General features: G+C 68.5%; 104 protein-coding genes, 2 tRNA genes and 2 pseudogenes (1 of these 108 running past the window's edge). 64 read left to right on the forward strand and 44 right to left on the reverse strand.

Annotated features, from left to right (window positions below; all coding sequences use genetic code 11):
• From C1C97_RS07955 to dnaA, 10 genes are all read right to left on the reverse strand, one after another.
• Positions 1–834, reverse strand: partial view of an Nramp family divalent metal transporter gene (locus tag C1C97_RS07955; RefSeq protein ID WP_110919190.1) — the 5' portion only. 462 nt of this gene lie to the left of the window's left edge; 834 of the gene's 1296 nt are visible here — the first part of the coding sequence; its start codon is at positions 832–834; its stop codon lies off the left edge, out of view.
• A gap of 291 nt (positions 835–1125) precedes the next feature.
• A tRNA-Ala gene (locus tag C1C97_RS07960) sits at positions 1126–1198 on the reverse strand.
• A 221-nt stretch (positions 1199–1419) separates the two neighbouring features.
• Positions 1420–1493 (reverse strand) — tRNA-Ile (locus C1C97_RS07965).
• Positions 1494–1583: 90 nt separating this feature from the next.
• Positions 1584–2033 carry a DUF3566 domain-containing protein gene (locus C1C97_RS07970; RefSeq protein ID WP_325048964.1) on the reverse strand — a complete coding sequence of 150 codons (450 nt, stop codon included), beginning with the start codon at positions 2031–2033 and terminating at the stop codon, positions 1584–1586.
• Between the two features lie 32 nt (positions 2034–2065).
• Complete coding sequence (gyrA, locus tag C1C97_RS07975; protein ID WP_121031083.1) at positions 2066–4786, reverse strand: DNA gyrase subunit A; 2721 nt, start codon at positions 4784–4786, stop codon at positions 2066–2068.
• A 77-nt stretch (positions 4787–4863) separates the two neighbouring features.
• Positions 4864–6930 carry a DNA topoisomerase (ATP-hydrolyzing) subunit B gene (gyrB, locus tag C1C97_RS07980; RefSeq protein WP_121031085.1) on the reverse strand — a complete coding sequence of 689 codons (2067 nt, stop codon included), beginning with the start codon at positions 6928–6930 and terminating at the stop codon, positions 4864–4866.
• 270 nt (positions 6931–7200) lie between these two features.
• Positions 7201–7794, reverse strand: a complete 594-nt coding sequence (locus C1C97_RS07985; RefSeq protein ID WP_110919194.1) for a DUF721 domain-containing protein — start codon at positions 7792–7794, stop codon at positions 7201–7203.
• A complete protein-coding gene (recF, locus tag C1C97_RS07990) occupies positions 7787–9142 on the reverse strand; it encodes a DNA replication/repair protein RecF (RefSeq protein ID WP_233542823.1) in 1356 nt (451 codons plus the stop codon). The genes C1C97_RS07985 and recF overlap by 8 nt, the downstream gene beginning before the upstream one ends.
• 4 nt (positions 9143–9146) lie before the next feature.
• Positions 9147–10271 carry a DNA polymerase III subunit beta gene (gene dnaN, locus C1C97_RS07995; protein WP_110919196.1) on the reverse strand — a complete coding sequence of 375 codons (1125 nt, stop codon included), beginning with the start codon at positions 10269–10271 and terminating at the stop codon, positions 9147–9149.
• Between the two features lie 591 nt (positions 10272–10862).
• Positions 10863–12503 carry a chromosomal replication initiator protein DnaA gene (gene dnaA / locus C1C97_RS08000; protein WP_121031087.1) on the reverse strand — a complete coding sequence of 547 codons (1641 nt, stop codon included), beginning with the start codon at positions 12501–12503 and terminating at the stop codon, positions 10863–10865.
• Positions 12504–13031: 528 nt separating this feature from the next.
• Here dnaA and rpmH point away from each other — a divergent pair.
• The 8 genes from rpmH to C1C97_RS12555 all read left to right on the forward strand — a co-directional run bounded on the left by rpmH (position 13032) and on the right by C1C97_RS12555 (position 19739).
• Positions 13032–13169 (forward strand): 50S ribosomal protein L34, encoded by a 138-nt coding sequence (rpmH, locus tag C1C97_RS08005; RefSeq protein WP_012399425.1) that lies wholly within the window; start codon positions 13032–13034, stop codon positions 13167–13169.
• Positions 13170–13197: 28 nt separating this feature from the next.
• Positions 13198–13539: a ribonuclease P protein component gene (gene rnpA / locus C1C97_RS08010; RefSeq protein WP_121031089.1), complete on the forward strand. Its 342-nt coding sequence runs from the start codon at positions 13198–13200 to the stop codon at positions 13537–13539.
• A gap of 69 nt (positions 13540–13608) precedes the next feature.
• The gene (gene yidD, locus C1C97_RS08015; RefSeq protein ID WP_233542824.1) at positions 13609–14040 is read left to right on the forward strand and encodes a membrane protein insertion efficiency factor YidD; all 432 of its coding nucleotides are present in this window, start codon (positions 13609–13611) and stop codon (positions 14038–14040) included.
• The gene (yidC, locus tag C1C97_RS08020; protein WP_121031091.1) at positions 14037–15020 is read left to right on the forward strand and encodes a membrane protein insertase YidC; all 984 of its coding nucleotides are present in this window, start codon (positions 14037–14039) and stop codon (positions 15018–15020) included. The genes yidD and yidC overlap by 4 nt, the downstream gene beginning before the upstream one ends.
• Before the next feature lie 13 nt (positions 15021–15033).
• Positions 15034–15594, forward strand: a complete 561-nt coding sequence (locus tag C1C97_RS08025) for a Jag family protein (RefSeq protein ID WP_121031093.1) — start codon at positions 15034–15036, stop codon at positions 15592–15594.
• Positions 15591–16328 carry a 16S rRNA (guanine(527)-N(7))-methyltransferase RsmG gene (gene rsmG / locus C1C97_RS08030; RefSeq protein ID WP_121031095.1) on the forward strand — a complete coding sequence of 246 codons (738 nt, stop codon included), beginning with the start codon at positions 15591–15593 and terminating at the stop codon, positions 16326–16328. Before C1C97_RS08025 ends, rsmG begins: the two co-directional genes overlap by 4 nt.
• Before the next feature lie 266 nt (positions 16329–16594).
• Positions 16595–17449, forward strand: coding sequence for a ParA family protein (locus C1C97_RS08035; RefSeq protein ID WP_110919202.1), 855 nt, complete (start codon positions 16595–16597; stop codon positions 17447–17449).
• A gap of 796 nt (positions 17450–18245) precedes the next feature.
• Positions 18246–19739: a ParB/RepB/Spo0J family partition protein gene (locus C1C97_RS12555; protein WP_233542825.1), complete on the forward strand. Its 1494-nt coding sequence runs from the start codon at positions 18246–18248 to the stop codon at positions 19737–19739.
• A 93-nt stretch (positions 19740–19832) separates the two neighbouring features.
• Here C1C97_RS12555 and C1C97_RS08045 read toward each other — a convergent pair whose 3' ends face one another.
• The 6 genes from C1C97_RS08045 to C1C97_RS08070 form a co-directional block, all read right to left on the reverse strand.
• A complete protein-coding gene (locus tag C1C97_RS08045) occupies positions 19833–21071 on the reverse strand; it encodes a peptidoglycan-binding protein (protein ID WP_121031097.1) in 1239 nt (412 codons plus the stop codon).
• 156 nt (positions 21072–21227) lie between these two features.
• Positions 21228–21563, reverse strand: coding sequence for a thioredoxin (trxA, locus tag C1C97_RS08050; RefSeq protein ID WP_110919204.1), 336 nt, complete (start codon positions 21561–21563; stop codon positions 21228–21230).
• Between the two features lie 79 nt (positions 21564–21642).
• The gene (gene trxB / locus C1C97_RS08055) at positions 21643–22674 is read right to left on the reverse strand and encodes a thioredoxin-disulfide reductase (RefSeq protein WP_110919205.1); all 1032 of its coding nucleotides are present in this window, start codon (positions 22672–22674) and stop codon (positions 21643–21645) included.
• Positions 22675–22856: 182 nt separating this feature from the next.
• Positions 22857–24482 carry a hypothetical protein gene (locus C1C97_RS08060; protein ID WP_121031099.1) on the reverse strand — a complete coding sequence of 542 codons (1626 nt, stop codon included), beginning with the start codon at positions 24480–24482 and terminating at the stop codon, positions 22857–22859.
• A gap of 66 nt (positions 24483–24548) precedes the next feature.
• On the reverse strand, positions 24549–26204 hold the full coding sequence (gene murJ / locus C1C97_RS08065) for a murein biosynthesis integral membrane protein MurJ (RefSeq protein WP_121031101.1): 1656 nt from the start codon (positions 26202–26204) through the stop codon (positions 24549–24551).
• A gap of 66 nt (positions 26205–26270) precedes the next feature.
• Positions 26271–26771, reverse strand: coding sequence for an NUDIX hydrolase (locus tag C1C97_RS08070; RefSeq protein ID WP_121031103.1), 501 nt, complete (start codon positions 26769–26771; stop codon positions 26271–26273).
• 99 nt (positions 26772–26870) lie between these two features.
• Between C1C97_RS08070 and C1C97_RS08075 the strand changes: the two genes are divergently transcribed.
• From C1C97_RS08075 to dnaB, 10 genes are all read left to right on the forward strand, one after another.
• Positions 26871–28295, forward strand: a complete 1425-nt coding sequence (locus tag C1C97_RS08075) for a CCA tRNA nucleotidyltransferase (RefSeq protein ID WP_233542826.1) — start codon at positions 26871–26873, stop codon at positions 28293–28295.
• Between the two features lie 164 nt (positions 28296–28459).
• Positions 28460–29719 (forward strand): glycosyltransferase 87 family protein, encoded by a 1260-nt coding sequence (locus C1C97_RS08080; protein WP_110919210.1) that lies wholly within the window; start codon positions 28460–28462, stop codon positions 29717–29719.
• Positions 29720–29803: 84 nt separating this feature from the next.
• Positions 29804–30904: a hypothetical protein gene (locus C1C97_RS08085; RefSeq protein ID WP_233542827.1), complete on the forward strand. Its 1101-nt coding sequence runs from the start codon at positions 29804–29806 to the stop codon at positions 30902–30904.
• A gap of 49 nt (positions 30905–30953) precedes the next feature.
• The gene (locus C1C97_RS08090; RefSeq protein WP_121031109.1) at positions 30954–31373 is read left to right on the forward strand and encodes a TM2 domain-containing protein; all 420 of its coding nucleotides are present in this window, start codon (positions 30954–30956) and stop codon (positions 31371–31373) included.
• 129 nt (positions 31374–31502) lie between these two features.
• A complete protein-coding gene (rpsF, locus tag C1C97_RS08095; protein WP_012399407.1) occupies positions 31503–31808 on the forward strand; it encodes a 30S ribosomal protein S6 in 306 nt (101 codons plus the stop codon).
• A gap of 124 nt (positions 31809–31932) precedes the next feature.
• Entirely contained in the window at positions 31933–32571 is a 639-nt protein-coding gene (locus tag C1C97_RS08100; RefSeq protein WP_110919213.1) for a single-stranded DNA-binding protein, read from the forward strand.
• 66 nt (positions 32572–32637) lie between these two features.
• Positions 32638–32874, forward strand: coding sequence for a 30S ribosomal protein S18 (gene rpsR, locus C1C97_RS08105; RefSeq protein ID WP_055084974.1), 237 nt, complete (start codon positions 32638–32640; stop codon positions 32872–32874).
• 20 nt (positions 32875–32894) lie between these two features.
• Positions 32895–33344: a 50S ribosomal protein L9 gene (rplI, locus tag C1C97_RS08110; RefSeq protein ID WP_110919214.1), complete on the forward strand. Its 450-nt coding sequence runs from the start codon at positions 32895–32897 to the stop codon at positions 33342–33344.
• A 193-nt stretch (positions 33345–33537) separates the two neighbouring features.
• Positions 33538–33849, forward strand: coding sequence for a hypothetical protein (locus tag C1C97_RS08115; RefSeq protein ID WP_110919215.1), 312 nt, complete (start codon positions 33538–33540; stop codon positions 33847–33849).
• Positions 33850–34100: 251 nt separating this feature from the next.
• A complete protein-coding gene (dnaB, locus tag C1C97_RS08120) occupies positions 34101–35408 on the forward strand; it encodes a replicative DNA helicase (RefSeq protein WP_233542859.1) in 1308 nt (435 codons plus the stop codon).
• A 192-nt stretch (positions 35409–35600) separates the two neighbouring features.
• On the opposite strand, the gene C1C97_RS08125 is transcribed toward dnaB, so the two are convergent.
• The gene (locus C1C97_RS08125; protein ID WP_110919227.1) at positions 35601–36248 is read right to left on the reverse strand and encodes a class F sortase; all 648 of its coding nucleotides are present in this window, start codon (positions 36246–36248) and stop codon (positions 35601–35603) included.
• A 30-nt stretch (positions 36249–36278) separates the two neighbouring features.
• Positions 36279–37055, reverse strand: a complete 777-nt coding sequence (locus C1C97_RS08130; RefSeq protein ID WP_199712215.1) for a hypothetical protein — start codon at positions 37053–37055, stop codon at positions 36279–36281.
• Positions 37056–37348: 293 nt separating this feature from the next.
• On the opposite strand from C1C97_RS08130, the gene sigK reads away from it, so the two are divergent.
• The 5 genes from sigK (at position 37349) to C1C97_RS08155 (ending at position 42045) form a co-directional block, all read left to right on the forward strand.
• Positions 37349–37999, forward strand: a complete 651-nt coding sequence (gene sigK / locus C1C97_RS08135) for an ECF RNA polymerase sigma factor SigK (protein ID WP_110919217.1) — start codon at positions 37349–37351, stop codon at positions 37997–37999.
• Complete coding sequence (locus tag C1C97_RS08140; RefSeq protein ID WP_121031111.1) at positions 37996–38850, forward strand: anti-sigma factor; 855 nt, start codon at positions 37996–37998, stop codon at positions 38848–38850. Before sigK ends, C1C97_RS08140 begins: the two co-directional genes overlap by 4 nt.
• A 178-nt stretch (positions 38851–39028) precedes the next feature.
• Positions 39029–39823, forward strand: a complete 795-nt coding sequence (locus tag C1C97_RS08145) for an acyl-ACP desaturase (protein ID WP_110919219.1) — start codon at positions 39029–39031, stop codon at positions 39821–39823.
• Complete coding sequence (locus C1C97_RS08150; protein WP_121031113.1) at positions 39820–40686, forward strand: hypothetical protein; 867 nt, start codon at positions 39820–39822, stop codon at positions 40684–40686. The genes C1C97_RS08145 and C1C97_RS08150 overlap by 4 nt, the downstream gene beginning before the upstream one ends.
• 9 nt (positions 40687–40695) lie before the next feature.
• Entirely contained in the window at positions 40696–42045 is a 1350-nt protein-coding gene (locus tag C1C97_RS08155; protein WP_121031115.1) for a threonine/serine exporter family protein, read from the forward strand.
• A gap of 5 nt (positions 42046–42050) precedes the next feature.
• Here the strand turns inward: C1C97_RS08155 and C1C97_RS08160 are convergent, their stop codons facing one another.
• Positions 42051–42554 carry an FBP domain-containing protein gene (locus C1C97_RS08160; protein WP_110919222.1) on the reverse strand — a complete coding sequence of 168 codons (504 nt, stop codon included), beginning with the start codon at positions 42552–42554 and terminating at the stop codon, positions 42051–42053.
• A gap of 522 nt (positions 42555–43076) precedes the next feature.
• Here C1C97_RS08160 and C1C97_RS08165 point away from each other — a divergent pair.
• Together C1C97_RS08165 and recQ are read left to right on the forward strand one after the other, a co-directional pair.
• Positions 43077–44219, forward strand: a complete 1143-nt coding sequence (locus tag C1C97_RS08165; RefSeq protein ID WP_121031117.1) for a Fic family protein — start codon at positions 43077–43079, stop codon at positions 44217–44219.
• A 70-nt stretch (positions 44220–44289) separates the two neighbouring features.
• Positions 44290–46137, forward strand: a complete 1848-nt coding sequence (recQ, locus tag C1C97_RS08170; RefSeq protein ID WP_121031119.1) for a DNA helicase RecQ — start codon at positions 44290–44292, stop codon at positions 46135–46137.
• Positions 46138–46146: 9 nt separating this feature from the next.
• Here the strand turns inward: recQ and C1C97_RS08175 are convergent, their stop codons facing one another.
• From C1C97_RS08175 to C1C97_RS08185, 3 genes are all read right to left on the reverse strand, one after another.
• Complete coding sequence (locus C1C97_RS08175; protein ID WP_121031121.1) at positions 46147–47001, reverse strand: alpha/beta fold hydrolase; 855 nt, start codon at positions 46999–47001, stop codon at positions 46147–46149.
• 89 nt (positions 47002–47090) lie between these two features.
• Positions 47091–47348 (reverse strand): DUF6480 family protein, encoded by a 258-nt coding sequence (locus C1C97_RS08180; RefSeq protein ID WP_121031123.1) that lies wholly within the window; start codon positions 47346–47348, stop codon positions 47091–47093.
• Between the two features lie 127 nt (positions 47349–47475).
• Positions 47476–47949 carry a MarR family winged helix-turn-helix transcriptional regulator gene (locus C1C97_RS08185; protein WP_110919644.1) on the reverse strand — a complete coding sequence of 158 codons (474 nt, stop codon included), beginning with the start codon at positions 47947–47949 and terminating at the stop codon, positions 47476–47478.
• 109 nt (positions 47950–48058) lie between these two features.
• Here C1C97_RS08185 and C1C97_RS08190 point away from each other — a divergent pair, with 109 nt between their 5' ends.
• A complete protein-coding gene (locus C1C97_RS08190; protein ID WP_233542829.1) occupies positions 48059–49357 on the forward strand; it encodes an MFS transporter in 1299 nt (432 codons plus the stop codon).
• A gap of 146 nt (positions 49358–49503) precedes the next feature.
• Positions 49504–50469 (forward strand): GIY-YIG nuclease family protein, encoded by a 966-nt coding sequence (locus tag C1C97_RS08195; protein WP_147406064.1) that lies wholly within the window; start codon positions 49504–49506, stop codon positions 50467–50469.
• On the opposite strand, the gene C1C97_RS08200 is transcribed toward C1C97_RS08195, so the two are convergent.
• Positions 50444–51421, reverse strand: coding sequence for a restriction endonuclease (locus tag C1C97_RS08200; RefSeq protein WP_267897596.1), 978 nt, complete (start codon positions 51419–51421; stop codon positions 50444–50446). The genes C1C97_RS08195 and C1C97_RS08200 overlap by 26 nt on opposite strands.
• 191 nt (positions 51422–51612) lie before the next feature.
• On the opposite strand from C1C97_RS08200, the gene C1C97_RS08205 reads away from it, so the two are divergent.
• The 10 genes and pseudogenes from C1C97_RS08205 to C1C97_RS12425 all read left to right on the forward strand — a co-directional run bounded on the left by C1C97_RS08205 (position 51613) and on the right by C1C97_RS12425 (position 61553).
• A complete protein-coding gene (locus tag C1C97_RS08205; protein ID WP_233542831.1) occupies positions 51613–52230 on the forward strand; it encodes a DUF4396 domain-containing protein in 618 nt (205 codons plus the stop codon).
• Between the two features lie 119 nt (positions 52231–52349).
• On the forward strand, positions 52350–52988 hold the full coding sequence (locus C1C97_RS08210) for a YdhK family protein (protein WP_121031127.1): 639 nt from the start codon (positions 52350–52352) through the stop codon (positions 52986–52988).
• Positions 52989–53109: 121 nt separating this feature from the next.
• On the forward strand, positions 53110–53493 hold the full coding sequence (locus C1C97_RS08215) for a response regulator transcription factor (protein WP_121031129.1): 384 nt from the start codon (positions 53110–53112) through the stop codon (positions 53491–53493).
• A 7-nt stretch (positions 53494–53500) separates the two neighbouring features.
• Positions 53501–54598, forward strand: a complete 1098-nt coding sequence (locus C1C97_RS08220; protein ID WP_121031131.1) for a HEAT repeat domain-containing protein — start codon at positions 53501–53503, stop codon at positions 54596–54598.
• A complete protein-coding gene (locus C1C97_RS08225) occupies positions 54585–56030 on the forward strand; it encodes a glycosyltransferase family 2 protein (RefSeq protein WP_121031133.1) in 1446 nt (481 codons plus the stop codon). The genes C1C97_RS08220 and C1C97_RS08225 overlap by 14 nt, the downstream gene beginning before the upstream one ends.
• Positions 56027–57616: a sensor histidine kinase gene (locus C1C97_RS08230; protein WP_121031135.1), complete on the forward strand. Its 1590-nt coding sequence runs from the start codon at positions 56027–56029 to the stop codon at positions 57614–57616. The genes C1C97_RS08225 and C1C97_RS08230 overlap by 4 nt, the downstream gene beginning before the upstream one ends.
• A 25-nt stretch (positions 57617–57641) precedes the next feature.
• Positions 57642–57763 (forward strand): annotated as a pseudogene (locus C1C97_RS08235) (50S ribosomal protein L36).
• A 165-nt stretch (positions 57764–57928) separates the two neighbouring features.
• On the forward strand, positions 57929–58948 hold the full coding sequence (locus tag C1C97_RS08240) for an NADP-dependent oxidoreductase (RefSeq protein WP_085106902.1): 1020 nt from the start codon (positions 57929–57931) through the stop codon (positions 58946–58948).
• A gap of 135 nt (positions 58949–59083) precedes the next feature.
• Positions 59084–61264: a bifunctional anthranilate synthase component I family protein/aminotransferase class IV gene (locus C1C97_RS08245; RefSeq protein WP_233542832.1), complete on the forward strand. Its 2181-nt coding sequence runs from the start codon at positions 59084–59086 to the stop codon at positions 61262–61264.
• Positions 61265–61391: 127 nt separating this feature from the next.
• On the forward strand, positions 61392–61553 hold the full coding sequence (locus tag C1C97_RS12425) for a hypothetical protein (protein ID WP_199712216.1): 162 nt from the start codon (positions 61392–61394) through the stop codon (positions 61551–61553).
• Positions 61554–61648: 95 nt separating this feature from the next.
• Here C1C97_RS12425 and C1C97_RS08250 read toward each other — a convergent pair whose 3' ends face one another.
• Positions 61649–61885 (reverse strand): hypothetical protein, encoded by a 237-nt coding sequence (locus C1C97_RS08250; RefSeq protein WP_110919653.1) that lies wholly within the window; start codon positions 61883–61885, stop codon positions 61649–61651.
• A 162-nt stretch (positions 61886–62047) separates the two neighbouring features.
• Here C1C97_RS08250 and C1C97_RS08255 point away from each other — a divergent pair, with 162 nt between their 5' ends.
• Positions 62048–63022: an NAD-dependent epimerase/dehydratase family protein gene (locus tag C1C97_RS08255; protein ID WP_233542833.1), complete on the forward strand. Its 975-nt coding sequence runs from the start codon at positions 62048–62050 to the stop codon at positions 63020–63022.
• Positions 63019–63504, forward strand: a complete 486-nt coding sequence (locus tag C1C97_RS08260; protein WP_233542834.1) for a hypothetical protein — start codon at positions 63019–63021, stop codon at positions 63502–63504. Before C1C97_RS08255 ends, C1C97_RS08260 begins: the two co-directional genes overlap by 4 nt.
• Here the strand turns inward: C1C97_RS08260 and C1C97_RS12175 are convergent.
• Complete coding sequence (locus C1C97_RS12175) at positions 63497–64117, reverse strand: hypothetical protein (protein WP_147406065.1); 621 nt, start codon at positions 64115–64117, stop codon at positions 63497–63499. The two genes, C1C97_RS08260 and C1C97_RS12175, sit on opposite strands and share 8 nt — an antisense overlap.
• Positions 64118–64501: 384 nt before the next feature.
• Here C1C97_RS12175 and C1C97_RS12560 point away from each other — a divergent pair.
• A pseudogene (locus tag C1C97_RS12560) lies at positions 64502–65335 on the forward strand (YeeE/YedE family protein); the annotation flags it as partial.
• A 315-nt stretch (positions 65336–65650) separates the two neighbouring features.
• Positions 65651–65884, forward strand: coding sequence for a sulfurtransferase TusA family protein (locus C1C97_RS12565; RefSeq protein ID WP_233542860.1), 234 nt, complete (start codon positions 65651–65653; stop codon positions 65882–65884).
• A 193-nt stretch (positions 65885–66077) separates the two neighbouring features.
• On the opposite strand, the gene C1C97_RS08270 is transcribed toward C1C97_RS12565, so the two are convergent.
• Positions 66078–67643: an MFS transporter gene (locus C1C97_RS08270; protein WP_121031141.1), complete on the reverse strand. Its 1566-nt coding sequence runs from the start codon at positions 67641–67643 to the stop codon at positions 66078–66080.
• A gap of 149 nt (positions 67644–67792) precedes the next feature.
• Here C1C97_RS08270 and C1C97_RS08275 point away from each other — a divergent pair, with 149 nt between their 5' ends.
• From C1C97_RS08275 to C1C97_RS08285, 3 genes are read left to right on the forward strand one after another with little or no spacing between them, the layout of a single operon-like run.
• On the forward strand, positions 67793–69019 hold the full coding sequence (locus C1C97_RS08275) for an inorganic phosphate transporter (protein WP_121031143.1): 1227 nt from the start codon (positions 67793–67795) through the stop codon (positions 69017–69019).
• An 8-nt stretch (positions 69020–69027) separates the two neighbouring features.
• Positions 69028–69288, forward strand: a complete 261-nt coding sequence (locus tag C1C97_RS08280; protein ID WP_233542835.1) for a hypothetical protein — start codon at positions 69028–69030, stop codon at positions 69286–69288.
• Entirely contained in the window at positions 69285–69848 is a 564-nt protein-coding gene (locus C1C97_RS08285; RefSeq protein ID WP_121031146.1) for a DUF3349 domain-containing protein, read from the forward strand. The genes C1C97_RS08280 and C1C97_RS08285 overlap by 4 nt, the downstream gene beginning before the upstream one ends.
• Positions 69849–70024: 176 nt before the next feature.
• On the opposite strand, the gene nagB is transcribed toward C1C97_RS08285, so the two are convergent.
• From nagB to C1C97_RS08300, 3 genes are read right to left on the reverse strand one after another with little or no spacing between them, the layout of a single operon-like run.
• The gene (nagB, locus tag C1C97_RS08290) at positions 70025–70795 is read right to left on the reverse strand and encodes a glucosamine-6-phosphate deaminase (RefSeq protein ID WP_121031148.1); all 771 of its coding nucleotides are present in this window, start codon (positions 70793–70795) and stop codon (positions 70025–70027) included.
• A 9-nt stretch (positions 70796–70804) separates the two neighbouring features.
• Positions 70805–72034: an N-acetylglucosamine-6-phosphate deacetylase gene (locus tag C1C97_RS08295; protein ID WP_121031150.1), complete on the reverse strand. Its 1230-nt coding sequence runs from the start codon at positions 72032–72034 to the stop codon at positions 70805–70807.
• Positions 72024–73277 (reverse strand): PTS transporter subunit EIIC, encoded by a 1254-nt coding sequence (locus C1C97_RS08300; RefSeq protein WP_121031152.1) that lies wholly within the window; start codon positions 73275–73277, stop codon positions 72024–72026. Before C1C97_RS08300 ends, C1C97_RS08295 begins: the two co-directional genes overlap by 11 nt.
• A gap of 183 nt (positions 73278–73460) precedes the next feature.
• On the opposite strand from C1C97_RS08300, the gene C1C97_RS08305 reads away from it, so the two are divergent.
• The 5 genes from C1C97_RS08305 (at position 73461) to C1C97_RS08325 (ending at position 76569) form a co-directional block, all read left to right on the forward strand.
• Positions 73461–73691, forward strand: coding sequence for a glucose PTS transporter subunit EIIB (locus C1C97_RS08305; RefSeq protein WP_121031154.1), 231 nt, complete (start codon positions 73461–73463; stop codon positions 73689–73691).
• Entirely contained in the window at positions 73688–74161 is a 474-nt protein-coding gene (locus C1C97_RS08310) for a PTS sugar transporter subunit IIA (RefSeq protein WP_199712217.1), read from the forward strand. Before C1C97_RS08305 ends, C1C97_RS08310 begins: the two co-directional genes overlap by 4 nt.
• A complete protein-coding gene (locus C1C97_RS08315; RefSeq protein ID WP_121031156.1) occupies positions 74056–74868 on the forward strand; it encodes a GntR family transcriptional regulator in 813 nt (270 codons plus the stop codon). Before C1C97_RS08310 ends, C1C97_RS08315 begins: the two co-directional genes overlap by 106 nt.
• A gap of 195 nt (positions 74869–75063) precedes the next feature.
• Positions 75064–75465 carry an aldo/keto reductase gene (locus tag C1C97_RS08320; protein WP_158591141.1) on the forward strand — a complete coding sequence of 134 codons (402 nt, stop codon included), beginning with the start codon at positions 75064–75066 and terminating at the stop codon, positions 75463–75465.
• A 225-nt stretch (positions 75466–75690) separates the two neighbouring features.
• On the forward strand, positions 75691–76569 hold the full coding sequence (locus tag C1C97_RS08325; RefSeq protein ID WP_121031158.1) for an alpha/beta fold hydrolase: 879 nt from the start codon (positions 75691–75693) through the stop codon (positions 76567–76569).
• 124 nt (positions 76570–76693) lie between these two features.
• On the opposite strand, the gene fmdA is transcribed toward C1C97_RS08325, so the two are convergent.
• From fmdA to C1C97_RS08355, 6 genes are all read right to left on the reverse strand, one after another.
• Positions 76694–77950: a formamidase gene (fmdA, locus tag C1C97_RS08330; RefSeq protein ID WP_121031160.1), complete on the reverse strand. Its 1257-nt coding sequence runs from the start codon at positions 77948–77950 to the stop codon at positions 76694–76696.
• Positions 77951–78008: 58 nt separating this feature from the next.
• Entirely contained in the window at positions 78009–78302 is a 294-nt protein-coding gene (locus C1C97_RS08335; RefSeq protein ID WP_121031162.1) for an FmdB family zinc ribbon protein, read from the reverse strand.
• 228 nt (positions 78303–78530) lie between these two features.
• Positions 78531–80093, reverse strand: a complete 1563-nt coding sequence (hutH, locus tag C1C97_RS08340) for a histidine ammonia-lyase (protein WP_121031164.1) — start codon at positions 80091–80093, stop codon at positions 78531–78533.
• 83 nt (positions 80094–80176) lie between these two features.
• Positions 80177–81496 (reverse strand): YjiH family protein, encoded by a 1320-nt coding sequence (locus C1C97_RS08345; RefSeq protein ID WP_121031166.1) that lies wholly within the window; start codon positions 81494–81496, stop codon positions 80177–80179.
• Positions 81497–81609: 113 nt separating this feature from the next.
• Entirely contained in the window at positions 81610–82773 is a 1164-nt protein-coding gene (gene hutI, locus C1C97_RS08350) for an imidazolonepropionase (protein ID WP_121031464.1), read from the reverse strand.
• A 170-nt stretch (positions 82774–82943) separates the two neighbouring features.
• Positions 82944–84662: a urocanate hydratase gene (locus tag C1C97_RS08355; protein WP_121031168.1), complete on the reverse strand. Its 1719-nt coding sequence runs from the start codon at positions 84660–84662 to the stop codon at positions 82944–82946.
• Between the two features lie 427 nt (positions 84663–85089).
• Between C1C97_RS08355 and C1C97_RS12180 the strand changes: the two genes are divergently transcribed.
• On the forward strand, positions 85090–85701 hold the full coding sequence (locus C1C97_RS12180; protein WP_147406066.1) for a hypothetical protein: 612 nt from the start codon (positions 85090–85092) through the stop codon (positions 85699–85701).
• 498 nt (positions 85702–86199) lie between these two features.
• Positions 86200–87486 (forward strand): hypothetical protein, encoded by a 1287-nt coding sequence (locus C1C97_RS12185; protein ID WP_147406067.1) that lies wholly within the window; start codon positions 86200–86202, stop codon positions 87484–87486.
• Positions 87487–87549: 63 nt separating this feature from the next.
• Here C1C97_RS12185 and C1C97_RS08360 read toward each other — a convergent pair whose 3' ends face one another.
• Complete coding sequence (locus tag C1C97_RS08360) at positions 87550–88335, reverse strand: IclR family transcriptional regulator (protein WP_121031170.1); 786 nt, start codon at positions 88333–88335, stop codon at positions 87550–87552.
• Between the two features lie 234 nt (positions 88336–88569).
• On the opposite strand from C1C97_RS08360, the gene hutG reads away from it, so the two are divergent.
• Positions 88570–89694 (forward strand): formimidoylglutamase, encoded by a 1125-nt coding sequence (gene hutG / locus C1C97_RS08365; protein ID WP_121031172.1) that lies wholly within the window; start codon positions 88570–88572, stop codon positions 89692–89694.
• The gene (locus C1C97_RS08370; protein WP_121031175.1) at positions 89691–91145 is read left to right on the forward strand and encodes an amino acid permease; all 1455 of its coding nucleotides are present in this window, start codon (positions 89691–89693) and stop codon (positions 91143–91145) included. The genes hutG and C1C97_RS08370 overlap by 4 nt, the downstream gene beginning before the upstream one ends.
• Before the next feature lie 235 nt (positions 91146–91380).
• On the opposite strand, the gene C1C97_RS08375 is transcribed toward C1C97_RS08370, so the two are convergent.
• Positions 91381–92127: a TetR/AcrR family transcriptional regulator gene (locus C1C97_RS08375; protein WP_233542837.1), complete on the reverse strand. Its 747-nt coding sequence runs from the start codon at positions 92125–92127 to the stop codon at positions 91381–91383.
• An 89-nt stretch (positions 92128–92216) separates the two neighbouring features.
• On the opposite strand from C1C97_RS08375, the gene C1C97_RS08380 reads away from it, so the two are divergent.
• A complete protein-coding gene (locus C1C97_RS08380) occupies positions 92217–93974 on the forward strand; it encodes an oleate hydratase (protein WP_012399357.1) in 1758 nt (585 codons plus the stop codon).
• Between the two features lie 48 nt (positions 93975–94022).
• Here the strand turns inward: C1C97_RS08380 and C1C97_RS08385 are convergent, their stop codons facing one another.
• Entirely contained in the window at positions 94023–94454 is a 432-nt protein-coding gene (locus tag C1C97_RS08385; protein ID WP_012399356.1) for a MarR family winged helix-turn-helix transcriptional regulator, read from the reverse strand.
• A 215-nt stretch (positions 94455–94669) separates the two neighbouring features.
• Here C1C97_RS08385 and C1C97_RS08390 point away from each other — a divergent pair, with 215 nt between their 5' ends.
• Together C1C97_RS08390 and C1C97_RS08395 are read left to right on the forward strand one after the other, a co-directional pair.
• On the forward strand, positions 94670–96004 hold the full coding sequence (locus tag C1C97_RS08390; RefSeq protein WP_121031179.1) for an SLC5/6 family protein: 1335 nt from the start codon (positions 94670–94672) through the stop codon (positions 96002–96004).
• Between the two features lie 203 nt (positions 96005–96207).
• On the forward strand, positions 96208–97548 hold the full coding sequence (locus C1C97_RS08395) for a cryptochrome/photolyase family protein (RefSeq protein WP_121031181.1): 1341 nt from the start codon (positions 96208–96210) through the stop codon (positions 97546–97548).
• A gap of 25 nt (positions 97549–97573) precedes the next feature.
• Here C1C97_RS08395 and C1C97_RS08400 read toward each other — a convergent pair whose 3' ends face one another.
• Positions 97574–99148 carry a DUF262 domain-containing protein gene (locus C1C97_RS08400; protein WP_121031466.1) on the reverse strand — a complete coding sequence of 525 codons (1575 nt, stop codon included), beginning with the start codon at positions 99146–99148 and terminating at the stop codon, positions 97574–97576.
• A gap of 773 nt (positions 99149–99921) precedes the next feature.
• Here C1C97_RS08400 and C1C97_RS12570 point away from each other — a divergent pair.
• Positions 99922–100395, forward strand: coding sequence for a hypothetical protein (locus C1C97_RS12570; RefSeq protein ID WP_233542838.1), 474 nt, complete (start codon positions 99922–99924; stop codon positions 100393–100395).
• A 53-nt stretch (positions 100396–100448) separates the two neighbouring features.
• Here the strand turns inward: C1C97_RS12570 and C1C97_RS08415 are convergent, their stop codons facing one another.
• The 5 genes from C1C97_RS08415 to C1C97_RS08435 form a co-directional block, all read right to left on the reverse strand.
• The gene (locus C1C97_RS08415) at positions 100449–101132 is read right to left on the reverse strand and encodes a GNAT family N-acetyltransferase (protein ID WP_121031184.1); all 684 of its coding nucleotides are present in this window, start codon (positions 101130–101132) and stop codon (positions 100449–100451) included.
• A 230-nt stretch (positions 101133–101362) separates the two neighbouring features.
• Positions 101363–101794 (reverse strand): helix-turn-helix domain-containing protein, encoded by a 432-nt coding sequence (locus C1C97_RS08420; protein ID WP_121031470.1) that lies wholly within the window; start codon positions 101792–101794, stop codon positions 101363–101365.
• 83 nt (positions 101795–101877) lie between these two features.
• Positions 101878–103500, reverse strand: a complete 1623-nt coding sequence (locus tag C1C97_RS08425) for an AMP-binding protein (protein ID WP_121031186.1) — start codon at positions 103498–103500, stop codon at positions 101878–101880.
• Between the two features lie 90 nt (positions 103501–103590).
• Complete coding sequence (locus tag C1C97_RS08430) at positions 103591–104760, reverse strand: acyl-CoA dehydrogenase family protein (RefSeq protein ID WP_121031188.1); 1170 nt, start codon at positions 104758–104760, stop codon at positions 103591–103593.
• Positions 104757–105365 (reverse strand): TetR/AcrR family transcriptional regulator, encoded by a 609-nt coding sequence (locus C1C97_RS08435; protein WP_121031190.1) that lies wholly within the window; start codon positions 105363–105365, stop codon positions 104757–104759. The genes C1C97_RS08430 and C1C97_RS08435 overlap by 4 nt, the downstream gene beginning before the upstream one ends.
• Before the next feature lie 133 nt (positions 105366–105498).
• Between C1C97_RS08435 and C1C97_RS08440 the strand changes: the two genes are divergently transcribed.
• From C1C97_RS08440 to C1C97_RS08470, 7 genes are all read left to right on the forward strand, one after another.
• Complete coding sequence (locus tag C1C97_RS08440; RefSeq protein ID WP_199712219.1) at positions 105499–107106, forward strand: carboxyl transferase domain-containing protein; 1608 nt, start codon at positions 105499–105501, stop codon at positions 107104–107106.
• Between the two features lie 11 nt (positions 107107–107117).
• Complete coding sequence (locus tag C1C97_RS08445) at positions 107118–109190, forward strand: ATP-binding protein (protein ID WP_121031194.1); 2073 nt, start codon at positions 107118–107120, stop codon at positions 109188–109190.
• 137 nt (positions 109191–109327) lie between these two features.
• On the forward strand, positions 109328–110491 hold the full coding sequence (locus C1C97_RS08450) for an acyl-CoA dehydrogenase family protein (protein ID WP_110920188.1): 1164 nt from the start codon (positions 109328–109330) through the stop codon (positions 110489–110491).
• Between the two features lie 79 nt (positions 110492–110570).
• Entirely contained in the window at positions 110571–111194 is a 624-nt protein-coding gene (locus tag C1C97_RS08455; protein ID WP_233542839.1) for a MaoC family dehydratase, read from the forward strand.
• Positions 111191–112039 carry an HpcH/HpaI aldolase/citrate lyase family protein gene (locus tag C1C97_RS08460; protein ID WP_110920180.1) on the forward strand — a complete coding sequence of 283 codons (849 nt, stop codon included), beginning with the start codon at positions 111191–111193 and terminating at the stop codon, positions 112037–112039. Before C1C97_RS08455 ends, C1C97_RS08460 begins: the two co-directional genes overlap by 4 nt.
• Positions 112036–112842 carry an electron transfer flavoprotein subunit beta/FixA family protein gene (locus tag C1C97_RS08465; protein WP_110920179.1) on the forward strand — a complete coding sequence of 269 codons (807 nt, stop codon included), beginning with the start codon at positions 112036–112038 and terminating at the stop codon, positions 112840–112842. The genes C1C97_RS08460 and C1C97_RS08465 overlap by 4 nt, the downstream gene beginning before the upstream one ends.
• 166 nt (positions 112843–113008) lie before the next feature.
• A complete protein-coding gene (locus C1C97_RS08470) occupies positions 113009–113953 on the forward strand; it encodes an electron transfer flavoprotein subunit alpha/FixB family protein (RefSeq protein WP_121031196.1) in 945 nt (314 codons plus the stop codon).
• The last annotated feature ends 419 nt before the right edge of the window (positions 113954–114372 follow it).

Below are 114372 nucleotides of genomic sequence, written 5' to 3' on the forward strand. Positions count from 1 at the left end.
GTCCAGCAGCCCCTTGTCCCCGGCGCTGACCGCGTATCCCGCGGAGTACAGCACCTCGGCGCCCACCACGAGCATCGCGAGGACGAAGATGCCGGTGACCGCGTACGCCACGGTGTTGTCCAGCTGCATCACCCGCATCCAGCGTGGCTGGTGCCACCCCTTCTCACGCAGCCAGTAGCCGTACGCCGCGAGGGTGATGGTGCCGCCCACGCCACCGGCCAGAGCGAGGGTGTAGACCACACCGCCCTGCGGGATCACGGGGATCAGGCCGGTGATCATCCGCGGGACGTCGGGCAGGGTGATGACCGCGAGACCCACCACGACCAGGAACATCAGCCCCACCATGGCGGCCGTGATCTTCTCGACGACGGCATAGCGCCCCGCCCACACGATCGCGAATCCCAGCAGCCCCATGATCACGGCCCACGCCCACAGGGGCAGGAACGGGAACAGCGCCGCGAGCGGCAGCGCGGAGGAGGACATGGCCGTTGCGCCGTACACGAATCCCCAGATCAGGATGTACGGACCGAAGTACCAGGACGTCCACCGCCCCAGCGAGCGCCAGCCCTCGAAGATGGTCCGCCCGCTCGCGAGCGAGTAGCGGCCCGCGCCCTCCACGAGCACGATCTTCATGACGGTTCCCGCGATGACCGCCCACAGCAGGGTGTACCCGTAGCGGGAGCCGGCGGTCAGGGTGGCCACCATGTCCGCCGCGCCCACACCCGTGGCGGCGACCACCAGGCCCGGGCCGATCAGCTTCCACCGCTCGATCTTCTCCAGCGGCTCGTGCGGGTCCACCGTGGACAGCGGCTGCAGCGGGGTCTCGTGGGGCATTCGGCTTCTCCGCACGTCGGCATGAGGGTGGTCACAGTTCTCGCCCCCAAGTCTGTCACGGTGCCCGCACTCACCGGCCCTGCATGGCGGCCCGTGGCACGTGTCCGCGCACCACTGCCCCTCCTGGGTTGCGCCACACCGTGCGGACGACGCCGCGGGGCCACCACCGCGCCGCCACCCCCCCCCGTGCACGGCCGTGCACGGCCCGCCGGGTCAGGGGGAAGGTGAAACGACCCGGGACGCGAAAGACCTCCGGGCCCCTGCGCGGTGCAGGGACCCGGAGGTCGTGTGTGGAGCCTAGGAGATTCGAACTCCTGACATCTGCCTTGCAAAGGCAGCGCTCTACCAACTGAGCTAAGGCCCCGTGTTCGGTTGTGGCGCCTTCCCCGCGGGGAGAACGCCGCACCACGGACGGTCAGTCCACGGGATCCACTGCCGAATTCCATGCTTCGCGTTTGGCTTCCGCGTCACGCCAGGACTTGAAGGCGGCCACGGACAGGCCGGTGAGAGCAACCAGGGCCGCAATGCGTGACTTCACGGGAGCCTCCGGACGAGCCGAACTCGCGGTGGTGGGAATTCGATGGGTGGGCGTACCAGGAATTGAACCTGGGACCTCTTCGTTATCAGCGAAGCGCTCTAACCGTCTGAGCTATACGCCCCCAGCATGGCCGAACCGAGCATTCTCTGGCTGGCCACGCCAAGACTTTACCGGATGGTTCGCGCCCGCACCAAATCTGGGCGGCCGCGCGTCAGTCGTCGGTGAGGGTCACGCCGATGCCGCCGATAAGCGACGCCGCGATGTTGTAGAGCAGCGCCCCGAGCACGGAGAGCACCGACAGCAGGATCACGTTGACCACGGAGATCACCGTGGCAAACAGGGCCACGTTCCCGAGCGAGAGGAACTTCTTGATGTCGGCTCCCCCGGCGCTGCCGCCCAGCATGGACAGCAGCTCGTTGATGCCGTCGAACATGCCCGTGAGGCTCAGCACGATCCACAGCACCAGGGACGCCACCACCGTGATGATGCCGAGCGCCACGGAGAGCAGGAACGCCAGCTTCAGCACCGACCACGTGTCCACCTTGGACACCACCAGACGAGCACGGCGCACCCTGGCACGAGGGGCGGGGCGCACGAGTCCCTTGGCGGATTTCTTCCCGTTCTGGGGGGACGGCGACTTCTGGGGGGAAGAAGTCTTCACGGGTTGCCCCGTTTTCGAGGCCGAGCTCGCGCTCATGCGTTACCTCCGTTGTCGTTGTGCTCCAACGCTACTGCATCGTCCTGCCCGGCAGATGCATCCTCGCTGGTCCCTGTCTCCTCCGCGGTGCTCTCCCCGGAGCCGGCCGCGGACGCCGCCTCACCCGTGACGACGTCGCTCCCCGCGGCGGTCGAGGCGGCGTCCTCCTCGGCCACTTCCTTCTCGATCTCACGCTCCGCGTTGCGGGCCACACCCACGATGGTGTCGTTGGCGCCGGGCTTCGCGAAGATCACGCCCATGGTGTCGCGCCCGCGGGCGGGAACCTCGCTCACGGTGGAGCGGACCACCTTCCCGCTCTCCATGACCACGAGGACCTCGTCGTTCTCGCCCACGATCAGACCGCCCACGAGCCCGCCACGGACCTCGGCGAGCTTGGCCACCTTGATGCCCAGGCCACCGCGGCCCTGCACCCGGTACTCCTGCACCGCCGTGCGCTTCGCGTAGCCACCCTCGGTCACCACGAACACGTGGGAGTCGTCGCTGACCACGTTGGCGGAGAGCAGCTCGTCACCGGAGCGGAACTTCATGCCTGTGACACCGGAGGTGGCGCGGCCCATGGGACGCAGGGCGTCGTCGTCGGCCGTGAAGCGCAACGACTGGCCGTGGCGGGAGATCAGCATGACGTCGTCGTCCGTGTCCACGAGCATCGCGGAGACGAGCTCGTCGTCCTCGCGCAGGTTGATCGCGATCACGCCGGCGGAACGGTTGGTGTCGTAGTCCGTGAGGCGGGACTTCTTGACCAGACCGTTGCGCGTGGCGAGCACCAGGTAGGGGGCGTCCTGGTAGGAGTGCAGCTCCATGACCTTGGCGATGCGCTCCTCGGGCTGGAACTCCATGAGGTTGGCCACGTGCTGGCCCTTGGCGTCGCGCCCGGCCTCCACGAACTCGTAGGCCTTGACCCGGTAGACCCGCCCGAGCGTGGTGAAGAACAGGATCCAGTTGTGGGTGCTGGTGACGAAGAAGTGCTCCACCACGTCGTCGCCGCGCAGCTGTGCACCCTTGATGCCGCGGCCGCCGCGGTGCTGGGCGCGGTACTCGTCCGCGCGCGTCCGCTTCACGTAGCCGTCGCGGGTAATGGTGACCACCACCTGCTGCTGGGGAATCAGGTCCTCCATGGAGACGTCCCCGTCGAAGCCGTAGAGCACCTCGGTGCGGCGGTCGTCCCCGTAGCGGTCCACGATGTCCGTGAGCTCCTCGGAGATGATCTCGCGCTGGCGCGCCTCGGACGCGATGATCGCCTCGTACTCGGCGATCAGGCGCTGCAGCTCGGCGTGCCGGTCCTGGATCTTCTGCCGCTCCAGGGCGGCCAGGCGGCGCAGCTGCATGTTCAGGATGGCCTGCGCCTGGGCCTCGTCGATCCCGAGCAGCTCCATGAGCCCGGTGCGCGCCTCCTCCACGGTGGGCGAGCGGCGGATCAGGGCGATGACCTCGTCCAGGGCGTCCAGGGCCTTGAGCAGCCCCAGCAGGATGTGCGCCTCCTCCTGCGCCTGCTTCAGGCGGTACCGGGTGCGCCGGACGATGACTTCCATCTGGTGCGTGACCCAGTGGTGCACGAACGCGTCCAGGGACAGGGTGCGCGGCACACCGTCCACGAGCGCGAGCATGTTCGCGGAGAAGTTCTCCTGCAGCTGGGTGTGCTTGTAGAGGTTGTTGAGCACCACCTTGGGCACGGCGTCCCGCTTGAGCACGATCACCAGGCGCTGACCGGTGCGGCCCGAGGTCTCGTCCCGCATGTCCGCAATGCCCTGGACCTTGCCGTCCTTGACCAGGTCCGCGATCTTGATGGCCAGGTTGTCCGGGTTGACCTGGTACGGCAGCTCGGTGACCACCAGGCACGTCCGACCGTGGATCTCCTCCACACTGACCACGGCCCGCTGGGTGATGGACCCGCGGCCGGTGCGGTAGGCCTGCTCGATGCCCTTGTGGCCCAGGATCTGCGCGCCGGACGGGAAGTCCGGGCCCTTGATCCGCTTGATGAGCTCCTCCAGCAGGGTCTCGCGGTCCACGTCCGGGTGCTGCAGGTACCACTGCACGCCGTCCGCGACCTCGCGCAGGTTGTGCGGCGGGATGTTGGTGGCCATGCCCACGGCAATGCCCGAGGAGCCGTTGACCAGCAGGTTCGGGAAGCGCGCCGGCAGCACCGTGGGCTCCTGCTGCTTGCCGTCGTAGTTGTCCTGGAAGTCCACGGTGTCCTCGTGGATGTCCCGGACCATCTCCATGGCCAGCGGCGCCATCTTGGTCTCGGTGTACCGCGGTGCGGCGGCGCCGTCGTTGCCCGGGGAGCCGAAGTTCCCCTGGCCGAGGGCCAGCGGGTAGCGCATGATCCAGCTCTGGATCAGGCGCACCAGGGCGTCGTAGATCGCGGAGTCGCCGTGCGGGTGGTAGTTGCCCATCACGTCGCCCACCACGCGGGCGCACTTGTTGAAGGAGCGCTCCGGGCGGTAGCCGCCGTCGTACATCGTGTAGAGCACGCGGCGGTGCACCGGCTTGAGACCGTCGCGGACGTCCGGCAGGGCCCGGCCCACGATCACGGCCATCGCGTAGTCCAGGTAGGAGCGCTGCATCTCCGTCTGGAGATCGATCTGCTCCACGCGGTCCCCGGCGGTCGCCACGTCATCGACCACGACCCCTTCGACCGCCTCGGGGGTGTTCTCCGGATCCACGGGAGTGTTGCCGTCCTGCGTCTCGTCACTCATGCGTTGCTGTCCGTTCCTTCTGAGCTCTCACGGTCCACTGTTCATGCCGGTGGGGGAATATCCGGCGGGTGACATGCCTAGATGTCGAGGAACCGAATGTCCTTGGCGTTCTGCTGGATGAACTCGCGGCGGGACTCCACGTCCTCGCCCATGAGCACCGAGAAGATCTGGTCCGCCGCCGCGGCGTCGTCCATGGTGACCTGCAGCAGCGTGCGGTGCTCAGGATCCATGGTGGTGTCCCACAGCTCGGTGTAGTCCATCTCGCCCAGGCCCTTGTAGCGCTGGATCCCGTTGTCCTTGGGCAGCCGACGGTTTTCGGCCAGGCCCCTGGCCAGGGCGGCGTCCCGCTCGGCGTCGGAGAACACGTAGTCGTGGGGTGCGTTGGACCACTTGATCCGGTACAGCGGCGGCTGCGCGAGGTACACGTAGCCGTGCTCGATCAGCGGACGCATGAACCGGAACAGCAGCGTGAGCAGCAGCGTGGTGATGTGCTGACCGTCCACGTCCGCGTCCGCCATGAGCACGATCTTGTGGTAGCGGGCCTTCTCGATGTCGAAGTCGTCCCCGATCCCGGCACCGAAGGCCGTGATCATGGACTGCACCTCGGCGTTGGACAGCGCCCGGTCCAGGCGGGCGCGCTCCACGTTCAGGATCTTGCCGCGCAGCGGGAGGATGGCCTGGTGGGCGGGATCGCGTCCCTGCACGGCCGAGCCCCCGGCGGAATCGCCCTCCACGATGTAGATCTCGGATCTCGTGGGGTCCTTGGAGGAGCAGTCCTTGAGCTTGCCGGGCATCCCGCCGGACTCCAGCAGGCCCTTGCGGCGGGTGGTCTCACGTGCCTTGCGGGCCGCGAGCCGTGCCTGGGACGCGTAGATCGCCTTGCGGATGATGTCCTTGGCCGGGTTCGGGTTGCGCTCCAGCCATGCACCGAAGAGCTCGAACATCTCGCGCTGCACGAAGGTCCTGGCCTCGGAGTTGCCCAGCTTGGTCTTGGTCTGGCCCTCGAACTGCGGTTCCGAGAGCTTGATGGAGATCACCGCGGTGAGACCCTCACGGACGTCCTCGCCCGTGAGGTTGTCGTCCTTGTCCCGCAGCAGCTTGTTCTCGCGGGCGTAGCGGTTGATCAGCGTGGTCAGCGCGGTGCGGAAGCCCTCCTCGTGGGTGCCGCCCTCGTGCGTGTTGATCGTGTTGGCGTACGTGTGCACGGACTCGTTGAACGCCGTGGTCCACTGCATGGCCAGTTCCAGGGACATCTTCTTGTCCGGATCGTCCACCTCCAGGGAGATGACGTCCTCGTGGATGAGATCGGCCTTCTTGGAGGAGTTGAGGAACGTGACGTAGTCCAGCAGACCGTGCTCGTAGCAGTAGACCACCTGGCGCGCGCCCGCGACGGCGGCCACGGCGTCGTCGGAGCCGACCGTGCCGCCGTCCTGGCCCTCGAGCGGACCGGTGGTGTCCGCGGGGGTGTCCCCGGCGATCTCCTCGCCGGTCTCGTCCGAGGCGCGCTCGTCCGTGAGGGTGATGCGCAGGCCCTTGTTCAGGAACGCCATCTGCTGGAAGCGCGCCCGCAGGGTCTCGAAGTCGAAGTCGACCGTCTCGAAGATCTCGGCGTCCGGGTAGAACACCTGGGTGGTGCCGGTCTCCTCCGTCTCCTCCCCGCGCACCAGCTCGCCCTGGGGGCGGCCGCCGTTCGCGAAGCTCATCCGCCACGCGTACCCCTGCCGGCGCACCTCGGTGTCCACGCGTGAGGACAGCGCATTGACCACGGAAATGCCCACACCGTGCAGACCGCCGGAGACCGCGTACCCGCCACCGCCGAACTTGCCGCCGGCGTGCAGGATGGTCATGACCACCTCCACGGTGGGCCTGCCCTCGGTGGGGTGCATGTCCACGGGAATGCCGCGGCCGTTGTCCGACACGCGGACGCCGCCGTCCGCCTGCAGGGTCACCTCGATGTGGTCGCAGTACCCCGCGAGCGCCTCGTCCACGGAGTTGTCGACCACCTCGTAGACCAGGTGGTGCAGACCCCTGGGACCCGTGGAGCCGATGTACATGCCCGGGCGCTTCCTGACCGCCTCGAGACCTTCCAGGACGGTGATGTCGCTCGCGCCGTACTCGTGCGGTAGGGGATTCTCTGTAGCCACGGGGTCTCCGGTCCTCCTGCGTAATCGATGGCGATCGTCGCCCGGCCCACATGAGTACAGCCGATGAGACGGCTCGCGGCTCATCGGCTGGCGGGACGAAAAGATCTGTGGCCTCCCATTCTAGCGGATGTTCGTCTCGTTCAAGCGCTCAACGGCCCGTAGCGGCGACAGGACCCCGTGTCGCAGGGTGGAGCCATTTCCGGGGTGCGGCGCGGCTCGCGCGAATCTGGCGCCTTTTGAGGCCGGTGAGAACTCCCGGGCCCGTCGATTTCAGCCGTAGGTGTCCCGTGGGCCCCTCCCCTGCACCGCCCAGCGGCCGCGTTTCCAGCTGGGTCCCACGGGACCGTGGATCTCCAGGCGCGTGACGATGCCCTCCCCCAGCCGGTCCGCGAAGTTCCTGAGGATCTCGGACTGGATCAGCCGCAGCTGCGTGGCATAGGCCGTGGAGTCGCAGCGCACCCGCACCACCGTGTCCTCGAAGTGCTCGGGCCACGAGTGCTCCGCGTTGCGCGTGCCCACGAGGGAGGGCCAGTCCGCGAGCACGCTGCTCACGTTCACGGGGGTCTTCCAGCCCCGGTGGGTCATCAGGGTGTCCACCACCGAGGACAGCGGCCGGGGATCCCGCGCGGACCGCCCCGGCCCGGAGAAGCCACCCATCTGCCGGGGATCCGTGCCCAGCCGGTTCTGGCTGCGCAGCGCCGGGGATCCTCGCCCCTCCTCCATGGCCGTGCCGAACGCCCGCATGTTCTTCGCCGCCGCCGCTTTGGACAACCGCGTGTCCCCGCGGTCCTGCGCCGCTTTGCGGGCCCGTTGCAGCGCGACGGCCGCGGCGTCCACCACGTCCCGGTGCGCGGGTTCACTCATCGCCCGCGGACTCCTCGGCCTTGCGGGTCCGGTCCTGTGACGGCACCGCGTCGTTCCCTCGTGCCCCGCGGGTGCCCGCCGGATCCGCGACCGCCCCGCCCGTTCCGGCGTGCGCCGCGTGGGGGACCGCCGGTCCGGGACCCGGCCGGGCCGCGTCGTCCTGCCGCGCGGTGGGCGACGTCGCCGCGTCCCGCACACGCACCCGTCCCTGCTCCACGTCGACCACCGTGTGCGAGTGCTCGAGCAGCGCGGCGGGCAGGTCCTCGTCCACCGCCGCGGTGACCAGCACCTGCTCCGCCTGGCGCACCAGTTCGGCCAGACGACGGCGACGGCGCGCGTCCAGTTCCGCGAACACGTCGTCCAGGATGAGGACGGGAGCCGAGCCCTGCCCCGGATCGTCGGCGAGGTGGACGTACCAGGAGCCCAGGCGCAGGGCGAGCGCGGTGGACCACGTCTCCCCGTGGGAGGCGTATCCCTTGGCGGGCGTGTCCCCCAGGCGGATCAGGAGGTCGTCGCGGTGCGGACCCACCAGGGTGATGCCGCGCTCCCGCTCCTGGCGCTCCGTGCGCTCGAACGCCTGCATCATGAGCTCGTGGAGGTCCGCCACGGAGAAGTGCTCGAGGGCCTGCTGGTCCACCCCCGGCGCCACGGACGAGCTCTCGTAGCCGAGCGAAACGTGCTTGGGCCCGTCCGTGAGCTGCTGGTACGCCCTGTCCACCTCGGGTTCGAGAGCGTTCAGCAGCTGCAGCCGCGCACCCATGACGGCGGCGCCGGCGCGGGCCAGCTGGTCGTTCCACACGGCGAGGGTGGCCCGGTCCGAGTCCGAGAAGCCCCGGGAACGGCGGGTGGACTTCAGCAGGGCGTTGCGCTGCTTCAGCGCGCGCTCGTAGTCGGACCGGGCGGCGGAGAGCACCGGACGCATCGACGTCGCGAGGTCGTCGAGAAAGCGGCGACGGTGCGAGGGATCGCCCTTGACCAGGGTGAGGTCCTCCGGCGAGAAGAGCACCGTGTGGAGGGTGCCGAGGGCCTCACGGGCCCGCACCGGGGCGGCCCGGTTGATCTGCACCCGGTTGGCACGCGCCGCGTTGAGCTCGTACTCCAGGACGGTGCGCTGGCCGCCCCGGTTCACCCGGACCCGAATGATCGCGCGGTCCGCTCCCGTGGTGATGAGCGGACCGTTGCCCGAGACCCGGTGCGATCCCAGGGTCGCCGCCCAGTCCACGGCCTCCACGATGTTGGTCTTGCCCACCCCGTTGGGACCCACGAAGACCGTGAGCCCCGGGGTCAGCGAGAGGTCCAGACCGTGGTAGGTCCGGAAATCCAGCAGCGAGAGGTGGTCTACGAACACACGATCACTGGTTGGGCAGTCGAACCGGCATGAGCAGGTACTTGTAGTCCACGTCGTCCTCGCCCTCCGGCTCCTTCTGCGCGGACAGCACCGCGGGCTTGGGCGGAGCGGTGAAGGAGAACCGGACGTACGCGGAGTCGAAGGCGTGCAACCCCTCGGACAGGTACGTGGGGTTGAAGGCCACGGTGATGTCGTCCCCGTTGAGCTGCGCCTCCAGGACCTCCGAGGCCTGGGCGTCCTCGCCGGTGCCGGCGTCCAGTGCCACCTGGCCCGCGCTGAACGCCAGCCGCACGGGGGTGTTGCGCTCGGCCACGAGGGACACGCGCCGCACGGCCTCGACGAGTTCCGAGGTGCGGACCACCGCGGTGATCGGGGTGTGCTCCGGGAACAGCGAGCGGATCTTGGGATACTCGCCGTCGATCAGCAGACTCGTGGTGCGTCGGCCGCCCGACTCGAAGCCCACGAGCTCCGTGTTCTCGGCCAGGGCCATGTTCACGTCCCCGGAGGAACCCAGGGTCTTGGCGATGTCGTTGAGGGTCTTGGCCTTGACGAGTGCCGCGGTGGAGATGGTGGGATCCGTGGGGCGCCACGTCAGTTCCCGCATGGCCAGGCGGTAGCGGTCCGTGGCCAGCAGGGTCATCTTCTCGCCCTCGATCTCCATGCGGATGCCGGTGAGGATCGGGAGGGTGTCGTCCTTGGACGCGGCGATGTTCACCTGGGCCACGGCGTGGGCGAACTCGTCCCCCGAGACCACACCGGAGAGCTCCGGGAGCCCCGGCAGCTGGGGGTAGTCCTCCACCGGCATGGCCGCGAGGTTGAACTTGGAGGACCTGCAGGTGAGTGTCACCTTCCCGCCGTCGGCCTCCAGCTGGACCGGCGCGGACGGCAGCGAGCGGCAGATGTCCGCGAGCAGCCGCCCGGAGACCAGGGTGGTGCCCTCCTCCACGACGTCGGCGCTGATCGTGAGGCGAGCGGAGATCTCGTAGTCGAAGCTCGCAATGGACAGCGAACCGTTCTCGGCCCTGATGAGCAGTCCGGAGAGCACGGGCACCGGGGGACGCGGGGACAGTGAACGAGCAGTCCATGTGACTGCTTCAGCCAGTACGTCGCGCTCGACCGAAAACTTCACGAAGGTGCCCCTCTTCTGGCGGTGGACGGAAGTGTCTTCCCTGCATCGTATCGGGCCCGGAGGAAGGCGCCCGCATGCCGAGCGAGCGTGTGCTGCGTGAGCTGCATCGGAGCACGCGGCGATTCATGTAATTACAGAGATCCTCGAGCTCGGGTCACGGTGTGCGGGGAAGAAATTTTGTTGTTCGGTGGATCTTCTCTTAAGGGTCAGAAGTGTTAATAACCCCTGTGGACTCTGTGGATAACTGCCTGCATCCCAGCGTCCGCACCGGTTCGAGGTGTTGACGGGGTGTGGACCACCGAGCGGTGTCCTGTGAGCGGTGCGTGCGCATCTTCCGCGTGATTCCGGGGCTTCCACAGCTCTGCCCACCGGAGCAGCGGGGTTGTCCACCGCTGGATCCACACTGTCCACAGAATTTTCCACAACGGGTCGTTCTGCGCTGTGCACACGGCCTCCACAGGCGCTCCGGAATGTGTGGATGGTGGCATCCCGCCCCAGTGGGTGCACGGGTTGCAGCTGTGGACGAATCACAGGAAAAGGTCCCCGGGCACGAGCCCGGGGACCTCGGAGGAGCAGCGTGTCGGCGCGCGGTCAGCCCTCGCGCGACTGCTGCTTGATCCGGTTGGTGAGCTCGGTGACCTGGTCGAAGATTTGCCGTCGTTCGGCCATCAGCGTGCGGATCTTCCGATCGGCGTGCATCACGGTGGTGTGGTCCCGCCCGCCCAGCTCCTGGCCGATCTTGGGGAGCGACATGTCGGTGAGTTCACGCAGCAGGTACATGGCGATCTGCCGCGCCGTGACCAGGGTGCGGGTGCGGGACTTGGACTTCAACTCGTCCAGGGTGATGTTGAAGAACGCCGCCGTCTGACCCAGGATCGACGCCGCGGTGATCTCCTGACCGCCGTCGTCGGTGATCAGATCTTTCAGCACCAGCTCGGCCAGGGGAAGATCCACCGGTTGCTTGTTGAGGGATGCGAACGCGGTGACCCGGATCAGTGCGCCCTCCAGCTCCCGGATGTTGGTGGAGATGTGGGATGCGATGTACTCCATGACATCGTCCGGGGCGTCCATGCCCTCGCTGATGGCCTTCTTCCGGAGGATGGCGATCCGCGTCTCGAGCTCGGGCGGCTGGACGTCCGTGATCAGCCCCCACTCGAACCGCGACCTCATGCGCTCCGCGAAACCGGTGAGCTGCTTGGGCGGCATGTCGGAGGTGATCACGATCTGCTTCTCGTGGTTGTGCAGCGCGTTGAAGGTGTGGAAGAACTCCTCCTGCGTGTGCTCCTTGCCCGCGAGGAACTGGATGTCGTCGATCAGTAGCAGGTCCACGTTGCGGTAGATCCCCTTGAACGAGGACCCCTCGTCATCGCGGATGGAGTTGATGAAGTCGTTGGTGAACTCCTCCGAGTTCACGTAGCGCACCCGCAGCTTGGGGTAGAGCCGCTTGGCGTAGTGGCCGATCGCGTGCAGCAGGTGGGTCTTCCCCAGCCCGGAGTCCCCGTAGATGAACAGAGGGTTGTATGCCTTGGCGGGAGTCTCCGCCACGGCGAAGGCCGCGGCGTGGGCGAAGCGGTTCGACTGGCCGATCACGAACGAGTCGAAAACGTACTTGGGGTTCAGGCGCGCCGAGCTGTCCCACTCCGAACCCGCCGGGCTCGTGTCCGAACCGCTGCCCGTGCTGAGGACCTCACGGGGTTCGTGCGCGGGGGGCGCGGCCTCGGGATCCCGTCTGGGGGGCAGGTCGTCGAGGTCCATCCCGGCCCCGGGCGCACCGGCGGTTCCGGGCACGGGGGTGGACCTGGATTCGGGGCCCGGCGCTGCAGCATGCTCGACGGTGGCCCCTCCCGTGGGCGGGACGAAGGAGCCGGATGTGCCCTCCGCTGCCACGTCGTGCAACGACGGACCCGCGGCATCCGATGCCCGGGTGTCCTTGCCGGTTCCACCGGTGTGGGGCTGCAGCTCGAGCTCCGGATCCACCACGAATGCCACGAGGGTCTCGGAGCCGAAGACCTGGCTGACGGTCTCGTCCAGGACCTCCGACATGGGCCGGTGCTGCAGGAACCCGCGCGTCACCTCGCTCGGCACGGCCACGAGCAGGGTGGTTCCCATCAGACCCCGGGGTTCGCACACGGCAATGGTGCCGCGGGACCGCCCGTTCACCCGCGGGTTCGCGTTCATGATGCGGACGCACTCTGCCCACTGCTCGAGCAAAGCCTGGTTGTCCTGCTGCATGAGCGACTCCTGACGTGGTGGACCGGGACGGCCCAGTTTTCCACAGACTTGTGCACAGCAGTGGATAAACCTCGTGGGGGGCGGCCGCGAGACTCAGCCTAGAACATGTTTCCCGGCTCTTCATAGCCCGTTTCAGCGGGCGTCGATAACTACATTCATGTAGTTCGCACCTGGGGAAAATTGCTCGTGGGAACCCGGTGACGGGCCGTTTTCCACACCCCTGGGGAATGGGCCGTGCACAGCTGTGCAGAGCGCACCGGAGGTCGTGGGAGGATCGGTCAACCGGTCCGCACCACGGGGCTGCCCACCACCGCACGGCTGCCGGTCCCGGCCCGGAACGGGATGTCGGGGCGGCCGTTCGCACCCGCGGGGATTTGACCGGCCGCGGGCCAGTGACTACTGTGAATCAGTCTTGTGCGTGTAGGATCGCGATTTCTGCGTGTCCGCATGCCCCCAGAAACCTACCGCGTGCGCCCCCTGCGAGACCTCGCAGTCGGCACACCGTAGTCCAACCTCATGGAGTGACTAATGCCCAAGCGGACTTTCCAGCCGAACAACCGTCGCCGCGCCCGCAAGCACGGCTTCCGTGCTCGCATGCGCACCCGCGCCGGCCGCGCCATCATCGGCGCCCGCCGCAGCAAGGGTCGCGCCAGCCTGTCGGCCTGAGCCCTTCCCAACTCGCGAGGTTCGCATCATGCTGCCCACCCGGCACCGGATGCGGACCTCGGCGCAATTCTCAACCACCGTACGTTCCGGTGCCCGCAGCGGCCGCCGGAACGTCGTCGTATCCGTGCGCGTAGGAACGGGTGAACCGTCCCGCGTGGGATTCGTGGTGTCCAAGGCCGTGGGCAATGCCGTGATCCGCAACAGGGTCAAGCGACGGCTGCGTGAGCTCGCCGCGGAAACCGTCCGGCAGCAGCCGCACGGCCGGGACGTGGTGGTCCGGGCGCTTCCACCGGCGGCGTCCGCGTCCTGGGAGGAACTGGGCAGCGACTACCGGGCCGCGTTCGAGGCCGCCGTGCGCCGGCTCCGATGATCCTCCCAGCACCGTCCGGGACGGATGCCGTAACGTTCCTCGGGAAAGAGTCGAGAAGGAGGCACGCACGTGACGTCACGGGTGACTCCTGAGCAGCTCCTCGCACGGGCTCCGCACGAGTACAACCTCTCCGGAGGGTTCCTCGGCGTGCTGCGCGGCATCCCGCAGAATCTCTGCATCGCGTTGCTCAAGCTGTACCGGACCATCGTCTCCCCGCTGTACGGGGACGTGTGCCGCTACTTCCCCTCCTGCTCCGCCTACGCGCTCGAAGCGGTCACCGTCCACGGCGCGGTGCGAGGGCTGGGCCTGAGCGTGAAGCGTCTGCTGCGCTGCCATCCGTGGGCCGCCGGGGGCATCGACAGGGTCCCCGCCGGGGGTCGCGAGTTCACCTCCGCGGCGTCGACCCCGAAGGTCGTCCTGCTCAACCACCCGAATCTCGTGCACCAGTACACGCACGACTGCCCGGCCCGCCACGCGGCCCAAGGAGCTAACGCTCGATGAACTTCTTCGACATCATCCTCTTCCCCTTCAGATGGATCGTCTCAGCGGTCCTGTGGGTCTTCCACGAGCTGTTCACGCTCATCGGCATGGATCCCGCCTCGGGCGTCACCTGGGTGCTGAGCATCGTGGGGCTGACCCTCGTGATGCGCACGCTGACCATCCCGCTGTTCCTCAAGCAGATCAAGTCCATGCGCGGCATGCAGGAGCTGCAGCCGGAGATGGCCAAGCTGCAGGCCAAGTACAAGGGCAAGAAGGACCAGCTCTCCCGCCAGGCCATGGCGGAGGAGCAGATGGCCCTGTACAAGGAGCACGGCTCCAACCCGTTCGCCGCGTGCCTGCCGATCATCGTGCAGATGCCCATCTTCTTCGCGCTGTTCCAGGTGCTGCGCTCGGTGCCCCAGGCCGCCCAGGGCAACGAGTCCATCCACGTGCTGGCACCGCAGCTGGTGCACCAGTTCAACGCGTCCACCATCTTCGGTGCGCCGCTGTTCTCCACCCTCATGCAGCCGGGCAACGGCAACCACGCGGCTACGATCATCCTCGCGGTGGTGATGATCGTGGCGATGAGCGCCACGCAGTTCATCACGCAGAAGCAGCTGACCGCCCGCAACATGAGCGATTCCGCCAAGGAATCGCCCATGTACCGCCAGCAGCAGATGATGCTCTACATGTTCCCCCTGATCTTCGCGATCGGCGGCATCAACTTCCCGCTGGGCGTGCTCGTCTACTGGACGGTCTCCAACCTGTGGTCCATGGGCCAGCAGTGGTGGGTGATCCGCAACAACCCCACCAAGGGCTCCCAGGCGGAGCGTGAGCTCAACGAGCGGCGCGCGGCCAAGGGTCTTCCCCCGGTGGGCATGAGCAAGAAGGAGCACGAGGAGAAGGTCGAGGAGCAGCGCCAGCGTGCCGCGGCCGGCCAGCGTGCGCAGCCCGTGTCCAAGAAGCGCCAGAAGCAACAGTCCAAGAAGAACTACGGCTGAGAGGTCGCATCCCATGAACGAGTCGGAGAACCCCCAGGCCCCGGACGCCCAGGATTCCGGGGTTGCGGACGCCGCCGCGCAGGACACCGCGGACGCACCGCTCTCGGCCCTCGAGGAGGAGGGTGAGATCGCCGCGGACTACATCGAGGAGCTCCTCGACACCGCGGACATCGACGGGGACATCGACATCGAGGTGCGCGACGGCCGCACGTACGTGTCCGTCGTCGCCGAGGACGCGGACGACGCCGATCTGCAGGCCCTCGTGGGTGAGCACGGCGAGGGGGTCGAGGCCCTCCAGGAACTCGCGCGGCTGTCCGTCCTCAGTGCCACGCAGCGGCGCAGTCGCCTGATCCTGGACGTGGCCGGGCACCGGGAGGCCCGGGCATCCCAGTTGCGCGCCATGGCCGACGACGCCGTGGCCGAGGTCCGGGACCAGGGTGGGCGGGTCCACCTGCCGCCACTGTCCCCCTACGAGCGCAAGCTCGTGCACGACGCCGTGGCGGAAGCCGGTCTGGTCTCCGAGTCGGAGGGCGACGGCGCCGGCCGTCACATCGTGATCTCGGCGGCGGAATGAGCACGTCCCGCTCCACACCGCACGACGACGCCGCGGGACCGGCGGGCGCCTCCCCCGACGGTTCGCAACGCTCCCCCATCCGCGCCGCTCCCGAACCCCAGGACGCGCCGCCGCTCGGGGAGCTGCGGGACGCGGCGCACGACATCTTCGGGGATCGCCTCCCGCTGGCTGAGCGGTACACCGAGCATCTCGCCTCCTCCGGCATCGTGCGGGGTCTCATCGGTCCCCGCGAGGCGCCGAAACTGTGGGAACGGCACGTGCTCAACTGCGCCGTGGTCCAGGAGCTGATCGCGCCGGGGGCGCGGGTGGTGGACGTCGGGTCCGGTGCCGGGCTGCCGGGACTGTGCCTGGCCATTGCGCGTCCGGACCTGGATCTCACCCTGGTGGAACCGCTCGACCGTCGCGTGACGTGGTTGCAGGAGGTCATCGCGGACCTGGGCCTCGACAACGTCCGGGTTCTCCGGGCACGCGCGGAGCAGGCGAAGCGGGATCTCGGTCCGGCGGACGTGGTCACGGCGCGTGCGGTTTCCGCCCTGGTGGGCCTTGTGGACATCACGCTCCCCCTGCTGAAGGGTTCCGGCGAGCTGCTGGCGCTCAAGGGCAGGAGCGCCGAGGAGGAACTGCGCCAGGCCTCCAAGAAACTGGGGCGTTTCGGTGTCCGTTCCTCCGAAGTCCTCACGGTCGGGGACGGCTTGCTGCGTGAGCCGACCACGGTCGTGCGCCTCGTGGTCTGAGGGTCCTCCGCTCCTGAGGTGGGCAGATGTCGATAAAGTAGGGCGGAGCACCGCTTCCGCCACGAAAGGGACCGTCCATGACCACCCCGGAGCGCCCCGACACGGCAGTACCGCGAGGACACGACTTCGGCCTGCCGCCGGATCCCGTTTCCCAAACGCAAAAGGTTGTTCCGGATCGTGGCAAGCATGTTTCACGTGAAACGGACTCCACGATGGGGTCGGCAGCACAAAACGCGGTGGCGGATACCGCCCTGGGGAGGAAACTGGTGGAAGAGAACAAGCGACGCGCGAAGTTGCGGGACGTGCAGCTGAAGCACCCGAGCGCCACCCGGTACATCACCATCAGCAACCAGAAGGGCGGAGTGGGCAAGACCAGCACCTCCGTGAATCTGGCCGTCGCGCTCGCCCAACAGGGCCAGAATGTGCTCGTGGTGGACAACGATCCGCAGGGCAACGCATCCACCGCTCTGGGCATCCCCCACGGGTCCGATGCGGATTCCGTGTACGACATCCTGATCGACGAGGTCCCCGTGGCGGACGTGGTCAAGGAGTCCCCCGAGATGGAGAATCTGTGGGTGCTCCCGGCCACCATTGATCTGGCCGGTGCCGAGATCGAGCTGGTCTCGGTGGTGGCCCGGGAACAGCGTCTGCAGCGCGCCCTGGCGGAGTACGCCACGGCTCGTGAGCAGCGGGGTCTGCCCCGTCTCGACTACGTCTTCATCGACTGTCCGCCGAGCCTGGGGCTGCTCACCATCAACGCCTTTGTTGCAGCCACCGAGGTTCTCATCCCCATCCAGTGTGAGTACTACGCGCTGGAGGGACTGAGTCAGCTGCTCAACAACATCAAAATGATCCAGAAGCACTTGAACCCGACGTTGCGGGTGTCCTCGATCCTGCTCACGATGTACGACGGTCGCACCAATTTGGCGTCACAGGTGGCGGATGAGGTGCGGCAGCACTTCCCCGACCAGGTCATGGAGACCGTCATCCCGCGATCGGTGCGGATCTCGGAGGCCCCGAGCTACCAGCAGAGCGTCATCACCTACGACCCGAACTCCACGGGTGCTCTGTCGTACCTGGAGGCTGCGGCGGAACTGGCAACGCGCGAACCGGGAGCCTAGGCCCGCTGAAAATTCTCCGAACGGGATCGTCTCCGGGCGATCCCCAAGACGGTTCCCGTGGGTGTTAGCCGGTGACAAGAGTGTGGCCCCGATGTTTCACGTGAAACATCGGGGCTTTTCTCATGGGTGCGTTTGGGTTCAGGGGACCCACCAGGATCGCAGTCCCGGACTGCAGCGAGCGGCGCGAGGGACCACCTGTTGCCGCAGGGCGGCGCCGAGTCGACGTCGGGCGGACGGAGGGCAACGCGCTTGGTCCACCAGGGACCCGACTACGATGGAGACCACTGTCAGCTTGTGAAAGGACACCGTGGTGGTTGAACGTCGTAGAGGTCTTGGACGCGGGCTGGGAGCCTTGATCCCCAGCGGTGAACCGCAAGCCACTCCGGAGCGTGGCGATCGGGCAGAGGAGCCAAGCGATTCGCGGGCCACCCTTGCTGCCGAGGCCCGCACTGTGCCTTCTCGCCCGGTTCGTCGTGCGACGGCAGGGGCTGGGACGGTCTCTCCCCGGACGTCTGGCGAGTCCACATCCACGGCGAACGGCAATTCCGAGGTGCTGCCGCTGGAGATGCCGGACCGGGCCCCCCAGGACGGCAAGGGCAGGCCGAGGCGGCGGGCCGGGCTTCGCACGGATGATGGTTCGGACCGTGAACTGGAGAGGCCAATACATGAGGTACGTGGGCCGCGTTCCACGGACACGGCACCGGACGATAGGTCCTCCAGGACGAAGCGCTCGGCATCGCGCAAGAAATTTGCCGCTGGCGACAGGGGCGGGGACGAGGCATCCCCTGAAGCCCCCATGCGTGATCGTGCGCATGTTTCACGTGAAACATCCTCCAAGCGCGGCAGTAAGACCCGCAGCACGGGTGCCGGCACGGGACGCGCCCGTCGCGACATGGGGCAAGCCCTTCGCAGCACCACGACGGTGAGCCGACCCGTGGACATGTTCTTTCTGCCTTCGACGTCTGAAGAGGATGCACCCCATCCCGGCGACGCAACGGGTGCCGTTCGCAACGAAGCGCCAGCGGCGCGTGAAGCGCATGTGGAGCGGCAAACCCCGGTCGCTCACGAGGTGAACGCCTCCCCCGCGCATGATCGCTCAAAGAAACCTTCCTCCAAAGCAGCCGACGCGTCTGCTGCGGATCAGGGAGGATCAGCACACCGCCCTGCATCACGATCCGAGAAAGAGCGGCAAGGGCACGGGGCTCCTACACACGGCGCCGACGATACGGGCCACCATGTTTCACGTGAAACATTGGCCGATCTCGAGACGCAAAATCCACTGCGCAACGGCGGTGAAGCCCAATTTCGTGCCTCCGAAACCAACGCTTACACTCGTAGCGCCGATTCTCACGTGGAGAGCGGGGTGTCTGCACCGGGTTCGCGTCCCGAAGAAAGCCTGCCGTTGGGCACCGAAGAGGATCGGACGCCCACAACGGCCAAGGACCAGGACGCCGACCTGCAGGCCGTCCCCGGGGCATCGTTCGCCGAACTGGCCGTGAAGGACATCCACCCCAATCGTAAGCAGCCACGACAGGTCTTTGATGAAGACGAACTGGCGGAACTGGCTTTCTCAGTGAAAGAGCTGGGTGTGCTTCAGCCGATCGTGGTGCGCCCCAGCCACGGTGACGGGCCCGAGAAGTACGAACTGGTCATGGGTGAGCGTCGATGGCGGGCGGTTCAGGAGGCCGGCCTCTCCAGCATTCCCGCCATCATTCGGGACACTGCGGACAACGACCTCCTGCGTGACGCACTCCTCGAGAACCTCCATCGGGCGCAGCTGAATCCGTTGGAGGAGGCCGCGGCGTACCAGCAGCTCATGGAGGAGTTCGGGGCCACCCAGGAGCAGCTGTCGGAGCGCATCGGGCGCTCCCGACCCCAGATCTCCAACACCCTCCGGCTGCTGCGTCTTCCGGCGCTGGTGCAGCGCAGGGTAGCCGCCGGTGTCCTCAGTTCCGGCCACGCCCGGGCCCTGCTGGCCCTCTCCGATCCGGCGGACATGGAACGCCTGGCGCAACGGATCGTGGCGGAGGGCATGAGCGTGCGAGCCACGGAGGAGGCCGTGGCTCTGTCGGACGGACTCAAGAAAGGGACGACCAAGCGCAAGGCCCCGGCGAGCCGGCACGACGACCGTCTGGGCTACATCGCCGATGCGTTCTCCGACAAACTGGAAACGAGTGTCAAGATTCAGCTGGGAGCACGGAAGGGCAGAATGACCATCGAGTTCGCCTCGGTGGAGGATCTGAACCGCATCATCGATGTTCTGGACCCCAAGCTGGACACCGATTCCTGATCCGGCGCATGAGAAGCGGGCCGCGATGTTTCACGTGAAACATCGCGGCCCGCTTCTCATGCGCTCCCCGGACGTTCTGTCCGACTCCGTGTCTCAGGGGTGCTGACGGTAGTACATCTGAATGTCCGCCAAGCTCATGGCCCCGGTGGCCGTGGACTCCGGAGCGGGTGCCAGCACCCGCTGCAGTCCACAGATGAGGGACTCGGCGAGACGGGCCCGATAGGCGGGGCTACGGAGCCGCACGGCCTCCGCAGGATTGGACAGGTAGCCGAGGTCCACCCAGGCGGCAGCGGCGCCCGAGCTTCGGAGGGCGCTCCACTGCCGGGCGTGGCTCCCGAGATCCTGGGCACCGGTCCTGGCGACCAGTTCACGGAGGATCATGGCGGAGGTGAGCTGGCCGATGGGAGCGTACGGCTGTCCCGTCATCGGGGTACCCCAGAAATACGTGGCCACTCCCTGCGCCTCGGGGGAGCGGTTCCAGTCGCACTGCAGATAGAGCACCACGGCTCCGGGGTGCGCACGCAGGGCCGTTGCGGAATCCGCCATGGACCCCCGGAGCGCGCCCGAGTGCTCGGGGGCCGGGGCGACGGACGGGGTGCCGCTCTGGTTCCCCGGCGGTTCGGAGACGGGCTGGGTGTTTTGCGGGTCCGCTGCAGGATCGATCAGCACCGGTGCGGCCCCCACGTTGCGCAGCAGGTCGTACGCGTGCTCGGCCACGTCCATGGTGACGGCGTCCTGCTCGGTGGCGAACGACCCCGGGGCGGATGCGGGCTCCAGCTGTGAGTTCCCGCGGGAAGGCACCAGAATCACGGCACGGTCCCGCAGGGCCTCGTGCAGCATCTCGAGCCGGTGGTAGTCCCGCAGTGAGAAGGCCTTCGAGGTGGTGATCTTCTTGCTGACGCGAGCCAGTCCGGTCAGGGTGTCGAGATCCACCACGCCGTCGTCCGGGAGACCCAGGCTGCGCTGCAGCTCCTTGATGGCGTACTCGGTCTGCTGATTGAACGTGGCGTTCGGATGTCCGTAGTAGAAACCCAACAGGGAGAGGTTGTTCTGCAGTTCTTCGACGTCGTCCCCGTGCAGCGGCTGGTCTTGCTGGTAGGACAGCGGCCGATCGCCCAGGGAGTACTGCGCGTCGTTGAGCGCCGCTTCGGTGTCGGGACCCACCACGCCGTCCACGATCAGACCCTTGTGCTGCTGGAAGCCGCGGACGGCGTGGTCCACGGCGTCGTCGAACAGGGCGGCGTCGGCTGCGGTGTGCGGGTCCAGTGCGGAGTCCTCGGCGCCCGCTCGGACGAGGCGCTCCCTGAGCCCCACGACTCGTCGATCCGTCATGCCGTGCCGGAGAACAGCTCCGGGAGGGGGTTGCAGCACGTGGGTCTCCCTGCGGGTAGTGGTCCCGCCCCTGCTGGGCGGTGATCAGACTTGCATGGTCTCAGAGAAGACCCGGGTCCGCGTACTGGTGCATCCTGCGGACCCGGGTCGTGTACGTCACGCGGAGGGGGTGAGGTACTCCCCGAACTCCTTCTCCAGCGCGGACTTGGGCTTCGCGCCGATCGAGGTCTTGGCCACCTCGCCGTTCGCGAAGAGGTAGACGGCCGGGATGGACGTGATGCCGTACTCGGAGGCGATGGCGGGGTTGTCGTCCACGTTCACCTTCACCACGTCCACCTGCTCCGCGTACTCGGCGGCAATGGCGTCCAGCACGGGGCCGAGCTGGCGGCAGGGACCGCACCACTCCGCCCAGAAGTCCACGATGGTGGGCTTGGTGTTCTCCAGAACCTCGGTCCGGAAGTTGGCGTCGGTGACGTCCTTGGCAGAGCTCATGTCGGTTTCCTTTCGACGGGGGCCGCCCGGAGGAGTTCTCGGCGGCCGGGGAATCAAGCGGGGGCAGTGGAGGGGCGGGTCAGCTGTCCAGGGCGGCCAGGTAGTGCTCCACGTCCACCGCGGCCACGCAGCCGGAGCCGGCCGCCGTAATGGCCTGCCGGTAGGTGGGATCCACCACGTCCCCCGCCGCGAACACGCCGGGCAGGGACGTGGTGGACGAGCGTCCGTCCACCGCGATGGTGTTGTCCACGGTCAGCTCCAGCTGATCCTTCACGAGGCTCACCCGGGGGTCCGAGCCGATGGCCACGAAGACGCCGGCGACGGGCAGTTCGGAGGCCTCACCGGTGACGGTGTCCTCCAGGGACAGCGCGGTCACCTTGTCCTCGCCCTGGATGGCGGCAACCCTGGTGTTCCACAGGATCTCGATCTTGGGATCGTCGAAGGCGCGCTGCTTCATGATGTCCGAGGCGCGGAACTGGTCCCGACGGTGGATGAGGGTCACCTTGTCCGCGAACTTGGTGAGGAACGTGGCCTCCTCGATCGCGGAGTCACCGCCGCCCACCACGGCCACCTCGCGGTCCTTGAAGAAGAACCCGTCGCACGTGGCACACCACGAGACGCCGTGGCCGGAGAGCCGCTCCTCGTCCGGCAGCCCCAGCTTGCGGTACTCGGAGCCGGTGGAGATGATCACCGCGCGGGCGCGCAGCACGGTTCCGTCCTCCACGGTCACGGTCTTGATCTCGCCGTCGAGCTCCACGGAGACCACGTCCTCGTAGCGGATGTCCGCGCCGAAGCGTTCGGCCTGCTGCTGCATGTTCTCCATGAGCTCCGGGCCCATGATGCCGTCGACGAAGCCGGGATAGTTCTCCACCTCGGTGGTGTTCATGAGCTCCCCGCCGGCGGTCACGGACCCCGCCAGCACCACGGGTGCGAAGTTGGCGCGCGCCGTGTAGATCGCCGCGGTGTATCCCGCGGGCCCGGAACCCACGATGACGACGTCGTGGACGGCGTCGTCCTGCGAGGCGTCCGCCGCGTCAGCGGGGGAGGTCTGGGCCGCGCCGGTCACGCTGAGGTTCACGGCATTCGAGAAGATGCCGGACTGATTGCTCACTGGTACAAAGCCTTTCCACGAGTCACCGCACGTGCGGATGTCAACTACACCTCAGAACGTGGGGAGCACTCTCAGATATTCCACCCGTGCGGACCGCCTGGGCGCCCCCACGCGCGCGGGTTCGGACGGTTCCCGAACGACGCCGCACGCTGGGCCCGCGCCCTCGGCCGGCTCCGCTGCGCTCAGCGCACCGACACCTCTCCGATCCGCAGCCCGAAGGGGTACCCGCCGATGGGGCTGGTCAGCTGCGGCAGCTCGGTCCACTTGACCAGCACGTAGCGGTGCGCGGTGGAACGAGCGGCGTCCGAGAGCGGTACGCGGACCTCGGGTCCGGTGAAGGAGCCCTTGCCCACCTCCTGCGCGCCCTGGAAGGACGGCTGGTCCGAGACGTAGACGGTGAACTGCCCGCCGGACCCGCTGGCCTGCTGGAGGGTTAGCTCCTGGACGGTGGCGGGTTCCTCGAGCTGCGCCGCCAGCCCCACGGAGTCCGTGAGACTGCCGAACCGCGCGTCCGAGAAGCCGTAGCTGAGCCAGTAGGTGGCCGGGTTGCCGTCCGTGGCCTGGTTCAGGGTGGCATCGGTGTCGGCCATGAAGGTGGGGTCCGGTGTCACCCGGGTCACCGAGGCCACCTCGGGCGTCGCCGCGGAGCGCGGGGAGCCCGACGCCGCACGGGAGCCTTCCGGGTCCCCCGGTGCCGCGTTCTGCTGGCCGGGTCCCTCGTGGGCGAACTGTCCCGTGAGCGTTCCCAGTCCGCGGAAACCCAGCACGATCGCCGCGATCAGCAGGACGGCCAGCAGCAGGAGCAGCAGCCACCGCAACGGGGAACGCCGGGAGTCCCGGGCGGTGCGTGTTGCTCCGGCGCTCGCTCCGGCGCCCCCACCCGCGGTGGCGGCGGCCTCCGGTTCCGTGTTCGGGGGCATGGCGGCGGTTGCCGTGCTCTCCGCCACGGCCGCGGCGTCCGATCCCTCGGCGGTCGTGTGGTCGGGCGACGTCGCCTCGTCCACGGCCACGGCCACGGGACGGGGCCGGGCGTCGTCGGCGGCCGGGCGGGTGGCCGGGGTGTCGTAACCGGCGGTCCGGGAACCGGCGGAGCGCTCGTCCAGCCGCTCCGGCTTGCCCTCGGTGCGCTCGTAGCTCTCGTAGCGGTTGTCGCCGTCGTAGGAGGGGTCGAGCGCGCCGGCGGCGGTTGCCCCCGCGGCGCCGTCGCGGGAGACCGCACGGTCGAACATCGTGGAACGGACGGATCCCGGGCGGACCCGGCGGGCGACACCCAGCCTGTTGCGCACGGACGGTGCCGCGGGTGCGGAGTCGTAGTCGTCGTAGTCGGAGGCGTTCCACCGCGTTACGGCGGGCCGCCCGGACGGCGGTTCGGCGTCCGGGGAGGAGACACGCTGCTGTGGCTGCGTGGGCTCCGGCTCCTGGTAGAGGTAGGAGGACGAGGAGGCCGTGCGCGGGGATCCGAAGATGTCGTCGGACAGGGAGTAGTCGTCCGAGTCGTCGCCGCGGAACAGCAGGGCGTCCAGCAGGTCCGAGGCGGGGGAGTACGACGTGACCAGGTAGGTAGCGTCCTCGGTCCTCCCCATGTCCAGGACCTGGAACCCGCTGTGCCCGGCGCCGGCGGCGAGTGCGCGGGCGTTGCCCACCACGGCGGGCTCGTGAGCCGGGGCGGGCACGAGGATCGAGACCCGGCGGCGGAGGATCTGGTCCTCACCCTGGAGCACGTGGTCGTCCTCCGCGGTGCTCAGCAGGGACGCGCTGACCTTGTAACGACCCCCCAGGACTGTTCCGAGCGCGATGGGCTGGGACACGGCGGCTCCCTCTTGCTTCGGGCGCCGTGACGGTCGCACGGGCGCGAGTACGATCTTTCGGGCAGTCTAGCGGCCGAGTTTGGCCCTGAGCGGGGCGAGCAGGCCGGTGAACTCCTCGACCTTGAAGAGCCTCAGCGCCACGGCGTAGACCAGGGCCATGGCCACGCCGCCGATGCCGATGCTGATGAGGGCGGGGACCTGTCCATCCCACGGGAACCCGTCCGAGCGGTATCCGCCCAGCAGCCACAGCACCACGGCGCCGCCCGCACCGGCGACCAGCGACGCGGCCAGGATGCGGGAATGGGCACCCACCACCCGGCTCAGGCCGTAGTCCCCGATGCGCCGCGTGAGCGCGTGGTGGTAGATCACGGTGGCGAGGATGTTCTGCACGGCATAGCAGACGGCCACCGCGAAGACCATGTGCTCGGGCGGGAAGGCACGGGCGATCACCACGGCGCCGAGCACCGTGAACACGGACACCCCCAGCTGCACCATGAACGGGGTCCGGGCGTCCTCCTGGGCGTAGAACGCGCGACCCAGCATGAACGCGGTGGACATGAACGGCGCACCGATCGCGATGACCGTGATGACCTGCCCGATCACGGCACCGGCCGCGGGGACACCACCGGAGAACAGCATGCCCAGCGGACCCGCGTAGACGATCAGCGCGACCATGCAGAACACGGTGGCCACGCCCGTGACCCGCAGGCTAGAGGAGAGGGACGCCACGAGGGACTCACGGTCCCGCTCGTCCGCAGCCGCGGCCATGCGGTTGAACAGCACCGTGGCGATGGACAGCCCGATCACCCCGTGGGGCAGCGCGTAGAGCATGGTGGCCTGGTCCAGGACGGCCGTGCCCGCGATGGGCGGGGGCCCGCCCGGGCCGGGCGCGACGTCGGGCCGGGCGCCGGTGGGAATCGCGGCGGTGCGGTAGAGGGCCATGAAGGCGAGGTTCGCGATCACGCCGGTGGCCAGGGTCCAGCCACCCAGGCGCCCCGCGGTGGACAGGCCGATGCCCCGCCAGCCGAAACGGGGACGGATGCGCAGCCCCAGGCGTGCGAGCGGCCAGAACAGGATGAACGCCTGCGCGGCGACACCCACGGTGGCCATGGTCACGAGCCAGAACGTCTGCCCCGCGGTCCAGTTCTCGAGGTCGTGGCGGTGCGTCCGAAACGGGCCGAACTGCTGGATGAACACCAGCAGGGAGGCGATGGCCACCACGTTGTTGAGCACCGGCGCCCACATGTACGCGCCGAACGCGCCCTTGGCGTTGAGCACCTGACCCACCACGGTGTAGAGGCCGTAGAAGAAGATCTGCGGGAAGGTGATCAGGGCGAACGCCGTGCCCATGGCCAGCTGGGCCTCGGACCACCCGGGCCCCATCAGGTTCATGATGGGGCGCACGCACAGCAGCACCGCACCGGTGATCACGAGCAGCGCGATGACGGCGAGCGTGATCAGCCGTGAGATGTAGTCCGCACCCTCGTCCGCCGCCTTGGACGCCTTGATGATCTGCGGCACCAGCACGGCATTGAACACGCCGCCGGCGATCAGCACGTAGATCAGGTTGGGCAGCGTGTTGGCCAGCTGGAAGACGTCCGCCATGGTGGCCGCGGAGCCGATGGCCACCGTGATGAGGAACGTCTTGACGAAACCCAGGATGCGGGACACCAGCGTCCCGGAGGCCATGACGGCGCTGGCGCGCGCCCCGGACTTCTGCATGGAACAAGGCCTCCTGCACGAGGGATGGGACCGCCTCCCGAGCGGGGGGCGGTTCGAACGGGACACCTACAACTGGTGGATGATGTATTCGCGGGCGATGTCGGCGATGCGCCGTTCGTTGGGGAACGAGAGCTTGCGCCCGAGGTCGTCGATTCCGGACCACGCCACGTCCACGGCCTCGTGATCGGGATCGTTCTCCGTGGTCAGGTGTCCGCCCGTGGCCTCCAGCAGGAAGTGGTGGACGGTCTTGTGCACGCGGTGCCCGGAGACCGTGAACCAGTAGTCGATGCTGCCCAGTGGGGAGAGCACACGGCCCATGATTCCGGTTTCCTCCTCGATCTCCCGCACGGCGGCTTCCTGGTTGGTCTCCTCGCCCTCGGGATGACCCTTGGGCAGGCACCACTCGAGCCGCCCACCGCGGTTGATCCGGGCGATGACGGCCACCGGATGCGTGGGATCGGACAGGTTGACCACGATCCCGCCTGCCGAGACCTCTTCCACCGTGGGCAGCGCGGAGACCGGTTGGTTCGGTCGCCTCTTGGGCGCGCTGGGTACGGGGAAAGCCATGGCACCTACCTTAGCCACATTCCTTCGGCACTCCCTGATGCCCTCCGGGACCCCGCGGGCACGGGGTGAGCGGGCGGTGATGCGATAATGACTCGCATCATGACGCAGCTGCTGGACACCTCCTCACTCCATCCCGTTTCGCTCGAGCTGGGCCGCCGATTCGAGCGCGCGGGCCACGAGCTGTCCCTCGTGGGCGGCCCGGTGCGGGACCTGCTCCTGGGCCGCGAGGCCCTGGACCTGGACTTCACCACGGACGCGAGCCCGGACGAGACCCTGGCGGTCATCCGCGACTGGGCGGACGCGCACTGGGAGATCGGGCGGGACTTCGGGACCATCGGGATGCGCAGGGCGGGCATGCAGCTGGAGGTCACCACGTACCGCGCCGAGGCGTACGATCCCGACTCCCGCAAGCCCACCGTGGCCTTCGGGGACGACCTCACCGAGGACCTGCGGCGCCGCGACTTCACGGTCAACGCCATGGCGCTGCGACTGCCGGACCTGCAGCTCGTGGATCCCTTCGGGGGCATCAAGGACCTGCACGCCGGCATCCTGCGCACGCCCGGAACCCCGGAGGACTCCTTCACGGACGATCCCCTGCGCATGATGCGGGCCGCGCGCTTCACCTCCCAGCTGGGGCTGAGCGTGGCCGATCCCGTGCGGGAGGCCATGACCGCCATGGCGCCCCGCATCGAGATCGTCTCCGCGGAGCGGGTGCGCGAGGAACTGGTCAAGCTGATCTGCGGCGCACACCCCCGCCGGGGCGTGGAGCTCATGGTGGACACCGGGCTGGCCCGGATCGTGCTGCCCGAGGTGCCCGCGCTGCAGCTGGAGACCGACGAGGCCCACCACCACAAGGACGTCTACCAGCATTCCCTCACGGTCATGGAACAGGCGGCAGAGAAGGAGACCGGGCCCGACGGCGCCGTCCCCGCCCCGGACTTCGTGCTCCGGTTCGCAGCACTCATGCACGACGTGGGCAAGCCGGCCACCCGGCGGTTCGAGCCCTCGGGGGCGGTGAGCTTCCGCCACCACGAGGTGGTGGGCGCCAAGCTCACCCGCAAGCGCATGAAGGCCCTGCGCTTCGACAACGACACCGTCAAGCGCGTCACCCGCCTGGTGGAGCTGCACATGCGATTCTACGGATATGGAGAGGCGGACTGGACCGACTCCGCCGTGCGCCGCTACGTGCGGGACGCCGGGGACGAGCTCGAGCGGCTGCACCGCCTCACGCGCTCGGACGTGACCACCCGCGACCGGCGCAAGGCGTCCCGGCTGGCGGGACACTACGACGAGCTCGAGCGGCGCATTGCCCAGCTGGCGGAGCAGGAGCAGCTCGAGGCGGTGCGTCCGGAGCTGGACGGTCAGCAGATCATGGAGATCCTGGGCGTGTCCCCCGGGCCCGTCGTGGGCCGCGCCTACGCCTTCCTCCTCGAGCTGCGCCTGGACGAGGGCGCGGTGGGTGAGGAGGCGGCCCGTGAGCGGCTGCTGGCGTGGGCCCGTGAGAAGGGGATCCTCTCCTCCTGAACGGGCGCTGCGGCGTCGTCGCCCCCGCCCGCACCGGTTGTCCGGGGCGGTGCACTCGACGCGACGGTGTGCCGGGGCGCTGCGGTTCCGCGCCGTGCTGCGGGGAATTCGCGCGGCCGTGGAACACTTGTGACCGACCGCCCCCACGTCCGAGGAGACCCCGCATGAGCCTGGAAGGTGCGCGCAACCGAACCGGAGGCAGTGCCGGTCTGGTGCTGCTGGGTCTCGGCCTCTACACGGTGATGATGGCCTACCTGCTGCGGATCCCGTGCCGGGTGCCGGAATGGCACATGGCCGAACAGGTTCCCCAGCTGTGCGCCACGGTGATCGGCTCCGGGGATCTGGGGGTGCATTCCACGGACGTGGCCGGTGGATTCTTCACGGGAGGTCCCACGGGGGACCAGCCCGTCCTGGTGGGCATGATCACCACGATCATCGGGTGGTTCGCCTCCAACCTCTCCTCCCTGGTGGGCCTGAACGTGGGCCAGGGCTTCTACCTGGACCTCTCCCTGGTGCTGCTGGCCCTGGTGTGGCTGGGGATCGTGGCCGTGGTGTCCTCGCTCAGCGGCAGCCGGCGCACGGACGCGCTGGTCATGGCGCTGGCACCGGTAATCGTCCTGGTCGGCTTCCAGACGTGGGACCTGTGGGCGGTGCTGTTCATGGTGCTCGCCCTGCAGGGCTACGTCCGGGGGAACCCGGCGGTGGCCGGGATCATGGTGGGGTTCGGGGCGTCCGTGGCGTTCTTCCCCGTGGTGGTGCTGGTGGCCATCCTGATCATCGCGGCCCGCCACCGGTTCCTGAAGGACATCGTCTCCGCGCTGCTGTGGGCGGTGTTCTCGTGGGCGGTCATCAACGGCACGTACATGATTACCGCGTGGGACCGGTGGTTGAAGCAGTTCAACGAGATGGTGCGCTCCGACACGGACGAGCCCTCCCTGTGGAAGGTGTGGGGCTCCACCGTGGAGCCGCGCACCGGGGTTTCCCTGGGCAGCGGGGACGGCGGGCAGTACGTGCTGCTGAGCATGGTGCTGGCCCTGGTCTTCGTGCTCCTGGTGGCGCTGCTCAGCAAACGGGAGCCCTCCGCCGTGCAGGTGACGTTCCTGCTGCTGGCCTTCTACATCCTGCTGGCCAAGGAGTACTCCCTCAGCTACGTGGTGTGGCTCGTGCCGCTGGTGATCCTGTGCCGCCGCAACTGGATCGAGTTCGCCGTCTGGCAGGTGGTGGAGATGCTGTACTGGGCCACCGCGGTGCTGCCGTCCTCGGCGTGGCCCACCCTGCCGTGGGTCCAGGAGTTCGGCTGGAGCGCACAGGACCTGCTCGCCGTGGTGCGCTACGTGTTCCTGATCTACCTGGTGGTGGCCGTGGTGGTGGACATGTTCCGGGGCCGCAAGGCCGCGGCCCTGGGCGCCTCCGCGGTTCAGTAGGCACCCGTCGCACCCATGGCTCCACGAGACCCCCGTGCCGTCGACCGGTTGAAGCCGCCCCCGTGGCACGTCCTGCGTGGGCCCATGGCGTTCATCCTGTCGTTCGTGGTCGTTGTGGTGACGGTGTGGGCCACGGCCGCCAACTACTTCATGGTCGCCCGGGACCCGGAAGCACCCGTGGACACCTACTTGAACCACCTCGAGGGCGGCAGCGCCCGTCAGGTGCTGGCACCGCTGCTGCTGCGCCAGGAGCACGGTCTGGCCCAGCTGCCCTCCAACGCGCTGTACCGCGCGGCGGCGAACCGCCCGCGGGGCCACGAGTTCGTGGGGACACGGGTGACGGGGGACACCGCCGTGGTGAGCGCGGACGTCCACCTGGGTGACGGCTCCACGGTGCGCCGCGACTACACGGTGCGGCGCGCCGTCTCACGCGGCCCGTTCAACGACGCGTGGCAGCTGCTCGAGCGGGACAACGCACCCGTGACGGTTCGGCTCCCCGCGGCGGTGGACGCCCTGGCCGTCAACGGGGTCCCGGTCCGACCCGACGCCGGATCCCTCACCTCCGCGGCGGGGACCACGGCGGGCGCCCCCGCGCGGGCGTGGCGTTTCGAGGCCCTCCCAGGGGAGTACGACGTCGCCCTGCCGCAGCACTCGTACTTGCTGGCCAGTGAACATGCCACTGCCGTCATGTCTCTGGCCGACCCCCGGCCGACCACCGTGGACCTGCGCTTCGACGCGTCCCCGCGCATGTGGGAGGCGGTGGACCGGGAGATCCGGGGCACCGTGGCACGGTGCGAGCGGGTGCTGCACTTCGACGCCGCGCACTGCCCGGTGCCGCGAGAACTGGGGCGGGCCGCGTCGTCGACACGGACGGCCCCGGCGAGCTCCTCCGCGCCCGCAGTGCAGGGCGGGATCCCGGAGGGGGTGTCCAACGTGCGGTGGGAGCTGCGGTCCCGCCCCGCCCTGGTGCTGGAGCAGGACGAGCGGGAACCGCTGGTGTTCCACGCCGTGCGCTTCCGCCCGGCCACGGCCACCGTGACGTGGCTCGAGAAGGGGGAGCGGAAAAAGGGCACGGCAGAGTTCGGGATCGAGGTGACGGCCCGGAGCACGGGCGCGGAGCTGGACACCGCCGTGCAGTTGCGCTCCACGCTGACCCAGCGTGAGAAGGCGGCCGGCCGCTCCTAGAATTGCAGGGGCCGCACCACGGCGGCCGGGGAGAGAAGAGGGGTACGGCATGGCCGAGGAGCCGGAGTACTACCGGGCGCAACCGCTGCCGCCGCGCGAGGAGACGTCCCGCGGCTACGGGCAGGCCCCGCAGTTCGGACCGGTGGGCGGTGCACCCCAGTGGGGTCAGGGCCGTCCCGCGGGAGGGCCCGTGAACGTCAACGTGGTGGGCGGGCGCTCCGCCCTGCTCGCCTACGTGCTGTGGTTCTTCCTGGGACACCTGGGGGTCCACAAGTTCTACCTCGCGCAGCCGTTCCAGGGGCTGCTCTACCTGGTCCTGGGGGTGACCGGCTGGCTCACCGTGGGCATCCTCATCGGGTGGTTCTTCCTGATCCCGCTGTGGTTCCTCATGCTGATCGACCTCTTCGTGATCCCCCTGCGGGTGGCGGCCCTCAACGCCCGGCTTGCCCGCCGCGTGGGTGGCTACTGAGGCTGCGCTGTAGTAAAGTAGGAAAGTCTGTGTGCCGTGCGTCATTCGCTGCCGGCACCGACAAACGCACAGAACCTCCTGCTGCGGAAGGACCGCAGCCGCTTAGCCCGAAGGAGGTGGGTTCTTTACATGCGTGAATACGAATTGATGGTCATCCTCAACCCCGAGGTGGAGGAGCGCGCCGTCGAGCCGACCCTCAAGAAGTTCCTCGAGGTCGTCACCAAGGAGAACGGCACCGTCGACAAGCTCGACATCTGGGGCCGTCGTCGCCTTGCGTACGAGATCCAGAAGAAGTCCGAGGGCATCTACGCCGTGGTGAACTTCACCGCAGAGCCGCAGACCGCCAAGGAGCTGGACCGCGTCCTGAGCCTGAACGAGGCCGTGATGCGCACCAAGATCATCCGTCCGGAAGAGCAGAAGATCCACGGCAAGTGAGGTGAGTGCGCGGTCCATCCGGACTGCACACGGCATGCTCTCCCCGGGGCCCAGCGGGCGGCGTCGTGAGATGCTTTCACCCCACTGAGTCTCGCATCCAGCGTCCACACATCCGGAGGTTCACATGGCTGGCGACACCGTCATCACAGTGATCGGAAATCTGACCGCAGACCCCGAACTGCGCTTCACGCCGTCCGGAGCCGCCGTGGCCAACTTCACTGTTGCGTCCACCCCGCGCGCCTTCGACCGGCAGAGCAACGAGTGGAAAGACCAGGAAACCCTTTTCATGCGCTGCTCGGTGTGGCGTGAGGCCGCCGAGAACGTCGCCGAGTCCCTCACCAAGGGAACCCGCGTGATCGTGCAGGGTCGGCTGAAGGCACGCTCGTACGAGACCAAGGAGGGGGAGCGCCGCACCAGCACCGAGCTGGAAGTGGACGAGATCGGCCCCTCCATGAAGTACGCGACCGCCAAGATCAACCGGAACTCGCGCGGCGGAGGAAACTCCTACGGCGGGAACCAGGGCTTCGGCGGCGGTCAGGGAGGCGGCGGTTTCAACCAGGGCGGCGGCCAGGGAGGCTTTAACGACTCCCAGGGCGGTGGCTTCGGTGGAAACCAGGGTGGCAACCAGGGCGGCGGGTTCAACGGGAACCAGGCCGGCCGTGGCGGCCAGCAGCAGCGCCAGCAGGGTGGTGACCCGTGGGGCCAGTCCTCCGGGGGCAACTACGACTGGGGTGCTGACTCCGAGGACGAGCCTCCCTTCTAAACACAACCATTCCAACCCATCCCGCAGGTCCGCCTGCGGGCTCCGCACCAGAAAAGGAGCACCACGATGGCCAAGGCTGAAATTCGCAAGCCGAAACCGAAGCAGAACCCGCTCAAGGCGGCCGACATCACCGAGATCGACTACAAGGATGTCGCCCTTCTGCGCAAGTTCATCTCCGATCGCGGCAAGATTCGCGCCCGCCGCGTGACCGGCGTGTCCGTTCAGGAGCAGCGCAAGATCGCCCAGGCGATCAAGAACGCTCGTGAAGTGGCACTGCTGCCCTACTCCGGCGCCGGCCGCTGATCAGAGAGGACTGAGTACTCATGGCAAAAATCATCCTGACCCAGGAAGTCTCCGGGCTCGGTTCCGCCGGCGACGTGGTGGACGTGAAGAACGGCTACGCCCGTAACTTCCTGTTCCCCCGCGGCTTCGCCACTCCGTGGAGCCGTGGCGCCGAGAAGCAGATCGAATCCATCAAGCAGGCTCGTGCGACCCGTGAGCTGTCCTCCCTCGAGGACGCCCAGGCTCTCGCCGCCAAGCTCACCTCCACCACGCTGACCGTTCCGGTCAAGTCCGGTGCCGAGGGTCGTCTGTTCGGCACGGTTCGCGCCGGCGACATCGCCTCCGCGGTGGAGAGCGCCGGTCTCGGCTCCATCGACAAGCGTCGTGTGGACCTGACCCAGCGCATCAAGACCACCGGCGTGTACCAGGCCGTGGTCCACCTGCACGAGGACGTCAACGCGAACGTCGAGTTCGAGGTCGTCCCCGCCTGATCACCGTGCGTCGTTCCCCGCACCCCGGGTGCGGGAACGTGCTTCCACCGGCACCGCCCGCGCGGCGCACCGGGGAGCACCGACGACGGACCCGTGTGGCGGTTCGCGAGAACCCCGTGGATCCTGCGATCCACGGGGTTCTGCCATGCCCGTCCCCAGAAACCCCGCAGCACACCGTGGAAGGATTCCCGCCATGATCATGAGCGCACGCCGGTTGAGCACGGGTCGCAGGCTGTTCTGGGTGGGTCTGGCCAGCGTGGTCCTCACCCTGGTCTTTTTCTTCGGGGGATTCCTGGGCGGGAACTCGCTCGGCGCGGAAACCGCCATGGGCGTGCTGCTGGGCGGGCTGGTGCTGAGCGTGATCACCTCACTGACGGCGCTGGTGCTGGGCGTCGCCGGCATCGTGGCGTTCCCCTCGCTGCGGGGGCGGTACGTGCTGGTGCTGGTCCTGGCGGTGGTGTGCTCGCCGCTGCTATGGCTGCTGCTCCTGGCCCTCTTCAGCTGAGCCGTCCACAGCACCGGCACGTTGTCCACAGGGTGTTCCACATGCTGTGCACACGAGCATGCGGCGTGTTCCACACCCTTTCCACACCGTTGTCCACAGGCCGTGGACAGCCACCGCTCACCGCGTTCCGGGGGTCGGAATGCGGTGCGACAATGAGGACGCGCCGCGAGCAGCGAGCGCTTTCCCGGTGGAGAAAGTGAGTGAGGGTGTCCGAATACACGTCCGGCCCGCGCGAGGACTACGGCCGCACCATGCCGCACGACAACCAGGCGGAGCAGTCGGTGCTGGGCGGCATGATGCTCTCCAAGGACGCCATCGCGGACGTGGTGGAGGTGCTGCGGGGTGTGGACTTCTACAAGCCGGCGCACGAGAACATCTACGACGCCGTCGTCTCCCTGTACGGGCGCGGCGAGCCCGCCGACGCCATCACGGTGGGGGACGAGCTCACCAAGAACGGTGAGATCGAGCGGATCGGCGGCATCGCCTACCTGCACTCGCTGATCGCCTCCGTGCCCACCGCGGCGAACGCCGGGTTCTACGCGGAGATCGTGCGGGAGCGCGCCGTGCTGCGACGGCTCGTGGAGGCCGGCACGAAGATCGTGCAGCTGGGCTACGCGCACGACGGCGAAGTGGACGACATCGTCAACGAGGCCCAGGGTGAGATCTACCAGGTGGCGGAACGCCGCACGGCGGAGGACTACGTCCCGCTGAAGGACGTCATGGAAGCCACCGTGGACGAGATCGAGGCCGCCGGCAGCCGCTCCGGCATGCAGGGCGTGCCCACGGGGTTCCACGAGCTGGACGACCTCACCCACGGCTTCCAGGGCGGTCAGATGATCGTGATCGCGGCGCGCCCGGCCATGGGCAAATCCACGCTCGCACTGGACGTGGCGCGTTCGGCGTCCATCAAGCACGGCCTGACGTCGGTGATCTTCTCGCTGGAGATGAGTCGCAACGAGATCGCCATGCGCCTGCTCTCCGCGGAGGGCACCCTCAACATGCAGGACCTGCGTGCGGGCACGCTGCAGGACGACCAGTGGGCCAAGATCGCGCAGATCATGGGCAAGATGAACGAGGCGCCCTTGTTCATCGACGACTCCCCCAACATGTCGCTCATGGAGATCCGCGCCAAGTGCCGCCGGCTCAAGCAGAAGCACGACCTCAAACTCGTGATCCTGGACTACCTGCAGCTCATGAGCTCCGGCAAGAAGGTGGAGTCCCGCCAGCAGGAGGTCTCCGAGTTCTCGCGTGCGCTCAAGCTGCTCGCCAAGGAGCTGGACGTGCCCGTGGTGGCGCTGTCCCAGCTGAACCGCGGCTCCGAGCAGCGCCAGGACAAGAAGCCGCAGGTGAGTGATCTGCGCGAATCGGGCTCGATCGAGCAGGACGCGGACATGGTCATGCTCCTGCACCGCGAGGACGTCTACGACAAGGAGTCCCCGCGCGCCGGCGAGGCGGACGTGATCGTGGCGAAGCACCGCAACGGCCCCACCAAGACGATCGTGGTGGCGTTCCAGGGTCACTACTCGCGGTTCGCGAACATGGCGCTGGAGGGGTTCTAGGTCTGCGGTCGTCCTGACTCGGCCCGGCGCTGCTCACCGTTTCCCGCTTCTGCCCCCGACGAAGGCACGGCGCGCGGCGGGACGAGTGCCGACCACGCCGGCAGACGTCGTCGCAACCGCGTGTCGTTCCGGGGCTCAGAGGACTGCCGACATGGGGCGGCACAGGACGCGCAGAAACCCGATGCGCACCACTCAGTGCGCTCGGCGCAGGGTGGCGTAGACCACGTAGTTGTCGGCGAACAACCCTGTTTCCGGGTCATATCCGTCGCAGGTGATGAGACGCAGCTGCGCGTCGTCGGTGTTGCCGTAGACGGTCTGGCTGGGGAAGTCGTTCTTGGAGTACGACTCTCCCCGCTGCACCACGAAAACCGCTGCGGACGCGTCCCGCCGAGTGACTTCGATGGTGTCACCGGAGTGCAGACTCTTGATGTCGGCGAAAACCCCCGCACCGCCGTCGGTGGCGTTGACGTGACCCATGAGAACCGCGGGTCCGCGTTCCCCGGGCGTGGGGGAGCCGTCGTACCAGCCGGCCGGAGCACCGGGGGCCGTGGGCGGCACCTCGAGCGAACCGTCCGGCTTGAGACCCAGGGACAGCAGCCGCGAGTGCGTGCCCGTGGCAGCGATGTCCAGGGAGACAGGTTCCGAGCGCGCCATGACCTCGGGCTTGCGCAGCGCCTTCGGGGACGCGGGAGGCGTCGTCGGGGCAGTGGCGGGGCCTGGGGCCGTGGTGGCCTGTGTGGACGCGGTGTCGGAGGCGCATCCGCTGGTCAGCAAGGCCACCGCGACCATTGGGCCGGCCAGCAGCCGCGCCCAATGGTCGCGTCGAGATCTCGTCGTCATGATGAGCTCCACGATGGCGGACCGCTGATGCTACTTCTGGCTCCGGCGGCGCATCATCACGACACCCGAGCCCACCAGAACTGCGGCCGCGGCGCCGGCGACACCGATTTCAGCCGCGACATCGGAGTGGGAGGACACCGGTGCGCCGGTGTCCGCACCACCCTTGGGCATGGCGGCCATCTGCGAGGCACCGAGGGTGCCGCAGGCTGCCGGGGCCGTGGCCGCCTGCGGCAGCTTCGGGTCCAGGTCGGAGGGCTTCATGGCGGATGCGGCCGGCAGCTTGGTGGGATCCACCCCGTGGACGACCACCACGGCGGTGCCGTTCTTGAGCGACTGGGCGGTCTCCGGGGTCAGCTGGAGGGTCCGCTCGTAGGTGTAGGAGCTGCCACCCGGGAAACGGTCCACGGCAAGGGCCGAGTCCGCACTGGTGTCGCCCTTGGTGGTGAGCGACGTGCCGATCATGCCGTAGTACGGGTGCCCTTCGGTGGTGCTCATGATGCCGTCCCCGTCAGCATCCGCCGAGGGAGGCGGGCACACGCCCTGTGCCGCGATGTGGATGTGCTGGGCGTGGGGGAACGGCCCGTCCTTGAACGTCTCCGCGGCGCCGTCCACCTTGACGTCCACCGTGGCCTGGTTGCCGTGCACGTTCACGGAGGCGGTGCCGGTGGTGCCCGAGTTGTTCATGGAGTTCAGCGTGGTCTGGGTGGACCACGTGTCGGCGTCGTGGGCCAGGGCGGGCCCGACCTGCAGGGCGAGGGCGCCCACGGCCAGAGCGGGAACAGCAAGCAAACGCATCTTGGTCTTCATGATCATTTCCTTACGTTGCAGGGGCACACATTGCGTTGTGTACATGGGGAGTTCGGCGCCGGGGCGATGGCGGACGGGTTTCGTCCCGAAAGTTTTTTCGGTGCCCCGGTTCGGGGTGCGGGCCGGCGGCACCGGGAACGGAGGTGGGAGGGTCCGCGATCCACCGGCCGGGGTGCTGGAACGGGCACGTGGTCGCCGCGTCCCCGCCGGGCCGTGGCATGATGGATGCAAACCGCTGCACTTTCCGCGCGGCACGACATGTCGCTTCGAAAGGATCCCGTTGCGGGAGGAACATGCGGAACTTCGACTCTGATGGTGGCGACGCAGGGACCTCACGGTCACCGCGACACCGTTCCCACGACGGCGCCGCGCCCCGGGCGGATCCCACCGCACAGCAGGAAGACCACCTGACCGCACTGATGGCGCGCAGCGCCGCGGGGGACGAGACCGCGTTCGCGGACCTCTACGACGCCACGGCGGCCACCGTCTACGGACTGGTGCGCCGTGTGGTGCGGTCCCCGGAACTCGCGGCCGAGGTGGCCCAGGAGGTGTACCTGATGGCCTGGCAGCAGGCTCCCCACTTCGATCCCTCGCGCGGCTCGGTGCCGGGATGGCTGTGCACCCTGGCGCACCGGCGTGCCGTGGACCGGGTGCGCCAGGTGACGCGTGAGCGCAATCGGGAAGACGCGTACGAGAACCGCAGGACGAGTTCGGCCGTGGACGAGACCTGGCACGAGGTGGAACGTGGGCTCGACGAGGGCGCCGTTAGACAGGGCCTCGGTGCGCTGTCGTCCCTCCAGCGCGAGGCAGTGGTGCTGGCGTACTACGGCGGCTACACGTACCAGGACGTGGCCCGCAGACTGAATGTACCGTTGGGAACGGCCAAGGCCAGGATCAGGGACGGCTTGAAGAAGCTGGGCAGTGCACTGGGGGTGCGGGCATGAGACATCACGTCAACGGTGGGTCGGCAGCGGCGCACTCGTGGGCTCCGCTCTACGCCGTGGATGCACTGACTCCGGACGAACGCTCGTCGTTCGAAAGCCACCTGTCGGGCTGCCGGTCCTGCCAGGCGGAGTTGCGGGGGTTGAACGCCACCACGCAGGCCCTGGCGAGCGCATCGGCCGCGGAACCGCCGCCGCAGCTGCGGGCGAGCGTGCTGGAGGCCGTCCATCGCACGAGCCAGGCAGGACGGGCGGCGGCTGTGCAGGTCACCGAAGCCCCCGTGGCCGATGCCCCCGCGCAGGAGACCACGGAGGCGGTCGGGGGTGTGCGCAGCACCGGTGCCGCGCCGCGCAACATCGGTGCCGCGCCGAGTGGCGGGGACACCGACACCACCGTGGAACGGCTTCGACGCCGTTACCGGCGCTGGTTGGCGGCAACAGCCGGTGCCGCTCTCGTGCCGGGAGCGCTGCTGGGCGGATGGGGTGCCACGGTGCAGGCGCAGAACGCCCAGGACGCGTCCCAGCAGCGCGAGCAGCAGCTGTTGACGGCGTCGGACGTCGTCACCCACCAAGTGACGGTCCGGGGAGAAACGGCCACGCTCATTGCCTCCCGCGAGCACAACGCGGCGCTGCTCATCTCCTCCGGACTGCCGGACCCCGGGCAGTCCAAGGAGTACCAGCTGTGGTTGATGCACGACGGCTCCCCCGGAGCTGACGCCCACTTCTCCGCGGACCAGCCGCGGACCTGGCTCACCGGCGACGTCGCCAACGCCGACGCGGTGGCCCTCACCGTCGAACCGGAGGGCGGTTCCACGGCCCCCACCTCGCCCGTCCTGGACTCGGTGGAGGTGTGACACCACCGGCGGGGCCGTTCGGGCGCCGCCGCTGTGGTCTCCGGCTGATTGCTGGTCCATGCCACCCATCCGTGGCCGGGCTCGTGCCGAACATGACCGTGACGGCCCCGCACCGCGGGCCGCGGATGCCCCGCCCCTGGGGGAGCACCCGGTTGTTCGAGCACAGAGGAGAGCGAACATGGCCTTCGACATCGACCGCTACACACGCCAGTCGGAACCCGTGAGCTGGGAGGACCTCGACTACAGCGTCTTCCGGGAAAATCCACTGCCCCCCGCCACACTGCGCACCCTGCGGTACATGTGCGAGATCGAGTTCCACACCGTGTGCTACCTGCGGGACATGCTGGTGAGTCCGTCCCGCAAGGACCCGCAGGTGGGCTCGTTCATGAGCACGTGGAACTGGGAGGAGATCTGGCACGGTGAGGCGCTGTCCCACGTGCTGGAGCTGCACGGGATCACGGTCAAGTTCGACGAGCTCAAGGCCAAACGGGTCAAGCTGGGGTGGCGGGACCGCATCAGCCCCGTGAAGCAGTCGATGCTGTCCAACATCGTGGGCATCGACTTCGTGGCCGTGCACATGCTGTGGGGTTCCATCAACGAACGCTCCACGGCGGCCGCCTACAAGCGGTTGGCCAGTTTCGACGACAGCCCCGTGCTCACCGCGCTGCTGAAGCGCATCGCCGCGCAGGAGACCAAGCACATCGCGTTCTACACCACACAGGCGCAGGCGCGCCTGGAGGACAACCCGCGTGCGCAGAAGCTGGCCCGGATGGCGCTGCGAACCGCGTGGCAGCCGGTCGGTTCCGGAGTCTCCCCCGAATCCGAGGTCAACCACGTGATGCACCACCTGTTCTCCGGTCCGGAGGGGCGCCGGGAGATCGCGGCTGTGGACCGCTACATCGCCACCCTGCCGGGAATGGCGGGGCTGACCCTCCTCACCAGCTCCCTGGACGAGCGGGGGGTGCCCGCGTGAGCACGGAAACCTTCGACGTGCGCGCGTACATGCGCTCCCCGATCGTGCTGACCACGGACGAGGTCGACGCCGTGGCCCACGAGGACGTGAGCGAGAGCACGCTGCCCACTCTCACGTACCTGTGGAGCGTTGAGCAGGACACGCTCGCCCGCATGCGGGACCTGCTGGTGACGCCCACGCACGCGGAGTCCCGCATCACGGCCTTCCTCTCCACATGGTCTCACGAGCAGCACAGGGTGGCCCGGGGGCTGCAGAAGCTGCTCGAGGCCAACGGGTGCACACCCCGGGAGCCACCGGACAGCACCGCGGGACGGGCGCGCCGCGTCTGGGACGACCGGTTCCGCCCGATCGCAACGGCCGTGGGGGCGAACTTCCTGGGAAACCACGTGGTGGGGGCGCAGATGGCCGCCGGGTGGCTGGACGCGGCCGTGCTCGCGTCCGGCTACCACCACCTGGGTGCGGCACATGCCCCGCTCGCCCCACTGGCGCGGACCGTGGTGCGTCAGAAGGAACGCCACATGCAGTTCTTCGCCCAGGAGACCCGGGGCCGGCTGGAGGACGACAGGGTGGCTCGCGGACTTGCTCGTGTCGCCGTGAGACGGTGGCGGGCCCCCGGCACCCGGTACGCGGACCCCCGTGTGATTGCGGACCAGATCGGACCCCTTCTCACCGATTCGAGCGTGCTCGAGGCGCTGGACGCGGCGGACCGCACCGTGCAGACGTGGCCCGGGCTGACCGGGGCGCGCCCGGTCAGAGCGGGCATCGACGAGCTGCGCAGGGCAGGTGGCGGCGCGGCGCGTCGTCGGTCGTCCAGCGTTGGATCGTGGGGCGCGGTCGGTGGTGATCTTGCTCCGTCCCACTAAACTTGCCCGGTGCTCACCACCGAACAAGCGGCCTACAAGCTCGCCTTCCAGATCGCGGACGCGCTGATCCGCAGCGGAGCCGGGTCCGCCAACACCACCAAGTCCCTCCTGTCGATCTTCCGCAAGACGGACCTGCGGGACGTGACCGTCAGCGTGAGTTCGGGTCAGGTGACCATCAGTCACCAGGACCGCCCGGACAAGGCGCCCAGCACCCGGGTGTACGAGTCCGAACCGGGAACGCTGGACATCGGACTGCGCACGGAAACGGGCGAGGTCCTCGAGGACTTCGTCCTGGGGCGGATCAGCGCCGAAGAGGGCATTGAACGCATGGACAGGATCCTGGCGGAGTCCCGGATCATCGGACACAAACTGACCATGACGGGCTTTGCCATGTTCGGCCTCGGGTTCAGCCTGATCCTGGGCGGTGGACTGGTCACCACCATCTGCGCCACCGTGGTCTCGGCCGTGGTGTACGGCGTCTACGCCCTCGTGCAGCGGGCGCAGGCACCGGGGATCTTCAGCCTCGCGGCCGGAGGGTTGACGGCGGTGCTGGGTGCCACGGTGACCGGGGTGCTCTTCTCCGCCACCCAGACGGCGGTGTGCATCGTCGCCGCGCTCGCCGCGTGGCTGGCTGGCATCGCCGCCTACGGCGCGGTGCACGACGTCATCACGGGCTGGTACGTCTCCGCCTCCGGTCGCATCCTCGAGGCGGTCACGAGCACCGCGGGACTGGTGGCCGGCGTGACGGTGGGCATCCACCTGATGCAGCCGCTGGTGGGCGACGCCGTGGACTACATCGAGATCCTGGAGATGGACGATTCCCGGTGGGCGCTGTCCGTCCTGGGCGCGGCCGCCGTGTCCGCGGGTTTCGCCCTGGCGTCCGGTGGTCGCGGGTGGAAGCTCGCCGCACTGGGCCTGTTCGGCGGTCTCGTGCAGCTGGGGGTCCTCGGAATCTCGGCCCTGGGCATCAGCTCCTACGGTGCCATCCTGATCGCCTCGGTCGTCGCCGGGGCTCTGGGCGTGCTGCTCACCCGCACCCTGAACATGGCCTCGAACGCCACCCTCATGATCGTCCTGCTCCCGCTGTTCCCCGGGATGCTCGTCTACCAGGGCGTGCTCGGCACGATCTTCGGCATCGAGGACGCGGGCGAGTCCGTGCTCAAGGCGGCCATCACCGCGTTCTGCCTGTGCATGGGCGGCATGCTGGGGCAGTACCTGGCGTCCGAGATGCTCTGGGCCGGGCGACGCCGCCAGTTCGTGCGCCACCACCCGGGCCAGAAGTTCCGCCGGGAGATGGCGGACGAGGAGAACTTCAGCGACATCATGGTGCCGATCTTCTCCAAGCCCTTCACGAGCTGAGACCGTTACTTCCCCATCGCCTCGGCCACGCGCTCCACGAGCCCGCGCATGTTGGTGAGCGTGCGCTCGGCGCGCTCTTCCGCGCTCATGGTCTCCTCCATCTGCCGGATGCCCTCGGGCCTCCGGCGCCCCAGCGTGTAGTCGCTGCACGCCAGGTTCGAGCACACGTAGGTGCCCACGGAGTTGTAGCGGTCCTTCGCGGTCCTGGAGCGCTGGATCGACACCAGCGAGACGCCGCTGGCCGGGTGCAGCGTCAGGCAGATCTGGCACATGCGCGCGCCTCCGCTCGCCTTCTGCGCGCTCTTCTCGAGCACCAGCCCGCGCAGTCCGTCCTCGGTCTCGACGACGACGTACCCGGCCCGCGGCGACTTCGGGTCGTACCAGCCCAGGAAGATCTGGGATTCCCAGTCCCCGTGGAGCACGTCCTGCGGGATGTTGATGCGCTGCGCGGCGCCCTTGGAGCAGTTGATGAAGCTCTTGCGGATCTCGGTCTCTGTATGCGTATTCATTTTCTTTGGTCCTTCGAGGATGGTCCCTCCCTGCGAGGCGCGGGTCACGACGGCGCGCGGGCACCAGGGGGCCGAGGGGTGCGGTGGGCGCGGGCGGCGTCGTCGTGCTGGGTGGTGCGGGAGGGCGACGGCGTTCGGCGCGCTCGTGGAGCACGGTCGCCGCGGGGAGGTGGAAAGGGGTGGGTGAAAGCGCACGACGGGGTGGTCTTCACCCGCCGCGTCCGGTCAGTGCTGTCTAGTGCCGGCGTTGAAGAAGCCGGCAACCCCCTGACGCACGAAAGCCTCGTTCCTCCACGGCTGTGGATCTCGAAAACGTACGGGGAGATTCTAGATCCACCGAGGGGCTCCCCACCACCTGGCATCGGGTCGCCCAGAAGGGTATCCCGCTGGAGGTGAGCATCAAGTTCCCATACTCGTGGAAGTCAACAATTTACAAGTGGGTCTTGCCTCCTTTCCCTGTGTTTCTAAGGGACAGAGGCCCCGATGTTCAAATCCATCTGTTCCTCGGCTAAATTTTGATACATGCAGCCCATGGTGTTCCCCGAGGTCGATTTCGCGAGTGCGCTCGTGACGGCCCTGTTCGCCTTGGAGCGGGTGCGCGTGGATTTTCGCGCTGAGCACCTTGACGACCCTCTTGGTTTGGAGCTGCGCAGGCTGTTCCAAGGTCTCACGAGCGTCATGTCGGCACGCATCGAAGGGAACCGGACCACGGTGGCGGACGTCGTGGCCGAAGCCCGGCGGGCTGCGGCCACGGGGCAGCCAGCAGCAGACGCCGTGCGGGAGATTCTGCAGCTGGAGCAGGCAACTGACTACATGGACGAGTTGGCAGCCCATGGAAGGCTGTCCCTGACTCATGGGCTGATCCGTGAACTCCACCAGCTCGCCGTGCAGGGACTCGAACGTGAAGGTGACGAGCACCCGGGCAGCTATCGAACGATCGCCGTCGGGATCGCTGGAGCGTCCCATGTCCCGCCCGCACCCGGGTCCGTCCAGGCGGACATGGACCAGCTCCTGGAGTTCGCAAACAAGGAGGTGCCCGCTCAGCAACAACTCCTCCAGATCGCGCTTGTCCACCACCGGTTCGTCTGGATACATCCGTTTGCCAATGGTAACGGGCGGGTCTCACGCCTGCTGACGTACGCCATGCTGAGCAACCAGGGCTACACCTCCAGGAGCGCTGCGCGTCCGCTCAACCCCACAGCAGTTTTTGGTGCCGACCGGCAGTCGTACTATGACCACCTCGCGGAAGCGGACTCCCTGAGCCCGGAGGGGGTGCTGGCCTGGGCCGGGTATGTGATCCACGGCCTCAAGGACGACATGGACAGGGTCAGTCGGCTTGCTGCCCCCCGCTTCATTTCCGAGGAGGTCGTGGGGCCTTCGGTCAATGCCGCCCACGCGGCGGGGGAGCTCACGGAGACGGAGGCAGATGTGATCTACGCGGTGGCGCGCCAAGGGAAGGCCAAAGCGGGCGATCTCGAAGACGTGATCAAGGGGTCTCCGTCGAACAGGAGTCACCGTCTGCGCCGCATGGTCGAGTCCGGGTTGCTGCAGAAGATGTCGGGGCCGGGGCGGTACGTGGTGAGTCTGCATCGCAACGTCCTGACGAAGCACGTGGTGCACCGCCTCAGCGAGTTGGACATGCTCCCGGCTATCCTGCGTGACTGAGGTGCGGGACTGTTCACACGACGGCAGGTGAGCGCACAATGCTGCAGCACCCAGCACCTACCCTGGAGGCATGACTTCCACCGTCGCTGCCACCACATCCCTGGGCGTCCTGCAGGAGGTCTTCGGGTACGACGCCTTCCGGGGCGAGCAGGCGGAGATCATTGAGCAGGTGGTCGGCGGCGGGGACGCCGTGGTGCTGATGCCCACCGGCGGCGGCAAGTCCCTGTGCTACCAGATCCCGGCGATCCTGCGGGAGGGCGTGGGGGTGGTGGTCTCCCCGCTGATCGCGCTGATGTCGGACCAGGTGGCGGCGCTCGAGGCCGTGGGAATCCGGGCGGCCTACCTGAACTCCACGCTGGAGCCGTACGAGGCGCAGGAGGTGGAACGGCAGCTGCTCGCGGGCGAGATCGACCTGCTCTACATGGCCCCCGAGCGCCTCATCCTGCCCCGCACGGTGGAGCTGCTGCAGCGCGCGCGGATCGCCCTGTTCGCAATCGACGAGGCGCACTGCGTGGCCCAGTGGGGTCACGACTTCCGCCCCGACTACCTGGGTCTGTCCCTGCTCGCGGACGCGTTCCCGGACGTTCCCAGGATCGCGCTGACCGCCACGGCCACGCGGGAAACCCACCGGGAGATCACCGAGCGGCTGCGCCTGGAGGAGGCACGGCACTTCGTCGCCGACTTCGACCGGCCCAACATCCAGTACCGGATCGAGTCCAAGGACCGCGCGAAGGACCAGCTGCTGCGGCTCATCCAGTCGGAGCACCCGGGGGAGGCGGGCATCGTCTACTGCATGTCCCGCAAGAGCGTGGAGTCCACCGCCGCGTGGCTCAGCGCCCGCGGGGTCGACGCCATGCCCTACCACGCGGGGCTCGACGCCGCGGTGCGCCACGACACCCAGGTGCGGTTCTTGCGGGAGGAGGGGATCGTCGTCGTTGCCACGATCGCGTTCGGCATGGGGATCGACAAGCCGGACGTGCGGTTCGTGGCCCACCTGGACCTGCCCAAGAGCATCGAGGGCTACTACCAGGAGACGGGTCGTGCCGGGCGCGACGGCATGCCTGCCACGGTATGGATGGCCTACGGCCTGGGGGACGTGGTGAACCAGCGCCGCATGATCGACCAGGGGGAGGGCTCGGAACTCCACAAGCGCAACGCCCGCTCGCACCTGGATGCCATGCTCGCCCTGTGTGAGACCACCGACTGCCGGCGGGTGCAGCTGCTGCGGTACTTCGGGCAGGACTCCGAAGCATGCGGCAACTGCGATACATGCCTGAACCCGCCCAGGGTGTGGGATGCCACGGTGCCCGCGCAGAAGCTGCTCTCCACGCTGATCCGCCTGCAGCGGGAACGCGGCGAGCAGTTCGGCTCCGGGAAGGTTCTCGACATCCTGCTGGGGCGCAGCAACGAGCGCACGGATGCCTCGCGGCACCGGGAGCTGAGCGTGTGGGGGATCGGGCAGGACCTCTCGGAGCGGGAGTGGCGCTCCGTGCTGCGGCAGCTGCTGGCGCGCCGGGTGGTCGAGGCGGTGGGGGACTTCGGCGTCCTGGTGCCCGGGCCGGAGGCCGGACCCGTGCTGCGCGGGGAGTGTTCCCTGGAGCTCGCGGTGGACCGGGCGCCGACGGCGCGTGCGAACGGGCGTGCCGGTTCCGGCGGGGGCGGTGGGCGCTCGCGGGCCGCGGACTCCCTGGACGAGGCAGCCAGGGAAACCTTCGGGGCGCTGCGGGAGTGGCGGACCTCGGTGGCCAAGGAGAAGCAGATCCCGCCCTACATGGTGTTCTCGGACGCCACGCTCGTGGGCATCGTGGAAGCTGCGCCCGCCACCACCGCGCAGCTCAGCGGTGTCAGCGGCGTGGGAGCCAAGAAGCTCGAGGAGTACGGGGACGCGGTGCTGGAGGTGCTGGGAGCCGCGGGGTGATGGCGTCGGCTAGCTGCCGGTGGAGCCCACGGAGGTGATGCGGTCCAGGATCGCCTCCGTCACCGTGGCGGCCTCGAGCTCGGGGAGCCAGTGGCCGGCGTCGAGCTCGATGAACCGGTAGGGCGCGTGCACGTACACCTCGGTCTCCTCGGCGGCGGTGCGGCCCAGGGCCGGATCCCGTTTGCCCCAGACGAACGTGGTGGGCACCGTGATGATGCCGTTGCCGGCATCCTTGTCCGTGACGCCGTCGAGGCGGAACATCGCGCGGTACCAGTTGATGGGCCCGCGCAGATCGGCCGCGGTGGCGAACCGGTGGCCGTAGCGTGAGGAGGCTTCCTCGGGTATTCCAGCTCGACGCGTCAGGCTGCCGATCTTCCCGGCGAGGAGTCGTTCGGGCAGGGCCGAGATCTGGAACACCCCGATGTACCAGGACTTCTTCACCTGGTCCGGGGTCTTCAGGGCGTGCCCCAGGGCGGTGGGGTGCGGTGTGGAGAGCACGGTCAGGGAGGACACCCGTTCCGGAGCACGCTGGGCAATGTCCCATGCGAGCACGCCGCCCCAGTCGTGGCCCACCAGGTGGAACTGCTGTGCGCCCGCCGCGTCCGCCAGTGCCAGGGCATCGGCGGAGAGCTCGGCCCGGCGGTAGTCGCGGACCTTCTCGGGCCGTGCGCCCTGCGAGTAGCCGCGCTGGTCCATGGCGAGGGTTCGCAGTCCCTGCGCCGCGAGCAACTCGGCGATCTCGTCCCAGCAGCGGGCGTCCTGGGGGAATCCGTGCAGCAGGAGAACGACCGGGCCGTCCTCGGGTCCACGGTCGAGAACGTCGAACCGAAGTCCCTGGCGTATGAGGTTCTGGATGCGAGTCACCTCACAACCATAGCCCCGGGCTGTTGCCGTGCGGCAATGGCGGAGGCCCGTGGAACGCCGGATCCTAGCCCCGATGCGGAGGGGCGGGTCTAGAAGAACCCGATGATGCGCCCGGCGATGGCCAGGACCACGAACAGCGCCAGGAGGACGGCGAGAACGGTCAGGATGATCTTGGGTCGTGTGCTGTCCCCCGGCCGGTCACGGTCCAGTTCGTTGTTGGTGGGCCCCACGCCCAGCCCTTCCGCGGGAGGGGTGTCACCCTCCACGCTGTATCCGGAGTGCTCGTTGGCCGCCGCGGCCGCCTTGGCGCGGTCTTGCTCGGATTCTTCCGGATTGATGTCTGCCACCGTGGCCTGCTTCCTGGATGCTCATGTGGGATTGGTGGACACACTCTAACAAGCAGGCTGATCGTCGAGGACCGGAAACCGGTTCGTCCGTCAGGGAAGGGACGGTGTCAATAGAAAATGCCGGGATTCAGTCCGCAGTTGGGTAGTCGCGCGGCCAGCTGTGGCCCAGGCTGGCCTCCACGCTCTCGTTGAAGCGGCGCGCGAGGCGGGCCAGCGCGGTGACGTCCTCCGCGGGCCAGTCTGCGGTGAAGTGCTCGTAGGAGTCGCGGCGCGAGCGGAGCTCGGCGTCCAGCCGGCGCACGCCCTCCTCGGTGGGCTGGTGCTTCTTTGCCACGCCGCCGTCCGGGTCCTTGATGCGCTCGATCAGGCCGCTTTTCATGGCGGCGGCCACCTGGCGGTGCACGGTGGAGATGTCCAGGCCGAAGGACTGGGCGAGCTCGGCCACGCTCATGGGGCCGCCGGCCTGCAGCCGTGCCAGCAGGACCGTGGAGCTGCGGTCCAGCGCCTCGGTGCGCGACTGCGGGGGCGCGCCCTGGAGGGCGTACCGGGAGAGCAGCATGTGCTCGTAGACCATCTGGTTCAGGGAGTCCTCGCTCTGCACCGGTCCATCCTTTCATCCCCCGCGTGTGGTGTGCTGTCTCAGCAATCGATTGTACTCTGCAAATTGCATGCTATAATTTTGCACGATACAAACCGCTCGTTCCCAGGAGATGCCCGTGTCGGTCGACACCCAGGATCACGTTCCCACAGGCCAGTTGCCCATCACCACGAGACAAACCATCCCCGGACCCGCCCATTCCGCGGGGCCCGCCCGGCTGGTGACCCCCACCTTCGTGCTGGCCTGGGTGGTCAACTTCCTGCAGTACCTGGTGTTCTACATGCTCGTGACCACCATGGCGCTGTACGCCGTGAGGAGCTTCGCGGCCTCGGACGCCGTGGGCGGGTTCGCGTCCAGTGCGTTCGTGGTGGGTGCCACCCTGGCGCGGCTCGTGTCCGGCTACCTGGTGGACGCGCTCGGCCGGCGCCGGATGCTGCTGATCTCCCTGGTGGTCGTGGCGGTGGCCTGCGCGCTCTACCTGCCCGCGGGAACGCTGCCCGTGCTGATCGCCGTGCGCATGGTCCACGGCTTCGGGTACGCCTTCGCGAGCACCGCCGTGATGACGATCGCCCAGTCCGTGATCCCGGACTCCCGCCGCGGTGAGGGCACCGGCTACTTCGCCCTGGGTACCACCCTGGCCACCGCGGTGGGCCCCGCGCTCGGGCTCTTCCTGGTGGGCTCGCTGGACTACGCGTGGCTGTTCTGGACCACACTGGTCACCGCGGTGCTCGGCCTGGTGCTGGGCATCTTCCTGCGCGAGCCGCTGGCCAAGCGCGAGGCGCAGGCGGCGGCCGAGGGCCCGACGGCGCGCCCCAAGTTCACGCTGAGCGACATCGCCCACCCCGCGGTCATCCCGATCGGCTGCTTCATGCTCCTGGTGGGCATCTGCTACGCCGGTGTCATCACCTACCTCAACGCCTACGCCGAGGACCGCGGGGTCACCACCGGTGCCGCCCTGTTCTTCGTGGCGTACGCCGTGGCCATGCTGGTCATGCGTCTGGTGCTGGGCAAGGTGCAGGACCAGCGCGGTGACAACGTGGTGGTCTACCTGGGGCTCGTCTGCTTCGCCGTGGCGCTGGGCATCCTGGCCATGGCCAACCAGGACTGGCAGGTGGTCGTGGCCGGCGCCATGACCGGTCTGGGCTACGGCACGCTGATGCCCGCCGCGCAGGCCATTGCCGTGAGCGCGGTGCCCTCCCACAAGCTGGGCACCGGCATCTCCACGCTGCTGCTGCTCATGGACGTGGGCATCGGCCTGGGGCCCGTGATCCTGGGGCTGCTGCTCTCCGCCGCCGGTTTCGGGGTCATGTACACGGTGCTGACCGTGCTGGTGGTCGTCTCCGCGCTGCTGTACCACGCGGTGCACGGGCGGCACCCGCACGCCAAGCGGGGGCGGCTGGCGGTGGACTGACGGTCGCTCTTTTGGGGGGCTCGTGGCGTGTGCCGCGGGCCCCCTTTCTGTTGCGCGGCTGCTTCGGGGGGCGACGACGCCGCGGGGCCGGTTGGGCGTGCGTCGTTGCCTCTGCGCCGGGCGGTGCCCTCTCTTAGAGTCGATCCATGGAATCCTCGCCGTTACATTTCAAAGAGTGGGACGCCCCCACCGGAGTTAAGGCCTCTGCGTTGTTCGACGCGGGGCTCACCTCTGGAATCTATGTCCTCGTGTTTGCCAATGGCGAGGAGTACGTGGGCAAGACGGTGAATTTCCCTCGCCGCTTCATGGACCATCGCCGACGGTGGTCGGACATCGTGTCCGTGAGGTTCGCGCCGGTTATTGCAGAGGATCTCGACCGGATGGAACGCGCCGTCGTGTCCGCGCGAGAAGCTGACGGGGTCCTCCTACGCAACCTCTTTCTCCTCTCACAGCCGCTCGGGAGTTCACGTCTGGACGTGCTGATCGACAAGCAGGCCCAGGCGGAGTGGCTGACAGCGGATGAGGACTACACGGGACTGCGCGTCGACCCGCAAAGAATTGCCCTTGCGCGCCGCAGGTTGCGTTCGCGGAACAAGCTGGACCAGCTCATGTGTCACTCTCAGGGTGATGCCGTGGTGGCTACCGTGGCGGCTTATATCAGCGCGGTCATCCCGTCGCCGGATGTGGGAGAGGGAACGTCCTGGACCATGACGGCCATGCCACACACCTCGAAGGGCCCACGGAATCGACGGTTGGCCACCCTCAGCATCCACAGCGTGGAAGTGCTGTTCCTGGGGGAGTGGAGGGGCGATGCCGGTGAGTGGGTGCCCTACACGGTTCTCAACATAGGGCCCCACGGGGATCTGCCGGCCGAGATCACCGCACTCGTCACCACCCACGGGCGTTACCGCTCAGCGGGCACGGTGAGGTCGGTTGAACTGGAGGGTTTCCATGCCGTCCCCGAGTTGCTGCGGATCCCCGGTGTCCTGCGTGCTGCACGATCACTGGCGCTGGGCCAACTGCGGAAAGGGCGGGGTGCATTTTCACGGTTCCATAACGATGCTTTCGCCGATACAGTGTTCGCATCTATGAGCGAGGGTAAAGACGGCTAATCACCGAGCCTGTTGTGGTAATTAAAAGTTCGGAAGGCTGGGCGTGTGCTGCCTTTCGGTTGCGGCGGATGTGCGGAGATCGCTGTTCGAAGAAATCCTCGTCTACGGCTAAGACGTCGAAGGTCTGCCTCACCTGTACACCCACCCGGTACTTCAGCATCAAGGCCACCAGGCGCGCGCCGTCAATAAGAATAGGCCGAGAAGGGACTGCTGCGGCGTACTCCTTTGCGCCCGCAGTGAATTTGCTCGTGGTGATAAAGATACCTTTGGTCGCGCCCTTACCATGAAGTGCTCCTACGAAGGCTTGAATTGCCTCCCGGCCTACGGTGTTCCTCTCTGCGTAGCGCTTGGCTTGGATGTAGATCTGATCGAGACCCAAAGGGTCCTGGTCAATGACCCCGTCTACACCTCCGTCTCCAGATCCGCCAATGCGACGCCCCCGCTTGTCCACCCCGCCGTACCCCATTTTCAAAAGCACCTGAACGACCGCCTCCTCAAAGAAATCGGGGTGGGTGCCGCGCAGGCGTTCCAAGAGATCTTCTGCTGTCTTGGCTGTGAGCTGGTCAATCCCTTCATCAATTTTTTTAAGGGGGTCCAGCTCTGCCGCCTCGGGCACTGTCGTGGTGTCCGGATGCTTCGAAACCTCAGGGCTCCAGAACGGCTTGAAGTATTGGTTGGCCTCTCTGAATGTCATGCCCCTCGGATGTTCTTCGGACCATGCCTGTCCCGCATCATTAAGCCGGTAGTACCCCCGCGCGGGGCGATCTACCAGGTTGGCGCGAGATAAATGACTCAATACCCACTGCATGCGCTGTTCGTAACGAAGACCACCCGTGTTCAACTGTTCGTTCTTGGCAACGTCACTCAATCCGGCGACCTCGGCGGCGCGATCAAATATGTCTTTGCGGTGCAGGTTCTCCCCGGATGCCATGACCGATAAAACGGGCCTCAGGAGCTCCGGCCACGTGGGAACTTCAGTGGGTCGAGCATCAGGGGATGTCCTGTGAAACCGCCTTGAGGTACGAGAGGTTTCATGCCGCCAATTGCGATATGCACAGTGTAGAGATGATTGCGCCAGTACCCGATCCCCACACGTGAAGAGGACCGCGGCGCAATACTCCCATGGGGTATATAGTCGATGGTATGAACACGCCCGCCACCACCCACTCCACCGACCATCCCGACCCCCACGCGGGTCACGACATGCACGACCACACCACCTCCCGCCACGCAGGCCACGACATGTCCAACATGGCCGCCAGCGCCACCCTCCACTGCCTCACCGGCTGTTCCATCGGCGAGATCCTCGGCCTGATCCTGGCCACCGTGTTCGGGTGGGGCAACGTCACCAGCACCGCCGTGGCCATCGCCCTGGCTTTCGTGTTCGGCTATGCCCTGTCCTCCCTGCCCCTGCTGCGCGCCGGGATCAGCGTGGGTCGGGCCCTGCGTCTCGTGCTCGCCGCGGACACCGTCTCCATCCTCACCATGGAGGTCGTGGACAACCTCGTCATGTGGCTGGTCCCCGGCGCCATGGACGCCGGCCTGCTCGACGCCCTCTTCTGGGGTTCCATGGCCGTGTCCCTCGTGATCGCGTACTTCGCGGCATACCCGGTGAACAAGGCGCTGCTGCGCCGCGGCAAGGGCCACGCCATCACCCACCACGCCTCCGGCGGCGGACCCATGGACAACCGCCCCCTGGCGTACGGCATCAGCGCGTTCATGCTGGGCGGCTTCGTCGCCTCCCTCGGCACCCTGCTGTAGGGCACCTGCTGTAGGGAACCAGTGCAGCGGGGTTCCGCTGCCACCGCGCACTCCCACCAGAAACCCGCCCGTACCGGGGTCCAGCAACCCGGCCGGGCCCGCAGAAAGGATCCTTTCCCATGCGTCGACTTCCCCTCACCCTCGCCGGTCTCGCCATCCTGGTGACCGCCACCGCATGCTCCGCCGGTTCCGATTCCGCGGACCACTCCGCCCACGAGGGCCACGAGACCAGCGCGACCTCCAGCGCGACGAGCCAGGCGGCGTCGTCGTCCGCCAGTGGCTCGCCCAGTGCGAGCCAGGGCGGGCACGAGCACGGGCAGGAGCACATGCACGCCATGGACGGCGGCCCCGCCCCGGAGGGCATCGCCGTCGCGGAGAAGCCCACCCACCCCGTGGGCACACAGGTCACGCTGACCACCGACCACATGGAGGGCATGGAGGGCGCCCCGGCGACCGTGGTGGGCGCCTACAAGACCGTGGCCTACGCCGTGAACTACACCCCCACGGACGGCGGGCCCGAGGTCACCAACCACAGGTGGGTGGTCCAGGAGGAGCTCCAGGACGCAGGTTCCGAGCGCCTCGCGGACGGCACCGAGGTCACCATCGAGGCGGACCACATGCCCGGCATGAAGGGCGCCACGGGCACCGTTGCCTCCTCCACCACCCAGACCGTCTACATGGTGGACTACAAGGCGGACGGCATGACCATGACCAACCACAAGTGGGTCGTGGAGAAGGAGATGAAGCCCCGCGGCTGATTCCACCGCGCGAAGTGTCACCTCCCACCAACCTGCATGTATTCGAATACTCTTGGCCTCATCTCCTCCGCTGCCGCGGACCCGGAGCGTGTCCATCCCCCCAGACACACGGAGCGCCCTCGTGAGCCCTGAGCACCAGTCCATCCTCGTTGCGGACGACGACCCCGACATCCGCGACCTCGTGGTCTTCAAACTGCAGCAGGCGGGCTACGAGGTCCGGGCGGTGGAGGACGGCACCGCTGCGCTGAGCGCACTGGAGGACGGCATCCCGGACGTCGTGGTGCTGGACGTCATGATGCCCGGGCTCAGCGGCCTGGACGTGCTGCGGCAGATCCGCGCCACGGACCGGCTGAGCGGCGTCAAGGTGGTCCTGCTGACCGCCCGCGCCCGTGACACGGACGTGGACGACGGGTACAACACCGGCGCCGACGACTACGTGACCAAGCCCTTCAGCCCCCGCGAGCTGCTGCACCGGGTCAACACGCTGCTCGGCCGGGGCCGGTGAGCCACGGGTGGCAGCACAGACCGTGGTCTCCGCGCCGTTGCTGTCCTGGGTGCTGTGGGTCCTGGTGTGGGCCGCGATCCTGCTGATCGCCACCGTTCTCGGCTCGCGTGCGGGGCGCCTGTGGCGCGAGCACCGGGACGCGCAGCTGCTCGGCGAACTGCGCCCGGCCATGCTCGAGGTCGCATCCGGTGAGGACGACGACGCCTCCGCCCTGCACCGGCTGACCGCCGTTCCCGCCCACCGGGTGCCGGTGGTGGACCGCGCCGTCTCGGCCATGCTCTCCAAGGTTCGGGGAGAGCCCGCCCGCGCCCTGGCGCGCGTGCTCGAAGCCCACGGGCGCGCGCAGTGGGCCATCAGGGGCCTCTCCTCGCACAGCGCGGTGCACCGCGCCCACGCGGCATGGACGCTGGGTCTCATGCGCGCCCGCGAGACCGCGCCCCGCCTGGTCCCCCTGCTCCAGGACCGCTCCGCGGACGTGGTGGTCGCCGCGGCCCGCGCACTGGCCCTGCTCGGGGACGGCAGCGCCGCCCGCGCCGTCCTGCGCGCGGTGGCCCCACGACGTCGCCCGCGCGGCCTCCCGAGCTGGGTGGCCGTGGAGTCCCTGTGCGCCTTCGACGACTCCGCGGCGCCGGTGATCGAGGCCGCCACCCTGCACCCGAACTCGGCGGTGCGCCACGTGGCGGCCACTGTGATCGGAGCGCGCCCCCTGCTGGGCGCGGCCCCCGTGGTGCGGGAACGCCTGGCGGAGGAGACGGACCCGCGGACCCTCGCGGCGTTCGTGGAGGCGCTGGGCCGGGTGGGCGGCCCGCGCGATCTGCCCGTCCTCTCGCGGTTCGCCCGGCACCGGGACGAGACCGTGGCGCTCGCCGCCGTGGAGTCCCTGGAGCGGCTCGGACTGGCCTCCTCCGTGGCCGCACTGGCCCCGCTGGTGGCGGACCCCCGTCCCCGCCTGGCCGAGCGCGCCGCCGTGGCCCTCACGGAACTGGGCCCCGCGGGCCGGGACCGGCTGCGCGACGTCGTGGCCGCCGAGGGGTCTGCCGCGCTGCCGGCGAACTACGCCCTGCAGCTCACCGCCATGAGGAGCGCCGGTCATGGAGTGGATTGACGCCCTGCGCAGTGCCGTGGCGGCGGTCCTGGCGTTCATCGCGGTGCCGGTGCTGATCTACTTCCTGCTGATCAACACGTCCTACCTGGTGATGATCGTCCTGGCGGCGGTGGACTTCGTGGCCCAGCGCCGCCGGATCCCGTTCGCGGGGCGGGAGGAGCTGATGCACTCCCGCACCATGCCCGGCATCAGCGTGGTGGCCCCCATGCACAACGAGGAGGTGGGAATCCGGGTGGCCGTGGAGTCCTTCCTGTCGCTGCAGCACCCGCGCCACGAGGTGATCGTGGTGGACGACGGCAGCACCGACAACGGCTTCGAGGTGCTGCGCCGGGCCTTCGACCTGGTGCCCGTGTCCCGGCAGATGCCCCAGGACGTTCCGGTGCGTGAGACACCCACCAGCATCCACGTCCCACGGGACGGGCGGACCCGGCTGACCGTGGTGCGCAAGCGCAACTCGGGCCGCTCCGACTCCATCAACGTGGGCGTCAACCTGGCCCGCGAGGACCTGGTGCTGTTCGTGGACTCGGACTCCATCCTGGACCCCGGGGCGCTGCTGGCGGTGTCCCGGCCCTTCATCGAGGACCCGATCTCCACCGTGGCGGCCGGGGGAGTGATCCGCGCCGTCAACGGGTGCCGCGTGAAGGGCGGCCGCGTCCTGGAGGTGCGCATGCCGGGCACGCCGCTCGCGGACATCCAGGTCATGGAGTACCTCCGGGCCTTCCACCTGGGCCGCGCCGGGTGGTCCCGCATCAACGCCCTGCTGCTGATCAGCGGGGCGTTCGGGGTCTTCCGCCGGGACGCGCTGGTCTCGGTGGGCGGCCTGGACGCCAGCAGCATCGGCGAGGACTTTGAACTGGTCATGCGCCTGCACCGCACGTTCCGCAAGCAGCGCCGGCCCTACCGCGTCACCTTCCTCACGGAGCCCATCTGCTGGACGGAGGTCCCCAGCACCCTGCCCGTGCTGCGGCGGCAGCGGGCGCGCTGGCACCGGGGCCTGTGGGAGACCCTGTGGGCCTACCGGGACATGCTGGGCAACCCCCGCTACGGCCGGCTGGGTCTCGTGGCGGTTCCGTACTACTGGCTCTTCGAACTCGTCGCACCCCTGCTGGAGCTGGCCGGTCTGGTGCTGATCGCCCTCGGGTTCGCCCTGGGGCTGGTGGCCGTGGAGTACTTCGTGCTCTTCATGCTGGTGGCCTACGCCTACGCGATCATCGTGACCCTCGCGGCCGTGACGATCGAGGAGCTGAGCTACCACAAGTACCCCCGCTGGCGGGACCTGGGCATCACGCTGGGAGCGGTGGTCCTGGAGAACCTGGGCTACCGCCAGCTCACGGCGTGGTGGCGCATGGAGGGCTGGGTGGCCTCGCTGCGGAACCGCCGGCAGGTGTGGGGCACCATGACCCGTTCGGGCTTCACGGAGGTGGACGGATGAGCGCCCGCTTCCCGGCCCTGACGCGCGCGCTCGACCGCGTCCGCCACCGCGGGGTGCGCGCCATCCTCCTGCAGGTGCTCGCCCTGCTGTGCCTCGTGCTGCTCTTCACCGGCGCCACCGCGCTGTGGGGACTGCACACGGTGCAGCTGAACGTGGCCACCACGCGCACCACCATCACCCCCCTGGTGGATGCCACGCACCAGGTGGAGGCCACGCTGCTGCGCGCCCAGACGGCCGCGCGCGGCTACGCGGTCAGCGGGGACCGGACCTTCGCGCGGGAGTACGCGGAGGCCACGGCGGATCTCACCGCGGCCCGGGACGTCCTGGGTGAGGTGGCGGCCGGGCGGCTGCCGCAGCTGCGGTCCTTGAACGAGTCCGTGGACACGTGGCTCGGCCTCACCCGGGAACCGGGGAGGGACACCCCGCGGAGATCTCTGGACCTGCCCACTACGACATCCGCCATGGACCGGGCCCTCGGCACACTGGAGGACGTCCGGGCGGACGCCTCCCGCCTGCGGGAGCAGCGCAGAGCGGATCTGAACCGGTCCATGACCCTGGCCGCGGCCGCCGTGGTGACTGCCGCGATGCTGTCGATCGCGGTGGCGTTCCTCGCCCTGGGCCGCGCGGACCGCGCCCTCGGGGCGCCGCTGCTCGCGCTGCAGTGCACGGTGGCGAGGCAGCGCGCGGGCGATCACGACGCCGTCGCGGAAACCTCCCACGGCGCTCTTGAAGTGGTGGGCCTCGCCGCGTCCTTCAACGCCTTCACCCGCGAGGCCCGGGACGTGGTGGAGCAGCGGGAGCGCACCCTGGAGCAGCTCACGGAGCTCAACCGCCAGAAATCCGTGTTCGTCTCCACCACCAACCACGAGCTGCGAACCCCGCTCACGTCCATCAGCGGCTATGTGGAGATGCTCCAGGACGGGGACTTCGGCAGTGTCGGCCCGGAACAGGCCCGCGTGCTGGAAGTGGTGCGGCGCAACACGGAACGGCTGCGGCTGCTGATCGAGGACCTGCTGCTGATCAACAAGCTGGACCAGGACCAGGAGAACCGCTCGGCGCGCCACCGTGTGATGGACCTCGCAGAGTGCGTGTCCGGGGTGGTCACCAATCTCGTTCCCCAGGCCGCGGCGGGCGAAGTGACCGTCCACGTGGACACGGACGCTTCGTGGCCCGTGTTCGGGGACCGGGACCGTCTGGAGCGGGCCGTCACCAACGTGGTGGGTAACGCCATCAAGTTCACCCCGCCCCACGGTGCCGTCTCGCTGACGCTGAAAGGCACGCCCGATGGCACGGGAGTCCGCCTGACGTGCACGGATACCGGGATGGGTATTCCCGAGAAAGAGGTGGGGTCCCTCTTCACGAGCTTCACCCGGGCCTCCAACGCCACGGCCCAGCAGGTGCCCGGGACGGGACTGGGGCTCGTGATCATGCGCACCATCGTGGAGCAGCACGGGGGGTCCGTGGCCCTGGAGTCGGTGGAGGGGGAAGGCACCACCGTCACGCTGGATCTCCCCCTGGCGACCCAGCAGGACGAACCGGTGCAGCGGGTCGTGGACGCCGACGCTCCGTGCTATTCTCCTGAATGAGAATTGTTCGCAAAAAGAGGGCTCCGTGAAGGTTCGCACCTCGCTCCGCTCCCTCAAGCAGATCCCGGCTCGCAGGTGGTCCGCCGTCGGGGCAAGACCGATGTGATCAGCAGGAAGAATCGGCGCATGAAGGCTCGTCAGGGCTGAGCCGCGCGCGGGGCGCCCCCGGGAGCCGGTCCGTGCGGCGTCGGCGATCACCGTGGGGTGCGTAAATTACTCCTGGGTTGCCCCATGTGACGAGCAACCGGGGGTAGCGTCCGCTGGGCGCGAATCCTTGCTGTGGCAAACGTTCGTGCATGCCACCATGGCGACATGGCTACTACCGATTCCACCAGCACACAGATCCAGCTCGTCTCCCGCCCGGAGGGGTGGCCCGAGCACGAGAACTTCCGCACCGTCACCGTGGACCTGCCGGAGCTGCAGGACGGAGAGGTGCGCGTGCGCAACGAGTTCATGTCCGTGGACCCGTACATGCGCGGGCGCATGCGGGACGAGAAGAGCTACGTCCCGCCGTTCGCCCTGAACGAGACCATGACCGGCGGTGCCATCGGCCGCGTGGTCGAGTCCCGCTCCGAGGATCTCCCCGAGGGCACCCCCGTGCTGCACCAGTACGGCTGGCGCGACCTCGCCCAGGGATCTGCCAAGGAGTTCACCAAGGTCGAGGAGCTGCCCAACGCCGAGCTGTCCGTGTACCTGGGCGTGCTGGGCATGACAGGGATGACTGCGTATACCGGGCTCACCCGCATCGCCGGGCTGAAGGAGGGGGACCGCGTGTTCGTTTCCGGTGCCGCTGGCGCCGTGGGCTCCACCGCGGGTCAGATCGCCAAGCTGCTGGGCGCCTCCTACGTGATCGGTTCCGCCGGCTCGGACGAGAAGGCCCGGATGCTCACCGAGAAGTACGGCTTCGACAAGGTGCTCAACTACAAGGACGCCCCCATCCGTGAGCAGCTGGCCGATGCTGTGGGTGAGGACGGCGTGGACGTGTACTACGACAACGTGGGCGGCGACCACCTGGAGGCGGCTCTGGACGTGCTCAACCGTCACGGCCGTGTGGCCGTGTGCGGCGCGATCAGCCAGTACAACTCCACCGAGCGCCCCTGCGGCCCGGACAACATGGGCAACATCATCAAGAACTCCCTCATGCTGGAGGGCTTCACCATGGGTGACCACACTGACGTCGCCCAGGAGTACCGCCAGCGGATGGGTGAGTGGTTCACCTCCGGCAAGGTCACCCACGATGAGACCGTGGTGGAGGGCATCGACCACGCCGTGGACGCGTTCCTGGACATGATGAAGGGCGCGAACAAGGGCAAGATGGTCGTCAAGATCTGAGTGACGTCCTCGCTGCGTGGCTGCGCGGCGCTGTGACCGTCGTCGAGGAACCGCTCCGCTGCTCTGCGTGGCGGTTCCTCTCCGTATCATGGCCGCGTCCGAGCTGCTCGCCCGGCGCCCCCACGAGAGGAAACCGTGCCCCGACACCCTCTGCCGCAGCGCGTGAGACCCGTGCAGATGCTGCGCGCGCTGCATGCTGAACCAGGGCTCGCGGCGCTGCTCGGGGACTGGGCGCACGGGGACGCGGTGATCGGCATCCGGCCTGCGCGCGTGCTCGGTGCGGACGAGGACCCGTTCGCCGCTCTGGGCTCCGCAGACGACGATCCTCCCACCGTGGCGCGCGCCGCCCCGCCCAGCGCGGGCGGGAGCCGGCACGATCTCTGCGCTCTGGACCGCCCCTGCGCCGAGCCACCCGCCGCCGATCCCGCCCGCTTCGGCGGCGGGTGGCTCGGTTACCTGGGGTACCAGCTCTCGCGTCGTCTGGAGTCGCTCCCGCCCGCACCTCCGCACTCGGGCGGTCTGCCGGAGCACCACCTGGCGCGCTACGACCACGTCCTGGTGCACGACAGCGCTGCGGACCGCTGGTTCTGTGAGTCCCTGCCCGGTGCGGACCCTGCCCGGGTGGCCGCGACGATCGCGGCGGTGGAGCGGGTGCTCGGGGCCGGCCCGGCGTCATCGTCCGGGGCGGCCGCGCCGCGCTCGTACCGGTGCGGGCCCTTCGAGGCCGCCGTGACCGGCGCGGCCCACGCCGAGGCCGTGCGGGGCGCGCTGGCGCACATCCGGGACGGGGACATCTTCCAGGCGAACATCTGCCGAGAGCTCACGGCGGCATTCGACGGTGACCCACTGGACCTGTTCTGCGCCGGGTACGAGCGGCTGCGGCCGCGTTTCGCCGGGTTCTTGCGCGTGCCGGGCGGCGCGGTGGCCAGCCTGTCCCCGGAGCTGTACCTGCGCCGGACGGGCACCGCCGTGCTCACGTCCCCGATCAAGGGCACCGCCCCCGCGGACACCGATCCCCGCGAGCTGCACGCCTCCGCCAAGAACCGCGCGGAGAACGTGATGATCGTGGACCTCATGCGCAACGACCTCTCCCGCGCGTGCGTCCCCGGCTCCGTGCTCAGCCCCGCCGTGCCGCGCGTGGAGCCGCACACGGGTGTGCACCACCTGGTCGCGGACGTCCACGGCACCCTGCGTCCCGGGTTCGACGACGCCGCCCTGCTGCGGTCCACGTTCCCGCCCGGTTCCTGCACCGGCGCACCCAAGATCCGTGCCACCGAGATCATCAACGAGCTGGAGACCACCGCGCGGGGCGTCTACACCGGCGGGATCGGGTACGTGAGTCCCGCGGCGGGGCTGGCCATGAACGTGGCCATCCGCACGTTCGAGTTCTCGGGGTCCACGGTGCGCCTGGGCGTGGGCGGCGGGATCGTGGCGGACTCGGACCCGGACGGCGAGGCGTTCGAGACCCTCGTGAAGGCCGCCCCGCTGCTGGACGCGGTCGGTGCCCGCTTCGGGGCCGAGCTGGCCCGTGAGTGGCGGGAGCACACGGGAAAGGCCCGTGAGGCGCCCCCAGCACCCGTGATCACCGGACGTCCCGACGTCTCCCGCGGGATCTTCACCACCATGCTCGTCCGTTCGGGCCGCCCGGAGCAGCTGGAGCGCCACCTGGCGCGGCTCCGGGAGAGCGCGCGGGTGTGCTGGGGGCGGGAGCTCCCGGACGCGCTGGGGGAGCAGATCGTCCGGCGGGCCGCCGCGCTGGACGGGCCCCGCCGGCTGCGGGTCACCGCCGTTCCGGACGCGGCGCAGCTGCGGATCGAGTGCACGCACGCGCTGTTGAACCCTCCCGGCGCCGCCCCGCCGGATGACCCGTGGCTGCTTGTGCCCCTCGTGGTGCCCGGCGGGTGGGGAGGCCACAAGTGGGCGGACCGGCGCGCGCTGGACGGTGCCCCCGGCCCGTGGTCGCCCGTGTGCGACCCCCTGCTGGTGGACCGGGACGGCTCCGTCCTGGAGACCGGCCGCGCCAGCGTCTTCGCAGTGTTCGACGGCGCCGTGGTCACCCCTCCCGCGGACGGCCGGATCCTGCCGGGCACCATGCGGGAACGGGTGCTGGGTGTGCTGCGGGCGGCCGGGTACGAGGTCCGGGAGCGTTCGTTCACCCTCGGGCAGTGCTGGGACGCCACCGAGGTGTTCGTGACCAACGCGCTGCGGGGCGCACGCCCGGTGGGGGAGATCCGGGACGTGGGCCGCTGGGCCACCGGGCCCGTGACGCGCCACGTGCAGCGCTTGCTCGCGGACCCAGTGCGGTCGGCCGGGTGACACCCGGGCGGCATCACCCGGCCTCGTTGACACGCGGCGGTGAGTTGGGGATGCTCGGGGGCACGGCGCCGTCGCCCGGGCAGTGCTGCCGGGACGGTGCACCACAGGAACACGAAGGAGCGCAGCCATGGGCAGTGATCAGCAGAACGAGGACGTCGAGTCGGTCAGCCAAGTGGACTCGGACGAGCAGCGCCAGAAGGCCGCAGAGCAGGCGGACTCCAAGGAGCAGCAGGAGTTCTTCGAGGAGCAGGCCGGCACGGAGGAGCAGTCCCAGGGCTACGGCCACTGAGCGTTCCGCAGGGGTGTCCCACGGCCACCCGCACAGCAGAACCGCCCCGCATCACACGATGCGGGGCGGTTCTGTCATCCGTGGGAACGGAGAGGTTACTTCTTCTTGTTCTCGAGGGACTGCTCGTACTGCGACAGAGCGAGGCCCACGGTCATGAACGTGGGAGACCAGTGACCGACGAAAATGCCCCAACGGTCCGACTGCGCCTTGGAGTGGTCCCCGCGCAGACGCGAGAGGCCCCAGGAGGCGAAGGTCAGTGCAATGGATCCCATGCCGGCGGCGTAGGCGTACTCGGAACGGATTCCGGCGTCGTGCAGGGTCTTCATGATCATGATGCAATCTCCATTCAGGCCACGGTGGGCCGATTAGTGACAGCGGGGGCTTCTGGGTGGTTCCACTTTAGTCCCGATCGGGGCTGATGGTAAGTGGGGTGACGAAATTCCGCTCCCGGCGTGGACGTGCTCCGGCCCGGGTGGCCGTGGCACGCTGGAGACATGACTGACACGGGGTCCAAGGACGTTCTGCTGGCCGGCTGCGGAGACGTGGGCACGGCCCTCGGGCTGCGGGTGGCGGGACGCGGGTGGCGGGCCACGGGCGTCCGCCGTCACGCCGCGCAGCTGCCCGCCCCGATCCACGGGGTCTCGATGGACCTCGTCGATCCGGGATCCGTGACACTGCCACCCGCCGAAGCCGTGGTGGTCACCCTCACCGCGGACGGCCACGACGCCGCCGCCTACGAACGCACCTACCTGGGTGGCCTCCGGGGGCTGCGCCGGGCCCTCGGCACGCAGAACCCGCGGGTGGTCCTGGTGTCCTCCACGGGCGTCCTGGGCGGGGGCGACGGCGAACGCGTCACCGAGGAGACCCCGGCGGATCCGCAGCGCCCCACGGGCCACGTGCTGCTGGCCGCGGAGGAGCTGGCCGCCGAGCTGTTCCCGGAGCTCGTGGTCGTGCGGCCCGCGGGGATCTACGGGCCGGGGCGGACCTCCATGATCGAGCGGGTCCGGCGCGGTTCCCCCATGGCGCACCGCCGCATGACCAACCGGATCCACCGGGACGACCTCGTCACCGTCCTCACCGCCGTTCTGGACTCACCCGAGCCGCCGCGGCTGCTGCACGCGGTGGACCACGACGCCGCCCGGCTGGGGGATGTGGCCGCCCACCTCGCGGACCGGCTGGGTGTGCCCGTGCCCCCGGACGACTCCGGGCCGGGAGAGGGGCCGCTGGGGAAGATCGTGGACGGCGCGCTGGTGCACTCCTTCGTGCCGGCCGACGAGTGGCTCTACCCCACGTTCCGGGAGGGGTACGACGCGCTGCTGGCCGGTGAGTTTGATGATCCCGGTGACTCCGGTGACTCCGGCGAATCCGGTAGCGGCAGTGGGCCCGGTGGCTCCGGTGCGTTCGACGACTCGAGCGGTTCCGGCGGGTCCGGGTCGTCGGGATCCTCCGACGGGGCGGTGCGCCCGTGAGCGAGGACACCCACTGGTTCCTCCCCATCAACCCGGCGGCCCACATGGAGCACATGCCCGCCGACTGGCGGACCCGAGCAGACGCGACCGCAGTGTGGGAGGCCATCGGGCGCTCGCAGCTCATTGACCGTTGGTGCCTGCGCACCGGTTATCGGACCATGAAGGCCGGGGACGTGATCTGGGCGTACCTGTCCAAGAGACAGGAGCTCTGCGCAGTGGGAACGGTGCGGCGGACGGCGCTCGAGGTGGACGGTGTGGAAGTCGACCCCGCCGAGTCCCGGGACGGTGACGGCGGCGGCTGGTATGTCCATGTGGACTGGGACGAGCGCCGCACGGCAGAGCTGTGCCGCCATCCCATCCCGAGGTCGGTGTTCGGCCAGGTGCCGATGTCGGTGGGGCGGGTGGGGCAGAGTGCAAAGGTGCCGTTGAAGTGTTTGGAACGGGCGGCTCTTCCACGAGTAGCAGCAGGGGGAGCTACATGAGGGCAGCCGAGGTGACGCTGAAGTTGCCTCCCCTGTGGGGCCAGCCGTTGGCGTAGTCAATAGTCGCATTGAGGAAGATCCGGGTGGGGGGAAACCCGGAGACATCGACCTCTCGAAAAAGTGATACCCGGTTCACGGAGTCACCGCTTGTGCCGGAGGAGCCACCCACGTTGTATGCGGACACGAAACTTGTGCCGCACGCTTCGGTGCCATTGAGCCCGGACTGACAGGATGTGTCGACCGTCCCCACGGTGCCGTTGGCGGGGATTCTCTGGCCATTGCTCAGGTTGTACGACTTCCCATTGGTCATGGACACGCGCGACAGCTCCACGGGATTCGAGGAGTAGATGTTCCCAGAGGTGACCCCACATGCCTTAGCTTCGGCGCTTATCTTAAATCCGAACACCAGCTTCAACTGCTTGCTGGCGAGACCGCCCAGCGTCTCGTTCTCCACGTTCAGGTAAGTGACGGTGAAGGCCGACGGGGGTAGTGGCTGATTGGGCCTGTACGCCGCACAAGGGGATGCGGCCATGGCAGGAGCCGCAGCGGTGGCGAGGATGACGGGTGTAGCCCACATGGTCCCCTTGGCGAGCTCGCGACGCGTGACGGTCATGGTGACCTTTCCAGTGGGGGCACTACCCATCGTAGTGGCCCACAGCATGAGAAGACATCTAGTTGCGCAGGTTGCTGATGATGTCCGCACGTCCGCCCGCAGGCGGGGCGCAGTGCCGTCACCACCCGCACTGAGCGGGCTCGCTGGGACTGCAACCGCGACCCCGCAACCTCTGTTGCGCTCTGTGACACCTCCCTGGACCTCCCCGAGCGCGGGGAGTTAACTGGCACGCACTCCCCGGATTGTTACCCCTTCAATATTTGACGCTTACCGCGCTCGGGGGAGGGCGCAAGAAACAGGTAGACACTCATGATCCTCACCGGACTCGTCGTCGGTGCCCTGCTGGGCATCGTGATGCAGCGCGGACGCTTCTGCGTGACGGGCATGCTGCGGGACATCTTCCTGCAGCGCTCGTGGCGCACGTTCACCGCTCTGCTCGTGGTCATCACCGTCCATGCCGTCGGGCTGGCCGCACTGACCACCGTGGGGGTGATCTCCCCCGAATACCCCTCCTTCATGCCCCTGGCGGTGATCGTGGGCGGTTTCATGTTCGGCGTGGGCATCATCCTGGCCGGTGGCTGCGCGTCCGGCACCTGGTACCGCTCCGGCGAGGGCCTGGTGGGCTCGTGGATCGCCCTGGCGATGTACGCCCTGTCCGCGTCCGCCATGAAGACGGGTGTGCTCAAGGGCTTCAGCTCCGGCATGAAGGAGTGGGACACCGGCCTGACCACCATCCCCGGTGCGCTGGGAGTCTCACCGTGGCTGTTCGTGATCGCGCTGGCAGCGGTTACCGGCGTGATGGTGCGCCACTTCCTCAACCGCGAGAAGTCCGCTGTGAAGCCCGCCCGCTTGACCAACCGTCCCGTGTGGAAGCGCCCCCTGCACGTCTACACCGCCGGCGCGCTGGTGGGCCTGATCGGCGTCGTTGCGTGGCCCCTGTCCGCGGCGACCGGGCGCAACGACGGCCTGGGCATCACCACCCCCACCGCCAACCTGCTCAACTTCCTGGTCACCGGCGCGGACAAGAAGCTGGACTGGGGTGTGATGCTCGTGCTCGGCATCCTGGTGGGCTCGTTCATCGCCGCGAAGTCCACGGGCGAGTTCCGCGTGCGCGTCCCGGACGCCACCACCACCGTGCGCTCCATCGCGGGCGGGCTGCTCATGGGCGTGGGCGCCGCGCTGGCCGGCGGCTGCACCGTGGGCAACGGCATGGTCCAGACCAGCCTGTTCACGTTCCAGGGCTGGATCGCCCTGCTGTTCATCGCGCTGGGCGTGGCCGCGGCCACGAAGATCTGGCTCAAGCCCACCGTCACCCAGCCCGAGCGCGGCTCGGCGGGGGACACCTACTCCACCGCGGAGAGCCTCGACCACACCGTGGACACCGCCGCCCCGGACGACACCTCGATCGACGCCGCTCCCACCGCGGGCGCGCCCCGCACCTCCGGGGCGAACGTGTTCTCGGGCTTCGCCGCGGCACCCACCGCGCTCATGGTGAAGAACCCGGCGTCCGCGCCGTCGAAGAAGCTCACGGACCTGGGGGACGGCTACTACGCCCTGGACTCCCTCGGCGCGGTGTGCCCGTTCCCCCTGATCGAGGCCAAGGACGTGATGCAGACCCTGCACTCCGGCGACCACCTGGTCATCGACTTCGACTGCACCCAGGCCACCGAGGCCATCCCCCAGTGGGCGGCCGCGGACGGCCACGAGGTCACCGACTTCGTGGAGAAGGGCGACGCCAGCTGGCAGATCACCCTCAGGAAGGGCTGACCCGCCCCGCTCTTCCGCTCACGACGCCGCCGCGCCACCTCTGCGCCCCACCGCCCCGCCTGCCGGGGCGGAGGGCATCCAGCCCCACCCCTACGGGTCTGCTGCCACCGCCCCGCTGACCGGTGGCCGGGGGCCCGCTCACCGGGGGCGGGGCAGGGAGGGCGCGGCGGCGTCGTCGTACGCGCGGTGCGGCTCAGGCCCGGGCGTCCTTCCGTGCGCGGTGGCGCATGTCCCGCAGGGCCACGGCCAGGGCGACGAGCACCACGAGCACCACCACGCCCAGGCCTGTCGCGATGCCCACGGACCAGCCCTGGGCGGCAACCACGCCGTAGGCCACTGCGGTGATCATGGCGATGCCCACGGCGGTGCCCACGCGCTGACCGGTCTGCATCACACCACCGGCGCTGCCCGCGTACTCCAGCGGCACCTCCGCGAGCGTGAGCGTCTGGTTGGGGCTGACCACCGCGCCCTGACCGAAGCCCACGAAACCGAGGGTGAGCACGAGCCACCACTCGCTGATGCCCCAGCTGTCGTGGAACAGGATCACGGTCGCGCTCAGCAGCAGGCCCACGATCACGCTGACCATGCCGAACACCACGATCCTGCGCCCCATCCGGCTCACCCGGCTCCCGGCCAGGTTGGAGGCCACGGCACTCGCGAACGCGTTGAGCAGACCCACGCAGCCGGCGGCCAGCGCGGTGTGACCGAGCCCCTGCTGCATGTAGAGGGTGATGAGCACCCATACGCTCGTGATCCCCAGGAAGTACAGCGAGATCAGCAGGGACCCGTTGAGGAAGCTGCTGACCCTGAAGATGTCCAGGTCCACCATGGGCTGGTGCCCGGAGGCCTTGAAGCGCTTCTCCCACGCGATCCACAGCGCCAGGAACACCGCGGCCACCAGCAGCAGCGCCCACACCCACGGGCTCGTGCCGGGAGAGCCCGTCTCGATGAACGGCAGCAGGGTGGCCAGCAGGGCGATGCCCAGCAGGACCGCGCCCGTGGGATCCATCTCCCGCAGGGCATGTCCGATGCTGGTGCCCTCCGGTTTGCGCAGCAGCGGGCGGGGGAACCACAGGAAGGCCAGTACGAGCGCCACGATGCCCACGGGGACGTTCACCGCGAAGAGCCACCGCCAGCCCTCGGAGGCGCCACCCGTCTGGATCAGCAGACCGCCCAGGACGGGGCCGATGGCCACCGAGACGCCCACGGCGCTGCCCAGCATGCCGAAGGCCTTCCCGCGTTCGGCGCCCTTGAAGTACTGCTGGATCATGGCCACGCCCTGCGGGTTGAGCAGACCGGAGCCCACACCCTGCACGAAGCGGGCCACGATGAGCATGGTGGGGTCCGGGGCGAGGCCCGCGGCGATCGAGGCCAGCGTGAAGACGACCACTCCGAGCATCCACAGGAACCCCCGCCCGAACACGTCACCGGCGCGACCGCCCGCCACGAGCACCACACCGAACGTGAGTGCGTATCCGGAGAGGATCCACTGCAGCTGGGACTCGGAGGCCCCTAGGCCCTCCTGGATGGAGGGCAGCCCCACGTTGATGATGCTCACGGCCACGAGCGACATGAAGATCGCCACGAGCAGCACCGCGAGGATCCGCCACCGGCGCGGATCCTCGCCGTGGGCGTACCCGCGGTGGGTCTCCGGATCCGGCCGCGGGGTGAGGATGGGCAGCTCGCCCGTGCCCGTGGCGGAGGAGCGCTCGTGCCAGTTCTCGCCGGAGTCCGGAGCGCGGTGGGAGTCTGAGGTCATGCAGGAAGTATGCGCGCGTTCTCCGACGCGGCGTTGCACGGCCGGTCGGGTGTGTGCGTTCGCATGCGGTGGTTGTCGGGTGCATGCTCCCCTGGGCCGTCCTGGGGGCGGGTTTGGTCTGCGGCGCCCGGTGCGGCCATCCTGGTCAGATGACAGTTGAACTGGTGATCCTGGGACTGGTGGTCGTGACCGCTCTGGCGTTCGACTTCACCAACGGATTCCACGACACCGGCAACGCCATGGCTACCTCCATCGCCACCGGGGCGTTGAAGCCCCGCACCGCCGTGGCCCTGTCCGCCGTGCTGAACATGGTGGGCGCGTTCCTGTCCGTGGAGGTGGCCACCACGGTCACCAAGGACGTGCTGCTCATCCAGACCTCGGACGGCGGGCTCGTGTCGGGGCTGGACCCCACGATCGCCCTCACCCTCATCTTCTCGGGTCTCATCGGGGGCATCCTCTGGAACCTGGCCACCTGGCTGTTCGGGCTGCCCTCCAGCTCCTCGCACGCCCTGTTCGGCGGGCTGATCGGAGCGGGACTGGCCTCCCTCGGCGTGGCCGGGGTCAACTGGTCCGGGGTGGTGCAGAAGATCCTCGTCCCGGCGGCCCTGGCCCCGTTCATCGCGGGCTGCGTGGCCGCGGTGGGCACCGCCCTCGTGTACCTCATCGGACGCGCGGCCACCCGGCGCCACCGGGACCGGGGCTTCCGCTGGGGACAGGTGGGAACGGCGTCGCTCGTCTCGCTCGCCCACGGCACCGGGGACGCGCAGAAAACCATGGGCGTGATCGCCCTGGCGCTGATCGCGCACGGGAGCCTGAGCGTGCAGGGGATCGAGGACCACGGGCTGCCGGTGTGGATCATCGTCACGTGCGCGGTGGCCATCGCCCTGGGCACCTACCTGGGCGGCTGGCGCGTGATCCGCACGCTTGGCAAGGGGCTCGTGGAGATCGAGCCGCCGCAGGGGATGGCGGCCGAGGCGTCGTCGGCGGCCATCATCCTGACCTCCAGCCACTACGGCATGGCCCTGTCCACCACGCACGTGGCCACCGGCTCCATCCTGGGCTCGGGCGTGGGCAAGCCCGGCGCGCGCGTGCGGTGGGGTGTGGCCGGGCGCATGGTCGTGGGGTGGCTGCTCACCCTGCCCGCCGCGGCCGTGGTGGGTGCGGTGTGCTTCATCATCGCCCGGGCCGTGGGCGGTCTGCCGGGAGCCGTGGTGATCTTCCTGCTCCTGGTGGCGGCGTCCGCGGTGATCTTCCTGCGCTCCCGGCACCAGAAGGTGGACCGGCACAACGTCAATGCCGAGTGGGACGAGGACACCCACTCCGTGGCCCCCGGTGACCCGGACCGGGCCGACACCCAGGAGGTGGCTCGCTCATGATCGCCCAGATGGCGAAATCCGCCCTCGCCGTGCTGCTGGCCGGGCTGTGCTTCGGCGCCGGACTGCCCGCGCTGTTCACGGTGGGCATCGCCCTGTGGAGCCGCGCCACCCCGCCGCCGGGCCCGGACGGCACGGCGCGCAGGAACGCCGTGGCGCTCGCTGGCGCCGTGCTGTGCTTTGCCATCGTGCTCGCCGCCGTGGTGATCGGGGTCCTGTGGATCACCCGGAAGAGCTTGGACCACTACCTAGGGATCTCGGTGTTCGGATGATGACCTTCGACGCGGCACTCGACCACATTCGCGCCGCCTACCCCCACGGTGTTCCCCCGGAGCAGCACGTGGCGCTCGCGGAGCTGCTGGCCCGCACGGTGGGCCCCCACCGCACCGAGCGGCTGCTCGAGACCCTGGACATCCCGGCGGGAGACCTCCTGGGGCCTGCCGCGGCTTCCGCGGAGCAGCTGGGCGACGTCGCCGCGGACCTCGCGCGCGCCGGGTGGCCCCTGGTGGGTGCGAGCCAGGACGAACCACCCCGGCAGCCGGGCTACGTGGCCCGAGTGATGAACTGGCTGCGCGCCGACTACCCCAACGGCGTTCCCACCCAGGACTACCTCCCGGTGCTCGCGGTGCTGCGCCCGCAGCTGGCCGACGAGGACATGACGGCGATCGCGGATCAGCTGGCCAAGGACGCCCGCGAGCAGGGGGTGGCGCCCTCCGAGGCGGATGCCCGCGAGGCCATCCACCGCGCCACCGAGGACGAGCCCAAGCCGGACGAGATCGAGCGCATCCGGGCGATGCTCGCGGCCCACGGGTGGCCGTTCGAGGGGGAGTAGGGGTCCATGCCCCGCGGGTGGACGGGCCGTTCCGAACGGTTGGGGCGGGTTCTGCGCTGCGGGGCGGCGCCCCGTAACGGTGGGTCGACGCATTAGGAGAAGTTCTCCCACCGAAAACGCACTTTTCGTTGGTAGAAGTTCTCCTCAGACGCGGTGCGCCTGAGGTCACGGGCGTCTCAGTCCCGTTCGTGAAGCAACCGGGCGGCTTCCCGGTAGTCGTCGAGGTACTCCAGTTGGGAGGCCGCCTCCTGCTCCAGCAGCACCGTGGTGCGCGGATGGAACTGCAGCACGGACGCGGGGCAGCGAGCGCTGACCGGCCCCTCCACCATGTCCCGCACGGCGCGGGCCTTGCCTCGCCCCACCGCGAGGAGCACTACTTCCTGAGCGCGAGAGATCGTGCCGAGCCCCTGGGTGATGCACAGGCGGGGGACCGGATCGCGTCCGAAGAAGCGGGAGTTGTCCGTGCGGGTCTGGCGGGTCAGCGCCCGCACGGTGGTTCGTGAGGACAGCGAGGAGCCGGGCTCGTTGAAGCCGATGTGCCCGTTGGTCCCGATGCCCAGGATCTGCAGATCGACGCCGCCCGCTGCGGCGATTAATTCCTCGTAGCGTTGCGCCTCGGCTGCGGGATCGGGGGCGCCGCCCTGCGGGGTGTGCAGGCGTTCCAGCGGCAGGTCCACGTGGGCCGCGAAGTCCCGCAGGATCGTGGCACGGTAGGAGCGGGGGTCGGTCGGGATCAGCCCCACGTACTCGTCCAGGGTGAACGCCGTGGCTCGCGCGAAGCTGAGCCTCTTCTCCCGGTGCCTGCGGATCAGCTCCCGGTATGTGGGCTGGGGTGTGCCGCCGGTCGCGAGACCGAGTACCGCGGGTCCCCGCCGCACCCGGCGCGTGACCAGGTCTGCGGCGGCCACGGCGACCTCAGCGGCGGAGTCGCACAGGATCACGTGCATGCTCGCTCCTCACTCGGTGACGGGTGCGCCGTTCTTGATCACGGTTTCGACCGACAGGTCCTGTCCGGCGACCACCAGGTCGGCGCGAACCCCGGCACCCAGGTATCCGACGCCGTCGATCCCCAGGGCGCGGGCGGGGGTCCACGATGCCGCTGTCACAGCGCTCGGCAGGGGGATGCCCCAGTCGACGCAGTTCCGCACGCACTCGATCAGCCGGCTGGTGCCACCGGCGATGGCGCCGTCCGTGGAGCCGGGGTGGCCCGGATCGAGGCGGGCGACGCCATCGCTCACGCGGACCTGCAGCGCGCCGAGCGTGTAGTGCCCGCCCGCCATGCCCGCCGCGGCCATGGCGTCGGTGATCAGTGCGACGGCCTCGGAGCCCACCAGGGAAAAGACCATGCGCACGATTTCCGGGTCCAGGTGCACGCCGTCCGCGATCAGCTCCAGAACCATCGAATCCGGGTCCTCGCGAGCGTTCTCCAGCAGCACGGGCACGGGTCCCGGTGTGCGGTGGCCCAGGGCGGGCATCCGGTTGAAGAGGTGAGTTGCTGTCCAGGTGCCGCCCGTGAGGTCCGCGGCGAGGGCGTCGTGGGTCTGGGCAGCCGTGGCGGCGGTGTGCCCGATGGACGGCACGACGCCGTATTCGCGGCACAGTGCCACGAGTTCCGGGAAGCGCGGCGTTTCCGGGGCCACCGTCATGGACCGCACGGTTCCCTCGCCCTCCTGCAGCCACTGCTCCAGCAGCTGCGGATCCCCGGGAATGATCGCCCGGGGGTTCTGGGCGCCGCACATGGACTCCGCGATGAACGGCCCCTCCAGGTGCAGTCCGGCCAGCTCCCCGCGGTGCACGAGAGAGCGCAGCGCCCGGATCTGCTCCAGCAGCACGTCCGACGGCGCGGAGACGAGCGAGGCCAGCACGGACGTGGTGCCGTGGGCCGTGTGGTGGCGGGCCGCTCGCAGGCTGCCGGGGACGTCCGCCGAGAACGTCGCTCCTGCCCCGCCGTGGCAGTGGATGTCCACCAGGCCGGGCAGGATCAGGGGGACCGGGCGGGCGGCGTCGCGCAGGGGGGCGGGGGCGTCGTCGGCCGGACCGCACCACGCGATGCGCTCGCCCTCGACCACGACCACGCCGTCCTGCACGGTGGGCTCACCGGGCAGACCCGTGCAGAGCTCGCCCCGCAGCGCCCAGGGCGTGCTCGCGGGAACATCGCGCGGGCTGAGCACGGGATCAGGCGACATGCGTGTCCTCAGCGGCGGGGTCGTCCTCGCGTCCCGGTGTCTTGAGGTTCCAGCGGCGGATCACGAAGCGGAAGAGCACGTAGTAGATCACGGCGTAACCCAGGCCGATGGGGATGAGCAGGAGGGGTTTGGTGGCGATCCCCAGGTTCAGCACGTAGTCGATTGCTCCTGCGGAGAACCCGAAACCGTCGTGGATGCCCAGGGCGTTGGTGAGCATCATGGACGACCCCATGAGCACGGCGTGGAGGATGTAGAGCGGCCAGGCCACGAACATGAAGGAGAACTCGAGCGGCTCGGTGATGCCGGTGAGGAACGCGGTGAGCCCGGTGGAGAGCATGATGCCGCCCACCACCTTCTTCTGCTCGGGGCGGGCCTCCTGCCAGATGGCCAGCGCGGCGGCAGGCAGAGCGAACATCATGATGGGGAAGAACCCGGTCATGAACACACCGGCGGAGGGGTCCCCGGCGAAGAACCGGTTGAGGTCACCGTGGGCACCGTTGTAGTCGCCCAGGATGAACCACACGATGGAGTTGAGGATGTGGTGCAGACCCAGGGGGATCAACATGCGGTTGAGGAACCCGTACAGCCCGCTGCCCGCCACGGCGTTCTCGGACACCGCATGGCCCACCGAGGTCAGGCCGCGGTCGAAGAGCGGGTAGATGAAAGCCAGCACCACGCCGATCAGGATGGCCGCCACCGCAGTGAGGATGGGCACCAGGCGCCGCCCGGAGAAGAAGCCCAGCCAGTCGGGGAGCTTGGTGCGGTGGAAGCGTTGCCAGATCAGTGCCGTGGTGAGGCCCACGATGATGCCGGCCAGCACGCCGTAGTCGATCTTGGGCGGTTTGCCGGCCACCTCCTCGGTGCCGAGCACGAGCGGGGTCATGGCTTCGAAGACGTTGGTCATCACCAGATAGCCCACGACCGCAGCAAGGGCGGTGGAGCCGTCTCCCTTGCGGGCGAAGCCGAAAGAGATGCCCACCGCAAAGATCAGGGGAAGGTTGTCGAACAGTGCACCACCGGCAGCGCTGATCACGTGCGCGGCGGTGGCGAACCACCCGATGCTTCCCAGCAGATCGTCCTGGCCCAGGCGCAGGAGAAGCGCCGCTGCGGGTAGCGCCGCAATGGGCAGCATGAGGCTGCGCCCGAAGCGTTGCAGGTTCTGCAACGATTTGCCGCTGCGCCTGGGTTTGGCTGCGCCGGTGGCCGGCGCACTGCCGGCGGCGGGGATGTTTTCCGCGGTCATGGGGGCCTCGTTTTCTCCCGGGAGCACGCTTGTCCCCGGTGCCGGGAATCAGTACAGTCATGACAACTGGTTATAACCAGTGATGACCATCACTGTGATGTGCGGAAGAGCACTTGTCAACCGTGAGATGGGCCGCCTGCGCGGACTCATGGATCCGCACCCCTGAGACACCGAGGAGACACCATGTCCAAGGCCGAACGGATCCTCGCCGCACTGGGCGGGGCGCAGAACGTCGAGGAGATCGAGGGGTGCATCACGCGTCTGCGGACCGAGGTGTCGGACCCCTCCCTGGTGGACCAGGCGACGCTGAAGTCCCTCGGCGCGCATGGCGTCATGGCCGCTGGCACGGTGGTTCAGGTGGTTGTGGGGCCGGAGGCCGAGAGCCTGGCCGAGGACATCCAGGACCTCCTGTGAACCCCCCGGGGTCGCTGACCGTTCACGCACCGCTGCCCGGGAAGCTCGTGCAGCTTGCGGAGGTGCCCGATCCCGTGTTCGCCCAGGGGATGGTGGGTCACGGGGCCGCACTGGAACCCGTGGCCTCTGAGGACTTCGTGACCGTGGTGGCTCCGGTGTCCGGACGGATGCTCAAGGTCATGCCGCACGCGTTCGTGGTCCAGGCTCCTTCCGGCCAGGGGGTGCTGGTGCACCTGGGGATCGACACCGTGAAGCTCGAAGGCGATGGGTTCACGGTGCACGTGGCCAAGGGCGATCAGGTGAGCGCCGGGGATCCTCTGGTGGACATGGACCTGACCACCGTTCGGGCAGCGGGGCTGAGTGCATGCTGCCCCGTGATCGTTCTGGACTCAGCCGCAGACGCCATCACCCCCTTGACGGCTGCCGAGGACATCACGGCGGGGCAGGACCTCTTCGCCGTCTTCCAGTGACGCCTCACGGACCGGCACTGAAGCACGAACGCATCCGGCACCACCTCCTGACCTTGGCAACCCGCGAGCTGCGTCCTGGGGACAAACTGCCCGGGGAACGCGTGCTGGAGGAGCAGCTGGGGGTATCGCGCATCACCATCCGCCGGGCCATCTCGGACCTGGTCGGCGACGGCGTTCTGGTGCGGGTCAAGGGCAAGGGCACCTTCGTGTCCCACGGGCGTGTGAGATCCGATCTCCATCTCGCGTCTTTCAACGAGGACATGCTCTCGGCGGGACACCGGCCCACAACTCGGATCATCACCGCAGTCCCAGAACCTGCCGTCGGGGATGCCGATGCGCATCTGCAGGCCCCCGCTCCGTCGGACATCTTCCTGCTGCGACGGCTGCGACTCGCGGACGGTCAGCCGGTGAGTGTGGACGAGTCGTGGCTTCCGAGGCACCTCCTGCCGAATCTTCCCGCTGCCGACCTCTCGGGTTCTCTGTACGGTTTTCTGGCCGCCCAAGGCCATCCGGTGACCCATGTGGAGCAGACGGTGGAGGCGGCGTCCGCGTCTGCGGATATGGCAAAGTGGCTCGACATCGTCGAGGGATCCCCCGTGCTGCTGTTCCGCCGCCGGTCCTATTCGGATGCGACGCCCATCGAGTACTGCATCTCCACGTACCGGTCAGACCGCTACCAACTTTCGATGCGGCTGGCAGTGGAGTAGCTCCTCTGCGTCTGCAGACGACCCTCGGCCTCGTTGTCGAACGGCATGGTGCCCGCCAGACCCCTTCCCACTCCAGGGTTCTCGGTTGAGGGGCGGGTACCTCCGACGAGGTGCCGAGCCACAGTGCGTAGCATCACGCTCCAACCCTGGGAGCGCAGGCGCCGGGGACCGAGCGAACGAGGAGAGTCGATGGGCGTGCGAGAGGCAGCACCCGCCGAGCGAGCGGGAACCGCGAGAATCGGCGGGCGGGCCCTGGCCCGCACGGGCTACGGGCTGGGAAACCTGGCGCGGGCGGCGTCGTCGGGCGCCGAGGGATTCGCGGCCGGGATGCGGCTGCTGCGGCAGGCCCGGGAGCTGGGTGTGGCGTTCTACGACACCGCGCAGTACTACGGAGCAGGTGTGGCCAACCGGTTGCTGGCCCAGGCTTTCCGGGATCCACAAGATGACGTGTTCTACGCCAGCAAGGTGGGTGCCAAGCCGTTGCCCGACGGGCCCGTGCCCATGACGGCCGCCCAGAGGCCGCAGGAGCTGTGGAAGGCCGTGCACGAGAACCTGCGGGCGCTGGGCACCGACCACCTGGATCTGGTCTACCTGTGACGCATGGACATGCAGCCCGGGCTGGTGATCGAGGAGAGCAACGAGCGGAAGGTGCCCCTGGAGAACCAGCTGGCGGAACTCGTGGCCCTGCGGGAGCTGAACGCCGCGGGCTGATCCGCCCTGCGGTGCGGGCCCCTCGCCCTCGCGGACTGGACACTGGTGGGCGGCGCACCGTGTATGCCAGGGGGCACTCGACAGCACTGCCCCGAGGCGCACAATGGCCCCATGTTCGAGACCTTCGAGACCCACCGCATCCCGGTCCCCGGCGCCACCATCCATGTGAGGACCGCCGGGCGGGGCGAGCCGCTCCTGCTCCTGCACGGCTTCCCGCAGACCCACGCGATGTGGCACCGCCTGGGCCCGGCCCTCGCGCGGGACCACCGCGTGGTCGTCGCGGACCTGCGCGGCTACGGAGACTCCACGGCACACGGCGAGGACTTCAGCTTCCGGGCCATGGCCGCGGACATGGTGGCCGTGATGCGCCACCTGGGCCACGAGTCCTTCCACGTGGTGGCCCACGACCGCGGCGCCCGCACCGCCCACCGCATGACCCTGGACGCTCCGGACGCCGTGCGCTCCGTGGCGCTGCTGGACATCCTCCCCACCCCCACCGTGTGGGAGCTCATGGACGACTGGCTGGCCACGCGGTACTACCACTGGCTGTTCCTGGCCCAGCCCGCACCCATGCCGCAGCGGCTCATCAGCGCCGAGCCGCTCACGTTCCTGCACGCGGCCCTGGGCGGGCTGGGCGGCACTCCCGGTTCCCTGGACACGTTCCACCCCGAGGCGCTCGTCGCGTACGAGGCCGCCGCCCAGAACCCGTCCGTGGTGGCCGCGTGGTGCGCGGACTACGCCGCGGCCGCCGGGGTGGACCGGGAGCACGACGACGCCGACCGCGGCACCTCCCGCGACCTCCCCGCCCTGCTGCTCTGGGGCGGCAACGGCGTGGTGGGTGCCCAGACGGATCCGCTGGAGGCGTGGCGGCCGTGGCTGCCGCGCATCATCGGCCGGGCGGTTCCCACCGGGCACTTCATGGTGGAGGAGCGCCCGGACGAGGTGCTGGCGGAGATCCAGGAGCACCTGGCGGCCGCCGCACGGGATTGAGGGGACCACCCGTGAAACATGCGAGTGCACTCCCACCGGCGGGACACCGCGGTTCCCGCGGCGGAAGTGCACTCACCTGTGAGAGTCGTCCCAGCGGCGTCGTCCGCGTGGGTCCATGGCGGGATCAGCCCGGGTTCATCGCCCGCGGCGCGCCCATGCCCGGGTCCACCTGGGTGGGGCCGCTGGCGGAGGGGCGGATGCCCACGTCGAAGATCTCCGTGGGCAGGTACACCGTGGCGCACGAGTTGGGGATGTCCACCACCCCGGAGAAGCGGCCCTCGATGGGGGCGGCGCCCAGCAGCAGGTAGGCCTGCTCCTTGGACCAGCCGAACTTGGCGAGGTAGTCGATCGCGTGCAGGATCGCGCGCTGGTAGGACAGGTGCGAGTCCAGGTAGCGCTGCTCGCCGTCGAGCGTCACGGACGTGCCCGAGAACGCCAGCCACTCCGAGTACACCGGCCCGTTGCGCCCGGGCATGAAGATGGCGTTCTCGCTCACGCCGTAGGTGTCCATGCCGCCCTTGATCACGTCCACGTGGATGTCGATGAAACCGCCCATCTCGATGCCGCCGCAGAACGTGATCTCGCCGTCCCCCTGGGAGAAGTGCAGGTCACCCATGGAGAGGCTCGCCCCGGACACGTACACCGGGTAGAACACGCGTGAGCCCTTGGTGAAGTTCTTGATGTCCTGGTTGCCGCCGTTCTCGCGCGGGGGAGCGGTGCGGGCGCCCTCACCGGCCACGCGGTCGAAGTCCGCGCCGCTCAGCGAGCCCAGGATCGCGGAGTCCGGCTCCGGCGGCAGGGCCAGCGGGGGCACGCGGTTCGGCTCGGTGGCGATCAGGTCGCCCTCGCGCTTGTTCCAGGTCTTCAGTAGGTCCGCGGACGGTGCGGTGCCCATGAGGCCGGGGTGGACCATGCCCGTGAACGTCACGCCGGGGATGTGCCGGGACGTGCACTCGCCACCCCGGAAGTCCCACACGGCCTTGTACGCGTCCGGAAACTGGTCCACCAGGAAGCTGCCGCCGTTCTTCTGCGCGAAGATCCCCGTGTAGCCCCAGCCCTGCCCGGCCAGCGGCCCCTCCTCCTGCGGAATGGGCCCCACGTCCAGGATGTCCACGATCAGCAGGTCACCGGGCTCCGCGCCCTCGATCCGGAACGGCCCGGACAGCGCATGCACCCGGTTCAGGGGAGCGTCCCGGATGTCGTCCGCGGAGTCGTCGTTCTTGATGGCGCCGTCGAACCACTCGCGGCAGTCGATGCGGTAGCTCTCCCCGCGCTTGAGTGTGGCCACGGGCGGGATGTCCGGGTGCCAGCGGTTGTGGCCGGTCAGCTTCTGTTCGGTGAAGGGCTTGGTGGAATCCAGCGGGAAAATCACTTCTGGCATGGTCCGTGACCTTTCTGGAGAGCCCCGCGGGCGGTTCCCGCGCGGCAGTGCGGGGAAGCTAGGGCCGCGGCAGCTTCGCGTGCCGGGGGTCCCGGGTGACACTCGGCGCAGTACCCGGGGAGCCGGACTGGCGGGGCAGGGAGCGGACGACGTCGGGCGCGTCAGCCGTGCGGGCGGCGTCGTCAATGGCGCGGGCTCGCGGAGAGTTCGCGCGGGACAGGCCCACGGCGGAGAACACGCGTCGCGCGTCCGCGCCGCACGCGGGACAGTCCTGGGAGCGCGGCACCTGGGCCATGGCGTGGTGGGCGTCGAACGGCCCGCAGGCCTCGCACCGGAACTCGTAGACGGGCATGGACGCTCCCTTCGCGCGTGTGAGCCACGATATAACTCGGACTGCGGCGGGGACAGGTCCGAGCGCTGCCCCGTGGGCGGCCCGACGTACAGGGAGAGGTTCTGCCCCCGACAACGCGATGTTCAGGGGCAGAACCTCTCCTCGGACGCGGCGTCCCGCACCCCGCGTACCCGCCGCGCGCGGGGCAGGCACGCGGGCGACGTCGTGCCCCGCCCCCGCGCGAGCCGGTCAGTTCAGCGGACCCACCGCGGACTCGACCGTGCGCACCAGGCGGCCCGAGGCTACGTACTCCTCCGCCGCCTCGATCTCCGGGGCCATGAAGCGGTCCGCGCCGGGGGCACCCACGCGGCCGTCCAGGTCCTTGATGACGGCCGACGCCGCCGCGCCCGGTTCCAGGGGCGCGCGCAGGGCGATTGCGCGGGTGGAGGTGAGCAGCTCGATGGCGAGCACCCGGCGCAGGTTCAGCACGGACTGGCGCAGCTTGCGCGCGGCGTGCCAGCCCATGGACACGTGGTCCTCCTGCATGGCCGAGCTGGGGATGGAGTCCACGGAGGCGGGCGCGGCCAGGCGCTTCATGTCCGAGACCAGCCCGGCCTGGGTGTACTGGGCGATCATCAGCCCGGAGTCCGTGCCCGGGTCCTCCGCGAGGAAAGGGGGCAGGCCGTGGGAGCGGGCCGGGTCCAGCATGCGGTCCGTGCGGCGCTCGGACATGGATGCGAGGTCCGCGATGGGGATGGCCAGGAAGTCCAGCACGTAGGCCACGGGGGCGCCGTGGAAGTTGCCGTTGGAGCTCACGGTGCCGTCGTCCAGCACCACGGGGTTGTCCACGGCCGCGGCGAGCTCCTGCTGCGCGACGTTCAGGGCGTACGCCGCGGTGTCCCGGCTGCCGCCCGCCACCTGGGGGGCGCAGCGCAGGGAGTAGGCGTCCTGCACACGGTCGTCGCCCACGCGGTGGGAGGCCACGATGCCCGAGCCCTCCAGCACCTTGAGCATGTTCGCCGCGGCATACTTCTGGCCCGGGTGGGGGCGCAGCGGCTCGTGCAGCTCGGGGACGAACACCCGGTCCGTGCCCAGCAGGCCCTCCACGGAGAACGCGGCGGTGATGTCCGCGGCGGTGAGCAGATTCTGCAGGTCCGCCAGCGCCATGATGAGCTGGCCGAGCATGCCGTCCGTGCCGTTGATGAGCGCCAGGCCCTCCTTCTCGGCCAGGGTCACGGGCTGGATGCCGGCCTCGGCGAGAAGCTCGGGGACGGGGCGCTCGGTGCCGTCGGGCCCGACGGCGCGGCCCTCGCCCATGAGCACGAGCGCACAGTGGGCGAGCGGGGCCAGGTCACCCGAGCAGCCCAGCGAGCCGAACTCGTGCACCACCGGGGTGATGCCCGCGTTGAGCACGGCGAGCATGGTCTCCAGGGTCTCCACGCGGATGCCGGTGTGCCCAGAGGCCAGGGTCTTGGCGCGCAGGAACATCAGCGCCCGCACCACCTCCCGCTCCACGGTGGGCCCGGTGCCCGCGGCGTGGGAGCGCACCAGGGACTTCTGCAGCCGGGTGCGCTTCTCCAGGGGGATGTGCTTGTTGGCCAGCGCGCCGAAGCCGGTGGAGATCCCGTACGCGGGCACGTCCGACGCCGCCAGCTCGTCGATGTGGCGGCGCACCTTGGCGACGTGCTCGCGGGCTTCCCCGGTCAGCTCCACGCCGGCGTCGTGGCGGGCGACGGCGATCACGTCACCCACCGTGACGCCGGAGGATCCCAGCTGCACGGTGGTGGGGAGGTCGGTGTCGAAGAGAGTCATGGGGAGGGGTCCTTCCGGTCGGGAGTGGTTCGGGAGAAGTGTGTCAGGGCGGTGCAGTGCACGTGCGCCGCGGGCGCTGCGCGCTAGGTGAGCAGCCGCACCAGCGGGGTGGCGATGAGGATGGTGAGCGCCACGCGCTCGAACCAGATGACCACCAGCGAGCGGATGGAGACCGGGATCTCGGTGGCCAGGATGGACGGCACGAGAGCGGAGAAGAAGATGATCGCGGAGACGCAGACAATCGCGATCACCAGGCGCAGGACGAGCGAGTCCTGCCCGGCCACCAGGGTGGCGGGGAGGAACATCTCCGCGATGCCCGTTGCCGAGGCCTTACCCGCAAGCAGGGGCTCCGGCAGGCCCACGATCCACGCGAACGGCACGAAGAGGTACCCCAGCCAGTCGAAGATCGGGGTGTAGCGGGCCAGCACCAGTCCGAGCAGACCGATCGAGAGGATCGACGGGAGGATGGACATGGCCATGCGCAGGCCGTCCCGGAGGTTGTCCCACACGTTGCGGCCCAGGCTGGGGGCGGTGTGCAGGGCCCCGCGTGCCTCGGCCCACGCGTGGTGGAAGCGAAGGCCGGTGACCAGCTTCTCCGGCTGGTGCTCCACGCCGGGGTAGGGGTCGTCCGGGATGCGGCTCAGCGGCGGGATCCGCACGGTGATGGCGGTGACCAGGAAGGTGACCACCAGGGCCAGCCAGAAGTAGAGCAGCCAGTGGTCCATGAGGTCCAGGGCCTTGGCCACGATCACCATGAAGCTCGCGGACACCGTGGAGAAGCCCGTGGCAATGATGGCCGCTTCCCGCGCCGTGTAGCGGCCCTCCCGGTAGACGCGGTCGGTGAGCAGGAGTGCCAGGGAGTAGCTGCCCACGAAGGACGCCACGGCGTCGATGGCCGAACGGCCCGGGGTGCGCCACACCGGACGCATGACCGGCTGCAGGAACACCCCGATGAACTCCATGAGTCCGTACCCGATGAGCAGGGCCAGGAACACGGCCCCGATGGGCACGATCAGCCCCACCGGGATCACCAGGGAGTTGAAGAGGAACGGGCCCATGTCCTTGGCCATGAGCCAGTCCGGGCCCACGCCGAAGACCAGGGCGCAGCCGACCACCAGACCCAGGATGTTCAGGAGTGCGAACACCATCTTCACAGGGGAGGCCCGCCAGGAGCCCGTGACGAACGGGAACACCGTCCCGGCGAGAATCACCGCCAGCGCGTAATAGGGCACGGCGGCACCCACGTTCTCCCGGAGCCACGTGACGATGTGGTCCAAGGGGATGGTGCTCTTGCCGCCGATGGTGACGGGCACGAAGAACATGAAGATGCCGATGGCGCTGTAGAGCACGAAGCGCAGCACATCGGCGCGGTTGGTGCGCGCGGGTTCCTGGAGTGTGCTCATTTCACATCCTCGTGACGGGTGAATCGTGGGTGATGGTCGTGTGCCGCGGGGTGCGGCAGTGCCGGGCGGGGTTCGATCCGGGAGGCCCCGCAGAACGCTGCAGGGCCTCCGGCTCAGATCTCCCGGCGGCCCGCCCGCCACACGCCCCACGTGAGGGGCATGCCGGGGCGGTAGGCCAGGTGGACGGCCTGCGGGGCGTCCAGCACGTGCAGGTCCGCGCGCGTCCCCACCGCGAGGTGGCCCACGGCGGGGCGGTCCGGGGTGGAGACGTCACGACGCAGCGCCTGTGCGCCGCCGAGCGTGGCCGCACGGATGGCCTCGTCCACCGTGAGCTTCATCTGCAGCACCGCGGTGGCCACGCAGAAGTTCATGGACGTGGTGTAGCTGGTGCCGGGGTTGCAGTTGGACGCGATCGCCACGGTGGCGCCCGCGTCCAGCAGGCCCCGGGCCGGGGCCAGCGGGGCACGGGTGGAGAGGTCGCACGCCGGCAGCACGGTGGCCACGGTGTCCGAGCCGGCCAGCGCCGCCACGTCCTTGTCCGAGAGGAAGTTGCAGTGGTCCACGGACGCCGCCCCCAGCTCCACGGCCAGGGACACACCCTCACCGGGGCCGATCTGGTTGCCGTGCACCCGCAGCCCGAGCCCCGCATCCCGGCAGGCCTCGAGCACGCGGCGCGACTGCTCGGGGTTGAACGCCCCGCGCTCGCAGAACACGTCCGCCCACTGCACGTACGGGGTCACGGCCTCGAGCATGGGCCCGCACACCGTCTCCACGTACTCGTCCGCGTCCACACCCTCGGGCACCAGGTGGGCACCCAGGAACGTGACCTCATCCGCGGCGTCCGTGGCGATCTTCGCGGCGCGCAGCTCCTGCTCCACGTCCAGGCCGTAGCCCGTCTTGGTCTCCAGATAGGTGGTGCCACCGGCCACGGCATCCCGCACGCGCCCGGCCACGAGCCCGCGCAGGGTCTCGTCACTGGCCTCCCGGGTGGCGTTCGTCGTCACGCCGATGCCGCCCGCCGCGTATGCCTCACCGGCCATACGTGCGGCGAACTCCTCACCGCGATCCCCGGCGAACACCAGGTGCGTGTGCGAGTCCACCCAGCCGGGCAGCGCCGCGCGTCCCTCGACGTCCACGGCACGGTCCGCCGCGGGTGCCTTGGAGGCGCGGCCCACCCACGCGATCAGCCCGTTCTCGACGACGACGGCCGCGTCCCTGAGCACGGAGTCCTCGCCCCGCGCGGGGTCCACGGTGTGCAACTCGCCGATGCCGGTGATGAGCTCGGAGCCGCCGGCGGACGACGCCGCCCGGTGCGACCGCGCGCCGGGCTGGGCTGCGTCTCTGGTCACCCCCGGTGCCGTCCCCGAGGAGGCGGCACCCGGGTGAGACTCGGTGCGGTGGCCGCGTGCGGCGTCGTCGTCCCCGGCGGGGGAGGTGGGGCGCCCGCTCACTGGTCCGCCTGGCGGGTGGCCGCGAGGTCGTTGTGCATGGGGATGTTGACGCCGCGCTCGTCCGCCACCTGGATGGCGCGCTCGTAGCCGGCGTCCGCGTGGCGGATCACGCCCATGCCGGGGTCGTTGGTGAGCAGGCGCTCGAGCTTCTCGGCCGCGAGATCGGTGCCGTCCGCCACCGAGACCTGGCCCGCGTGGATGGATCGGCCGATGCCCACGCCGCCGCCGTGGTGGATGGAGACCCAGGTGGCGCCGGAGGACGCGGCGGTGAGCGCATTGAGCAGCGGCCAGTCCGCGATCGCGTCCGAACCGTCCTTCATGGACTCGGTCTCGCGGTAGGGCGAGGCCACCGAACCGGAGTCCAGGTGGTCGCGGCCAATCACGATGGGCGCGGAGACCTTGCCCTCGGCCACGAGCTGGTTGAAGAGCAGTCCGGCCTTGTGGCGCTCGCCGTAGCCCAGCCAGCAGATGCGCGCGGGCAGGCCCTCGAACTCCACGTGCTCCTGCGCGGCGTCGATCCACTCGTGCAGGTGCTTGTTGTCCGGGAAGAGCTCCTTGATGGCGTTGTCCGTGACCTCGATGTCTTTGGGGTCGCCGGAGAGCGCCACCCAGCGGAAGGGGCCGAGGCCCTCGCAGAACAGCGGGCGGATGTACGCCGGGACGAAGCCCGGGAACTCGAACGCGCGGGTGTAGCCGGCGTGGCGGGCCTCGTCGCGGATGGAGTTGCCGTAGTCGAAGACCTCGGCGCCCTCGTCCTGGAACTCGACCATCGCCTGGACCTGGGCAGCCATGGCTTCCTGGGCCTTCTTGGTGAAGCCGATGGGATCGGCCTTGGCCTCGGCGTCCCACTGCTCCACGGTGAACTCGGTGGGCAGGTAGGACAGGGGATCGTGCGCGGAGGTCTGGTCGGTCACGACGTCCACGGAGATCTCGCCCGCGCGGTGGCGGCGCAGCAGCTCCGGGAACACGTCCGCGGCATTGCCCACGTACCCCACGGACAGCGCCCGGTGCTCGTTCTTGGCCGCCATGACCTTGGCGAGGGCGGTGTCCAGGTCCGTCTCCACCTCGTCCAGGTAGCGCTTGGACTGGCGGCGCTTGAGGCGCGTCTCGTCCACGTCGACGACGAGGCAGGCGCCGCCGTTCAGCGTCACGGCGAGCGGCTGGGCGCCGCCCATGCCGCCGCAGCCGCCGGTGATGGTCAGGGTGCCGGCCAGGGTGGGCTCGGGGATGCGGCCTTCCTCGTGCATCTTGCGGGCGACGGCGTAGAAGGTCTCGTAGGTGCCCTGCAGGATGCCCTGCGTGGCGATGTAGATCCAGGACCCGGCGGTCATCTGGCCGTACATCATGAGGCCCTCGTCCTCGAGCTTGCGGAACTCGGGCCACGTGGCCCAGTCGCCCACCAGGTTGGAGTTGGCGATCAGCACGCGCGGGGCCCACTTGTTGGTGCGCAGCACGCCCACGGGCTTGCCGGACTGCACCAGCAGCGTCTCGTCCTCCTCGAGCTCCTTGAGGGTCTTGACGATGGCGTCGAACGCCTCCCAGCTGCGGGCCGCACGGCCGGTGCCGCCGTAGACCACCAGGTCGTCCGGACGCTCGGCGACCTCCGGGTCCAGGTTGTTCATGAGCATGCGCATGGGCGCTTCGGTCTGCCAGCTCTTGGCGCTGATCTCGGTGCCGCGGGGTGCGCGGACGGGGCGGGCGTTGGGCAGTGCCATGAGTGGTCCTCCTGGTGCGGGTCGGTCCGGGGCGCGTGAGGTCGCGGACGGGGAATGAGTCCATGGGACCACGGGCGGTGACGGGGGTCACGGGTTTTGGAGGGGGTTGTGTCTGGGATGCCAGACAGAGGCGGCCCATTCGCGGCTCTGTCTTGCGTAGGAGCGACGCCATGGGGCAAGAAAGTTTACAGTTGCAACTTAGTGTTGCTGTGTGGCATGTTAGGAACATTCGCAGTAACGGCCACGCTTCCGTATCGCCGAGAAATTTCTTGCTCGCGCTAAAGATCTGGACGGTCGCTTCGAGCAGTATGAGATGCACTACCCTTTTGAATGTCTGGACGGCGCTGGGCAATAGTTAGGAAAAGACTCCTATTTCTGCAGACCCCACCCGAGTCTAAAAATCGGTATACCATCAAGGAGAGTTGGAATGTTTGGTAGCATTGCGGACAAAATTGTCGCAAAAGCGGTTGATGTAATTCCTCCGAGACTTTTGTGGCAACTGTTCGTGTCCGTTATTGGCTCCATAGTCATAGTGACGTGGACGGGGGCTGCTGACCCAAAAATTACATCCAGCGACGCACAAGACGCTAAAGCTATTGGCATGGCGGGCACGCCGCTGGGAACTATCTACCGTTGCTTGGGCGCTCTTGGAATTCCGCATGATTGGGTCTGGTCTGGGTACAGCTACTTCGCGGACCGACCAGCCCTCGCCAACATTCTTGCTGGACTGGCCCTTGCTCTGAGTATAGGGGCCACGGCTACTTTAACGCATAAATTTCAGATCCCCTCGCCACCCGCATTTAACTGGTGGATTTGCGCACTAGTAATCACACAGTTTACCCCCGCATTCTTATGGATTTTAGCTATCGCCGTTGTTGCCAAGAGTATTTACGATCACCGGAAAGAAGCCCCCCGAAGTCTGGATGTGCTATTGCTCCCTGGTGCGCAGATAATCTTCGCTGCCGCTTACTGGATTGTTACACTTCTCGCCGTTATTGCTGGTGGGGGTACACATCCCCCCAAGGTGCGTCTAGTTTAAGGGAGGGATTCCATGTTTAAATACCCGGCAAGCACCAGTGAGCAGACTGGATCTCCAGTGGACCTAGGGGAACATGGGAATATAGGCGCGGGTGGTCTGTTACCGTGCATGAATGTGGAGCAGGATTGCATTATCGCGCCGGTGGGCCTGGGCTCTGCGGACGCAGGTCACCGCCGAGATCTTCGGGCACATTGGGCCTCTGTAAATAGGGCAAAAGTGGTCCACACGCCGGATCCACTACCTGCTGAAACTGGGGTACCAGCTGCATATGCCCGGGGGAATTGTATGTAGATAGCCTGAGTGCGGACAAGGTCATTCTCGTGAGTCCACACGGGTCGATCCAGGTGCGCGAGGCCTCGTGAAAACGTGCGTGATGGGAGAGGGTAGTTTCAAAAAACAGCAAGAATCTAATGCAGGTAAAACTGGCCAACTTCACTCGATTTGCTGAAGATGAAGACTAATCTATGAGTTGAATATAGAAAAGAGGCAGAGAAATCCATGGACGCAAATCTACCCATTGCGGATATTTTTAGCGATTTAACCGGCGCGTTCTTGAGGGCCCCATTAAATTATCACCGTTTAAACCAGCTGACTTGTGGTGAAAGTGGGCTACAAGAAGAAACTATAACAGACCTACTTGTTAACGAAATGGCTGGCGGCGAATATCGTGTAGATGCGGTGTGTCCTGCCCAAGGGCAGAGCTGTGCTGATACATGCAAAAGCTGGGGCGATGATTTCGAGCAATCAGATTACCCGGCTCGCGTCAAGCAGTTAACTCGCCGTGAAGAGGGGGGATACAAAGGTAAACAGGCTGGGGTGGGCGCTGATTGGGTGCTGGAAGTCCGGCAAAAAAACAAGGCTGTGCGGATGCTCGTTCAAGCAAAACGCATTAACGTAAATAATCAAAGTTTGGCGGGTTTCGCAAAATCGAAACAAATAAGACAGCTTGAATCGGCGGCTCAGCGGTTGCACGCAGCGCCTTTTTATGCGTTTTACCTTAAACACGGAGATCCTCACGAAGAGCTGACAACTGCCTGTAAGCGTCACACGCAGGCCTGGGAGACTTCCATACTGTTGATTTCTGCTGAGCGCGTAAAGTCACTCCAGAATAGTTCCGAATGGGTGAGTTCAGCGTGGCCCCTTCGGTGTCTAGGTGGGTGCCCGGAGTTGGGAAATTCTCAAGATGACGTGTTCGGTAAAATTGAGAACATAATTAAATACTATTATCCCAAGCGCAAACCAATTAAAATAGATGACGGGTTTGCGTCAATCAGCGAACCCGCATCCACGAATGAACTTCAATCTATTTCGATTGACTCGAACGTGTGGCGACCGCAATCAATTCTTAAGGCTGAAAAAAATGCGGGTTTAATTATGGTGGTGCGTGTGGGAAAGCCTCGCCATTCAGATGTTGACGGCGTAAGACGTCAAGACGAAGTAAGGCGCATCGGATGGCATACGGACCCGTCATTGACCGATGAAGAATGGAAAGAGGCAACGCGCAAATATTGGCGTGTGGACCTAAAAAAAGCGAATACCGTCAAGTATCTTGTTGCGGCGCATCGAGGTGAAGTCCAAAAGGTATACAAAGTCATCAAGCCAGGGGCGTTTACTGTATATGAACCAGTGGATGGAGATGGAAATCGACGAGTAGCATTTGAAGTGAGTGAAGTTGTATCTGAAGATGATTATTGTATCATTAGCCAAGTGGCGAAAAATCGCTTAAAAAATATTAAAAATCAATCGCCATTCGTTTACGCTGAAATCGATAATTCTGTATGCTAATTGCCAAATCTGCGTCAATAAACTTTACTGGTAGCGTGTCGAGTCACCAGACTTCTTTGCTATTCATCCCCCTGGCCCCGGCGCCGCCCCGTGCAACCTCCGCGTCAATGCCGCCGCCGTCCGTCGCACGTGCCCCACCAGCTCCGTCCGCCGCTCGTTGTCGATCTTGTGCCCCAGGAACGTGAGCGCCACCCCCGCGACCGGCAGTCCCCGGTGGTCGTGCGCCGCGACCGCCACGGACGCGAAGTTCGGCGTCACGTCCCCCTCCTCCACGGCCCAGCCGCGCTCCCGGGTCCGTGAAAGCTCGGCCCGCAGCTGACCCGGCGTCGTGATCGCCGTGCTCTCCCAGCGCGACGCAAACGAGTCCCGGTCCGGGTACAGCGCCCGCACCTGCGCCGCGGGCAGCCCGGCCAGCATCGACCGTCCGCTCGCCGTGAGGTGCGCCGGGATGCGCACCCCCACGTTCGTCACCAGCGACGGCTTGTACGGCGCCCGCTCCTCCACCACGTAGACCACGTCCCGCCCGTGCATCACCGCCAGGTGAGCGTTCTCGCCCACCGCGTCCACGAGCGCGCGCAGCAGCGGCTCACCCAGCCGCGCCATGGGGTCCTGCCGCGTGTACGCCGAGGACAGCTCGAACGCCGCGATCCCCAGCCCGTACAGCCGCTCCTCGGGCAGGTGCACCACGAACCCCTGCTCGGTCATCACCGCCAGCAGGTGGTACACGCTGGACCGCGGCAGCTCCAGCGCCGTCGCAATCGACGACGCCGCCACCGGCCCTTTCCGCGACGCCAGGAACCGCAGGATCCGCAGCGTGTTCTGCGCGGCAGGCACCTTGGCTCCCGGCATGGCATCTCCTCCGTTGAGCAGCGGTGGGCGACGACGCCGCGCGGCCACCGCGCGTGCCCCCGGTCCGGTGTGTCGTACGATCTGCGTGTCTGGAATACCAGACGATATCTGGTGTGCGCCCTCGTCGCCGTGCCCCGTGGTGGGATTGGCTGGGGGCAGCGTAATTCAGATCACACTCGCGGGCGCCCGGCACCGTGCCACGCTGGGGGCAGGCACCGCAGGAAAGGGCGTTCCATGAATCCCACCCGGATCATTCCACCGGACGACTCCGTCTGGAGTGGACGAACGGACGGGGGCACCCCCGAGCACCTGCGCTGGCACCAGAAGGTGCGCCCAGAATCAGGCGACCAGGGCAGCGCCACCGAGGGCCCCGCCGTCGAGCTCATCGGCTTCTCCTGCGACGAGGGCGTGCGCCGCAACAAGGGCCGCGTGGGTGCCTCCGAGGGCCCGGACGCCCTGCGCGGTGCCCTCGCCCCGCTGGCAATGCATGCCGGGTTCGGCATCCACGACGCCGGCACCGTGGTGGTCCCGGACCGCGACCTGGAGGACGGTCAGGACACCCTGGGGCACCAGGTCGCACGCCTCCTGGACACCGGCAACCCCGTGGTCGTCCTGGGCGGCGGGCACGACACCGCATGGGGCAGCTACCTGGGCCGCACCCGTTGCAACCGGTTGCAGGGCCAGCGCGTGGGTGTGCTGAACCTGGACGCGCACTTCGACCTGCGCCAGGCGGACGAGCCCTCCTCCGGCACCCCGTTCCTGCAGATGGCCCGCGCGGACCAGGAGGCGGGCCGCACGTTCGACTACACCGTGCTGGGCATCAGCGAGCCCAACAACACCGGCGTCCTGTTCCGCACCGCGGACGAACTGGGCGTCGAGTTCCTCACGGACGAGCAGTGCCAGCCCCGCCACCTCGACGCCGTCCTGGAGGTCGTGGACCGCCTCGTCGAGCGTGTGGACGCCATCCACCTGAGCATCGACCTGGACGTCCTGCCCGCCGCCGTGGCGCCCGGCGTGAGCGCCCCGGCCGGATACGGTGTTCCCCTGGAGACCATCCAGGCCGTGTGCCACCGCGTGGCCCGCAGCGGCAAACTGGTCCTGGTGGACGTGGTGGAGCTGCTGCCGCGGATGGACGTGGACGGCCGCACCGCCCGCGCCGCCGCCCGCCTCATCACCACCCTGGCCCACGATGCCCTGAGCACGACGACACCGCGCCCGGCCTCCGCGGGCACGTCCCCGCACGCGGGAGGCGCCGCCGCGACGTCGTCCCCCGGGGCGGCGACCACCGCATCAACCGCCCGCCCCGCACCGACCCCACCCACCGGCCTCGCCGGGAACACCACGGGAGATCACCGATGAGCAGTTCCACCCCGCAGCAACCCGCTCCACAGGGGTCCCCGCAGGAGAACCACACCCTGTCCCGCGGGCTGAGCATGCGCCACATCCAGTTCATCGCGCTGGGCTCGGCGATCGGAACCGGGCTGTTCTACGGCTCGGCCACCGCCATCCAGGCGGCCGGCCCGTCGGTGATCCTCGCGTACCTGATCGCCGGAGCGGTGGTCTACATGGTCATGCGCGCCCTGGGCGAGATGGCCGTGCGCCACCCCGTCCCCGGTTCGTTCGGCCAGTACGCCGCGCGCTACCTGGGCCCGTTCGCGGGCTTCGTCACGGGCTGGACGTTCGTGTTCGAGATGATCGTGGTGGCCATCGCGGACGTCACCGCGTTCGGCGTGTACATGGGCTTCTGGTTCCCGGACACGCCCCGCTGGATCTGGGTGGCCGCCGTGATCCTGTTCATCGCCGCCATCAACACGCGCAACGTGAAGATCTTCGGTGAGCTCGAGTTCTGGCTGACCATCATCAAGGTGGGTGCCATCCTGGCGATGATCGTGGGCGGCATCGTGCTCATGGTGATCGGCGTCTCCTACGCCCCCGGCGAGCCCGTGGGCGTGCAGAACCTGGTGGACCACGGCGGCTTCCTGCCCAACGGCGTGGGTGGCCTGCTGGCCGCACTGTCCGTGGTGGTCTTCGCGTTCGGCGGCATCGAGACCATCGGCATCACCGCGGGCGAGGCCGGTGATCCGGCCCGCTCCATCCCCAAGGCCGTCAACGCCGTGCCCGCCCGCATCCTGCTGTTCTACGTGGGCACCATGGTGGTGCTGATGTCCCTGGTGCCGTGGACCGAGATCACCGGCGAGGCCAGCCCGTTCGTGCAGATCTTCTCCGCCCTGGGTATTCCCGCTGCGGCATCAATCCTCAACGTGGTGGTCATCGTCGCCGCCATCTCCGCGATCAACGCCGACACCTTCGGCGCGGGCCGCATGCTCTTCGGCCTCGCGGAGCAGGGCCAGGCGCCCCGGGCCTTCACCAAGGTCTCCCGCAACGGCGTCCCGTGGCTCACCGTGGTGGTCATGGGCATCGCCCTGGGCATCGGCGCGGTTCTCAACGCTGTGATCCCCGAGGACGTGTTCCTCATCATCGCCTCGATCGCCACGTTCGCCACCGTGTGGGTGTGGCTCATGATCCTGCTCTCGCACATCGCCATGAGGCGGGAGATCGAGCGCAAGAACCGCCCCGAGTCCGAGTTCAAGGTCCCGTTCTGGCCCGTGGCCTCGTGGGCCGCGACCGCCGGCATCCTGTTCGTGATCGTGCTGCTCGGCTGGTTCCCGGACACCCGCGTGGCGCTGATCGTGGGCGTCGTGTGGCTCGTGCTCCTGGGCGTGGGCTACGCGCTGTTCGTCCGGGGCAGCGGCCGCCACCGCCCGCCGCTGGACGACCACACCGCGCTGATCACCCTGCCCCGCAGCTGATCCCCGCCTGCTGAGAGCCCCGGCCCGTTCGCGAGCCGGGGCTTTCCCATGCCCGGACGACGACGCCGCGCGGCCGGGTCCGCGCGCTCCGTCACGCGCTGCGCAGGTCACGGGTTCGTCCCCGCTGACGCCGGGCGGCCCTGCCCATGGCGTGCTGGCGCCGCTCCGTGATTCCCGGATGGGCGGCCCGGGGTTGCCAAGAGGCGGGGGCGCAGCGGCGTGGTGCCCCGGCGGGCTACCGGGCGGTCGCCGGGGACGCGGGGACAGCGGCGTCGTGCGCGGGAGGAAGTGCACTGTCCACGCCCGCGGCCACGAGGGCGACGATCTCCCGCATTCGCTCGAGCACCAGGCGCAGCTCGGCGCGGCCCTGGCGGGCGCGGTTGAGCTCCGCGAGCCCGCTGGTCACGATCATCCGTGCGCCCACGTCCAGAGGTGTAGTGCCGGCGTGCGCGGCGGAACGGCAGCCCGCGAGCATCCGCGCGATGTGGTTCTCGAGCTTCTCCACCAGCACCAGCACCTCGCGGCGGTGAGGGAGGTCCTCGCCGAAGAGAATCTCGCGTGCGATCCACACGGTGGTCTCCGGCCAGTGCACGGCCATGTCGAAGACCGGGGCGAGTGAGTCCATGATGGCGTCCACCACCGCAGCGGGGGAGCGGTGGCCGGGGTCGGGGGTGGCGTCCAGGATGTCGTTGACGTGGTCCGCCCAGATGTTCTCGGTGACCATCATCAGCAGCTCCGCCTTGGTGGCGGCGTACTGGAACACGGTGCCCGCGGCCACGTCCGCGCGGGAGGCGACCTCGCTCATGGACATCTGCGCGTAGCCCTTCTCGCTCATGAGCGAGCGGGCGGCGGCCAGGATGCGGGCGCGCTTCTGCGCCTTGGCGATCTCGCGGCGCCCGGGACCGCGCGGGCTCACGCGGGAGGCCACGTGCTCCAGGGGGTGTGCCCTGCGGCGAGGCGCTGGGTTCTGAATTTTCTCCACCAGCTAATTGTATTGCACTCAAAATTGAGTAGGCTCAATTATGAACGCAGGGAGCGCCAAGGTGACGCCCCCGCGGAAGGAGGAACGACATGCAGTTCACAGCAGGCAACTACGAGGCCTTCATGCGGCCCCGCCCGGCGGAGCACGCACAGGACACCCGTGCGTGGATCGTGGGATCCGGTCTCGCCGGACTCGCGGCGGCGGTGTTCCTGGTCCGGGACGCCGGCGTGCCCGGCGAGAACGTGACCGTGGTGGAGAAGGGCCGGCTGCCCGGCGGTGCCCTGGATGGGCTGGACGTGCCCGAGAAGGGGTTCGTGATCCGCGGCGGGCGTGAGCTCGAGAACCACATGGAGTGCCTGTGGGACATGATGCGCTCCGTGCCGTCCCTGGAGATCGAGGGCGCGTCCGTGCTGGACGAGTTCGCGTGGCTCAACCGGGACGACCCCAACTACTCCCTGCGCCGCGCCACCGTGAAGCAGGGCCAGGACGCGGGCCACGAGGGCAAGTTCGACCTGCCGCAGCGCGCCCAGAAGGACCTCCTGCACATCTTCCTGGCCACGCGCGAGGAGATGGAGGGCAAGAAGATCCAGGACGTGATGAGCAAGGAGTTCCTGGCCTCCCCGTTCTGGATGTACTGGCGCACCATGTTCGCGTTCGAGGAGTGGCACTCCGCGCTGGAGTTCAAGCTCTACCTGCACCGCTTCGTGCACCACATCGGCGGGCTGCCGGACTTCTCCGCGCTGAAGTTCTCCAAGTACAACCAGTACGAGTCCTTCGTGCTGCCCCTGATCTCCTACCTCACCGAGCGCGGCGTCACCTTCCAGTACGACACCGACGTCCGCGACATCGACTTCTCCCACCGCAACGGCGAGATCCGCGCCACCGCGATCCACTGGGTGCGCGAGGGCGCCACCGAGACCCAGGAGCTCGGTGAGCACGACCTCGTGTTCACCACCATCGGCTCCCTCGTGGACAACTCCAACGACGGCGACCACGCCACCCCCGCGGAGCTCGACCGCGGCCCCGCCTCGGCCTGGGACCTGTGGAAGCGGATCGCCGCCAAGGACCCCTCCTTCGGGCGCCCCGAGGTGTTCTGCTCCTCGATCGACGAGACCAAGTGGGAGTCCGCCACCGTCACCACCCTGGACGAGCGGATTCCCGAGTACATCCGCAAGATCGCGCAGCGGGACCCGTTCAGCGGCCGCGTGGTCACGGGCGGAATCGTCACGGCGGAGGACTCCTCGTGGCTGCTCAGCTGGACCGTGAACCGCCAGCCGCACTTCAAGAAGCAGCCGAAGGACCAGATCGTGGTGTGGGTCTACTCGCTGTTCGTGGACACCCCCGGCGACTTCGTGAAGAAGACCATGGCCGAGTGCACGGGCGAGGAGATCACCCAGGAGTGGCTCTACCACATGGGCGTTCCCGTGGAGGAGATCCCGGAGCTCGCTGCCACCGGCGCCAAGACGGTGCCCGTGATGATGCCGTACGTGACCAGCTTCTTCATGCCCCGCCACGCGGGCGACCGCCCCCAGGTGGTGCCCGAGGGTGCCCGCAACTTCGCGTTCATCGGCCAGTTCGCCGAGACCGGCCGCGACTGCATCTTCACCACCGAGTACTCGGTGCGCACCGGCATGGAGGCCGTGTACCAGCTCATGGGGGTGGAGCGCGGCGTTCCCGAGACGTGGGGCAGCACCTACGACGTGCGGGTGCTGCTGGAGGGCCTCACCCGGCTGCGGGACGGCGAGAAGGTCCGGATCCCCGGGCCGGAACCGCTGCGCAAGCGGCTGCGTCGTCGGCTGGAGGACGGCGAGGTGGGCGAGCTGCTCGAGGAGTACGGCGTGCTGTGATCCTCAGCGCCCGCTGGGCGGACCCTGCACGGGTGCACCCGGAAGCCGTCACAGCACGTGGCACAGCTTCTGGGCCAGCCTGTGCAGGGTCTTCCTGTCCCTGGGGGACATGTCCAGCTCGTCCAGCAGCTCGCGCTGCATCCCCGCGGCCGGTTCCTGCAGGGCACGCCCGGCGTCCGTGAGGGAGATGACCACGGAGCGTTCGTCCTGCTCGCTGCGGCGGCGGGTCACGAAGCCCGCCGCCTCCACGCGGCGCAGGAGTGGGGAGAGGGTGCCGCTGTCCAGGGCGAGGGTCTCGCCCAGCTGGCGGACCGAGCGGTGGTCCTGCTCCCATAGCACAAGCATCACCAGGTACTGCGGGTAGGTCAGCCCGATGGCCTTGAGAGGTTCACGGTACGCGCTGGTCACCTTGCGCGAGGCGGTGTACAGCGCGAAGCACAGCTGCGTGTCCAGGCGGAACTCGGGATCCATGCCCACCATGGTACGGGAGGCGCATTTCCGGGATGACGTGCGGTGACGCTCGGGGCGCGCGCGGACTGAAGGCGTGCCAACCACGCGGGGCGGGGGTCAGGGGGCGCGCCCGTCACGGCCGGGGTTGTTGAACAACGGGGGCGAGTCGCGTATAACCATGGCCCGGCTCACAGGGTGTCCGCATCCTTCCGCTCTTCCCTTTCCCCAACAGCACGGAGACCCCGGTGCCGGAACACGACCACGACCGCACGTCCACGCCCGCCGGGGGATCCTCGGCCGCCACCGCCACCGCCACCGCCGCGCGGCCCCACTCGGGGAGCCCCGCCCCGGGCCACGCCAACCGCCGGTTCGAGACCAACTGGGCGATCTCCCTCTTCGGCACCGCCGTGGGCGCGGGGGTGCTGTTCCTGCCCATCAACGCGGGGCTCGGCGGACTGTGGCCGCTGCTGATCGTCACCATCCTGATCGGCCCCATGACGTACCTGTCCCACCGGGCGCTCTCGCGCTTCGTGTGCGCCTCCCCCGTTCCCGGTGAGGACATCACCGGCGTGGCCCGCAAGGCCTTCGGGGAGGGCCTGGGCCGCGTGATCACCGTGGTGTACTTCCTGGCCATCTACCCCATCGTGCTGATCTACGGCGTGGGCATCACCAACACCGTGGACAGCCTGCTGGTGAACCAGCTGCACGTGGCCTCCCCGCCGCGCTGGCTGCTCTCCGGTCTGCTGGTGGCGCTGCTGATGGCGGTCATGCTCGCCGGTCAGCGGATCATGCTGATCATCACCCAGTGGCTGGTGTACCCGCTGATCCTGATCCTGCTGGGCGTGACCCTGTACCTGATCCCCAGCTGGGACCTCGGTGTCTTTCAGGGCGTGCCCTCCGCCGGTGACTTCCTGATGTCCGTGTGGATGATCATCCCGGTGCTCGTGTTCGCCTTCAACCACTCCCCGGCCATCTCCCAGTTCTCGGTGGCCATGAAGCACGAGTACGGGGACCGCGCGAGTGACCGCGCCTCCGTGGTGCTCAAGCGCAGCACCGTGCTGCTGGTCATCTTCACCATGGGTTTCGTGTGGTCCTGCGTGCTGGCGCTGGGCCCCACCGGGCTGCAGGGCGCCAAGGACCAGAACCTGCCCGTGCTGTCCTACCTGGCCAACGAGCACGGCAGCCCGTTCATCGCCTACCTGGGCCCGGCGGTGGCGCTCGCCGCGATCGCGTCCTCCTTCTTCGGCCACTACATGGGCGCGGCGGAGGGCGCCGTGGGCATCGTGCGCTCCACCGTGGATCCCCGGGGCACGAAGGTCAGCGACAAGGCCCTGAAGACCGCGGTGGCCGTGTTCATCTTCGTGACCACGTGGCTCGTGGCCATCCTGAACCCCAGCATCCTCTCGCTCATCGAGTCCCTCGCGGGGCCGGTGATCGCCGTGATCCTCTATCTCATGCCCATGTACGCGATCCGCAAGCTGCCGGCGCTGGAGCCCTACCGCGGCAGGATCTCCAACGTGTTCGTCACCGTGGCCGGTCTGGTGGCCGTGAGCGGCATCATCTACGGCCTGGTCTCCTGACGCCCCACGTCACTGCCGGAGGACGACGCCGCTGGGCCGGGTCCGCGCCCCGCCGCCGGTGCCGTGGTGCAGACCGCTGCGGGCCCCCGCCCCGGGTCCGGTGCGGCCCCGCTGTGTAGATTGGCCGTGACCGAGGCCGCGACCCCCGCTGCTGCGCAGCGGGGGTCGTTGCACACCACCGACCGAACGGGTGAGGAGCCCAGATGACCACCGTGGTGCTGTTCCGCGACGACCTCCGGGTCACCGACCACCCCGCCCTGCACGAGGCCGTCTCCCACGGGGAGCCCGTGGTGTGCCTCTACGTCCTGGACGAGGAGTCCGAGGGGGTCCGCCCGCTCGGCGGTGCGGCCAAGTGGTGGCTGCACCACTCCCTGACCTCGCTCGCCTCGGATCTGTCGGAGCTGGGGGTGCCCCTCACGCTGCGGCGCGGTCCGGCAGGGAAGGTGGTGCCCGACGTCGTGCGCGAGACCGGCGCGGACCGGCTGCTGTGGAACCGCCGCTACGGCGGGCCGGAGCGCGCGGTGGATGCCGGGCTCAAGGAGTGGGCCGGGGAGAACGGTGTGGAGGCCCACTCGTATGCCGGATCGCTCATGTTCGAGCCGTGGACCGTCTCCACCCAGAACGGGGATCCGTACCGGGTGTTCACGCCGTTCTGGCGGGCGTGCACCAGCGGGCCGCCGCCGCGCGAACCGTACCCGGCGCCGTCGTCCGTGGTGCCCGCCGAGCCCGCCCCCGCGTCCGACGCCCTCGAGAGCTGGGGGCTGCTGCCCACGGCCCCGGACTGGTCCGGCGGCCTGGCCCGCACGTGGACCGTGGGGGAGCGGGCGGCCCACGAGCGCCTGGACGACTTCCTGGACGAGCGACTGCCCGGCTACACCGCGGGCCGCGACTTCCCGGCGAAACCGGCGACGTCCGAGCTCTCACCGCACCTGCGCTGGGGTGAGATCAGCCCGTACACCGTGTGGCACACCGCCCTGGCGCGTGCCGAGAACCCGGGGAAGTTCCTCACCGAGCTGGGGTGGCGCGAGTTCTCCACCTACAACCTCTACATCCACCCGGACATGGCCACCAAGAACATCAACCCCAAGTTCGACGCCTTCCCGTGGCCGCCGCTGGACGAGGACGCGCTCGCCGCGTGGCAGATGGGGCGTACGGGGATACCGCTGGTGGACGCCGGGATGCACGAGCTGTGGGAGACCGGGACCATGCAGAACCGCGTGCGCATGGTGGTGGCCTCGCTGCTGTCCAAGAACCTGCTGATCGACTGGCGGCTGGGCGAGCAGTGGTTCTGGGACACCCTCGTGGACGCGGATCCGGGCAGCAACCCGCACAACTGGCAATGGGTGGCCGGCTGCGGCACCGATGCCACCCCCTACTTCCGGATCTTCAACGCGGAGACGCAGCAGAAGAAGTTCGACCCCGACTTCGTCTACGTGGACCGCTGGAACGGGCGGCAGGAGGGCGTGGAGCCCATCGTGGACCTCAAGGAGTCCCGGGCGCACGCGCTGGAGCTGTTCAAGGATTTGGAAAGTCGGCCCCGATGACGCACATCATCGGGACCGATCAACCTTAAATCATTAACTGGTTGGCGGCTTGCGCCAACATCTCAGCGCGAGAATTAGTAAAATTCACAAAATCGTCACTAAACAAATCATGTTTAGGACACAGTGCGTGGTTGAGGATCTCATCGACCTGAGTCGATGGCATCCTCTTCTTATATTCACTAGGAGCAACTCCTCCTAAATGTTTATTATCTGCCGCGGAGATCATCGCAAAGTTCGCTAGAATATTAATTTCTTTGGAAGACAAAGAATTTTTTTTGAGAAATGATTGAGGCATCAGATGATGGAACTCAGTCCGGTTATATGAAGACAATACATTTTTAAGATTGACATTATTGCCTGAGACAAAGCTCAGTGGGTTTTTGTTTACTAGGAGGAGCACAAATGTCTTACTGTCCACTGCCGAAATAGAAAACCTTTTTTCCAAAAAGAAATCCTTATTTACGTTAACTGCAATTTCACCCAAGGCCGACGGCAGTTTGTCTTTCAATTTTTTAATCTCTTCGATATCTCTTTTTAGGTTTCGAAGAACCCCGGCGCTAAATCTACGCGAGAAGAAAGATCGCCACAGCCATTTAGTTAATACTTTGCGTTGATCATTTGTCAGTTTCGTTGACTTTCCGTTTTTCTGAGAAAAAAATACGGTGAGTGGTACGAGTACAGACGGGTAAGGCAAGTTTGCTAATTTTTCGACATGCAGCTGGCCACGAACAAAATCTATGGCGCCTTGTAAGCCATTCTCAATTTCATCAAACCTGTCCCTCACCTCGGCGCCACTCATGCTCATCAGGGTGTTGGGTGAAGCGTCCCCAGCAACAACTGCTGCGCAGCAACGTAAGAGGAGATTGGAGTCATCGCCCACGTCGCCAAACCCAAATGGTGCAATCAGCTCTGCAAGGTCTTTAAATCGATCTTGGAGATCAAATTCCTCGCTCCAAGTCCATGCGGAAAGTAGTTGGAGTACATCAAGCTCTACGCCGAGGCGGTTTACGCGCTCGAACACGATTGCCACCTTCCCCCGATTGTCGGTTTCAATTACCTGTTGGGGAATTTTGGCTTCTTTGAATGTAGACTGAACTTTATCAATAATTTCCGCTTGCTCGTCTGAAAAGCTACGAGTAGCCCGCCTATATGCTGTAGTATCGAAAAATGTGTTTATTGGGAAATGCCGATTCTGATCTACCTCGGAATCCGGGAGGGCCACGAATTGGCTTTCTTGTAAATCGCCGTCCCCTTGCAAGTCAAAGTAAATCTTGGGCCAGCTCTCATCCCCTTCCGGGTTTAGATCGGTTTGAAATGTTCCAAAAATGGAAGTGAGGCGCTGCTGTCCGTCCAGCACATAACTAATTGGAAAATCCTGAAGGGGTTCCGGCAACGAAAATGGACCGAGTTTTCTTTCTGATTTTAATTGCTCCTTAGTTTGCCAAAATATGGCTGAGCCGAATGGATAACCTTTATAAATAGAATCCATTAAAAAAGCAATCCGATCATTATCCCAGACAAAACCTCTCTGAAACGCCGGAACTCTTATCTGTCCTTGCTGCACCTGAGTGATCAGGGTTCGAATTGAAAGCTCATTCATATTAACTCCCAGGGTTGATGCATAAAATTTTTCTATAGAATTAGAAAGTCTTAGTTCGATATGCGGTGGAAAATAGCCTTTTGCTGGGTGACAATGCCTACGCGGCAGATCTTACGCTAACCCTGGCGGGCAATCCAGTGTTCGGTCTCTTTCATTTCCGCAAGCCAAAAATCGTCGCGGTGGCCCTGGCCCCCAGTCGCTACCTGGGCGCTGGGGGCGGCCGACACTATCCTGAAGTAGGTTGAGGTGGAAATGTTCGGTAAATGGGGATAATTCATATACTCGGAGGGGCTGTGGTCCAGCCTAGGGTGTCAGTCCCAGATGAGACGGTTGCCGTTGCAATCGCTGCTCGTCCTGTAGGTGCCACCGCACGTCACATGCGTTTGGGTCCACCGCTCGACCTATGGGTCTAGTGCGGCACCAGGCGGTTCTGCGTCGTAGGCGCCCGGGCTACCCTAAGCCCATGAAAATCTCGTTGCTGGGTGCCAGCCGGAATGTCGGAGCGAACGTGGCGAACGTGCTGGAGGTACGCGGCCACACTGTGGTGCGGGCCAGCCGCCGCACGGGGGTGGACGCGGTCGCCGGAACGGGCCTCGCGCAGGCTCTCGACGTTGCGGACGCGGTGGTGGACGCCCTCCACCTCACTACCATGGGCGCGCGCAAGGCCGTGCCGTTCTTCGCGAAGGCCGCCTCGAACATTGCCAGGGGGAGCACACGAGCAGGGCGTGGACTGGATCGTGTGCCTGTCTATCGCCGGGGCCGAGGATCCGCGGGTGAAATCCAGGTACGGCTACTACAATGGCAAGGCCGTGCAGCAGAGCATCTACCAGCAGTCTCCGGTCCCGTCCGTGACGGTGCGCTCCACCCAGTGGTTCGACTTCGTGCCCGCGACCATGGGCATGGTCAGCCGGGGCCCGGTGGCACTCGCACCCACCATGCTCATAGCGCCCGCCCTGCGGGAGGAGGTCGCGGACTTCGTGGCCGACGCCGCTGCGTCGCCTGATTCTCCCCCCTCACCCGCGTCGGTCGGGGAGGCCCGCCACGAGATCCGCGCGGTCCGCGGCCCCGAGGCGGACACCATCGCGAACTTTGCCCGCCGCATCCTCGCCGCCGGTGGTGACCTGGGTGGACAGCGCCCGGCCACGGTCAAGGAGGCGCCGTACCTGGGGCGGGGCATCGCCAACGGCGGCCTCATCCCGCAGGACGCGTTCGTCACCGCCACCCGGTTCGAGGACTGGCTGGGCTGACGCGCGGACCCCGGTGCCGCGACCGGTCGCCCGCTACCTGACACCATCTGGCGTCAGCCGCGCGCGATGCCGAGGAAGCGGCGCAGGGCCTCCGTGCCCTCGCAGGTCACCGGTGTCTCCGGGCGCACGTACGTCCCCGGGGTGACGACGACGCGCTGCTCCTCCACGCCCACGGCGCCGTCGCGGGTGTTCTGGGCAATGCGGGCCCTGCCGTTGCCCATGTAGCCGGTCTTGCGGCTCACTGCGGCGGAGGCGTGGTTGCCCACCACGTACTCCGAGTGGCACGCGAGGGCGTCCAACTCGTCGAACGCGAACCCCACGGCCATCTGGCGCATGAGAGTGCCCGTGCCCTGCCCGTGGTGCGCGCGCCCGAGCCACGAGCCCGAACTGACCGAGCGTGCCACGGGGAAATCCCGTGCCGTGAGGTCCTGCATCCCCACCAGCTCGCCCCGGGACCGGACGGCCAGCGCCAGGTTCCAGTGTTGCGGTGCGAACGTGGAGCGCTGAGTCCACCACCAGGACAGCGATGTGGTCGGGAAGCCGTCGGGTGTCCCCGGCTCGAACGGTTCCTCGTGCCAGGCCCGTAGAAACGGCAGGGGCAGACCCGCCATGGAGATCCCGCCCTGGACGAGTTCCACCAGCTCCGGGAAGTCCTCGTCCCGCAGCACGCGCAGCTCCAGGTCCCCGCACGTGATGCGCAGTCCGAACGGAGGAAAGATCTCCTCGAGTGTCAGCATGTCCACTCCTCTCACGGCATACGGGCGATCTGGGAGAGCGTCCGTCGCACTCTCCTCGCGAACTGGGGGCAACCGGCACGGGAGAGTGCCTCGTCCAGCTGCACATGGTTTGCCCTGGCACCCCAGTAGCTCAGCTGTTTGCGCACAATGGGAATCAGACAGGCGGGGTGTGAAAGGTGTTCCCGGCGAAGGACGCGGACACCGCCCATGGGGCCGCACACCGCGAGCCGCTAATCTGCGAAAAACTCGAAGTCGTTCTCAGCATCCAGCTCCCGCAGCTCCTGAAATGCGGCACGCCGTGCCAGTTCGCGCTGCTGGCGCAGCTGGAGCACATCAGCACGCCGGAACCGCGCATGGGATCCGACCTTGAACGATTCGATCCGCCCCTCCCGGGCCCAGCGCAGGAGTGTGGGGCGGGAGACGCCCAGGAGATCGGCGGCCACGGTGCTCGTCAACTCCTCGGGCGTCTGGGCGATGTTCACCGAACCGTGCTCCGCGATGGCGGACAGTGCGTGGAGAAGGGTTCTCTGAACCTCCACCGGGAGTGCCACGTCGTTGCCTACGGCATCGCGAAGGACCAGGCTCGCGCCGTGCTCTGCCGGAGCCTGCGCCTCCCGCACGGTCTGGGCTGAGATGTTGATCCGTTCGGCGGTGGTTGTCATGACGTGCTCCTGGAACGCGGTAGTCACCGTTCGTGCAGTTACACAGTAACGTATTTTCACTTATAAATGAACTACAGGTGCTCTCACCCCTCCAGGTCAAGGATCTTCAGCGCCTCCTCCCGCATCTCCACTTTCCGGACCTTGCCGGTGACGGTCATGGGGAACTCCTCCACCACGTGCACGTAGCGCGGGATCTTGTGGCGGGAGATCTTCCCGTCCGCGAACTCCAGGATGGCCTCCGGGGTCAGGGCGGGAGCGCCGTCGCGCAGCCGGAGCCACACCATGAGCTCTTCGCCGTACTTCTCGCTGGGCACACCGATCACCTGGGCGTCGATGACGTCCGGGTGAGTGTAGAGGAACTCCTCCACCTCGCGCGGGTAGATGTTCTCGCCGCCGCGGATCACCATGTCCTTGATGCGCCCGGTGATCTGCGCGTAGCCGTCCTGGTCCATCACGGCGATGTCCCCGGTGTGCAGCCAGCCCTCGGGGTCGATGGCCTCGCGGGTCTTCTCCTCCTGGCCCCAGTAGCCCTTCATCACCGAGTAGCCGCGGGTGCAGAACTCGCCGGCCTGTCCGCGCGGCACGGTCTCGCCCGTGGAGGGGTCCACGATCTTGACCTCCACGTGCGGGTGCACCCGGCCCACGGTGCCCACGCGGCGGTCCAGGGAGTCGTCGGAGCGGGTCTGGAAGCTCACGGGGGAGGTCTCGGTCATGCCGTAGCAGATGGCCACCTCGCTCATGTGCATCTCGGAGATGACCTTGCGCATGACCTCCATGGGGCACGGGGACCCCGCCATCACACCGGTGCGCAGCGTGGAGAGGTCGTGGTCCCCGAAGTCCGGCAGCTCCAGCTCCGCGATGAACATGGTGGGCACCCCGTACAGGCTCGTCGCCTTCTCCTGGGCGACGGCGCGCAGCGCGGCCCGCGGGTCGAAGCCCGGCCCGGAGAGGATGATCGCGCAGCCGTGGGACGTGGCCGCGAGGTTCCCGATCACCATGCCGAAGCAGTGGTACAGCGGCGGGACCACCACGATCCGGTCCTCCGCCGTGTAGTGCAGCAGCTCCCCGATGAAGTACCCGTTGTTGAGGATGTTCCGGTGGCTGAGCGTGGCCCCCTTGGGGCGCCCTGTGGTGCCGGAGGTGTACTGGATGTTCACGGCGTCGTCGGCGTGCAGACCCGCGGCGATCGAGGCGAGCCGGGAGGTGTCCGGCTCCGTGAACAGGGCGTCCCACTCCGGGGTGCCCATGAGGACCACGTTCTTCAGTTCGGGTGCGCTGGGGCGGGCGGCCCGGAGCATGCCCGCGTAGTCGCTGCTCTTGAACGCGGGGCTGCTGATCACCGTGGAGATCCCGGCCTGGGCGAGCGCGAAGTCCACCTCGTGCTGGCGGTAGGACGGGTTGATGTTCACCAGGATCGCGCCGATCTCCGCCGCCGCGTACTGCGTGAGCACCCACTCCCACGAGTTCGGACCCCAGATGCCCACCCGGTCACCCGTGCGCACGCCCAGCCGGTCCAGCCCCGTGGCCAGGGACTGCACGTCGTGCAGGAACTCGCGGTAGTTCCAGCGCCTGCCGGCCGCCACGTCCACGAGCGCCTCGTGGTCCGGGAAGCGCTCGGCGGTCTCGTGCAGGTTCTCGCCGATGGTCTGCTCCAGCAGGGGCTGGTCGGTGGGCCCGGCGGCGTAGGACAGGGCGGGATCGGTCATCGGGTGTCTCCTTGATCGGGCGGCCGGGGAGGATCAACGCTGATCACCCCTGGGCGGGTGTCTCGAGGTGGGTGATGGGGCGCGGCGGGCTCAGTGCGCGGATGCGATGTGGTGACCCACGGTGGCCTTGAGGATCTCGTCCGTGCCGCCGAAGATCGTGAGCAGGCGCACCGCGGTGTACGCCTGGGCCACGGAGGACTCCAGGATGTAGCCGAAGCCGCCGTGCAGCTGCAGGCAGCGGTCCACCAGGTCCTTCACGGTTCCGGTGGCCTGCAGCTTCACCTTCGACGCCGCGGTCAGGTCCAGCTCCCCGCGGTTGAACCGCTCCACGCAGTGCGCCACGTACGCCTGGGACGCCTCCAGTTGCGCGCTCAGCTCCGCGAGCTCGAACTGGGTGTTCTGGAAGTCCAGGACGCGCTCGCCGAACACGTTGCGGGTGGAGACGAACTCCGCGGTCTCCGCGAGCACGCCCTCGGCAACGGCCATGGCGGCCACGGCCACGCCCAGCCGGCCCTGCGGCAGCTGCGCGGTGATCTGCTCGAGCCCCTTGCCCTCCTCGCCCACGAGGTTCTCGGCGGGCACGCGGACGTCGTCGAAGAACAGCTCGGCGGTGTCCGAGGCCTGCAGCCCCATCTTGTCCAGCTGCTTGCCCGTGGTGTAGCCCTCGTGGTCCTTCTTCTCCACCAGGAAGAGGCTGAAGCTGTCCCGGTTCCCGCGCGGGGAGGTGTCGCCGTCCGTGCGGGCCAGGACCAGGGCGGCGTCGCCCGAGATGCCGTTGCCGATGAACGTCTTCTGACCGTTGAGAACGTACTCGTCGCCGGCGCGCACGGCCTTGCTGCGCACCCCGCGCAGGTCGGAGCCCGCGCCGGGTTCGGTCCAGGCCACGCTCGTGACCATCTCCCCGCCGAGGATGGCGGGCAGCCAGCGCTGCTTCTGCTCGTCCGTGCCGTACGCGAGCAGGTGGGGCAGCACCCAGTCGTCCTGCAGGTGGAACGCGAGTCCCAGGGCCAGGTGGCCCGCGCGCACGAACTCCTCGTCCAGCACCGCCCGGAAGCGGTAGTCGGTGAGGCCCATGCCCTCGAAGTCCTCGGGCACCGCGAGGCCCAGCAGACCGGCCTCCGCGGCCTGGTTCCAGATGCCACGGTCCATCATGTGGTCGGCGTGCCACTGCGCGTAGTGCGGGGCCACCTCCCGCTCGTTGAACTCGCGCGCCACCGAGCGGAACTCCTCGTGCGCTTCGTCGTAGAAACCGTCGATCATGGGGTCGCCTTTCGTGAGGGTGGGATGTCCAGCGCCAGCCGGGCCATCTCCTTGAGCACCGCACTGACCTGCTCGTCCGGGCTCGCGGTGCGTGCCCGCGAGTACGCGGTGGAGTTGATCAGGCCGATCACCGCGAAGGCCCGGGTGGTGTGGTCCTGCAGGGGTCGTTCCGGCTGCAGCGTGCGCAGCACCTCGCGCCACTCGGTCAGGTAGCGCCGCTGGACGTCACGCACGCGGTGGCGGGTCCTCTGTTCGAGCGATCCGAAGTCCCGCTCGTGCACCCGGATCAGCGCGGAGTCCGCCAGCGCGAAGTCCACGTGGAAGGAGATCAGCTCCGCGAGCGCCTCGGGGGTGTCCCCGTGCCGTTCGCGGATCGCACGGCCGCCGGAGAGCAGCCGCGTGGAGATCCCCTCGAGCAGCTCCGCCAGGATCTCCTGCTTGCTCTCGAAGTGCCGGTACACCCCCGGCCCGGAGATCCCCGCCCGCTCGCCGATGCTCTGCAGGGACACGGCCCGGTAGCCGTGGCGCGCGAAGAGCTCGGCGGCGGCGTCGAGAATCCGACGACGTCGCTCGCTCTTGGCCTGCTCGCGGGGCGTCCCTGCCACGGACCCTCCTTGGTGTCCCGCCCGCGCCCGGGCCCCGGGGCGGCCGTGGGGTGGGGCGTGGACAACGGTGATGCGCATCACTATAGTCCATCCTAGTTATCGAGCATTAACTGAAATTGGCCGAAGGGACGACATGGCTTTCCTCACGAGCGCGCTCGACCGCGATGCCGCCGCGTTCCGCAGCAACGGCGAGACCAACGCCCGGCTGCGGGACGAGCTGCGTGAGCGCACCGCGAAGGCGGCCCTGGGCGGTCCCGCGAAGAGCCGTGAACGCCACCGCTCCCGCGGCAAGCTGCTGCCCCGCGAGCGCGTGGCGCGGCTGCTGGACGAGGGCTCCCCGTTTCTGGAGATCGGCGCCCTGGCCGCGGAGGACATGTACGACGGCGCGTGCCCGGCCGCCGGGGTCATCGCCGGGATCGGCATGGTCCGGGGGCGCCTCGTGGTGGTGGTGTGCAACGACGCCACCGTCAAGGGCGGCGCGTACTACCCCATGACCGTCAAGAAGCACCTGCGGGCCCAGGAGATCGCGGCGGAGAACCGGCTGCCGTGCGTGTACCTGGTGGACTCCGGCGGGGCGTTCCTGCCAATGCAGGACGACGTGTTCCCGGACCGCGAGCACTTCGGGCGGATCTTCTACAACCAGGCGAACCTCTCCGCCCGGGGCATCCCGCAGATCTCCGCCGTGCTCGGTTCGTGCACCGCCGGTGGCGCCTACGTGCCCGCGATGAGCGACGAGACCGTGATCGTGCGCAACCAGGGCACCATCTTCCTGGGCGGCCCGCCGCTGGTGAAGGCGGCCATCGGGGAGGAGGTGACCCCGGAGGAGCTGGGCGGCGGTGAGCTGCACACCCTCACCTCCGGTGTGACCGACCACCTCGCGGAGAACGACGAGCACGCCCTGGAGATCGTCCGGGACGTCGTGGGCACCCTGCCCGAGCAGAAGACCGTGGCGTGGGACGTGATCGCCGCCCGTGAGCCGGACCTGGACGTCTCGGACCTGGCCGGCATCATCCCCGCGGACGTCAACGGCTCCTACGACGTGCGGGAGGTCATCGGGCGGATCGTGGACGGCAGCGAGTTCCACGAGTTCAAGAGGGACTACGGCACCACGCTGGTCACGGGTTTCGCGCACCTCGACGGGCACCCCGTGGGGATCGTGGCGAACAACGGCATCCTCTTCTCCGAGGCCGCGCTGAAGGGCGCACACTTCATCGAGCTGTGCGACCAGCGCGGTGTGCCCCTGGTCTTCCTGCAGAACATCACGGGCTTCATGGTGGGCCGGGACGCCGAGGCCGGGGGCATCGCCAAGAACGGCGCCAAGATGGTCACCTCGGTGGCCTCCACCCGGGTCCCCAAGTTCACGGTGGTGGTGGGCGGGTCCTTCGGCGCCGGCAACTACTCGATGTGCGGGCGCGCGTACTCCCCGCGGTTCCTGTTCATGTGGCCCAACGCCCGGATCTCCGTGATGGGTGGCCCGCAGGCGGCGTCCGTGCTGTCCACGGTCAAGAAGGACCAGCTGGCGGCGCGCGGGGAGCAGATGGCCCCGGAGGAGCAGGAGCGCTTCGAGGCGCCCATCCGCGAGCAGTTCGAGTCCCAGGGCAACCCGTACTACTCCACGGCCCGGCTGTGGGACGACGGTGTGATCGCCCCCGAGGACACCCGCCGCGTGCTGGCCATGGCCCTGTCCGCGGCCTCCCTGCAACCCCTTCCCGACCCGGGCTTCGGCCTCTTCCGGATGTAGGAGCCCCGACCATGTTCTCCACCGTGCTCGTCGCCAACCGAGGCGAGATCGCCGTGCGCGTGATGCGCACCCTGCGTGCCATGGGCATCCGCTCCGTGGCCGTCCACTCCGATGCCGACGCCGGGGCCCGCCACGTGCAGGAGGCGGACGTGGCCGTGCGGATCGGTCCCGCGGCCGCCGCCGAGAGCTACCTGGACATTGACGCCGTCCTGGCCGCCGCGCGTGAGACGGGTGCGGAGGCCATCCACCCCGGCTACGGGTTCCTGGCCGAGAACGTGGCCTTCGCCCGCGCATGCACCGCCGCGGGGATCGCGTTCATCGGCCCCCGGGAGCGCGCCCTGGAGATCATGGGGGACAAGATCGCCTCCAAGCTGCAGGTCGCGGACCACGGCGTCCCCCTGGTGCAGGGCGTCTCCGAGCCCGGTCTCACGGACGAGCAGCTCGTGGCGGCCGCGGCGGACATGCCGTTCCCCGTGCTCATCAAGCCCTCCGCCGGTGGCGGCGGCAAGGGCATGCACGTGGTCGAGCGGTATGAGGACCTCGCCGAGGCCCTGCCCGCCGCACGCCGCGTGGCCAGGCAGAGCTTCGGGGACGACACCCTGCTGATCGAGCAGCTCGTGGCCACCCCGCGCCACATCGAGGTGCAGGTCCTCGCGGACACCCACGGCCACGTGATCCACCTGGGGGAGCGGGAGTGCTCGCTGCAGCGCCGCCACCAGAAGGTGATCGAGGAGGCGCCGTCCGCCCTGCTGGACGCCGCCACGCGCGAGCGCATCGGCGAGGCCGCCGTGGCCGCCGCGAAGGCCGTGGACTACGTGGGCGCGGGCACCGTGGAGTTCCTGGTCTCGGACCGGGACCCGGACACCTTCTACTTCATGGAGATGAACACCCGCCTGCAGGTGGAGCACCCCGTGACCGAGCTGGTCACGGGCGTGGACCTCGTGGAGTGGCAGGTGCGGATCGCGGACGGTGAGCACCTCACGCTCACCCAGGAGGACGTCCGCCTGGACGGCCACGCCGTGGAGGCGCGTGTCTACGCCGAGAACCCCGAGCGGGGCTTCCTGCCCACCGAGGGCACCGTGGTGGCGCTGCGGGACCCCACCGGCCCGGGCGTGCGTGTGGACTCCGGCATCATGACGGGTCAGCGCGTGGGCCTGGACTACGACCCCATGCTCGCCAAGGTCATCGCCCACGGCCCGGACCGCCGCACCGCGCTGCAGCGGCTCGGCGCGGCCCTGGAGGACACCGTGATCCTGGGTGTGGGCACCAACGTGGAGTACCTGCACATGCTGCTCACGGACGAGGACGTGGTGGCCGGGCGCATGGACACCGGCCTGATCGAGCGCAAGCTGCCGGAGCTGCAGTTCTCCCGGCCGGACGCCTACCTGGAGGCGCTCGCCGCCCACGTGGGTCTCAGCACCCAGGACGACGACGCCGCCCGCGCGCGTTCCCTGCCGGGCGCCCACCACGGTGCGGGGACCGGCACGGATCCCGTGGTCCCCGCCGGGGTCGAGGGGAACGGGCCGGTCAATGGGAGCCCCGCCGCCGACTTCGCCGGCCACCGGGACCGGCTGGCGGCGCGCCGCATCGGCGGCACCGCGTGGCGCGCGGACGGCTTCTCCGCCACCACCGCCCTGCCCGGTCCGGCGCCGTTCGAGGCGGATGCGGCGCGCAACGTCGTGACCGCCGTAGGAGCCGGGAACCCGGACACCGCCGAGGGGCGCACGGTGCACGTGAGCGAGGGTGCGGCGTCGTTCGAGATCCCCGTGCGGACCCGCACCGGGGCCGTGCAGGCGCAGCTGGCGCGGATCGAGCGCGAGGTGCACGCGGGCGGACCGGAACTGCGCTCACCCATGCCGGGCACCGTGGTGGCGGTGCTGGCCGAGACCGGCGAGCACGTGGCGGAGGGCCGCACCGTGGTCTCGGTGGAGGCCATGAAGATGGAGCACCCGATCACCGCCACCCTGCCCGGGACCGTGACGGTCCTGGTGGGCGTGGGGGACCGCGTGAAGGTGGACCAGGTGGTCGCCACGATCGAGACTGACACCCCCGAGAACGCGGACGGAGCGGCCCCCGCCGGATAGCCCGCGGCGCCGGGCACGCCCGCACGGCGCGACGGACCGGCCCCCGCGGCCGCCACCACGACGAGACAGCAGACCCCACCGGCCGAGCACCCCTCGACCGCCCACACGGAGGAACAGCCATGAGTGAGAACACCGAACTGAACACGTTCGAACTGTCCGAGGAGTACCAGGCGCTCTCGGACGCGGTGCGCGAGTTCGCGGACGAGGAGATCGCCCCGGTCTCCGCGAAGCACGACGAGGAGCACTCGTTCCCGTACGAGATCCAGTCCCAGATGGCGGAGATGGGCCTGTTCGGGCTGCCCTTCCCGGAGGAGTACGGCGGACAGGGCGGTGACTACTTCGCGCTGTGCCTGGCCCTGGAGCAGATCGCCCGCGTGGACCAGTCCGTGGCCATCACCCTGGAGGCCGGCGTGTCCCTGGGTGCCATGCCCGTGTACCTCTTCGGTACCGAGGAGCAGAAGCAGCAGTGGCTGCCGCAACTCGCGAGCGGCCAGGCGCTCGCCGGGTTCGGGCTCACCGAGCCGGAGGCCGGGTCCGACGCCGGCGGCACCCGCACCCGCGCGGAGCTCAAGGACGGCAACTGGGTGATCAACGGCGGCAAGGAGTTCATCACCAACTCCGGCACGGACATCACCACGCTCGTGACCGTCACCGCGGTCACGGGCACCACCACCACGTCGGACGGCCGGGAGAAGAAGGAGATCTCCACCATCCTGGTCCCCACGGACACCCCGGGCTTCACCGCGCAGAAGGCGTACAACAAGGTGGGCTGGAACGCCTCCGACACCCACCCCCTCACGTTCGAGGACGTCACCGTCCCGGAGGCCAACCTGCTGGGTCAGCAGGGCCGCGGCTACGCGAACTTCCTGCGGATCCTGGACGAGGGCCGCATCGCGATCGCCGCGCTGTCCACGGGTGCCGCGCAGGGCTGCCTGGAGGAGGCCATCCGCTACGCCACCGAGCGCGAGCAGTTCGGCCGCTCGATCGGCAAGAACCAGGCGATCGCGTTCAAGATCGCCCGGATGCGCGCCCGCGTGCACCAGGCCCGCCTGGCCTACTACGACGCCGCGTCCCGCATGCTCAAGGGCAAGCCGTTCAAGACGGAGGCCGCGATCGCCAAGCTTGTGGCCGGTGAGGCCGCGATGGACAACGCCCGGGACGCCACCCAGGTGTTCGGCGGCTACGGCTTCATCAACGAGTTCCGGGTGGCCCGCCACTACCGCGACTCCAAGATCCTGGAGGTGGGCGAGGGCACCACGGAGGTCCAGCTCATGCTGATCGCCCGCGAGCTGGGTCTGTGACCGGGGCTCCGGGCACCACGTCACCCGAGCACGACTGAACGCGCCGCCCCCTCCGGGGCGCACCGGCAAGGAGAACCGCATGGCCAAGGTCATCGAGCAGCGCGGGCTGTACTTCGACGAGTTCGAGGTGGGCGCCGTGTACAAGCACGCCCCCGGGCGCACCGTCACGGAGGCGGACAACGTCCTGTTCACCACCCTCACCATGAACACGCAGTCCCTGCACCTGGACGCCGCGTGGAGCGAGCGCCAGGAGTTCGGGGAGCGGCTGGTGAACTCCATGATGACGCTGTCGATCATCGTGGGCGCGTCCGTCGCGCAGCTCACGCAGGGCACGATCGTGGCGAACCTGGGCTTCGAGGAAGTCGCGTTCCCGCACCCCATGCACCACGGGGACACCCTCTACAGCGAGTCCGAGATCCTGGACGCGCGCCCCTCCAGGTCCCGGCCGGGCCAGGGCATCATCAGGGTCAAGCACGTGGGCCGCAACCAGGACGGCACCGTGGTGGCCACGTGCGTGCGCTCGGTGCTCATGCAGGGCGCTCCCGCGGGCGCCGGTCACCACGACGCCGCCGAGCAGGCTCCCCAGGGCGGGTCATCCGAGCCCGCGGGGACCTCCGGGGCCGGGCTTCCCGGTCGGCAGGCGCCGACCAACGCCGCGGCCCCCTCGCCGGTCGCGGACCCGACAGGGAAGGACCAGTCATGACGACCCCCACGTTCACGATGGGCCCGGCCATCCTCTTCTGCCCTGCGGACCGCCCCGAGCGCTTCGCCAAGGCGGCTGAGCGGGCGGACGCGGTGATCCTCGACCTCGAGGACGCCGTGGCCCCGGACGCCAAGCCCGCCGCGCGGGAGAACGTGCGCGCCGCGAACCTCGATCCCGCCACCACGGTGGTGCGCGTCAACGACGCCGCCTCGGAGTTCTTCGAGGCCGACCTCACCGCCCTGCAGGGCACCCCGTTCACCACCGTGATGCTCGCGAAGGTGGAGTCCGCCGAGCAGGTCCGCCGGGTCACGGACGCCCTGCCGGGCGTGCGGGTCATCGCACTGTGCGAGACGGCCGCCGGGATCGTGGCGGCGCCGGAGATCGCGGCGGCGAGCGGCGTCGTCGCCCTGATGTGGGGCGCGGAGGACCTGGTGGCGTCCCTGGGCGGGCGCTCCAGCCGCCGCCCGAACGGCTCCTACCGGGACGTGGCCGTGGCCGCGCGCGCCGCGGTGCTGCTGGCCGCGGGCGCGCACGGGAAGGCCGCGATCGACGCCGTGCACGTGGACATCGCGGACACCGAGGGTCTCGCCGCGGAGGCGGAGGACGCCGCGGGGAGCGGGTTCGCCGCCACCGCGTGCATCCACCCGGGCCAGGTGGCCGTGATCCGGGAGGCCTACCTGCCGACCGCCGAGGACGTGGACCACGCACGCCGCCTGCTCGAGGCCGCGAAGGGCGCCCCCGGCGTCTTCCGCTTCGAGGGCCACATGATCGACGGGCCGCTGCTGCGCCACGCGGAGCGCACGCTGGCCCGAGCACCCCGGACCGAGACGAGGGAGACCCCATGAGCGTGAACATCGTGGTGCCGGTGAAGTACGTGCCGGACGCACAGAAGCAGCGGCAGTTCCGGGAGGACCTGACCGTGGACCGCTCGGACGCGATCCTGTCCGAGCTGGACGAGTACCCCCTGGAGGCCGCGCTCGCCCTGCGCGAGGCCGCCCCGGAGGCGGAGGTCACCATCGTGGCCGTCACCGTGGGGCCGGACGAGGCCGCGGGCGCGGTGAAGAAGGCCCTGCAGATGGGTGCGGACGCCGCCTTCCACGTGAACGACGCCGCCCTGGCGGGCTCCGACGCGCTCGGCACCTCCGCGGTGCTCGCCGCCGCGATCCAGCACGTGGGCGAGGAGCACGGCGGCGTGGATCTGGTGCTCACGGGCCTGGCGTCCACGGACGGCGAGATGTCCGTGGTGCCCGCGATGCTCGCGGAGCGCCTGGACTTCGCGCTCGTGTCGCGGGCGGGGACCGTGGAGTGGGGCGAGGACCACAACGGTCTGGCCCTGACCCGCGCGACCGCGGACGCCACCCAGACCGTGGCGGTGTCCTTCCCCGCGGTGGTCTCCGTGACGGACCAGGCGAACGAGCCGCGCTACCCCAACTTCAAGGCGATCATGGCGGCCAAGAAGAAGCCGTCCGCGGTGCTCTCCCTCGCGGAGATCGGGGTGGACCCCACCGCCGTGGGGCGCGACGCCGCGGCCGCGTCCGTGCAGTCCGCCACCGCTCGGCCCCCGCGCGCGGCCGGGACGAAGGTGCAGGACGAGGGCGAGGCCGGGGTCCAGCTCGCGGCCTACCTGGCGGAGCAGCGCCTGCTTTGATCCCAGCGGGGCCCGGGGATGACGACCGCCCCACGGTCCCGGTTCCTGGACTGGCCCGCTCCGCTCAGCTGGCGTCCTGCTCCCTTCTCGGCGCGTGGGGGCACCGCGTTCCCGCTGCGCCCCCACGAACTGTCTCCTTCTTCCACTCCGTTCGAGAGGAAACACCATGAACGTCCTCGTAGACCTCGGCCAGACCGGCCGGCTCCGCTCCCCGGACCGCGAGGTCCTCACGCTTGCGCGCACTCTCGCCGCGGGTGGCGCGGTCACCGCCCTCACGCACGCGCCCCGCGCGGAGGACGTCGCCGCGGAGCTCGGCGGCTACGGCGTGAGCATCCTGTACGCCCCGGAGGGCGAGGCGACCGACCTGTCCCTCACGGACACCGCCCTGCTCGACGCCGCGCTGGGGGAGTCCGGCGCCACGCTGGTGCTCGGTCCCAACGACGCCGAGACCACCGACGCGTTCGCGCGGCTGGCCGTGCGCCACTCGGCGGCCGTCATCACGGACGCCGTGGGCATGGCCGCCGACCGCACCGTGACCAAGTCCGTGCTCGCGGGCGGGTACACCACCACCGCAGCGCCCACCACGGACCTGGCGTTCGTCACGCTCGCCCCCAACTCGGTGCAGGCGGAGGAGCCGGAGGAGGGCCCGGCGCCCGAGGTGAAGCCGCTGTCGGTCTCCGTCTCCGGCGCGGCGGCCACGGTGACGGGCACGCGGGAGGCGCCGGCGTCGTCGCGCCCGAAGCTCACGGAGGCCCGGGTGGTCGTGGTGGGCGGACGCGGCGTTGGCGAGAACTTCTCCCTGGTGGAGGAGCTGGCGGACGAGCTGGGTGCCGCGGTGGGTGCGTCGCGCGCGGTCGTGGACGCCGGCTGGGCGGAGCACTCCGCGCAGGTGGGGCAGACGGGCGTGACCGTGTCCCCGCAGCTGTACCTGTGCGCGGGTGTCTCCGGCGCCATCCAGCACCGGGCGGGCATGCAGACCTCGCAGACCATCGTGGCGATCAACAAGGACGAGAACGCCCAGATCTTCGACATCGCCGACTACGGCGTGGTGGGGGACCTCAACAAGGTGATCCCGCAGCTGATCGAGGCGTTGCGGGAACGCAGGGGATAGATGGGCGAGCGCGTGGCCCAGTCGTCCTGGCCACTGGTGAAGGAGGTCGGCATGGAGGCCGTTGCAACGGTCTGGCCGATCAGATGGGTGGCATGCGATGGCGCGCGGTAACCCGGTCGCAGCGGACCTGGTGCCTCCAGCCCTGGCCGGGGTGGACCTGGCGCACTACAGGTTGCTGCTGCCGCTGCGCCACGAGGAGCGCGGCGTCTACAGGCCGTGGTCTGCCTTCTTTCCCGGCGGGATGGATGCACGCGATCAGCTGCGGAGCAGTGACCTGGAGGACCTCCGGCACCGCGCACTGGAGGCAGGGCAGGACATGACCGGCTGGGACACCTGCCGAGGTGCTGTGTCCGGAGACTTCGTGCACACCCTCCGAGAGGCCCTGGGGGGTTGTGCCCCCTCAGGCCACGTGGACACTG

Source organism: Kocuria tytonis, from assembly GCF_003226895.2.
GTDB classification, from domain to species: Bacteria; Actinomycetota; Actinomycetes; order Actinomycetales; family Micrococcaceae; genus Kocuria; species Kocuria tytonis.

What these genes read in the sequence shown, in the direction of transcription:
- gyrA (WP_121031083.1), bottom strand. Translation starts at nt 4,786, where the DNA reads ATGAGTGACGAGACGCAGGACGGCAACACTCCCGTGGATCCGGAGAAC.
- C1C97_RS07985 (WP_110919194.1), bottom strand. Translation starts at nt 7,794, where the DNA reads ATGAGTGAACCCGCGCACCGGGACGTGGTGGACGCCGCGGCCGTCGCG.
- dnaA (WP_121031087.1), bottom strand. Translation starts at nt 12,503, where the DNA reads ATGCAGCAGGACAACCAGGCTTTGCTCGAGCAGTGGGCAGAGTGCGTC.
- rpmH (WP_012399425.1), top strand. Translation starts at nt 13,032, where the DNA reads ATGCCCAAGCGGACTTTCCAGCCGAACAACCGTCGCCGCGCCCGCAAG.
- rnpA (WP_121031089.1), top strand. Translation starts at nt 13,198, where the DNA reads ATGCTGCCCACCCGGCACCGGATGCGGACCTCGGCGCAATTCTCAACC.
- yidC (WP_121031091.1), top strand. Translation starts at nt 14,037, where the DNA reads ATGAACTTCTTCGACATCATCCTCTTCCCCTTCAGATGGATCGTCTCA.
- C1C97_RS08025 (WP_121031093.1), top strand. Translation starts at nt 15,034, where the DNA reads ATGAACGAGTCGGAGAACCCCCAGGCCCCGGACGCCCAGGATTCCGGG.
- rsmG (WP_121031095.1), top strand. Translation starts at nt 15,591, where the DNA reads ATGAGCACGTCCCGCTCCACACCGCACGACGACGCCGCGGGACCGGCG.
- C1C97_RS12555 (WP_233542825.1), top strand. Translation starts at nt 18,246, where the DNA reads ATGCGTGATCGTGCGCATGTTTCACGTGAAACATCCTCCAAGCGCGGC.
- C1C97_RS08045 (WP_121031097.1), bottom strand. Translation starts at nt 21,071, where the DNA reads ATGACGGATCGACGAGTCGTGGGGCTCAGGGAGCGCCTCGTCCGAGCG.
- trxA (WP_110919204.1), bottom strand. Translation starts at nt 21,563, where the DNA reads ATGAGCTCTGCCAAGGACGTCACCGACGCCAACTTCCGGACCGAGGTT.
- murJ (WP_121031101.1), bottom strand. Translation starts at nt 26,204, where the DNA reads ATGCAGAAGTCCGGGGCGCGCGCCAGCGCCGTCATGGCCTCCGGGACG.
- C1C97_RS08070 (WP_121031103.1), bottom strand. Translation starts at nt 26,771, where the DNA reads ATGGCTTTCCCCGTACCCAGCGCGCCCAAGAGGCGACCGAACCAACCG.
- C1C97_RS08075 (WP_233542826.1), top strand. Translation starts at nt 26,871, where the DNA reads ATGACGCAGCTGCTGGACACCTCCTCACTCCATCCCGTTTCGCTCGAG.
- C1C97_RS08080 (WP_110919210.1), top strand. Translation starts at nt 28,460, where the DNA reads ATGAGCCTGGAAGGTGCGCGCAACCGAACCGGAGGCAGTGCCGGTCTG.
- C1C97_RS08085 (WP_233542827.1), top strand. Translation starts at nt 29,804, where the DNA reads ATGGCGTTCATCCTGTCGTTCGTGGTCGTTGTGGTGACGGTGTGGGCC.
- C1C97_RS08090 (WP_121031109.1), top strand. Translation starts at nt 30,954, where the DNA reads ATGGCCGAGGAGCCGGAGTACTACCGGGCGCAACCGCTGCCGCCGCGC.
- rpsF (WP_012399407.1), top strand. Translation starts at nt 31,503, where the DNA reads ATGCGTGAATACGAATTGATGGTCATCCTCAACCCCGAGGTGGAGGAG.
- C1C97_RS08100 (WP_110919213.1), top strand. Translation starts at nt 31,933, where the DNA reads ATGGCTGGCGACACCGTCATCACAGTGATCGGAAATCTGACCGCAGAC.
- rpsR (WP_055084974.1), top strand. Translation starts at nt 32,638, where the DNA reads ATGGCCAAGGCTGAAATTCGCAAGCCGAAACCGAAGCAGAACCCGCTC.
- rplI (WP_110919214.1), top strand. Translation starts at nt 32,895, where the DNA reads ATGGCAAAAATCATCCTGACCCAGGAAGTCTCCGGGCTCGGTTCCGCC.
- C1C97_RS08115 (WP_110919215.1), top strand. Translation starts at nt 33,538, where the DNA reads ATGATCATGAGCGCACGCCGGTTGAGCACGGGTCGCAGGCTGTTCTGG.
- dnaB (WP_233542859.1), top strand. Translation starts at nt 34,101, where the DNA reads ATGCCGCACGACAACCAGGCGGAGCAGTCGGTGCTGGGCGGCATGATG.
- C1C97_RS08125 (WP_110919227.1), bottom strand. Translation starts at nt 36,248, where the DNA reads ATGACGACGAGATCTCGACGCGACCATTGGGCGCGGCTGCTGGCCGGC.
- C1C97_RS08130 (WP_199712215.1), bottom strand. Translation starts at nt 37,055, where the DNA reads ATGAAGACCAAGATGCGTTTGCTTGCTGTTCCCGCTCTGGCCGTGGGC.
- sigK (WP_110919217.1), top strand. Translation starts at nt 37,349, where the DNA reads ATGCGGAACTTCGACTCTGATGGTGGCGACGCAGGGACCTCACGGTCA.
- C1C97_RS08140 (WP_121031111.1), top strand. Translation starts at nt 37,996, where the DNA reads ATGAGACATCACGTCAACGGTGGGTCGGCAGCGGCGCACTCGTGGGCT.
- C1C97_RS08145 (WP_110919219.1), top strand. Translation starts at nt 39,029, where the DNA reads ATGGCCTTCGACATCGACCGCTACACACGCCAGTCGGAACCCGTGAGC.
- C1C97_RS08160 (WP_110919222.1), bottom strand. Translation starts at nt 42,554, where the DNA reads ATGAATACGCATACAGAGACCGAGATCCGCAAGAGCTTCATCAACTGC.
- C1C97_RS08165 (WP_121031117.1), top strand. Translation starts at nt 43,077, where the DNA reads ATGCAGCCCATGGTGTTCCCCGAGGTCGATTTCGCGAGTGCGCTCGTG.
- recQ (WP_121031119.1), top strand. Translation starts at nt 44,290, where the DNA reads ATGACTTCCACCGTCGCTGCCACCACATCCCTGGGCGTCCTGCAGGAG.
- C1C97_RS08190 (WP_233542829.1), top strand. Translation starts at nt 48,059, where the DNA reads ATGCCCGTGTCGGTCGACACCCAGGATCACGTTCCCACAGGCCAGTTG.
- C1C97_RS08195 (WP_147406064.1), top strand. Translation starts at nt 49,504, where the DNA reads ATGGAATCCTCGCCGTTACATTTCAAAGAGTGGGACGCCCCCACCGGA.
- C1C97_RS08205 (WP_233542831.1), top strand. Translation starts at nt 51,613, where the DNA reads ATGAACACGCCCGCCACCACCCACTCCACCGACCATCCCGACCCCCAC.
- C1C97_RS08210 (WP_121031127.1), top strand. Translation starts at nt 52,350, where the DNA reads ATGCGTCGACTTCCCCTCACCCTCGCCGGTCTCGCCATCCTGGTGACC.
- C1C97_RS08225 (WP_121031133.1), top strand. Translation starts at nt 54,585, where the DNA reads ATGGAGTGGATTGACGCCCTGCGCAGTGCCGTGGCGGCGGTCCTGGCG.
- C1C97_RS08230 (WP_121031135.1), top strand. Translation starts at nt 56,027, where the DNA reads ATGAGCGCCCGCTTCCCGGCCCTGACGCGCGCGCTCGACCGCGTCCGC.
- C1C97_RS08240 (WP_085106902.1), top strand. Translation starts at nt 57,929, where the DNA reads ATGGCTACTACCGATTCCACCAGCACACAGATCCAGCTCGTCTCCCGC.
- C1C97_RS12425 (WP_199712216.1), top strand. Translation starts at nt 61,392, where the DNA reads ATGGGCAGTGATCAGCAGAACGAGGACGTCGAGTCGGTCAGCCAAGTG.
- C1C97_RS08250 (WP_110919653.1), bottom strand. Translation starts at nt 61,885, where the DNA reads ATGATCATGAAGACCCTGCACGACGCCGGAATCCGTTCCGAGTACGCC.
- C1C97_RS08255 (WP_233542833.1), top strand. Translation starts at nt 62,048, where the DNA reads ATGACTGACACGGGGTCCAAGGACGTTCTGCTGGCCGGCTGCGGAGAC.
- C1C97_RS12175 (WP_147406065.1), bottom strand. Translation starts at nt 64,117, where the DNA reads ATGACCGTCACGCGTCGCGAGCTCGCCAAGGGGACCATGTGGGCTACA.
- C1C97_RS08270 (WP_121031141.1), bottom strand. Translation starts at nt 67,643, where the DNA reads ATGACCTCAGACTCCCACCGCGCTCCGGACTCCGGCGAGAACTGGCAC.
- C1C97_RS08275 (WP_121031143.1), top strand. Translation starts at nt 67,793, where the DNA reads ATGACAGTTGAACTGGTGATCCTGGGACTGGTGGTCGTGACCGCTCTG.
- C1C97_RS08280 (WP_233542835.1), top strand. Translation starts at nt 69,028, where the DNA reads ATGGCGAAATCCGCCCTCGCCGTGCTGCTGGCCGGGCTGTGCTTCGGC.
- C1C97_RS08285 (WP_121031146.1), top strand. Translation starts at nt 69,285, where the DNA reads ATGATGACCTTCGACGCGGCACTCGACCACATTCGCGCCGCCTACCCC.
- nagB (WP_121031148.1), bottom strand. Translation starts at nt 70,795, where the DNA reads ATGCACGTGATCCTGTGCGACTCCGCCGCTGAGGTCGCCGTGGCCGCC.
- C1C97_RS08295 (WP_121031150.1), bottom strand. Translation starts at nt 72,034, where the DNA reads ATGTCGCCTGATCCCGTGCTCAGCCCGCGCGATGTTCCCGCGAGCACG.
- C1C97_RS08300 (WP_121031152.1), bottom strand. Translation starts at nt 73,277, where the DNA reads ATGACCGCGGAAAACATCCCCGCCGCCGGCAGTGCGCCGGCCACCGGC.
- C1C97_RS08305 (WP_121031154.1), top strand. Translation starts at nt 73,461, where the DNA reads ATGTCCAAGGCCGAACGGATCCTCGCCGCACTGGGCGGGGCGCAGAAC.
- C1C97_RS08315 (WP_121031156.1), top strand. Translation starts at nt 74,056, where the DNA reads ATGCTGCCCCGTGATCGTTCTGGACTCAGCCGCAGACGCCATCACCCC.
- C1C97_RS08325 (WP_121031158.1), top strand. Translation starts at nt 75,691, where the DNA reads ATGTTCGAGACCTTCGAGACCCACCGCATCCCGGTCCCCGGCGCCACC.
- fmdA (WP_121031160.1), bottom strand. Translation starts at nt 77,950, where the DNA reads ATGCCAGAAGTGATTTTCCCGCTGGATTCCACCAAGCCCTTCACCGAA.
- C1C97_RS08335 (WP_121031162.1), bottom strand. Translation starts at nt 78,302, where the DNA reads ATGCCCGTCTACGAGTTCCGGTGCGAGGCCTGCGGGCCGTTCGACGCC.
- hutH (WP_121031164.1), bottom strand. Translation starts at nt 80,093, where the DNA reads ATGACTCTCTTCGACACCGACCTCCCCACCACCGTGCAGCTGGGATCC.
- C1C97_RS08345 (WP_121031166.1), bottom strand. Translation starts at nt 81,496, where the DNA reads ATGAGCACACTCCAGGAACCCGCGCGCACCAACCGCGCCGATGTGCTG.
- C1C97_RS08355 (WP_121031168.1), bottom strand. Translation starts at nt 84,662, where the DNA reads ATGGCACTGCCCAACGCCCGCCCCGTCCGCGCACCCCGCGGCACCGAG.
- C1C97_RS12180 (WP_147406066.1), top strand. Translation starts at nt 85,090, where the DNA reads ATGTTTGGTAGCATTGCGGACAAAATTGTCGCAAAAGCGGTTGATGTA.
- C1C97_RS12185 (WP_147406067.1), top strand. Translation starts at nt 86,200, where the DNA reads ATGGACGCAAATCTACCCATTGCGGATATTTTTAGCGATTTAACCGGC.
- C1C97_RS08360 (WP_121031170.1), bottom strand. Translation starts at nt 88,335, where the DNA reads ATGCCGGGAGCCAAGGTGCCTGCCGCGCAGAACACGCTGCGGATCCTG.
- hutG (WP_121031172.1), top strand. Translation starts at nt 88,570, where the DNA reads ATGAATCCCACCCGGATCATTCCACCGGACGACTCCGTCTGGAGTGGA.
- C1C97_RS08370 (WP_121031175.1), top strand. Translation starts at nt 89,691, where the DNA reads ATGAGCAGTTCCACCCCGCAGCAACCCGCTCCACAGGGGTCCCCGCAG.
- C1C97_RS08380 (WP_012399357.1), top strand. Translation starts at nt 92,217, where the DNA reads ATGCAGTTCACAGCAGGCAACTACGAGGCCTTCATGCGGCCCCGCCCG.
- C1C97_RS08385 (WP_012399356.1), bottom strand. Translation starts at nt 94,454, where the DNA reads ATGGTGGGCATGGATCCCGAGTTCCGCCTGGACACGCAGCTGTGCTTC.
- C1C97_RS08395 (WP_121031181.1), top strand. Translation starts at nt 96,208, where the DNA reads ATGACCACCGTGGTGCTGTTCCGCGACGACCTCCGGGTCACCGACCAC.
- C1C97_RS08400 (WP_121031466.1), bottom strand. Translation starts at nt 99,148, where the DNA reads ATGAATGAGCTTTCAATTCGAACCCTGATCACTCAGGTGCAGCAAGGA.
- C1C97_RS08415 (WP_121031184.1), bottom strand. Translation starts at nt 101,132, where the DNA reads ATGCTGACACTCGAGGAGATCTTTCCTCCGTTCGGACTGCGCATCACG.
- C1C97_RS08420 (WP_121031470.1), bottom strand. Translation starts at nt 101,794, where the DNA reads ATGACAACCACCGCCGAACGGATCAACATCTCAGCCCAGACCGTGCGG.
- C1C97_RS08425 (WP_121031186.1), bottom strand. Translation starts at nt 103,500, where the DNA reads ATGACCGATCCCGCCCTGTCCTACGCCGCCGGGCCCACCGACCAGCCC.
- C1C97_RS08430 (WP_121031188.1), bottom strand. Translation starts at nt 104,760, where the DNA reads ATGATCGACGGTTTCTACGACGAAGCGCACGAGGAGTTCCGCTCGGTG.
- C1C97_RS08440 (WP_199712219.1), top strand. Translation starts at nt 105,499, where the DNA reads ATGGCTTTCCTCACGAGCGCGCTCGACCGCGATGCCGCCGCGTTCCGC.
- C1C97_RS08445 (WP_121031194.1), top strand. Translation starts at nt 107,118, where the DNA reads ATGTTCTCCACCGTGCTCGTCGCCAACCGAGGCGAGATCGCCGTGCGC.
- C1C97_RS08455 (WP_233542839.1), top strand. Translation starts at nt 110,571, where the DNA reads ATGGCCAAGGTCATCGAGCAGCGCGGGCTGTACTTCGACGAGTTCGAG.
- C1C97_RS08460 (WP_110920180.1), top strand. Translation starts at nt 111,191, where the DNA reads ATGACGACCCCCACGTTCACGATGGGCCCGGCCATCCTCTTCTGCCCT.
- C1C97_RS08465 (WP_110920179.1), top strand. Translation starts at nt 112,036, where the DNA reads ATGAGCGTGAACATCGTGGTGCCGGTGAAGTACGTGCCGGACGCACAG.
- C1C97_RS08470 (WP_121031196.1), top strand. Translation starts at nt 113,009, where the DNA reads ATGAACGTCCTCGTAGACCTCGGCCAGACCGGCCGGCTCCGCTCCCCG.